This window comes from Lysobacter sp. Root494 (genome assembly GCF_001427225.1).
Classification (GTDB): domain Bacteria; phylum Pseudomonadota; class Gammaproteobacteria; order Xanthomonadales; family Xanthomonadaceae; genus Agrilutibacter.
Map to the genome: position 1 here is coordinate 114724 of NZ_LMFH01000001.1, position 115343 is coordinate 230066.

Sequence of the window (115343 nt, forward strand, 5' to 3'; positions counted from 1 at the left end):
AACATCGTCGAGCTCTACTTCGATTCGCTGAAGGCACTCGGCGTCGATCCGCTGGTGCACGACCTGCGCCTGGTCGAGGACAACTGGGAATCGCCGACGCTCGGCGCCTGGGGCCTGGGCTGGGAAGTGTGGTTGAACGGCATGGAAGTCACCCAGTTCACCTATTTCCAGCAGGCCGGCGGCATCGAGTGCCGGCCGGTGCTCGGCGAGATCACCTACGGCCTCGAGCGCCTGTGCATGTATCTGCAGAATGTCGACAACGTGTACGACCTGATCTGGACGCACGGCCCCGACGGTACGCCGGTCACTTATGGCGACGTGTACCACCAGAACGAAGTCGAGCAGTCGGCGTACAACTTCGAGCACGCGAATGTCGAGGAACTCTTCCATCGCTTCGACGCCTGTGAGGCCGAAGCGCAGAAGCTGATCGAACTCGGCCTGCCGCTGCCCGCCTACGACCAGGTCTGCAAGGCCTCGCACTGCTTCAACCTGCTCGACGCGCGCCGCGCGATCTCGGTGACCGAGCGCCAGCGTTACATCCTGCGCGTGAGAAAGATCGCGCAGGGCGTGGCCGAGGCGTATTACGCGCAGCGGGAGAAGCTCGGATTCCCCGTGCTCAACAAGCAGAAGAACACGCAGGAGGTCGCGTGATGTCCATGCAGCCTCTGCTGATCGAACTCGGCACCGAAGAACTCCCGGTCAAGGCCCTGTCGGGCCTCGCGCAGGCCTTCTTCGACGGCGTGCTCGATGGTTTGCACAAGCGCGGCATCGCCTTCGATCGTGGCGATGCCAGGCCGCTGTACACGCCGCGGCGCCTTGCGGTGCGCCTGCCGGGTGTCGCGACGGAGCAGCCCGAACAGACCTCGGAAGTGCTCGGTCCGTACCTCAACATCGCGCTCGATGCGAACGGCGAACCGACGAAAGCGCTGCAGGGTTTCGCGGCGAAGGCCGGCGTCGAATGGACCCAGCTTGCGAAGACCAGCGACAACAAGGGCGAACGCTTCGTTCATCGTTCGGTGAAGCCGGGCGCGCGCACCGCGGCGCTGCTGCCGGAGATCATCAACGAAGCCATCGCCGCGATGCCGATCCCCAAGCCGATGCGCTGGGGTGACCACGACTACGGCTTCGCGCGGCCCGTGCACTGGCTGGTGCTGTTGCTGGGCAAGGACATCGTCGACGGTGAAGTGCTCGGCGTGCGTGCCGATCGCATGAGCCGCGGCCATCGCTTCATGTTCGACAAGCCGGTGTGGATCAACGACGCGGGCGAATACGTCGAGTCGCTGCGCGGCGCGAAGGTGCTGGTTGATCCCGACGAGCGCCGCGCCCGCATCGTGCACGAGGTTGAAACCGCCGCGCAGGCATCCGGTGGCACCGCGCGCATCGACGCCGGCATCCTCGAGGAAGTGAACGGCCTCACCGAGTGGCCCAGCGCGGTCGCCTGCAGCTTCGATCGCGACTTCCTCGCGGTGCCGCAGGAAGCGCTGATCGCGACGATGGAAGCCAACCAGAAGTTCTTCCCGGTGCTCGATGCCGGCGGCAAGCTGAGCGAACGCTTCATCGGCATCGCCAACATCGAGTCGAAGAACGACGCCGAAGTGCGAAAGGGCTACGAGCGCGTGATCCGCCCGCGCTTCGCCGACGCGCAGTTTTTCTTTACCGAGGACATGAAGCAGGGCCTCGCCTCGATGGCCGAAGGCCTGAAGACGGTGACCTACCAGGCGAAGCTCGGCACCGTCGCCGACAAGGTCGCGCGCGTTGCGGTATTGGCCGAAGCGATCGCGCCGCAGGTCGGCGTCGATCCCGCGCTGGCACGCAAGGCCGCGGAGCTGTCGAAGGCCGACCTGCAGTCACGGCTGGTCAACGAATTCCCCGAGTTGCAGGGCGTCGCCGGGCGCTACTACGCCGCAGTGGAAAACCAACTGCTGGAAGTCGCCAACGCGATCGACGAGGCGTACATGCCGCGCTTCGCCGGTGATGCGATCGCGCCGTCGAAGCTGGGGCAGGTGCTGGCGATTGCGGAGCGGCTGGACACGCTGGCCGGTGGTTTTGCTGCTGGGCTGAAGCCAACCGGCAATAAGGATCCATTTGCGTTGCGCCGAAATGCACTGGGTCTGGCACGCACCATCATGGATGGCGGCGTGGACATTTCGCTCGCTTATTTTCTGTACATGGCTGTCGAACTCGTCGATAACGCAGTAAACAATGTGCGAGATCAAAGGGTCGAGGCCATCGCAGAGCGAGCACGAGCGAACGGACTTTCGGTCCTGATCCCGAGCGAAGCCGAAAGGCTGGAGATTGGTGAAGCTACACGCAAGAACGTGCTTGTTAAGCGGGCCTTTGAGATCTTTTCGTTTATCAGCGATCGGTTGATTTCTTACTACGAGGGCTTGGGTGTTGATCAAAGGCAGCTGTTTGCTGTGTTTGAAGTTGGGCCTCATTCACTGGTAGACGTTACTCAGCGCCTCAAAGCCATCAGTGAGTTCGCCAAACTCCCCGAAGCCGAGGCCCTCGCCGCCGCCAACAAGCGCATCCGCAACATCCTGAAGAAGGTTGAAGGCGAGCTGCCGACCGCCATCGATCCGTCGCGCTACACCGAAGCGGCCGAACGCGACCTCGGCGACGCCGTCGACGCCGCCTGCAACGACACCGACGCATTGCTGCAGAACCGCGACTACGTCGCCGTGCTCGGCCGCCTCGCCCGCCTGCGTCCGCAGGTCGACGCCTTCTTCGACAAGGTGATGGTCAACGTCGACGACATGGCCGTGCGCAACAACCGCCTGGCCCTGCTGAAGCGCCTCAGCGATCGCCTCGGCAGCGTCGCGGCGATCGAGCATCTGTCGATCTGATTGCAGGTTTGTTCGGCTGCGGGCATCGAGTTTTTTCTTGATGCTGCACCAGCTCCGCTCGTCATCTCGGCTTTCGCCGGGATGACGAATTCGTAGCCGATGGATGCGCACAGGCGGCGGATACCACGTGGATGGCAAAATTCTCACGTCCCCCGCGCGCACCAACCTCCCCACATTTCGTTAATCCCCTTTTGACCAACGCCCGGTATCCTCGACCGATGCGCGGCTTCCCCCGACCGATCGCCCTTCGACTGCCCGCCATCGGCCTGCATCTCCTGCTGGCATGCGGTCTTCTCTTCGCCGCAGGCGCACAAGCCGCCACGGTCACCGCCGTCGACGTGCGCGGACTCGACGAAACGATGGCGCTCAACGTGCGCGTTTCGCTGTCGCTGGTGGACGCGATCGGCAAGGACCTCTCGGGCCGCCGCCTCGCCTATCTCCTGCGCGAAGCGGAGAACGAAACCCGCGAGGCGCTCGAGCCCTTCGGTTACTACTCGCCGAAGATCGTCGTCGAGCGCACCCGCGATGGCGTGACCACGGTCGTGGGCGAATCCGCTTCGGGCACGACGCCCGCGCCCACCGCGCCGGCGAATGCCGAAGTGCCGACCGCCAACAGCGAAGCCACGCCGCCCGGCGAACGCCGCGCGAACACCTCGCCGGTCACCGTCACGATCACGGTGGACCTCGGCGAGCCGGTCACCGTGCGGCGTTCCAACCTCGCCATCGAAGGCGAGGGCGGCAACGACAAGTACCTGCGCCAGGACCTCGGCGAATTCGTGCCGCAGACCGGCGACGTTTTCGACCACGCGCTGTACGAAGCGAGCAAGGCGCGTATCACGCGGCGGCTGGCCGAACGTGGCTACTTCGATGCGGATTTCGCCAGCCGCCAGGTCGCGGTGACGCGCGCGGAGCATGCGGCGGACATCGACCTGGTGTGGAACAGCGGCGACCGCTACGACATGGGGCCGATCACGATCACGCAGATGCCCAAGCACATCATCCGCGACAGCCTGATCGAGAAGCTCATCTACTGGGAAGAAGGCAGCTACTACCACCAGGGCAAGCTCGATCGCTTCCGCGAATCGCTGGCCCGGCTGGATTACTTTGCCGGCATCGACATCGAGCCGCGACCGGAAGATGCCGTCGAGGGCGAGGTGCCGGTGACGGTCACGCTGACTCCGGCCAAGCGCAGCATCTACACCGCGGGTCTCAGTTACGGCACCGACAGCGGCGCCGGTGTGCGCCTCGGCCTGGAGCGTCGCTACATCAACGATCGCGGCCACAAGCTGCTGTCGCAGATCGACTGGGCGCAGAAGCGCAAGACCGCGACGGTGCAGTACCGCATCCCCGCGTTCGCGTGGCTCGATGGCTGGTACACGGTGAGCGCGCAGTTCTACGACGAGCAGAGCGATTACCTCGACACACGCAAGATGGAGCTCGTCGGCAGCCGCAGCGGCCAGGTCAACGACCGCCTCAATGCGGTGGCGTCTGTGCATGCCCTGCGCGAACGCTGGATCTTCGCCGATCTCGAGAACGGTGGCGAAGTCACACCGGTCTACAACTACGCCACCTTTTTCTATCCGTCGCTGCGCGGCGAATACATCGATGCCGATAACCGCGTGTTCCCGCGCGATGCGATCGGCATCACCGCCGAATTGCGCGGTGGCGTGGCCGGACTGGGTTCCGACGCGAGCTTCCTGCAGGCGTGGGGCGTGGGCCGCTGGTACCAGGGCATGGGCGAACGCGATCGCCTGATCGTGCGCGGCGAAGCCGGTTACACCTTCACCAACGGCCTCGTCGACATGCCGCCGAGCCTGCGCTTCTACGCGGGCGGCGACCGCAGCATCCGTGGCTACGGCTATCGCGAAGTCGGGCCGCTGCTGGAAACGGAAAGTGGCAAGAAGTACGCGCTCGGCGCGAAGAACGTGCTGACCGGATCGGTCGAGTACGAGCATTACTTCAACGACAGCTGGGGCGCGGCGGCGTTCGTCGATACCGGCGATGCATTCGATGACCGGCCCGACTTCCACACAGGTGTCGGTGTCGGCGTGCGTTGGCGTTCGCCGGTTGGGCCGGTGCGCATCGACATCGCGCATGGACTCAACGATCCCGATTCGCAGTTCGAGATCTACCTCAACATCGGCGCGGACCTGTAGGAGACAGATGGCGAAGTGGCGCACCCCGGCGAAGCAGGCGATGACGCAGGAAGAGCGCGACGCCCACGAAGCGCGCATCGCCGAACTGCGCGCGAAGCGGCGCGCGCGCCTGCGCTGGCTCGCGATCCGCAGCAGCATCGTCGCGGGCGTGGTGACGCTAGGTGTCGCCGCGCTGCTGTACTGGCTGCTCACCACCATCGGCGGCCGCGACGTGCTGCTCGCGCAGATCAGGCAACGCCTGCCCGCCGAAGCGGAGCTCACGTGGGAAAGCGCCGAAGGGCCCGCCTCCGGGCCGCTGGTGCTGCACGGCCTGCGCTTCACCTACGTGTTGGCGGACAAGCACGGCAACCGGGACCCAAAACATCCGCGCCTGCTCGAATTCACCGCGAAGCGCGCGATGCTCGATCCGGCACTGCGTCCGCTGTTCGGCCGCCGCCTGCGCCTGGATACCTTGCAGCTGGAAGGCGCGACGCTGGAGATTCCCGAGAGCGACGAGCCTTTCGAATTGCCACGCTGGCCCGAGTCGCTGCCGGCGATCAACCCGCCGCTTGCCTTGCAGGCCGATGACGTACGCATCGATGGTTTGCGCGTCACCCAGAACCGCGCGCCGATGATCGACGTGCGCCGGCTGCGCGCCGGGCTCGATGCGAGCGCTGGTGAACTGCACGTCGAGAAGCTCGACGCCGACACCGATCGCGGTCACGTCGTCGCGCACGGCGATTACGTGCCGCGCGACGACTACCGCATGGACCTGGTTGCCACCGCGGTACTGCCCGCGCAGGCCGGCACGACGCCGCCCAGGCTCGGCCTCGTCGCGCACGGCGATCTGTCGCGCATGGATGTCGGCATCGGCGGGCGCGCGCCCGCGCCGGTGCGCGCGATGCTGACGCTGCGCGGCAAGGAACAGCCACGCTGGAACCTCCGCGCGCAATCGGACGCGCTGGACATCGCGCTGCTGACACAAGGCACGCCATCGGACGCGCCGTTCGCACTGCGCTTCGATGCCGACGGCGTTGTTGGTGAGATGAACCTGCGCGGCGAATTCGCGCAGCGCGGCGCGACCGAGCCCGGCCTCGCCGTCACCGTATTGCCGTCGAAGCTGCGTGTCGCGGACCAGGTCCTCGAAGCCAAGCCGCTTGCGCTGCGTGTCTTCGATGGCACCGCGACATTGCACGGCCGCGCTGACTTCAACGATCCGGAAAACGCGACGCTGCGCTTCGCCGTCAACGCGCGGGGACTGAAATGGGGTGGCGCGAAGACCACGCCGAAGACGCCCGCGCAGGCCGCCAACGACACGCCCGCGATCGGCGCCGACGCGGACCTCGGCATCGCCGGCACGTTGCAGGACTGGACCGCGATCGGCCGCGCCACGCTCACGCGCGAAGGCGAGCGGGCGCAGCTGCAGTTCGACGGCCGCGGCAATGATTCGCACATGGCATTGAAGACGCTGCACGTCGCGATGCCCGCCGGTGCGCTCGATGCCACCGGCGACGTGGTTTGGAAACCCGCGCTGGGCTGGAAGCTCGATGCCGCGCTCGACGGCTTCGATCCGGGCTACTTCGCGCCGGACTGGAAGGGATCGCTCCGCGGCCGCCTCAGTACGCAGGGCGAAACGCGCACCGACGGCGGGCTCGACATCGCGGTGAATGCGCCACAACTCACTGGTCGTTTGCGCGGCCGTCCGTTGCAGGGCCGCGGCAACTTCGTGATGCGCGGTGCGGCGCCGGCCGGCGGGCAGGATTCGTACGCGGGCGATGTCGCGCTCATGCTCGGCGGCAGCCGCATCGAGGCGAAGGGCGAGGTGACGAACACGCTCGACATCGATGCGAAGTTCGAGCCGCTGCAGTTGAACGATCTGTTGCCGGAGGGCGCGGGCACCGTGCGCGGCACGGTGAAGCTCACCGGCGCACGCACCGCGCCGAACATCGACGCCGATCTCACCGGCAGCGGCGTGAGCTATGCCGGCTACAGCGCGCAGGGTTTCAGCGTGCAGGGGCGCTTGCCGTGGCGCGGCGGCAGCGGCGCGCTCGCGATCCGCGCCAACGGCGTCGACGCCGGCACCGCTATCGAAACGCTCACGCTGGATGCGCGTGGGGCGGTCGAAAACCTGCAGCTGCAGGGTGAAGCGCGCGGCGAAATCGGCACGCTGGCGCTGAGTGGGAATGCCAGCAAGCGCGGCAGCACCTGGCAGGGCGCGCTCGCATCGCTGCAGCTCGCACCGGTGAAGGGCACGCAGTGGCAGCTGCGCCAGCCCGCGCAATTCCGTTGGGATGGACGTAGCGGTGCGCTGTCGAATGCATGCCTCGCCTCCAGCGGCGGTGGTTCGCTGTGCGCGAACGCCGACTGGCCGCGGCGCGGCCTCGACGTGCGCGGTGAAGCCTTGCCGCTCACGCTGCTGCTTCCTTATCTGCCCGAACGCAGCGACCGCCGTCCGTGGATCCTGCGCGGCGACGTCAACATCGACGCGCAGCTGCGTCCGGTCGGCAATGCATGGCGCGGCACTGCGCACCTCACGTCGGCGAGCGGCGGCATGAAGAACAGCCCGCGCTCGCGCACCGAGTTCGTGCGCTACGCCGGCCTCGATCTGCGCGCGACCTTCGATCCGCAGCGCCTCACCGCCGAACTGCACACCACGCTCAATGACGACGGCCGCGTCGATGCGCGCATCGCCACCGGCTGGGATGCGTACGCGCCGCTGGCGGGCGAGATCGGCATCGACACCGACGAACTCACCTGGATGGAGCTGTTCTCGCCGGACATCGTCGAGCCCAAGGGCCGCCTCGAAGGCCGCGTGAGCCTGTCCGGCACGCGCGCGCAGCCGTTGCTCGGCGGCAATGCACATCTCAGCGCGTTCACTACCGAACTGCCTTCGCTCGCGATCCTGCTCCAGGACGGCGACGTGCGCCTCGACGCGCTGCCCGACGGCACCGCGCGCATTGCCGGGCGTGTCCGCTCGGGCGAGGGCACGTTGAACATCGACGGTTCACTTGGCTGGCGCGGCGACGACACACCGCTGGTGTTGAGCCTCAAGGGCGACAACGTGCTGCTGTCGGACACGCGCGACCTCCACGCCGTCGCCAATCCCGACGTGCAGGTGCGCTACGCCGCGAAGCAGCCGCTGCAGGTGACCGGCACCGTAACCGTGCCTTCCGGGCGCATCGATCTGGAACGCCTGGATGAAGGCGTGTCGGCGTCGCCGGATGTCGTCGTGCTCGATCCGGTCAACCCGGAAGAGACCGCCGATTCGCCGCTCGACATGGACCTGACGATCGCACTCGGCGATGACGTGAAACTCACCGGCTTCGGCCTCGATGGCTCGCTCAGCGGGCGGCTGCGCGCGCGCGCGCGGCCCGGACGCGAGATGACCGCGAGCGGCCGCCTCGATGTCGATGGCCGCTACACCGCGTACGGGCAGAAACTGCAGATCACCCGTGGCGAACTGGTGTGGTCGAACAGTCCGATCGCCGACCCCATCCTCAACATCCGCGCCGAGCGCGAAGTCGGCGAAGTCACCGCGGGCATCGACGTCACCGGCCGCGCCGCGTCACCGGAAGCGAAGGTGTGGAGCAATCCCGCCTCGTCGCAATCCGAAGCGCTGTCGTATCTCGCGCTGGGACGCCCGCTGTCGAGTGCGAGCGGCGACGAAAGCAAACAACTCAACGCCGCGAGCGCCGCGCTGTCCGCCGGCGGCAGCCTGCTCGCCTCGCAGCTCGGCGCGGCGATCGGCCTCGACGATGCCGGCGTGATGGAAAGCCGCGCACTCGGCGGCAGCGTGTTCGGCGTCGGCAAGTACCTGTCGCCGCGCCTGTATGTCGGTTACGGCGTGTCTCTGCTCGGCACCGGCCAGGTGCTCACGCTGAAGTACCTGCTGCGCAAGGGCTTCGACGTCGAAATCGAATCGAGCACCATTGAGAACCGTGCTTCGGTGAACTGGCGTAAGGAGAAGTAGCCCCGGTAGCGCGCAATGTGCGCACGTCATTGCTGCGGGGGACCACGTTGTGCACGCAGCCGCGTCAGGGCTGGTCGCTGGGAACCCACCCGCAGTAGGCGCCAAGTTCATCGCGGGAAACCGTCATCGCGCTGTTGCCTGCCGCGGCCAGCGCCTCGACTTCGCTGCGGGCGGGCACGCTGGCCTGTGCGCCCAGTCGCGTGCATGCGAGCGCGGAAGCCGCGCACGCGCGGCGCACGGCTTCTTCCTCTGGCATGCGCGATGCGAGGCCAGCAGCCAGGGTTCCGCAGAACGTATCGCCTGCTCCGGTGGTGTCGATTGCATCCACGACGAAACCGGGTTGCAGCAAGGCATGTCCGCCGATCCGTGCGTAACAGCCGCGGGCCCCGAGTGTCACCACGACGCCGGCCACGCGGAGCCGCGCGACGCGTTCCACGATCGTTCCCGAGCTGCCGGTCATCGCCGCGAGTTCGCCTTCGTTGACGATCAGCAGGTCAACGGCGTCGAGCAAGGCTGGTGGCAGTGGCGCACGCGGTGCGGGTGCCGTGTTGAGCACGACCCTCACGCCCGACGCATGCGCCTGTTTCGCCCAGGCCCCGACGCTGGCGAGCGGACTCTCCAGCTGCAACAGCAGCACGTCCACGCCGGTCAGGTCGGGCAGGTGTTCCGCCCGCAGTTCCGCGTTCGCACCCGGGACGACGGTGATCGCGTTCTCCGCGTCGTCGCCGACGCAGATGAACGCTGTCCCGGTAGGCGCGTGTGTGCGCTGGATATGGAGCTCGACACCCGCATCGCGAAGCGAAGCTTCAAGTGGCAGGGCCTGCGCGTCGTCGCCGAGTGCGAGCAGCATGCGCGTGGCCGCGCCGCCCGCGCGTGCGCATGCGACGGCCTGGTTTGCCCCCTTGCCGCCCGGGAACATGGCGAAGCCGTGGCCCAGTACCGTCTCACCCGGTGCGGGCACGTGAGGCGCGCGCACGACGAAGTCGAGGTTGGCCGAGCCAGCCACGAGTACGCGTCCCTTCGTCATTGCCTGCATTCCCCGTGCGCGGATGGTCGTATCACAAGCATAGCCAGTGACCGGAAGAGCCGTCAGCGCGCGATCGTTGCCGCGACCAGCTTCGGCTTGCCGTCCACGATGTCGGTCCATACGACATGCGCGATGCCGTTGTTCACCGCCAGCTTGGGAAAGCCGGTGCCGCGGCCGCGTCCCTGCAGGCGCGCAACTTCGATGCGCTGCAGTTCGCGCGAGAGGTCAGGTGCGTAGCGGGCGAGCTGCACGGACTGGCCCTGCGCGTCTTCGCGCAGCCACAGCGCCCAGGCGGCGTCCGTGTCGAATGCGACGTCGACACGGCCCTGCACGGCTTCGCCCTGGTCGAGGGTGACCGGCGCGGCGAAGTTGTCACCGGCGTCGTTCGAGCGGGCGAGCTTCAGCGCCTGCGTGTCGTTCGCGGCGGTATACCAGCCGACCAGCACGTCGTTGCCGCGCGCCGATGCCGACGGGCCGTTGACCGGGCAGGCGGGCATCTTCCAGTGGTCGTCGTGGACCGCGTGCGACGCCGTCCACGTGCCGTTCTCCAGGCGCGTGACCGCGATGTCGCGGATCTCCTCCGGCGTGCGGTCGCGATACACGAGCAGCGGCCCGCGCGAAGTCATCGCAACATCGGTCTGGCAGCAGTCGCAGGTCATCGCGTCGAGGCGCGATTCGTCGCGGCGTTGCAGTTGCGGATCGAACATCGCGGTGCGCAGTGTCATTGCCCCCGATGCGTGCGCGTCGTGACCGTGATGCCCGGTGTGTTCCTCACCGGCGGATTCGCGGCCATCCAGCCAGGCGATGCCGAGCGTGTCGCGCGATGCCGGCCATAGCGAGACGAAGCCGTGTTCGGCGGCCTTGCCGTCGTCATTGACGCGAACCGGCTTCGACCAGGTCGCGCCGCCGTCGGCCGAATGCACCAGCACCACGTCGTAGGCGTAGGTCGAAGCCGCGGACTTCTGCAGCCAGTGCGCCCACAACGCACCGTCTTCGGTGACGGCGACATGCGGAATGTCGGCCCAGTTGACGAACCAGTCGTCGCCTTGCGCAATCGTCCGCGGTGCCGACCAACGGCCGTTGCCGAAGATGGCGAACCTCAACGCATGTGCATCGCCCTGCGGTTCGACCCAGGACAGCAGCAAGCTACCATCCGGTGCGGTGATGAGATCGGGTTGCGCGGCGGCTGCATTCGTCGGCAATGACCACGGTTGCATGGTGAACGGTTGCGACTCGTTCGAAGGGATGGCCGCAGCGGTAGGTTGCGTGGGCGTCGCGGTTTCGCGCTGGCATGCAGCCAGCAGCAATGCGGTGGTGAGGGCAATGGCGAGATTCGATTTCATCCGCGCAGCGTAACTCCATGGGAGCGCGACGCGCTTTTTTCTTCTCTCTTCGGCCCCATAGGCATGCAGGAAAAGATGGCCGAAGCGCCGGATGAGGGATGACGAAGCGATGAGCACTCGAGCTCACGCGACTTCCTTCGCGGCGAGCCTTCACCACTCTCACCTGCGCTCACCCCAACTCCTCACAACCCTGCGGGCGCCAGGGCTTTGAAGCTCCTACGCGACTTGGCTGCGCCGCTGCCGCGTAAGGTGCACCAGCAGCAGCGAAATCGCCGCGGGCGTCATCCCGGGAATCCGCTGCGCCTGCCCCACCGTCTGCGGCTGCACGCGCTGCAGCTTCTGCGTGACTTCGGCCGACAATCCGCGCACCGCGACATAGTCGAAGCCGGCGGGAATCGCGGTGCTTTCGTGGCGCTGCTGGCGTTCGATTTCCTCGCGCTGGCGGTCGAGGTAACCCGAGTACTTCACGCCGATCTCGACCTGCTCGGCGACGGCAGGGTCGTCCACGGCGGGGCCGAGCGAGGCGACTTCGACGAGCCTTGCGTAATCGAGTTCCGGACGCTTGAGCAGGTCGCGTGCGCTGGTCTCGCGGGTGATCTCGATGCCGAGCGTCGAATGGATCTCGCGACCGAGCGCGTTGTTCGGTGCGGCCCATACGGCGGCGAGGCGTGCGTTCTCGCGCTCGATCGCTTCGCGCTTGGCATCGAAGACGGTCCAGCGCGCATCATCGACGAGGCCGAGTTCGCGACCGACAGGGGTCAGACGCAGGTCAGCGTTGTCTTCGCGCAGCTGCAGGCGGTACTCGGCGCGCGAGGTGAACATGCGGTACGGCTCGGAGGTGCCGTGCGTGATCAGGTCGTCGACCAGCACGCCGATGTAGGCCTCGTCGCGGCGCGGACTCCAGCCTTCGCGCTGTTGCGTATGGCGCGCGGCGTTGACGCCGGCGAGCAGGCCTTGTGCGGCGGCTTCCTCGTAACCCGTCGTGCCGTTGATCTGGCCGGCGAAGAACAGGCCTCCGATCGCCTTGGTTTCCAGCGTCGACTTCAGGCCGCGCGGATCGAAGAAGTCGTACTCGATCGCGTAGCCGGCGCGGGTGATGTGCGCGTGCTCGAAGCCGCGGATCGAACGCACCAGCTCAAGCTGCACGTCGAACGGCAGCGAAGTGGAAATGCCGTTGGGATAGATCTCGGCGACATCGAGGCCTTCGGGTTCGACGAAGATCTGGTGCGAGGCCTTCTCGGCGAAGCGCACCACCTTGTCCTCGATCGAGGGGCAGTAGCGCGGGCCGATGCCTTCGATCTGACCGGTGTAGAGCGGCGAGCGGTCGAGCGCGCCGCGGATGATCTCGTGGGTGCGCTCGCTGGTGTGGGTGATCCAGCACGAGACCTGGCGCGGGTGGTCGTCGCGCGAGCCGAGGAAGGACATTACCGGGCGCGGGTCGTCGCCGGGTTGTTCCTCCATCACCGAGTAATCGAGGGTGCGGCCGTCGATACGCGGCGGCGTGCCGGTCTTGAGGCGGTCGACCACGAACGGGCCTTCACGCAGCCTCAAAGCGAGCGCGACCGCGGGCGGATCGCCGGCGCGGCCGGCGGCGTACGTGGTCTGGCCGACATGGACCTTGCCGGCGAGGAAGGTGCCGGCGGTAAGCACCACCGCGGGCGCTTCGAAGGCCAGGCCGTTCTGGGTGACCACACCGGTCACTTTTCCGCCTTCGAAGACAATGTCGTCGACGGCGGACTGGAACAGGGTCAGGTTCGGCTGGCTCTCCACCGCGCGACGGATAAAGGCGCGATAGAGCGAGCGGTCGGCCTGGCAGCGCGTGGCGCGCACGGCCGGGCCCTTGCTGGCGTTGAGCCGGCGCCACTGGATGCCGGCCGCATCGGCCGCGCGGGCCATGATCCCGCCGAGCGCGTCGATCTCCTTCACCAGGTGGCCCTTGCCGATGCCGCCGATGGCCGGGTTGCAGCTCATCGCGCCCACGGTCTCCACCGAATGCGTGAGCAGGAGCGTGCGCGCACCCGCCCGCGCCGAAGCCAGGGCGGCCTCGGTGCCGGCGTGGCCGCCGCCGACCACGATCACGTCGTATTGGTAGAAGGAATGGGGCACGTGGGATTCCCGGAAGAGGGTGGAATTTTACGTGAGCGATCAGACGCTTGCCCGTGCGGTTACGGACTTGCGAAAAGTTGGCACGCATCCTGCTTCATATCCCTGCACCTCAGCGGGGCAGGCGCTAGACGCCGGCTGGATTTGGAACAGGGGCTGGCCGAGCGCTCGCGGGGGAAGCACAGGGGTCGAATGTCGGGGGACGTTCGACCCCTTTTTTATGCCCGGACGCCGGCAATGCGACTGCCGTCACGCAACGGTTCGGCCGAGCCGCGAAATCGGGGCTCGGAGACCGGGACGGGGAGGAGGACTTCGGGTGCGCGGCGCGGAGAAGAAAGGGAGCCGGCGTCCAACGAAGGCGGAACAGGGGGGATCCGTGATTCTTCGTAGGACGCCGACATCGGCGCTTGCGACCTTTCAACTGGGCCTGCCGCGTCTAAATGCGACGCAACCGGTCAGTGGTTGCAGCTTGCCGTCACTGGACGGACAGCGCAAGCGCTTTGGCGGGGATGTTCTGTGACGAACTGCCCCGCTGCATCACTTCAGGGTTCCTGCGTGTCGCCCGAGTTGCGGCGGCGGGTTTCCTGCGCGCGCCGGATTACCTGACCCATGCTGGAACCTTCGCCGCGGCTCTCGCGGCGCGGCGCCTGGCGCACCTGCGGTTGCGATGGGACGGCGTCGCGGGCCACTTCGTCACGGCGACGGCGATTGAGGTCGCGCCACGGCGGCGGCCGGTCGTTGTCGCGATCATGGCCGGGCGGAGGATTCGGCTGCGGAGTTCCGGTCACCGGCGGCTTCGGCTTCGGGTGCCGGTAGTAGGGGTTGTAGTAATACGGATGCCGCCCGTAGTACGGGTTGTAATAGGGCGAGCCGTAATAGTTGTAGTAGCGATACCGCTCGCCGTACGGGTAATAGCCATACCCATAAGGGTAGTAGCCCCCGCCGGGGTAGCCGTAGTCGTGGTACCGGTACTCGACGCTGGGCTGTCCGTAGTAATAGCCATCGCGATAACCGTAGCCGGTGACACAGCCACCGAGCAGGCCCACGAGCAAGGCCGGAAGCAGAAGTTTGCGGATCATGGCGGAACCCCCCAGGGTGTGTACGCCAGCTTCGTGCCGACGCTTTGAACTCGCGCTTAATTCCGCCGGACCGCGTTGCTGATACTGACTTGTTCAGGACGGCGTGCACGCTAGCATCTGCCAATGAACACTGCGCCCGACCTGACCCCCGCCGATTCGCTGGCAGCCGCATCCATGCCTTCGGGCCTCCCGGGTTTCGAGGACATTCTCGCGGCCGCTGCACGCATCGCGCCGCACGTGCACCACACCCCGGTGCTGCACTCGCAGTCACTGGATGTGCTGGCCGGCTGCGAACTGCATTTCAAGGCCGAACACCTGCAGCGCATGGGTGCGTTCAAGTTCCGCGGCGCATGCAATGCGGTGTGGTCGTTGCCGGATGCGACGGCCGGGCGTGGCGTGGTCACGCATTCGTCGGGCAATCACGGTGCCGCACTGGCGCTCGCCGCGCGGACGCGCGGAATTCCCTGTCACGTCGTGGTGCCCGAGAACGCCGTGGCCGCGAAGGTTGCGGCAATCCGTGACTTTGGGGCGAGCCTGCACTACTGCGCGCCGACCATCGCCGCACGCGAATCCGCCTGCGCACGACTCCAGCGCGAAACGGGTGCCGAACTCGTGCATCCCTACACCGATCCGCGCGTGATCGCGGGCCAGGGCACGGCGGCGCTTGAGCTGCTGGGCAACGATGGCGGCTTCGATGTGCTGATCACGCCACTGGGCGGGGGCGGACTGCTGGGCGGCACGGCGATCACCGCGGCCGCGGTTTCGCCGAAGACGCGTGTGTTCGGCGCGGAGCCTGCAGGTGCAGCCGATGGTTTCCAGTCACTGCAGCGTGGTGAGCGCGTCAGCGAACTCGTCCCGGACACCATCTGCGATGGCCTGCGCGGACTGCTGGGCGCGCCGAACTTCGCGATCCTGCGCCAGCACAACGTCGAGGTATTGCTCGCGGACGATACGGCGACGCTGCAGGCGATGCGCCTGTTGTGGCAGCGCACGAAGCAACTGGTCGAACCGTCTTCGGCCGTCGCAGTGGCGGTCGTGCTCGCCCATCGCGAGCGGTTCGCGGGGCAGCGAGTCGGCATCGTGCTGTCCGGCGGCAATGTGGATATCGACATGCTTGCGTCGTTGTTCGCCGCAGGCGCCTCCTGACAGGGGAATCCCGGCGGCAGCGAGCAGCAGGGTTGCCGTCGCCGGCAATCTGCGATCAGGGGTCGATTCCGACGGAGAGATGCAGACGCATGACATGGCGATCGATCTCCGTGTCCGCGACCGTCGCGTTCCCGTCGCATGCAACGGCTAGCATTCTTCCACCTCACGTCCCGCCGCCACCGTGACCGCGTACCTGCGTCGCATCCTGCATTCGCCCGGCTTCCGGATCACGGTGCTTGCGCTGGTCCTGGCGCTGGGCTTCCTCGGCACGCGCGGAATCTGGGATCCCGACGAGGGCCGCTACACCAACGTCGCCTTGAACATGCTCGACAGTGGCGACTGGTTGAATCCGCACCGCAGCGACGAAGTCGGCCACTGGACGAAACCGCCACTCACCTACTGGGCGATCGCAGGCAGCGTCGCCATGTTCGGCCAGAACGCCTGGGCGGCGCGGCTTCCTTCCGCGCTGGCGTATCTGCTGTGCGTGTGGCTCGCATGGCGCATTGCTCGACGACTGGTCCCGGGTGGCGAATACAGCGCGGCGGTGGTCTACGCAACGTTGCCATTCACCGTCGGCGCCGCGCAGATGATCACCACCGACTACGTGTTGTCTGCGTGCACCGGCCTGGCGATGTGGGCGTTCGTCGAGGCGCGTTTCGGCGACGGCGTGCATCCGCGCCGCTGGACCGCGCTGATGTGGGCAGCCTTCGCGCTCGCTTTCCTCACCAAGGGGCCGCCTGCACTGATCCACCTGGTCGCGGCGCTCGTCTTCGATCAGCTGATGCCGGCCGGCCGGCGCAACCGCGTGCTGCAGTGGTCGGGAGTGGTGCTGTTCGTCGTGCTTGCATTGCCGTGGTACGTCGCGGTGATCGCCAATCACCCGGGCCTGTTCCAGTACTTCGTCGGCGACGAAGTCGTCAATCGCGTCGCCACCAACGAATTCGGGCGCAACGGCGAGTGGTACGGGTGGCTGCAGGTGTATGCGCCAACCTTACTGCTCGGTACTTTGCCGTGGACGCCGGCGTTGCTGCGCTGGACGCGTGCGTTGCCGGCACAGATGCGGGCCTGGCGCGACCGGTCAATCCGCGAAGAAAACGCGCCGGCGTTGCTGCTCGCGCTCTGGTTCCTGCTGCCGCTGCTGGTGTTCTGCATCGCGCGCTCGCGGCTGCCGCTCTACATCCTGCCCCTGTTCCTCCCGCTCGCCGTGATCATCGCGAAGCAGCGATTGCAGGAAGGGCGCGCACTCAGCACGCGCTGGCTGCTTGCATGGGTTGCCGTGTTGCTCGCGCTGAAATTCGCCGCATCGTTGTGGCCTACCCACAAGGACGCTTCCGAGTGGGCGCAGGCCATCCAGGCGCGCGCGCATGGGCCGGTGCGCGAAGTGCTGTTCGTCGAGGACATGGCGCGCTACGGGCTGCACCTGCATCTCGACGCCAGGATCGAAAAACTGTCGCTGGAACCGCAGGCCCAGTCGCCGTTCAACCCGGTTTACGACGAGACGCTCGCACAGGAGCTCAGCGAGCACGAACCCGAGGCGGTGTGGATCTGCAAGCAGGCCTTGTGGCCACAGCTGCAACGGCGCCTGTCGGCGCAGGGTTATCGCGCGCAGGCGCTCGGCACGCCGTACCAGCGCCGCGTGATCTTCATCGTCACGCCGCCGGGTTCGCCTTAGTCACGCACCGCGATCGCCACGCAGTTCCTGCGTCGCATGGCGATCGCCGGCGGCCGCGCGCGACGCGACGATGCTGAAGGCGACGATGCCTGCGATCACGATCGCCGCGCCCCACAGCGCGCGGCCCTGCGGCCAGGCTTCGCCCAGCCACAGCACGCCGATCAGCGTGGCGAACAGGATCTCTGCGGCCTGCATCGCTTCGGCTGCCGCCAGTGCGGTGGGATCGTTGCGGACCATGCCGGTGGCCTGGAAGAACAGCACCGTGGCGATCACGCCAGCACCGAGCGCGACACCGGCGGCGAGAAGCACCTGGCCAGCGGGCGGCGAGCCCGTGGTGGCGAACGCGACGGCGGCGATCGCCCACCACAACGGCTGGCTCGCGAGCGTCATGCCGAACACGCGCTGCGTGGCATTGAGCTCGACGCCGACGCGTTCCAGGTGCAGCAGCAGCCCCCGGTTGCCGAGCGGATAGGCAAAGGCGCTCACGGCGACCGCGAACAGTGCGATCCACGCGTCACGATCGAGGCGTCCACCGCCGTAACCCACCTGCATCAGCAGCACGCCGCAGATCACCACGATGCCGGCGGCCAGCGCAGGCAACGGAATCCGCGCCCGTGCATCGCGGTACAGGAACGGTGCGCACAACATGCCTGCGATCACGGTGAGCTGGAACGTGCCCGCCACCAGCCACGACGGCCCGCTTGCCGCCGCATAACTGAGCAGCACGTAGAACAGCACGAAGCCGATGCCGCTCCACAAAAGCCACGGGCCAGGATGGGCCCGGATCGCGCGCCACACCGGTTTCATGCCGCCCTGCCATGGCATTACCAGGACCATGATCGGCAACGTGATCAGGTAGCGCAGCGTGGCTGTCCATGCCCAGTGCCCCCCTGCGGTCGCGGCGGCGCGGTTGAGCACGTAGGTGCAGGTGAAGAACAGCGCCGACAACAGCGCGATGGCGACCGCGGACAGGGCGATACGGCGTGCGCTGCCAGGATTCACCCGCGTCTCCGGATCGGAATCTTCGTTACCGGCACCGAGACCTCATCGACCCCACCGACGCGGATGGGCGTGCCCGGCTGCGGACCCCATGCCTGGGCGGTAATCACTTCCCACGTTGCCGGCAGCTTGCCATCGCGACGCAAGGGTTCGTACGCCTGCGCAGCGCGTGCGAAGCGCGCGCGCCCGGTGAGGCTGCGGCGGCGCGTCGCCAATGCGTTCGTCGCGCCGAGCGTGCGCAGTTCGCGCATCAGGTCGCCGAGCGAATCATGTTGCAGGTGGAATTCGTCGCGATCCAGCACCGGATCCTTGAAGCCTGCGGCGATCAGTGCATCGCCGAATTGCGCGATCGACGCGAACGGACTCACGTGCGGCGCGCTGTCGGCGTGACCGAAGGCTTCGCGCAATTCCCACAGGGTGTCCGGGCCGAAGGTCGACAGCACCATCAATCCGTCAGGCTTGAGCACTCGGCGGAAGCCGGCGAATACCGCGGGCAGGTCTTCGACCCATTGCAGGCAGAGGTTGGAAAACAGCACGTCGACGCTGCCGTCGGCAAGCGGCAACGCACGCGCATCCGCGCACAACGGCTGCGGCCGCTGCGGCTTCGCGAACGGCAGCAGCACGCGCGCGGGTAGTAAGCGGCGCGCGTTGTCCTCGGCTTCGCGCGCCATCGGCAACGCCAGATCGAGCGCAATCATCTGCGCCTTCGGCCAGCGCTTCTGCATGGCGACGGCGGCGTGGCCGGGACCACAACCGATGTCGAGCACCACCTGCGGCTGGTTGCCTTGTGCATCGCGCGCAGCACGCTCGTCGAAGTAGTCGAGCGATTCGAGCAGGCGCGACGCGACTTCACGCTGCAGCGCAGCCGCATCGTCGTAGTGGTGCGCGGCGCGCGAGAAGGCGCGGCGGACCTGGCGGTGGTCGAAGAGGTTGGTCATGGAGGGGAAGTCGACTTCAGTAACGAGCTATGCGTTCTCTGGCTCGTCATTCCTGCGAACGCAGGAATCCAGTGCCTCTGCTTTTGCCTGTATCGGCAAGTCGAAGCAAAGTCGCTGGATTCCTGCGTTCGCAGGAATGACGAGCGGATATGCGGATCGAAGCGGCCACATCATCGCAGCCTGTCCATGAAAGCGATGATTTCACTGGCCACTTGATCCCCCGCGCCCAGGAACGGCGCATGCCCCGCATTCGCAATCACGACACTGCGGGCATCCGTCGCCAGCGCCGCCGAAGCCGGCATCGCCCCCGCAGGCACGAGCCGGTCGCGACGGCCCGACAGCCACAGGCTTGGCACCCGCAGCATGGGCAGTTCGTCGCGCACGTCGAGGCGGTCGAGCAACTCGAGCCCCTCAAGCAGCGCGCGCGCTGCCGGTTCGCCGCGCTCGAACGCCTGTGCGCGCAGGCCGCGCAATTCTTCCTGCGCGTGCGCCGAACCCAGCGCTTCCAATGCGAGGAAGCCATCAAGCGTGCCGCGAAAATCCCGCGCCAGCGCCTCGCCGAAATCGCGGAACAACTGCGCGCCAACACCGTACGGCCAATCCTCACCAACGACGAAGCGCGGCGACGACGCGATCATCATCAGGCCGCGCACGTCGTGCGGATGGTCGAGCGCGGCGCGCAGTGCGAACTGTCCGCCCAGCGACCAGCCCAGCCACGCGGCATCGGGCACGCGCGCCACGAGTTCCGCGGCAAGTGTCTCCGGGACCAGTGGCGTCTCGTCTTCTCGCGAAAAACCATGTCCCGGCAGGTCGACGAGATGCAGCGTGTAGCGATCGGCGAGGCGATCGGCCAGCGGCGCGAACAATCCGCCGTGCATCGCCCAGCCGTGAATGAGTGCGAGCGCGGGGCCACGCCCGCGCGTTTCGATGTACATCGTGATCTTCCTTATCCGATCGCCACGCTGCAGGAGCGGCCTCGGCCGCGACCGTTGGCGCGTGGACCCGGTCGCTGCGATGCCGCTTTACGCGGTTTTCAACGCAGCATCTCGGCGACCCGCGCTTCGGCTTCGGCCTTGTCGCGAGCGCGGCCCAAGGCATCCACCAGGCCATCGACATCGCCATGCGTGTGCAGGGCCGACAACGTCACGCGCAGGCGCGCGCGGCCTTCGGGCACGGTTGGCGGGCGAATCGCCGTCACCCAGTAGCCGCGCTGCTCGAGCGTGGCCGACATCGACAGCGCGCGCGTGTCGCTGCCGCACATCACCGGCTGGATCGGCGTCTCCGAGGGCAGCAGCACCAGTCCGGCCTGCGCGGCCTTTTCGCGGAAATGCGCAATCAGGTCGTAGAGCTTGCCGCGGCGCCAGTCTTCGCTGCGCGCCAGCTTCACCGCCGCGAGCGTCGCCGCCGCCTGTGCCGGGGGCAATGCGGTGGTGAAGATATACGGGCGCGCGTTCTGCACAAGGTGTTCGATGAGATCGGCGTCACCGACCACGGCCGCGCCATAGCCACCCAGCGCCTTGCCAAGCGTGACCAGCTGCAGCGGCACCTGCTCGAAGGTGAGTTGCGCTTCGGCGACGCTGCCGCGTCCCTGCGGACCAACCACGCCGACGCCGTGGGCGTCGTCGACATACATCAGCGCCTTCTGCACGCGCGCGGCGAGCGCGAGCTCGCGCAGCGGCGCGACGTCGCCGTCCATGCTGAAGACGCCATCGGTCGCGAGCATCGCCACGCCGTCGATGGATTCGCGCATCAGCCGCAGCGCGCCGGTGGAATCACCGTGCGGGTAGCGGCGCAACTTGCAGCCCGACAGACGCGCGGCATCGATCAGGCTGGCGTGGTTGAGGCGGTCCTGCACGCAGATGTCTTCATCGCCGAGCAGCGACTGCAGCACGGCGAGATTGGCCATGAAGCCGCTGCCGAACAGCAGGGCGCGCGGCGCACCGAGCCAGTCCGCCAGCTCCTTCTCCAGCGCTTCGTGCATCGCGTGGTGGCCGCAGACGAGGTGCGACGCGGTTCCACCCGCGCCTTCGCGCGAGGCGGCGTCCTGCAACGCGCTCACCACCGCGAAATGCTGCGACAGTCCGAGGTAGTCGTTGCTGCAGAAGTTCAGCAGCTTGCGCGGCGTACCCGTCGCATCGAGGACTTCCACGCGTGCGCCATCGCGATGCGTGACCGCGCGCAGCGTGCGCACGCGCGAAACGGTGACGCGTTCGGCCCGCGCCGCCGCAATGCGATCACGCCATGACGCCCGGCCCATCGTCAGAGCCTGCCCCGGACTTGATCCGGGGCCACTGCGCAGGGAATGGTTTTCTCGCGGACAGCGGTGTCCGCGGTTTCAAGAATGTCGGCGTGCACGGTCTCCCCCTGTTCAACGACCGGCATGGGCTTCAGCCCAAGGCGGTTGAACAATGCCACATCGCGCTCGGTGTCGGGGTTGCCGGTCGTCAGCAATTTCTCGCCGTAGAAGATCGAATTCGCGCCCGCGAGGAAGCACAGCGCCTGCAGTTCGTCCGACATCGATTCGCGGCCGGCGGAGAGGCGCACCATCGATTTCGGCATGAGGATGCGCGCAACTGCGATCGTGCGCACAAATTCGAAGGGGTCGAGCTGCGCGGTGCCGGCCAGCGGCGTGCCTTCGACCTGCACGAGCCGGTTGATCGGCACCGAATCGGGGTGCGCCGGCAGGTTGGCGAGCGTCTGCAGCAGGCCCGCGCGCTGTTCACGCTGCTCACCCATGCCGACGATGCCGCCGCAGCAGGTCTTCATGCCGACATCGCGCACGTGCGACAGCGTGTCGAGGCGGTCCTGGTATTCGCGGGTGTGGATGATCTCGCCGTAGAACTCCGGCGCCGTGTCGAGGTTGTGGTTGTAGTAGTCCAGGCCGGCGGCCTTGAGCGCGTGCGCCTGTTCAGACGACAGCATGCCCAGCGTGGCGCAGGTTTCCAGGCCGAGCGCCTTGACCTCCGAAATCATCGCCGCAACCTTGGGGATGTCGCGGTCCTTCGGCGACCGCCACGCCGCGCCCATGCAGAAGCGCGAGGCGCCCGCGGCCTTGGCCTGCTTCGCCTTCTCCAGCACCGCTTCGGTCGACATCAACTTCGTGGCATCGACCCCGGTGTGGTAGCGCGCGGCCTGCGGGCAGTAGCCGCAATCCTCCGGGCAGCCGCCGGTCTTGATCGACAGCAGGGTGCTGACCTGGACCTGGGCCGGATCGAAGTGGGCGCGATGAACGGTGCCGGCGCGGTGCAGCAGTTCCGGGAACGGCAGGTCGAACAGGGCGCGGACTTCCTCGCGGCTCCAGTCGTGGCGGACAGCGGGCGCGACGGGAGAAAGGCTGACAGCAGACATGGGAGTTTTCCGACAGACGTGGGCAAACCGGGCGGGCAGTCTGGAAACCATGACCTTGGCTGTCAACCAAACGCAAGCGCATCCAGTTGACGACGAACCCGTCGCCGCACCGTTCCAGGCTGTGCGTCGGCGGCTCGGCCACTGGCTGCGGGTAGACGCGGCGCGGCTGTTATGGCCCAGCCGCTGTCTCGCCTGCGAGGCGCCGGGGCTCGAAGGCCTCGACCTGTGCGCCGGGTGCGCAGCAGCGCTGCCGTGGAACCGTTGCGCCTGCGCGGTCTGCGCACTGCCATTGCCGCAGCCGGGCACCTGCGGCGACTGCCTGCGTCGCGAGGCAGCACTGGCCCGGCGCAGACGCGTGCCGGCGTTGACGGCGGTACATGCGGTCTTCGTCTATGCCGCGCCCCTCGATCATCTGCTGCCGCGCTTCAAATTCCATCGCGACCTCGCCGCCGGTGCATTGCTGTCGCAGTTGATGGCCGAGGCCGTCGCATCGCTCCCGCGTCCGGACGCCGTGATCCCCGTGCCGCTGCATCGCGCCCGCCTGCGCCGCCGTGGTTACGACCAGGCGCTGGAGCTGGCCCGGCCGCTGGCGCGTTCGCTTGCGTTGCCGCTGCGCGACGACTTGCTGCGGCGCGTTCGCCGCACCGCGCCGCAGTCCGAACTCAGCGCCCTGGCGCGCCGCCGTAACCTGAAGGATGCGTTTGCGGTGAAGCCGGGCATCCGGTTGCCGGCGCATGTCGTACTGGTCGATGACGTGATGACCACCGGCGCCACGCTCCATGCCGCGGCCGAAGCGTTGAAACGCGCCGGCGTCCAACACATCGACGCGTGGGTGTGCGCGCGGGTGCCGTAACGCGCATCGAGATCGCCTGGCTACGCACCTGGCGCTCGCACTGCGCAAACAAATCGACGTAGCGAAGATGGCGCGCCCGGAGGGATTCGAACCCCCGACCAATGGCTTCGGAAGCCACTACTCTATCCGGCTGAGCTACGGGCGCATCTGGAAACCGCGCGATGGCGGGCATCGCGGGACGGGCATTCTAGCAGCGACGGCGTTGCCGCGGTCGCGCCATCGCAACCGGCTTCAACCGGCTTCGCGCAGCGGTCGCCAGGGCGTCGCCTGTGCCAGCCAGCGTTCGAATTCGCCCAGTTCCATCGCCTTCGCGAACAGATAGCCCTGGACGACATCGCAATTGCGCTGGCGCAGGGCCTCGAGCGTTTCCTCATCCTCCACGCCTTCCGCCACCACGTGCAGGCCGAAGCGATGGGCGAGATCGATGATCAGGGAGGTGATGTCGGCGCAGGTGGCATCGATGAGCATTCCGCTGATGAACGACTTGTCGATCTTCAGCTCGTCGGCCGGGATGTCCTTGAAGTAGGCCAGGCACGAATAGCCGGTGCCGAAGTCGTCGATCGAGATCTTCACGCCGAGGTCGCGGATGCGCGAAAGAATCCGGAAGCTGTGGCGCGGATCCATCACCAGCGAACGCTCGGTGATCTCCAGCACCAGTTGCACGTCCGGCGTGCCCCACAGGCTCAATGCGTTCTCGACGAGATCGGGCAGGTCGTCCTGGCCGACGAGCTCGGCGGGGACGTTGACCGCGACGCTGAACCGGCCGTGCGCGTGCTTCCACTCGCCGGCATGCCTTAGCGCGGAGTTCAGCGCCCAGATCGTCATGTTCTTGATCTGTCCGGTCTGTTCGGCGATCGGGATGAACTGGTCGGGCGAGATCAGACCGCGCGTGCGGTGCTGCCACCGCATCAGCGCTTCCGCGCCGATCGGCTGCAGGTCCGGCAGGTGCAGCTTGGGCTGGTAGACGAGGTAGGTTTCGCCGCGCTGCACCGCGCCGTCGAGCTCGATTTCCAGGTCCCAGAATTCGGAGTAGCGGCGGTCCTCCTCGGCTTCCGGCGGAAACAGCCAGCGCTGGCCGGTATTGCGTGCGAGCTCCAGGCTCTTTTCGGCCTGGCGCAGCAGGAATTCGGCCTGGCTCGCATGCATCGGGCTGACTGCGACGCCGACCGTCGCGGTCATGCGGACAGAGGCTTCCTCGCCGCGGAACGGCACTTCGAGCAGGCGGAACAGTTTCTGCACGGCAAGCTCGGCGTGGCCGATGTTCATTACCCCCGGCAGGATCAGCGCGAAGCGGTTGTCGCCGATGCGCGCGGCGTAGTCCTGCGCGCGGATCACCTCGCGCAGCTGGTGCGCGACGTGCCGAAGCGCCTGGTCGCCGAATTCGTAGCCGTGCGCCGCGTTGAGCCGGGCGAAGCCGTCGATGTCGACGACGATCAGCGCGAGGTTCAGGCCGCGCTCGTTGGCGAAGCCGACGTGCCGCCGCAACAGGGTGAGGAAACTGCGGCGGTTGTGCAGGCCCGTCAGTTCGTCGTCGATACCCGACATGCGATGCCCGACCGGCTCGCCGGTCAGTGCAGGAACAGTTCGACCGGATCGATGCCGTAGGCACCGGTCGGCAGACCGTTCTTGACGCTGAGTGGATGCCCGGCATCGTCCTGGTCGACTTCGCCCAGGTCGAGCATGCGGAATTGCTTGAGCGGCGTCTTGTCGGCATCCAGCAGCAGCATCACCCGCGGACGCAGGCGCTTGAGGCTGTGCACGTCGGTGACGACGGCAACCTGGCCGTTCGACAGTTCCACCAGCGAACCCGTGGGATAGATGCCGCAGTTCTGGATGAACTGTTCGACGAGCTCGGCCTGGAACAGCGTGCCGCGCTGCTGGTAGAGCTCGTTCACCGCCTGGTGCGGCGAACGGCTGGGCGCATACGGACGCACGCAGGTCATCGCGTCGTAACTGTCGACGATTCCCATGATGCGGCCGAAGATCGGAATTTCGCTGCCCTGCAACCGCCACGGATATCCGCTGCCGTCGTGGCGCTCGTGATGGGTCGCGACGATTTCGCGGATCTTCGGCGACAGGCCGGGCGTGGAATCGACGATCTCCAGGCCGTGCTGCACGTGCTGGTGGACGAGTTCCACTTCCTCGCGCGTCAGTGGCGTGCGCTTGTTGAGCAGTTCCGTGGACAGGCGCGTCTTGCCGACGTCGCATAGCAGTCCGCCGAGCGCGAGCAGTTGCAATTCGGCGCGCTCCAGGCCGAGATGGCGGCCGAAGGTCGCCGCCCAGATCGCGCAGCCCATCGCATGCTGGTAGGCGTAATTGTCGCGACGCTTCATCTCCTTGAGCCAGACGAAGGCGGTCGGATTGCGCAGGATCGAGTCGATCATCGACTCGACGCCTTCCTTGAGCCGTTCCAGGTCCAGGCGCTTGCCGTTGTGCAGGTCGTTCATCACTTCGTCGATCGAGGCTTCCAGCGACGCGTGCACGGCTTCGGCCTGGCGCAGTTCGTCCTGTACGTCGATCTGGCGCGCCCAGGTGGTCGCGCGCAGCGCGTCGACTTCCGCGGCGGCACGGTTCTGGCGCACGCCGGCGGGTTCGGGGAAGGCGATGAAGCGCGGGTTCGGCGAGGTGCCGAGCACCACGTCCACCCACACGTGGTTGCAGACGCGTTGCAGCATCGCGATCTCGTCCTCGGACGTGATCTTGAGGCCTTGCATCAGGAAAGCGGTTTCCAGCCACGGCCGGTCCAGGCGGCTTACGTACATTCCCAAAGTCAGGCCCTGGACCGTAATCCTGACTTCCCTGGACTGGACATCCATCTCAATCCCCCGGGAGGAGCATCCCCGTCGCTAGCCTAACCTCGCGTGCGCGGCACGCCTAGTGAAATGGACTGGGCAAAGCGGTGATCGGCGACAATGCGAATGCCGGCGCGATGCGACCGGCGTCGATCCGAGGTTGAACGAATGGGTTACGAGCGCGACTACGCTCCGATTCCGCCGTCCGTGCCGAAGTGGCGCGAGCGGCTTGGCCAGTATTGGCGGCTGGTCCGTGGCGATCGCCCGATCGGCTGGCTGCTGCTGCTGTGGCCGACCTGGTGGGGCCTGTGGCTGGCCGCGAAGGGCGTGCCGCCGTGGTGGACACTGGTCGTGTTCACCCTGGGCGTGTGGCTGACGCGCGCCGCCGGTTGCGTGATCAACGATTACGCCGACCGCTGGCTCGATCCGCACGTCGAACGCACGAAGCAGCGTCCGCTTGCCACCGGCGCGGTGAGCGGACGCGAGGCGCTGGCGGTCTTCGCGGTGCTGATGCTGGTCGCGTTCGCGCTCGTGCTGACGATGAACCGCCTGACCGTGACCATGAGCATCGTCGGCGTGTTCCTCGCCGCGAGCTATCCGTACCTCAAGCGCTACACGTACCTCCCGCAGGTGTATCTCGGCATGGCGTTCGGCTGGGGCATCCCGATGGCGTTCGCGGCGATCCGCGGCGAAGTGCCGCCGGAAGCGTGGCTGCTCTACATCGCCAACATCCTGTGGTCGACCGCGTACGACACCTGGTACGCGATGGTCGACCGCGACGACGACCTGCGCATGGGCGCGAAATCGACCGCGATCCTGTTCGGCGACATGGACCTCGTCGCGCAGGGCGTGCTGTACGCGCTGTTCGGGTATGCGCTGTTCCTGGTCGGCCGGCGCGCGGAACTAGGCGTCTGGTTCTGGAGCGCGCTCGCGGTGGCGGCGGTGCTGGTCGCCTGGGAATTCGTCATCGCGCGAAACCGCGATCGCGAAGCCTGCTTCCGCGCCTTCCTGCACAACCATTGGGTGGGATTGACGGTCTTCGCGGGCTTCGCGCTGCATTACGCGCGGCAAGGGTGACTCGGCGCCGCGTCACGCCCATGCGCATTTGCGCACGGTGTCGAGCGTGCGCGTGGTGATGTCGCTTCCGAACGTCCGCTCGATCAGGGTCATGAAGACGGGCGCGTTGGCGCCGGGCACGTAGCAGGTGAATGCTTCGGAGGCGGTCGTCTTCAGGATGCGCGCGTTGTCGCGTTCGATCGGCAGCGCGAGTTCGCGCGCGAACGGCTCGCGGAAGAAGGTCACCACGCGCTTCGCGTTCGAAGGGATCTCGAATCCGGCGAACGGATCGGCTTCGACCAGGTCCTGCAGGTATTGGGCCGGCCGGACGATCGTGGCGAAGCTGCGATCCAGGCCGTCGCGCATCGCCTTCTCGCAGCGCTTGGCCAGTGCAGCGGACGAGGACGCGCGGGTGTCGAAGACCACGTTGCCGCTCGACAACAACGTACGCACGTCGGAGAAGCCGGCCGCCTCAAAGCAGCGCTTCAGTTCCGGCATCCGCGCGTTCATCGGGCTCACTCCGCGCAGGAAAGCGACGTATCTCGGCATGGCCGGCGGTGCTGCGGTCAGCCTGCGGTTTCGCGCTTGGGCGCGAGCCAGCCCGCGGCGAGAATGCCGACTTCGTAGAGGATGATCATCGGGATCGCGAGCATCAGCTGCGATACGACATCGGGCGGCGTGATCACCGCCGCGATGACGAATACGCCGACGATCGCGTAGCCACGCGACTCCCTCAGCTGTTTCGGTGTCACCCAGCCGAGCAGCGCGAGGATGACCAGCGCCACGGGCAGCTCGAAGCTCGCGCCGAACGCAAGGAAGATCACCAGCACGAAGTCCAGATAGGCCTGGATGTCGGTCATCATCGCCACGCCTTCGGGCGTGACGCGGGTGAGGAAGCCGAACACGGTCGGCAGCACCAGGAAATAGGCGAAGGCGCAGCCGGCGTAGAACAGCGTCACCGCCGACACCAGCAGCGGCATCGCCAGTTTCTTCTCGCGCTGGTACAGGCCAGGTGCGACGAAGGCCCACGCCTGGTACAGCAGCCACGGCACTGCGACGAACAGGGCGGCGAAGAACGCCAGCTTCACCGGCGCGAAGAACGGCGAGGCCACGCCGGTGGCGATCAGCTGCCCGCCGGCTGGCAACTTGGCGAGCAACGGCTGCGCCAGCCACGCATAGAGCTTGTTGGCGAACGGCAGGAAGGCGATGAAGACGATCACCAGCCCGAGCACCGCGCGCAGCAAACGCGCGCGCAGTTCGATCAGGTGGTCGATCAGGCGGCTTTCGCCCTGCGCAGTACCGGATTCAGCGTCTTGCATCGGGGTGTCGTGCGTCCTGTCCGGAGTCGTCTGGGTGAACGGCGCTTTCGGACAGTGCTTCGCCGGAGCGGTTGTCGCGGTGCTCATGCTGGATGTCGTCGGCTTCGGCTTCCCGCCTGCGCACCGTGTCGCCAGCTTCCGCATCGTCGTCGTCGGGCAGCAGCTCCGGCTGCTCCCATTCGTCCATCACCGAACTCAGCGGCTGCTCGTGGTCCGACTCGCCGCTGTCGATGCGCGCGTTGTCGCTGCCGGTTTCCGACTCGAACGCTCCGCGCACCTCCGCGCCGGCCTGTTCCACCTGCTGTTTCAGCGCCGCGCCGCTCTGCGCAAGCGAGTCGCGTGCCTCCAGCAGGTCGGCCTGCGTCTGCTTCAGGCTGCGGCGCAGGTCGTCATCGGCCAGTTCGTTCTCGAGTTCGGCCTTCACCGAATACCACTGCGCACGCGCACGCCGCATCCACAGGCCGGCGAAGCGCGCGGCCTTGGGCAGTCGCTCGGGGCCCAGCACGAGCAGGGCCACGATCGCGATCAGGAAAATCTCGCCGAATCCAATGTCGAACATGCGTCAACGCGCCGTTTTCAATCCCGCCTCTAATCCCGCCTCGCGGCGGGTTCCTTGTGGTCAGCGGGGATGACGCTCGTCGTCGCGTTGCGACTCGGTCGTGGTGGTGCTGTCGCGACGGGTCTCGTCGGGAAGCTGTGCGGTCGGCTTCTTGTCCTCGTCCTGGATGCCCTTCTTGAAGCCCTTCACGGCTTCACCCAGGTCCTTGCCGACATTGCCCAGGCGCTTGGTGCCGAACACCAGCACCACGATCACCAGCACGATCAGCCAGTGCCAAATGCTGAAACTACCCATTGGTTATGCCCTGCGGAGTGGGCGGTCAGGATACCGCACGCGCTGTGACAGCCACGGTAACCGCGCCGCGATTGAAGCAGGCGTGCGGCATTGGTGGGGCCGCCGCAGCGGCCGGAGGTGCCGGACGCCCGTCAAAAGGTACTTCGGGAGCGTCAGTCGCGGGACGGTACCGGCGGCAGCGGCTCGCTGCGAACGCTGTCGGCGGGCACGTCCTCGAACGGCGCGGGCTTGGCTTCCTCGCTCGGCGGCGCCAGCGGTTGGGTCTGCGCGCCAGTGGGCATGCTGGTGCTCGTGGTGACCGTCGCGGGTGCCGCGGCCGAATTCGAACGCGTGGCGGTGGTGCCGCGGCGCGCGCGGGCGGTCGCCGTGGCTTCCTCCAGGGCATCGCGGAAGTCAACGATGCGGTCCGCGGGCTGCTGGCGCGTGCGGCCTTCGAAGATCATGCGCGGCGTGGTGCCTTCGCCGTAGACGAGCTGGTTGGCGGCGTCGTCGATCGACAGCACCGCGCCATCGAGCGCGATGCCCGCAAACAGGCCGCGTGCGCGCGACCACGACCAGATCTCCGCCTTCAGCTGGCCATCGGTGGCGGTGGCGGCGTTGCGGCCGACCGGGCCGGCGGCGACGCCGGCATCCGCGCCGAGGGTGACCTTGCCGTTGACGATCGAATCCAGGCCGCGCTCGCCGCGGAACACCAGCACGATGTCGGACGACTGCACGCCCGCCTGGAAACCGATGCTGCCGCCGGTGAGCTTGACGAAGCTCGGATTGGACCAGGTGCCGTTGGGGTTCTTCACCGACACCACGCCGTGGCCGCGACGGCCGCCCAGCACGAGGCCGACCTTCAGCGTGTCGGGCACCACCACTATCGCGCGGGCTTCATCGAACAGCCGGTCGGGAATCGCCGATTCGGGAATGCGCTGCACCTCAGCCAGTACGCGCACCGCGTCGAGGGCGCGCTGGTCTTCCTCGGGACCGGCCACCGCGGTGCCTGCGATGCCCAGCGACACGACGAGGGCGAGCGGGAGAAGAATGCGCTGCAGCACGGCGGGTTTCGGCAAGGCGGTGCGCGACATGGGAGTTCCGGCGGCGGGGATGCGGGCAGCGTAAGCGCGGCGGAATGAACGAGTCGCGAATCGCGCGGCGATAAAAACAGACGCGCACAAAAAATGAGACCGTCGCAACATGGCAGGCGACCGTGCGTCCTGCTGAAGCTTGCTTCGTTATTCCCGCGAAGGCGGGAAGCGCTTCACGGCTTCGTGGAAGTGATGCCCTCGCTCTGGACTGGCAGGGCTTCACGGTGGATCGCAAGCCGATATGAAGCGCGGTCGTTCGTCTCCCAAGCCACTGCGGCGGCCTCATTGGCGCCACGCGCCTGCTTTTATCGAGGCGCACTGTCATCCTATGCACATGACCGCGCCCACCCCAACGGCAGGCGAGCCCGCCATTGCATCCGTCGACCGCACTGCCCTGGTGCTGGTGAACCTAGGCACTCCCGATACGTCCGCACCAGGCGCAATACGCCGTTACCTGCGCGAATTCCTCTCCGACCGCCGCGTCGTCGACCTGCCGCGCTGGCTGTGGTGGCCGGTGCTGAACCTCGCGATCCTGCCGCTGCGTTCGAGGCGCGTCGCGCAGAAGTACGCGAGCGTGTGGCTCCCGGGCGGCTCGCCGCTGGCCGTGTACACGCGGCAGCTGGCCGAAGCCGTGCAGCGCGAATGCCCGCAATGGCACGTCGTGCACGCGATGCGCTACGGCACGCCCGCGTTGGCGCAAACCTTGGGCTCGCTGCGCGCAGACGGCTATCAACGTGCGGTGATCCTGCCGTTGTATCCGCAGTACTCGACCACGACCACCGCATCGGTGCGCGACGTCGTGGAGGCGGCAGGTTTTGCGATCCACGACGTGGGCTTCACCGGAGCCGTCGCGGCACAGCCATCGAAGAGTGCGCCCACCGCGCACTTCATCGCCGACTACCACCTCGACGCGGGCTGGATCCAGGCGATCACCGACTCGATCCGCGCCCATCGCGCGGTGCACGGCAATGCCGCGCACCTGCTGTTCTCGTTCCACGGCCTGCCGCAACGGCTCGCGGACAACGGCGACCCGTATCCGCTGCAGTGCGAAGCCGGCGCACGCGCGATCGCGACGGCACTGGGCCAGCGCGACGAGTCGTGGACACTGACCTACCAGTCGCGTTTCGGTCGCGAGAAATGGCTGGAACCGGCGACCGCCGACACGCTGCAATCCCTGGCCACGCGCGGCATCCGCAGCGTGGATGTGATCGCGCCGGGTTTTGCGGTCGACTGCCTGGAAACGCTGGAAGAAGTCGCGCAGATGCTGAAGGACGACTTCCGGGCGCGCGGCGGCGAACTGCGCTACATCGCCTGCCTCAACGACAGTTCCTCGCATGCGCGCGTACTCGCGGCGATCGCGCGCGACGCGCTGGCCCACTCCTCCGGGCAGACCACGGCATGACTTCGATGCGCCCGTGTGCGCTGGAAACTCCGTTCGGCACCGTCGGTGCCCTGCGCGCGGGCGAAGCGGGCGCGCAGCGGGTGCTTGCCTTGCACGGCTGGCTCGACAATGCGGCGAGCTTCGTGCCTCTGTCGCAGCACCTGCGCGGCATCGATCTGGTCGCGATCGACCTGCCCGGCCACGGGGCGAGCACGCACCTGCCGCTGACGGCGGATTACCTGCTGGTCGCCTTCGCGCGCGCTGCGTTCGCGGCCGCCGATGCGCTGGGCTGGGAGCGGTTCGCGTTGCTGGGCCATTCGCTCGGCGGCGTGGTCGCCAGCGTGATGGCCGCGGCGCAACCGCGGCGGATCGAACGGCTGCTGGCGATCGAAGCGCTGGGCGCGCTCGCGGAGAAGGAAGAACGCACGACGCAGCGCCTGCGTGATGCCTTCGACGCGCACCGCAAGCTGGCGGGCAAGCAGTTGCGCGTGTTTCCGGATGTCGCCACCGCCGCGCGGGCGCGCCTGCAGGCCGGCACCGGCGATCTCGGCGAGGCGGCGGCACGGCTGCTGGTCGAACGCGGACTGCGCGAGGTCGAAGGCGGCTTCGTCTGGCGCAGCGATCCCCGCCTGACCATGCCGACCGCGGTGCGCATGAGCGAGGCGCAGAGCCGTGACATCGTCGCGAACATCGAGTGTCCGGTTCGGGTGATCTATGCCGATCCGTCGCAGAGCTATTTTCCCGATGCGCTGCGTCGTGAGCGTGCCGCGCTGTTGCGCAATGGCGAACTCATCGTGCTGCCCGGCAGCCACCACCTGCACATGGACGATGCAGTGGGTACGGCCGCCGCGATTGGCGACTTCTTCAGCGCCTGACTATTCGAATGCGGGGGCGCCGAGCGCGCGTCAGTCCTTCGCGTTACCGCACAACGCATGCAGCGACGCCTTGATGCGGCGGCCTTCACCACGGAAGTAGTCGCGCTGCTCGCGCCAGAGGGGGAAGCGCGCTTCGACCTCGCGCCAGAAACGGCGCGAATGGTCGGCATGGATGAGATGGCAGAGCTCGTGCACGAGCACGTACTCGAACGCGGCCGGGGCGGCCAGCACCAGCGCGAGATCGAGGCACAACGTCGCGTCGGGCGCGAGCGAGCCCCACTGCGACGACATCATCCGCAGGCGCAGCCGCGATGGCGCGCGCGGCAGGTCCGGCAGATAGCGCGGCAGCCACCGGCCGATATCGGCGCGCGCTTCGGCTTCGTAGAAATCACGCAGCGCACGACGCAACAAAAGGGGGCGCAACTGCGCGGGCACGGTGACGTGCAACGCGTCCTCCGCCATGGCCAGGCGCAGCGCGCGGCCTTCCTTCCACAGCAGCGGAAGCTCGCCACCGCGCAGCGGAATTGAAACGGTGGCATGGGCCTGCAATGCCGGAGTGGAACCGCCGCTGCTGGCCAGTTGCGCCATCAGCCAGTCGCCGTGTTCGAGCACGAAACGCTGGCCGGCGACTTCGCTGACGCGCAATGGCAGGGTGAGGCGCGCGCCGCGTTCGCTGACGCTCAGCTTGATCCGGCGCGCACGCGGATCGCGCACGCGCAGCACGTCGACGGTCTGGCCGTTGTCCAAAGTGAAGCTGAGATTCTCGCGCGCGGTGCCGCGAGTCTGCGCACGCGGCTTGCCTGCCAGCAGGCGAAGTGGATTCATGCGTGCGCGCTCGTCATGTCGAAAGCATATCGCGATGCGGGCGCCGTTCCGGCGCGCATTCATCTACGAAGCGTTGAAAAAAGTGACGCGATGCATCCTGCAGGCCGCGTTGCGATGTTTGTCGTGCTGCGTCGCAGGGCGGCGGCGGAGCAGGTGTGCGTAGGGGGCTCAAGGCCACCGTCGTCATGCATGGATCGCAAGGTGGGCTTGAGCCCACCCCGCGTCCGCCTGTGCGCCTACGCCTCGGCCTTCGACAGCTTCAGCGCCTTCTCGAGCACGATGAACAGACGCTTCACTTCGCCGCTCATCAACGCGAAGCGCGCATCGAGTTCCGCTCGCAGGTCTTCGCGGTCGCTGGATTCGAGCTGGTCCACGGCACCGTCGAGCAGCTTGAACTTGCGCACCACCATGTCCTCGCCGAGCACGAACGACACGTGGTCGTCGAGCATCAGCGCAAGACGCGTGACCTGCTTGCCGGATTCCAGGTGCTTGGTGATCTCGTCGCTCTGCAGCTCCATGCGCTGCACCTTGACGATCGCGCCCTGGTCGATGGGATCGCGCAATTCGCATTCGTCGCCGAGGGAAAGACCTTCCGGCAACGGCTCGCCCGCGATCCAGCCGGTGAGCACGCTGCGCGGCGCGACTTCCGCATTTAGCGGCAATGCCGGGAAGCTGCCGAGCGCTCGCCGGATCTCGCTGACCACGTTCTCGCCGTTCTTGCGGCTGGAAGTGTCCACCACGGCGATGCCGTGCTCGAGGTCGAGCAGCGCGTCGGTGCGGCTGGGCTTCACGAAGGCGCGCGGCAGCAGGTCGGTGATCAACTCGTCCTTGATCCGCTTGCGCGTGCGCCCGCCGGGCTTGCGGCCTTCCTTCTGTTCGATCTCCTCGAGCTTCCTGGCGAGCATGTCGTTGACCACGCTGCCGGGCAGCAGGCGGTCTTCGCCGCCGACGGTCAGCCAGATCGCATCGCGCTGGCGCGCGGCGAGCACGTCGCTGTCGCGCCCGAACGGCGAGATGAAGCCGCGGCTGGACAGTTCGAGCGGTCCGACCGGCTTGAGCCGGCATTCGTCGAGGCCGCTGTCGAGATCGTCGAGTTTGGTGGTGGGAGGAAAGCGGAACAGCGTCAGATTGCGAAAGAACATTCAGTTTCCAGAAGATTTCTTGCTATGCGTGGTTTTATAGCGGGGCCTTGCTGCGCTGCTCTTCTGCTTGGTTGCGCAGAGGCGGAAAACAGGAGCAGGCTCTGCCCGGCAAGGCGATGAGGTCAGGGAACAAGCGGCGTCGCTGCGGCGAAGCGCGCTCCGATGGCTGACCATGGTAAGCGACTAATCGCGATCAGCCCCATCGCCATCCATCGCGTGCCGTTCACCCGCCAGCCACGCATGCGCGTCCGGGAGCGGCGCATCGCCCTGACGCCCCAGTGCGAGGAAATCGAACAGTTTCGGATCGCTCAGTTGCGATGCGCGGACGTTGCCGAGCGCGCGCGCGATGTTCTCGATGCGGCCCGGGCTGTCCTTTTCCCACGCGTCCATCATCTTCTTCACCTGCCTGCGCTGCAGGTTCTCCTGCGAGCCGCACAGGTTGCAGGGAATGATCGGGAACCGCTTCGCCTCGGCGTAGGCGGCGATGTCGTCCTCGCGCACGTAGGCGAGCGGACGGATGATCACGTGCCTGTCATCGTCGCTGAGCAGTTTGGGCGCCATCCCGCCGAGTTTCGCGTGGAAGAACAGGTTGAGGAAGAACGTCGCCACCAGGTCGTCGCGATGGTGGCCTAGCGCGATCTTCGTGAAGCCCTGTTCTTCCGCATGCGCATACAACGCACCGCGGCGCAGGCGCGAACACAGCGAGCACATGGTCTTGCCTTCGGGCACGACGCGTTTCACCACCGAATACGTGTCCTGCTCGATGATCCTGTACGGAACGCCGAGCGACTCGAGATACCCCGGCAGGATGTGCGCGGGGAAATCAGGCTGCTTCTGGTCCAGGTTCACCGCGACCAGCTCGAACTTCACCGGCGCACTGCGCTGCAGCTGCATCAGGATGTCGAGCATCGTGTAGCTGTCCTTCCCCCCGGACAGGCACACCATCACCTTGTCGCCCTCCTCGATCATCCCGAAGTCGGCGATCGCGCGGCCCACCTGGTGGCGCAGGCGCTTGGCGAGCTTGTTGGTCTCATGCGCGCGCTGGTGGGCGCGCGGGAGCGGTTCGGCGAGAGGAAGCGGGATGTTCACGAAACAGGGAAGAGACCGCGGGGCGGTCATTCTACTTCCGCTGCGACGGCAGTCCGTGGCGTCGCGGCAGCCATGACGCCGGCGCGTGGCGGCGTTAAGCTCGGCGCATGATCGAAGCCGACGATCCCGCCGAAATTGCACGCCAGCTGGCCGAGCTGCGAGTCGAGCATCGCGATCTGGATGCCGCGATTGCGCGCCTGGCGGCGGATATCGCTGCGGACGAGCTGGCGATCAAGCGCCTGAAGAAGCGCAAGCTGTGGCTCAAGGACTGCATCTCGCGCCTCGAGAGCGCGCTGATCCCCGACGAGCCGGCATAAACGCGGGCCGCGCGCCGGCAGGCAGTTCGCGGATTCGTGTCAGGGGCAGGCCGGCGTTGGCGAGGCCGTCGTGCCCGCGCACAGCGCCTTGTCGAGCGCTCGGCGCGCATCGACGGTGTAGTGATTGTCCTTGCCGAGTTGCCGTGCATAGGTGGCGTAGGCGTGCTGGAGCAGCGGCACGGCCTGCGCAGGTTGGCCACGCAGCACATGCAGCCTGGCCAGGCCCATCTCGACCTCGAGGGTGTGCGGATTGTCGGCGCCAAGCGAGGCCACCGAGCCGCGATGCGCGGCGTCCAGCGTCCGCGTTGCCTCGTCGTACCGTGCAAGCTCCAGCAGGTTCATGCCATGCAGGTACGAGAAGCGCAGCCGGGTCGGACTGTCGTGGTCGCCGAGGGCGGCGAATTCCTGTTCGATTCTCATGAACTGCTCTTCCGCCTGCGCAAAGCGCCCGGCGCGGCTGTGCAGGACGGCGAGGTTGGCGCGTGCCTTGATCAGCGCATTGCGATCGGCGGGATCGAGGGCCAGCTGCGTTGCGATGACGCCCTCGCAGGCGGGCTGGCCCGCGTCGTACTGCTCGCGCCAGATGTGCCAGTAGCAGCTCGCGCGATGCGAGAGCAGGGTGGTCTCGAGGTCGGTCAGGCCGTGCCTGGCGCGCAGCGCATTGGTCTCGTCGATGAGTTTCTTGGCTTCATCGAAGCGTGAGTTGTCGGTGAGGTCCGTCGCGAGCCGGTAGCGCGCCTGCTGCGTGCGCGGATCGTCGCGGCCCAGGTGCTTCTCGAACAGCGCGACTGCACGGCGTTCCTGCTCGATCGCCTTCGCGATCTGCATCGCTTCGCCGTACACCTGCCCGATGGTCATGCGCACGGTGGCTTCGACGACGGGCTGGTCGCGGAGGCGTTCATCGATGCGCGCGACGGCGTGGTCGATGGCTTCGCGGACGGTCGGTTCGTGGTTGCCGTCCTGCGCATAGGGCGAAGCCGCGCCCAGCACGTCCTGGTTGAAGAACCGGTTGACGGCGTCGGCGGTGGCGGCGTTCTCGTGCGCGCGGCGACTCGCGGTTTCCGTGGCGCGGCGGGCGTTCTGCAAGCGGTACTGCTGCCACAGCGACAGCACCAGAAAGGCCGACAGGACGGCCATGCCGGCAAGCAGCCAGCGACGCCGTTGCTTCAGTGCGGCCAGTTGGCGCCCCTGATGTTCGGCGACTGCGGCATGACGGCGATTGCGTTCGCGCTGTTCGCGCCGGATATCCAGCGTGCGCAGGCGCTGCGCAAGCGAACGTGCATCGATGTCGCGTCGTGCGGGGTTGGACGCTGCTGCGAGCGCGATGTCCTCGCGAAGCAGCTCATCGTCTATGTCCGCTTCCCATCCCGGTGCAAGTGGGCGGCGCAGGTCGCCGACGACAATCTGGTACGCGAGCACGCCCAGGGCGAAGATGTCGCTGCGTTGCGTCGGCATCTCGCCCGCGATCACCTCGGGGGCGAGATAGAGCAGGCTGCCCGCGCGCTGCGACAGCTGATCTGCGGCAACGCTCAGGGTGATGCCGAGTTCAGCCAGTCGCGGCGACTGCATCGCCTCGCCCGCGCCGAGGTCGGCCAGGACCACGTGCCAGCGACCCGCCGTATCGACACAGGGATACAGATTCTCGGGCTTGAGGTCCTTGTGGATCACGCCGATTTCGTGGAGCCCGGCCACCGTTTCGCATAGTTGCGCGCACAGGGTAATGCGCGCGTTCACGGGCAGCGACGACAGGCCATTGGCTGCATGTGCCCAGTCCGCTAGATGGCCCGCGGCAAAATGCGGCAGCTCAAGGAAGAACGGTGGCCGGCTGAGGTTCCACCCGATGACGGAGGCCACGTCCGGCACGTCTGCCTTTACCGCGCGGATGTAGCGGGCGAGCGACACTTCCCGTTTGAGGCTGCGCAGGCCGGCTTCGCTGGTGGCGAACTTGATCGCGCGTTCTTCGCCAGGGTGTTCTTCATCGCCGCCGGAGCGTGCAAGGAAGATCACGCCGCTGCTGCCTTCCCCCAGGCGCCGCACCAGGCGCCAGCCCTGGCGGTGTGGCACCGGATCCCCCTCGTGCAGCCGGGAGGCCTCGTGCGGATGCGCAGGGGCGCGATCATCCGCCACGGGCTGACAACTCACCGCGGCGGCCAGGCGATAGCCGTAGCCATGCACCACGCGGATCAGGTCGCCGTCCTCGCCCAGCGCCTGGCGCAGGCGACTGATTGCCTTTGCGAGGGAATTCTCGGAGACCACCCGGCCGGGCCAGCCGGCCTCAAGCAGTTCGTCCTTGGTCACTACTTCGCCGGCGTGGCGAAGCAGGGCAAGGAGGACGTCATAGCTGCTGCGGTCGAGGTCGACCGGGACATCGCCCACGCGCAGGGCGGCCACCTGCTCGTCGAGCAGGACGGTGCCGAAGCGCCAGAGTCCGGGTTGCAGCGGCACTGGCCCGTTTGCGGAATCGTTGGCCACGGCCCCCTCCGTAGCGGATGCCGACAGCATCGCGTGCGAACCGGCGCAGGACAAGCGATTCAGAACCTTTCAGAACTTTTCCCGGGACGGGAAAGACTGGCCGTGCCGTGCCGCGGTGCACTGGGTTTCGCCTATCCGTGGTTCTACAGGGGGATCCATGCAGGCCATCAACGCTATGCCAGAACCGGCGAACGGAGGGCAGCACGCGCGGCGCTGGCAGGACGTCATTGCGCTCGCGCAGGTGGGCATTGCCGAAACGCTCGCGCGCGCCATCGCCCAGGGAACCCTGACTCGCAACTGCTACCAGGATTGGCTGGCGATGGAATCGGTGGCCTGCCGTATAGGGGCCTTGTCGCTGGACGCCGTGGCCGGCTGGCATGTCAGCCAACCCGCGCTGCGCGCGACCGCGCTGGCATGGGCGCTGGAGTTGCGCGAGCACGCCCAGTTCGCCGCGCGGGACGTACGCGTCATCGATGGCATGGCGGGGGCGCCGCCACCCACGATGGCCCAGTGGCATGCATTTGTCTGCGCGGCCGCGGCCTCGCAACGCGCGGGTGAGGCGCTGGGGTCGGTGCTGCTGCACGGACATCTTTTCGCCGGGCCGATGCGCGCCGTGACCGCAACGATCCTGGAGATGCCTTTCAGTCGCGGCGGCCGGTATCTGGCGGCCAGCCTCCTCCGTGCAGCCCAGCCAGCTACAGCGCGGGAGGAACGGGAGGCTCTCTGCAATGCGTATTCGACCTCGGCGCTGGCCGTCGGGGCGCAGCGTGCCGCGGGCTGGTATCGGGCGGCCCTGTCGGTCGTTACATCCACTCCGGAGACCGCGCCGTGACCGGGCTGAATCCGGGGCGATTCAGGATGATCTTCTGGGGGCTCCTCACCTTGGCGGCCTTCGCGGTGCCGTGGTGGCTTGTGCCCGTCGAGCCGGCAGGCTCGCGAGCGATCGTCTGCAAGCCGGGAATCTCCGAGCCGATGCTCACAGAAACACGTATTTCCGGGGCCAAGACCGTCGGCGGCGCGCCTGCGGCCCTCTTACCACCGCCGCCAGGAAAAGGGGAACCATGAAGAACCTAGTTGCATTGACGTTGCTGGCCGTTTCGGCCCATGCAACCGTTGCATTCGCGCAGTCGGCGGACTGCGTCGAAATCACGGGGCTGCCGATCACCATCTCACAGCCGGGGAAGTACTGCCTGTCCCAGGGATTTACCGTGAACAGCGCCAGCATCAAGGCCATCACCATCGCCGCGAACGACGTGACGCTGGACTGCCATGGCCACACGATCCGCAACACGGCCACTTCCAATGCGGGCTCGTCCGAGGGCGTCTATGCCATGGGGCGTTCGAACGTGACGGTCAGGAATTGCCGTATCCAGGGTGGATTCACGAATGGCATTTCGCTCATCCAGGACAACACCAAGCCCACGTCGTCGTACTACAACACCATCGAGGGGAACTACGTCGCGGGCCCGTATTGGCATGGCATCCGTGCGTATGGCAGTGCCATCGAGGTAAAGGGAAACCGGATCGTGGACGTCGGGGGACAGGCCAACAACTATGCGATCGGAATCCGGTTGGCAGGATCGACCGCGGCCGGCTCCTTCAAGCTTCAGCTTGTCCACGACAATGCGGTGTGGGGAACCAACTCGCCCTACAACAACGCCTACGGCGTCATGAGCGACAGTTCGCTGGCCTCGCTGATCCGGATGAATTCGATTGTGGGAACGACGGCATCGAACCAGGCTTACCGGAGCTACGGCGTAAGAATCGCCTCCGGCACGGTGAACACCATCATCGACAACCACATCGTGGGGTCGCCGTTGGCCAATGACATCGCCATCCATACGCCAACCGGCAACAGCTGCCACGACAACACGTTGCGCTCGCCGACGCCGACCGTCGGTTGCGACGCCAGTCTCGGCAACTACTGACGCCCGGATCCGGGGGACCTGCATCGGGCGCAATGTAGTTACACCCGCTGGCCATGAGCATCAGCCCGAGGTCTCTCCGGAGCCCGGGCTGATTTTTTCGATCGTATGCCGCAGTTCGCGGCCGAGGATCACCTTGGCGTCCTTCGCCCAGGCGGCGAGGCGCTGGTCGAAGGTCAGCTTGCCGTTTTCGTCCGGCCACACCAGCCGGAGTTCGCGCAGTTTCAGGATGAAGCCGCGGAACAGCGACTTGTCGAAGAATTCCGGCGCGGCCGGTGCATACAGCAGCGACAGGCGTTGCGCGGCGAGGTGGCAGAGGCTTTCCAGCTCTCCCGAGCTGAGCGTACCCGGGCCGTTTTTCGCCAGCACCGAGATGGCGATGTAGTAGCGCTCGAACGCCTGCTGCAGCGAATGGCCGATGGCGCGCAGGCGGAAGACTTCGTCGGTCTGTCCCGCGTTGCGCGCGAGGATGCCGCCGTCGTCGTCGCTCACGCGTTCCAGCAGCCCTTCGCGCACGAACAGGTCGATCGTGCGGGCCAGGCGTTCGCCGAATTCGTCCTCGCCCCACGGCAGGAACAGTTCGGCCTGCAGGAACGGATATACGTTGCGGCCCAGCTCCAGCACGCGCGTCAGGCTCATGCGGCGGTTGTGCTGGAAGCAGCACGCGATCCACGCCGCGGCGGTGAACAGGTGCAGCACGTTGTTGCGGAAGTAGCTGAGCAGCACCGCCTTTTCATCATCGACGCCGAGCACGTCGCCGAGCGGATGCTTCGTCCGCTCCAGCACGTTGATCTCTTCGCCGTGGGCGATGATCTGCTCGGGCGTGTGCGGGGTGACGGTGACGCGTTCGGAGTACGGGAGGTCGGCGAGCAGCTTCTGCGACAGCGCGATCTGCGCGCGCAGGTCGGCTTCGCCCATCGCGTGCTTGGGCGTCGACAACAGCGCCAGCGCGAGCAGGTTGATCGGGTTCACGTCCGCGGCGCGGTTGATGTTGACGTTGATCTTCTGCGCGAGCGCATCGACGGTATCGGCGAGCCACTTGGGCTTTTCGTCTTCCGACACCGGCTTGCCGTCCCACTCGGGCGCGTGCTGCGCGAGCACGTCGTTGAGGCGGATGGCTTCGCCGAAGTTCACCACGACCTGGCCGTAGTTGCTGCGCAGCACTTTCGGGATGCCCATCAGCAGCTGCCAGACCGATTCCTTTTCCTTGGGCTTGCCGGTGAGTTCGTCGAGGTAGCTGTTGCCTTCCATCAGCTTCTCGTAGCCGATGTACACCGGCTGGAACAGCACCGGTCGCGTGGGCTGGCGCAGGAAGCCGCGCACGGTCATCGAGATCATGCCGCCCTTGGGCTGCAGCAAACGGCCGGTGCGTGAGCGCCCGCCTTCGGTGAAGTACTCGATCGAGTAGCCGCCCGCGACGAGCTGCGCGACGTATTCGCTCAGCACCGCCGAATACAGCGCGCTGCCGCGGATGCTGCGGCGGATGTAGAACGCGCCGCCCTTGCGCAGGATCGAACCCACGACGGGCAGGTTGAGGTTCACGCCGGCGACGATGTGCGGCGGCACCACGCCCTTGGTGTAGAGGAGGTAGCTCAGCAGCAGGTAATCCATGTGGCTGCGGTGCGAGGGCACGTAGATCACTTCGTTGCCCGGTGCTTCCTGCTTGAGTTTTTCCAGGTGGTGCACGAGCACGCCGCGATAGATGCGGTTCCACACCGTGGTCAGCAGGAAGCTGGCCGAACGCACCACCGGATGCGAGTAGTCGGCGGCGATTTCGTAGGCGAAACCGTGCGCCTTCTTCCACGCTTCGGTGAGCGAGGTCTTGTCGCGCGCGGCCTGGTCGGCGATGGCTTCCTTCACCGATTGCGAGGCGAGCACGCTGTCGACCAGCAGGCGGCGCGTCGACAGGTCGGGGCCGATCACCGCCGTGCGCAGGCGCTGGAAGTGCGTGCGCAACACGCGCGACAGCTTGCGCACGGTGCGCTCGGGCGGGAGGCCTTCGTCGATCGCGGCACGCACGGATACGGGCGGGGCGAACTGCACCAGCGTGTCGCGGCCGTTGAGCGCGATCGCGAGCAGGCGGCGGAAGCGGCCGACCAGCGTCCAGTTTTCCGAGAACAGCACCGAGAACCAGCCGCTGCTCTTGTCGGGCGAGCGGCCGACGAAGATCGACACGGGCACGAGTTGCACGTCGAGTTCGGGCTGCGCCCGGTGCGCTTCGAGCAGGCGCGCGAGCGAACCCGAATGCGTCTTCGCCGGCGGCGGCGAGGCGACCGTCGGCGTGCCGGTGATGGTTTCGGTGATCGTGCCGGTGATGGTGTCGGCGAGCGGTGCCAGCGTGCTGGCATTGCGCCGCGACAGCGCGAGGTAGGCGCGCTTGCGGCCGACCGGATCGCCCGGCAGCGTCTGCAGGGGCGAGGGCAGGCCGGCTTCGCGGCAGGCGCGTTCGAGGATCAGCGCGTTGGAGAGGCCGTAGTCCTCGAGGACATAGCAGACCAGACGCCCGTCGAGCGAGGCGATGTGATCGGCGGGGGATTCGGGTTCGATCTTCAGGTCGACCCAGGGATCGAGCAACCAGCCCATCAGCTTCGCCCACAGCGGACGGCGCGCGGCGGGAAGCGGACGCGGATCGGCGGCGAAGCCGGGCGCCGGGGGGATCGGCAGTTCGGTTTGCGCCGGATCGGGCTCGACCACGTCCGCATGGTGCCCGGAGGCGGCCTCGGGTGCCCCTTCGAACGAGGCGTCGGCCGGGCGTGACGGTTCGGCCGGCACCGCAGGCGCGCCCACGGCTTCACCGCTGGCGGCGGGCGCAGGGCGATCGGAGGACGCTGGCGGCTGCGGGCGAGTCGGTTCGTCGTCCGGGAAAAGGGAGGTCTGGTTCGGCATCGGGGGGATTATGGCCGCCTGCGGCGCATCTGGGCACGTCGGCATGAATGGTGGCGCGGTAGCAGGCAGGCAATGGTCGAAGTAGTGCGGCCGCAAACGCAAAGCCGGCGCGTTCGCCGACGTTGTGGTTTCCAGTGGGCCGCGGGTCGCTACTTGGCAGCAGGTCGGGCCGGTGCCGACGCTTCCGCTTCAGCCCGCCGCAACAGGTCGCTCAGGTACCAACGGCCCGCCCGGCGCTCGACCCGCACGAAGGCATCGATCGGCTGCCCGGCCAGCGTGTACTGCAGCCGCACCCGGGCCTGGTCGCCGGTCTGCTCGGCGAGGGTCACCCGCATGCCTGCGAGCGCCGCATCGAAGTCCAGCCCGTACTGCTGCGCGAGCATCCGTTCCAGACGCACGAAGAACGGCGAAAGCCGCTGCAGGCTGCGCTCCATCCCGGCCCGGCGCAGGCCGTCGGCACCGCCGAGACCGGTCGAGCGCGCGGCGAGGGTCACCTGCGGGATCACCTGGCGCGCGCGCTGCGCATCGCCGAGCGGCGCGCGCTGGCCCCATGCCGCGAGCGCCGCGACGAGCTGGCGGTAGTGGTCGCGTTCGATCTCGCTGTACGCCGCCTCGTTGGCGACGTATTGAGCCGTGAACAGTCCCAGCGTCTTCGCCGCGGTGCGGATTTCCGTATTCGCCCCGGCGAACTGGCGGCGATAGGTCGCCAGCAGCTTCTGTTCCGAGCGCGGCTCGGCGAGTGCGGTGAGGAAGCCCTGGAATTTGTTGTCCAGCGGCAGCTCGGTGAGCGGCCAAAGCGTGGCGCCTTCGCCCCAGGCCGCTTCGAGCCGCGCGTGCAGTTCGGGCGGAACGGCGTGGCGCGCGTAGCCGGCAAGGTCGTCGCGGCGGAGGTCGTCGACAAGTTGTTGCACGGCCTGCGCCGGCAACAGTGGCGTCGCCGGCGTTCGCGTCGGTGGCGCAACACGCTCGCAGCCGCCGGCAAGGACGAACAGGGCGAGCAGGGCGCCGGTGAGGACGCGTCGGATCGAGATGGGCATGGCCGGATGCAGTTTCCCCTGACGCCGGAGTGTCGCGGGCAGAAGCGGCAGGGGCAAGACGAACCGGTCGCGGTTCGCAGCCGTGGTTGGCGGTGGGAGCCGGCGGGAAGTCCGGGCAAAGAAAAGGGAGGCCGATGGGGCCTCCCGCAATCCGGCCGAGGCCGGTGGACTTGGTTGTGGCGTTGTTCCGGCAAGGCCGGACGGGATCAGGCTAACCGCATTCCAAAGTTGATGCAACACATGAATTTATGCCGCATAACACCTTGATTTATCTGGAGCCATCATCCAGCGCCGCTTCCTTGGCGGCGCGGCGTGCGCCGGCGGCCTGCGACCATTCGTTGCCAAACAGCGCGGGTTCCCAGCTGCCGTAGACGGGATTGGGGAGCGGCCACCAGCGGACCCCGATCCAGTCCATGTAGGGCGCGATCGCGGCGCGGCGGCCTTCCGGCGTGTTGGCCAGGATCTGCACGAAGTCGCCCACCTGGTCGCCGAACTGCATCAGCACGCGGTAGTTGCCGGCGACGAGCTGGCGCCGGCAGGTCTTCTCCGAGCCGTTCTGCTCGCAGCCGTCGACCACCGTGCCGAGGCCGAGGAACTGGCTGGCGTCCTTCAGCGGGAAGCCGGCCTCGCGCAGGTTCGCGACCGTGGCATCGGCGAGGCTTGCGTCGCGATTGCTGATGTAGAAGACGGTGACGCCGCGCGCCGCCGCGGCGTTGAGGAACTCGGTCGCGCCCGGCAGCGGCTTCGCCTTGCGCTCGTTCACCCACGCGCCCCAGGCGGCCTCGTCGAAGCCGCGGCGTTCGCGGATCTGCCGCACCTGGCTGGGCGAGTTGTCGAGCACGGTCTCGTCGACGTCGACGATGATCGCTGGCGGCAGCTTCGACACATCGTTGTTGCGCTCGTCCTTCGGCAGTGCGTCCCAGCCCTTGTCTTTCAGTGCGGCGTCGAGGCGCTGGCCGGCGGCGCGATAGATCGCGGTGTAGACGAGGTCGCGCTCGACGGAAGTCTGGAACCACGCGGTGGCGTTGAGGCTGTCGTCGGCGGGCGGGTCCTGCCCGGTTTCCGCGGCAGCAACCGGTGCCGGCGTAGCGTCGGCCGTCGCGGCCTGATGGGTAGCGCAGCCCCCGAGCAGGATGGTGGCGACAAACAGGGCGAGTGCGTGGGAGCGCATGCGAATACCGGATCCGGAAAATCGCGCGAGTGTAGCCGAGCGCGAAGGCATGCCGATGTCCGCGCTCAGGGCGTTGCGATCTGCAACGAGACCTGCTTTGTGCCTTCGGCCACCCACTGCTTACCGACTTCGCGGAAGCCGAAACGTTCATGGAAACGGCTCGAAGCGTGGTTGAAAGGTTCGATGTAGAACTCGCAGGCGATCGCATCGACGCCACGCTCGCGGGCGAAGCCGAACAGATCCTCGTACAGCCGCTGTCCCAGTCCGCGTCCCTGGTGGCTCGCTGCCACCGCGATGCGGTCGACATAAAGAAGCCGCGGCAGGCGTGCGGCGTGCCACAGGTAATTGGGGCTGTCGTAATCCGCGCCCTCCGCGAACACGAGCAGGAACGCCACGACGGCTTCGTTCTCGCACGCCACCCTGTGGTACGCCGCCTGCGCATGCAGGTGCGCGAGCCGTGCGCCGTCGAGCGGACTCAGCAGCGCCTCGGATTCGAGGTTCAGCGCAAGGATCGCCGGGAAATCGGCAGGCGTTGCATCGCGAATCGCGATCGCCATCGGTCAACCCTCGAGCAGCGCCTTGATCGCCGCGAAACCCGCGCTCGCGCGTTCCTGCTTGCGCGCCGCATCCGCCACCGGATCAGCACCATCGCGCTGCAGTTCGGTGGTGGGCAGTTCGTCGAGGAAGCGGCTCGGTTTCAGGCGCATCTTGTCCCCCCAGCGCGAGGCCTCGCGCGAATGCGACAGCCACAGCTGTTCCTTGGCGCGGGTGATGCCGACGTAGAGCAGGCGACGTTCCTCGTCGAGGCTGCCTTCCTCCAGCGCCATGTCATGCGGCAGCGTGCCGTCCTCGCAACCGATGATGAAGACGTAGCGGAACTCCAGTCCCTTCGCGCCGTGCATCGACATCAGCCGCACCTGGTTGCCGGCGTCGCCCTTGTCCGCATGCGAAAGCAATGCAAGCTGCGCCGCAAGTTCACCCGGGCCGGAACCCTTGCCGCCTTCGAACCAGCCGGCGAGTTCCTCGAGGTTTTCCTTGCGTCGCTGGAAGCTGGCTTCGTCCTTGCACTGCAGGCGGATGGCCGCAAGCATTCCCGATTTCTCACCGAGCACGCGCACCAGTTCGGCCGGCGTCAGGCGCGTCGCATCGGAGCGCAGCGAACGTACGATGCCCATGAAGCCGTCGAGCGCATTCGCCGCACGCGGCGCGAGCTGCTTGAGCGCGCCGACCGACTCGGCCGCGCGCGACATCGGCATGTGTTGGCCATGCGCCAGTTCGGCGAGCTTCGACAGCGTGGTCGCGCCGACTTCGCGCTTGGGCGCCTGCACCGCGCGCAGGAACGCGGCGTCGTCGTCGGGGTTGGCGACCAGGCGCAGCCATGCGAGCGTGTCCTTCACTTCCTGGCGTTCGAGAAACGCGGTGCCGCCGCTGAGGTGGTATGGGATGCGTAGCAGCTGCAGCGCCTTTTCCAGCGGACGCGACTGGTGGTTGCCGCGGAACAGGATGCAGAAGTCGCTCCACGGCGCCGCGTTCTTCTGCGCGATGAAATGAATTTCGGATGCGACCTTCTCCGCTTCGTGCGCGGCATCGCGGCATTCCCACACGCGGATGCGTTCGCCGTCGGGCTGGTCGCTCCACAGCGTCTTCGGGTATTCGTGGAAGTTGTGGGCGATCAGCGCATTCGCGGCACGCAGCACGCGGTTGCTGCAGCGGTAGTTCTGCTCGAGCTTGATGATTTCCAGCGCCGGATAATCCTTGCCCAGCTGCAGCAGGTTGTCCGGATTCGCGCCGCGCCAGGCGTAGATCGACTGGTCGTCGTCGCCCACGCAGGTGAACAGGCCCTTCTCGCCCGCGAGCGCTTTCAGCAGGCGGTACTGCGCGTCGTTGGTGTCCTGGCATTCGTCGACGAGCAGGTAGCCGATGCGTTCGCGCCACGCGAGGCGCAGCTCTTCCTCGGCTTCCAGCAGCCGCACCGGCAGGCGGATCAAGTCGTCGAAGTCGACCGCGTTGAAAGTGGTGAGACGCTGCTGGTACTTGCCGTAGAGGATCGCGGCTTCCATCTCGCGCGGACTCTGCGCGGCGGCGAGTGCTTCTTCCGGCGACAGCCCCGCGTTCTTCGCGCGCGAGATCAGGTTGCGCGCGTTGTCGAGCACGTCCGGCTTACTGCCCGGCGGCAGCAGGTCCTTCAATTGCGCGCCGGTGTCGTCGCTGTCGAACACGCTGAAGCCGCGGCGCAGGCCGGCCTTCGCATGTTCGATCTGCAGGAACTTCAGTCCGAGCGCGTGGAAAGTGCAGATCGTCAGCCCTTCGCCCGCATCGCCCCTGATCCGCTTGGCGATGCGCTCCTTCATCTCGCGCGCCGACTTGTTGGTGAAGGTGATCGCCGCGATGCGTTTCGCCGGCATGCGTCCCGATGAAATCAGGTGCGCGATCTTTTCGATGATCACGCGCGTCTTGCCGCTGCCCGCGCCGGCGAGCACGAGGAGTGGGCCATCGGTGTGCAGAACGGCGGCGCGTTGGGGAGGGTTGAGGCCGTGCATGGAGACTTCCGTATAGGTCGTCAGTTTACCTTGGGCTCCCGCGATAACTCGCTAAGCTGTCCGTCAACTTTTGACCAATTGAAGAAAGGGATGTCGATGCAGCGCACCTGTTGGACACTTGCGGTTTCCCTGGCGCTGCTGTTGCCTTCGACCGCGAGCGCGGCGCAGAACAAGGACATTCCGCCCGATCCGGTGAGCGATCCGCTGCTCATCACGGCCGGGTTCCTGAATCACCACCAAGATCTGAAGTACCGCTTGCTAGGCATCGAGGCGTACAACAAGCAGGACTTCGAAAACGCGCTGCGCTTCTTTCGTCGCGCGAGCTACTTTGCGGACAAGCCGTCGCAGGGCATGGTGGCCGAGATGTACTGGAAGGGTGAAGGCACGCCGGTGAATCGTCCGATGGCCTATGCGTGGATGGACCTCGCCGCCGAGCGCAGCTACCGGGGCTTCCTTTTACTGCGGGAACGCTACTGGAATGACCTGACCGGGGCGGAGCGCGAGCGCGCCGTTGCCGAAGGGCAGGTAATCTACGCGCGGTTCGGCGATGCCGCCGCCAAGCCGCGATACGAGGCGGAGCTCCGGCGCGGAAGGAAGAGCATGGTGGGCAGCCGCACGGGGTTCGCCGGCACAGTGCGGATCGAAGTGCCCGGCCCGGCCGGCTCGCAGTCGATCGATGGATCGAAGTTCTACGACGAGCGCTACTGGGATGCGAAGAAGTACTGGGCATGGCAGGACGCGATATGGGCAAGGCCGCGCGTGGGAAAGGTCAGCGTGGGCGAAGTGGAAGCGGTGAAGAACGCCGCGCCCTCGCGAATTCCCGGCACCGCGCCCGACATCGATGCGCCTGTTCCGGAAGTGCCGCAGGAGCCTGCGGTGCCCGCACCGGTGGATACGCCATGACGCCTGCCGATTGAAGACCCTCACCAGCTGCGGCATTGTTCGGGCATCGCCCTGATGCCGCCGCCATGACATACGAAGGTTCGCCAGGCACGCAACGCGCGATGCGCATCGGCCTGGTCGCCAACAGCCTGCACTACACCGCCCCGGACGCCGCGCTGTTCCGCTGGCTGCGCGCGTGCGAGCCAGGCATTCGCGAACTGGACCTCGGCCTGCATGTCGTCGGCCGCACCCACGATGCAATCGTGGCCGAAGGCATGCTGGCGGGCTACGCGGGCTTGCGCCGGTATCCCTACGGTCGTGATGGCGGCCTGATGAAGCTGGTCGCCGAAGTCGTCGGCCTGGACGAGGAACGCACGCTGGATGGCGCGATCTACCTGCTCAATCCAGTCACGCCGTCATCGGTGTTTCCCGAAGCGACGGCGCTCAAGCGCCAGTGCGTGATCCACGGCAAGCCATTCGTCTCGACGCTGGCGGGTGCGCGCGACTGGATCGAGATGGAGCGCATCCACGCGGGCTTCGCCCCCGATCCCGATGCCGACCGTTTCTACGCACTGGAACAGCAGACGCTCGCCCTGATCGCGCACGATGCGATGAAGCCGCAGATGCAGGCCTTCGCCGACGCGCATTTCGACGTGCTGTCGCGCTTCGCCCATCGCGTCGCCACAGGTACCACCGGGCAGATGCTCAACGAACTGGCGTGGAGACGCGGCTGGCCGCAGGACCGACCCTGGGCGGAGCGTTACCGCAGCGGCCCGATGGGCGGCGATGCGCAGATCGCCGACCTCGTCCTCGAGGGACGCTGCCATCGCGCGATCTTCTTCGAGGATCCGCATGTCGCACGCCAGCACGAAGCCGATATCCAGCTGCTCGAGCGCGCGGTGACCACGGTCACCGACAACGCGGTCTGCTTCACCTCGCCGCAGGTGGCGGCGCGATGGGTCGAGGCGGTAAGCAAGCGCGCCGCGTCTCCGTAGCGCCGCGCCTGCGCGATACTCCATCGCGGGAGTGCACCGCGAAGCGCACCCGCACGCGCCGCGCACCGGTCCGGCGCTGCCTTAAACTGCGCACATGGCCAAGCTCTACTTCTACTACTCGGCGATGAATGCCGGGAAGACCACGACCCTGCTGCAGTCCGCACACAATTATCGCGAACGCGGGATGCGCGTGCTGATCCTCACGCCGCGCCTGGATGATCGCGCGGGCAGCGGGACGGTGGCCTCCCGCATCGGCCTGAAGGCCGCGGGACATGCGTTCGGGCGTGGCGACGATCTGGAGCAGTTGATACGCAGCGACATTGCCGCGCACGGCAAGCTGGATTGCGTGCTGGTCGACGAGGCGCAGTTCCTCGGCAAGGCGCAGGTGTGGCAGCTCAGCGAAGTCGTCGATGCTTTGCGCGTGCCGGTGCTCTGTTACGGGCTGCGTACCGACTTCCGCGGCGAGCTGTTCGAAGGGAGCCAGTACCTGCTGGCGTGGGCGGACGAGCTCAACGAGATCAAGACGATCTGCCACAGCGGCAAGAAGGCGACGATGACCGTGCGCGTCGACGACGCGGGTCGCGCGGTGCAGCAGGGCCCGCAGGTGGAGATCGGCGGCAACGAGCGCTATGTGTCGGTGTCGCGCGCCGAGTTCAAGAAGGTGATGCGCGGCGAGAGCGCGGTCGAGGGATTGCCGGAACTGCAGCAGCCTTCGCTGCTGTAGGTCACCGCAGTCATCCGCACGCGGCGCGGATCGCACGCACCTCGCGCAGCACGGAACCGCCTTCGGGCATCGTCGCCTGCATGTCGCGGGCGATCGCATCGAGGTTGGCGCGCGCGCCCGCCGCGTCGTGCGTGCAGCGTGTTTCGGCGAGGTAGGCCTGGGCGAGCCAGCGTGTCTTGTTCAGTTCGGCATTCGCCGCGGACCCGCTACCTATCCCGATCAGGCGCTGCACGGCCTTCGCATCGCCATCGGCCGCAAGCAGGCGCGCCTGCGACAGTTCGGCGCGCAGCGTATGCGTATGCGCGGTGCCATAGCCGGAGCGGGTGATCGCGACCGCCGAGCGGAGCATGGCCCTGGCCTGTTCCGGGCGCCCCAGCGTCGCAGCGACCACGCCCATGAGGCGATCGGTGTCGCCGACGATCCCATGGCTCGCACCGAACTGCTCCACGCGCAGCCGCCGGGATTCTTCGAGCAACGGCCATGCGTCGTCGTCGAAGCCGGCCTCGTGCATCACCATTGCCTGGTTGAACAAGCCGGCCGCGAGCAGGCCCTTGTCGGCTCCCTTCCGCCAGATCGAGACCGCGCGCGCCAGGGCGGGCATTGCGGCATCGAAGTCGCCGCGTTCCCACGCGGTGATGCCCAGGCTGTTGTAGTTGCGCGCGACGTCGGGATGGTCCTCTCCCAGTCGGGACACGAGCCAGGCCTGCGTCTCGGTGAATTCGCGCTGCGCTTCGGCGTAGCGACCCTGGTCGACATGCAGTGCGGCCAGCTGGCGCCTGGCATCGACTCCGGCGCGGCTGTCGCTGCCCTGCAATTGCACCGACAGCATCGCGGCCTGTTCGCAGTCGCGCTCGGCGAACGTTTCGTTGCCTTGCGCGCGATACACGGCGCACCGGCTGCGCAGGATGTTCACGGCGAGGGGATGGCGTGCACTCACGTGTTCGCGCAGGCGGTCCAGCGCTGCGTCGTAGCCGCGCAGCGCCGCTGCGTTATCGCCCGTATCGGCATGCAGGCTGGCCAGGTCGATCAGGTTCTCGACGATGCCCACCTCGTCGGAAGGCGATTCGCGACGCACCGCCAGCGCGCGTTCGTACATCTGCCGCGCGCCCTGCTGTTCGCCCGCGGCGCGGCGGCAGCGGCCCAACTGCGAATAGAACTGGCTGGCCTGCGCAGGCAGCTGCGCTTCCTCGCTGCGCGCGAGGCCGAGCGAAGGCTGCATCAGGTCCAGGCACAACAGCGCCTTGCCCTGCAGGGCGAGCAGCTGTCCGCGCAACGCGAGCGATTCGAGTTGCAGGCTGTCGGGAATGTCGCGCGCGCCATCGACGATCGCGGCCTGGCGCCGCAGCAGCTCCGCGGCTTCGCGGTAGTCGCCCAGGCCCAGGCGCAACCGCGCGAGCAGGCCAAGCAACTCGGCGCGCGTGCGTGGCTGCCGGCTGGGCTCGGCCTGGTCGCGCGCCTCGGCGGCCGCCAGCAGGCTGCGCAGGTCGGTGGCCTTGCCCGGCGCACCGCCAGCCTGTTCGAACAGGCCGACCATGAAGTCCTGCATCGCCTGCGCGCGCGCGGCTTCGGCCAGCGCCTGTCGCGCCTGCCATGCCACCAGCGTGATCGAAAGGCCGAGCACGAGCGTCACCATCACCGCGGTCGCCAGTGCCCAGCGGTGACGCGCGACGTACTTGCGAAATCGGTAGGCGACGCCCTGCGAACGAGCGAGCACCGGCCGGCCATCCTCGTAGCGGCGCAGGTCCAGGGCCAGTGCTTCGGCCGAGGGATAGCGTTGCTCGGACTTCTTCGACAACGTCTTCAACACGATGTTGTCGAGATCGCCACCCAGCACGCGCGCCCGCCGGCGCAACGCCGCCACCTGTCCGGGATCTTCGGACGTATCGCCTTCGATCCGCCGCTGCACGGTCTGCGATGGCCGCAGCGGGTCGGTAAGCAGGATCGCTTCTTCCCACGCCGCATCGCTCTCGCGCTTGAGGCGATACGGCTTGCGATCGGTGAGCAGTTCGTACAGCACGACGCCGAGCGAATACACGTCGGTCATCGTCGTGACCGGCTCGCCGCGGATCTGCTCGGGCGCGGCGTAGTGCAGGGTGAAGGCGCGCACGCCGGTGCGCGTCTGTTCGATGATGGGGGCTTCGCTGTCAAGCAGCTTGGCGATGCCGAAATCCAGCAGCCGCACTTCGCCGGCCGGCGTGACCAGGATGTTCGACGGCTTGAGGTCGCGGTGCACGATCAGGTTGGCGTGCGCGTGGCTTACCGCGTCGCAGACCTGCTGGAACATGTGCAGCCGCTGCGCGACGGGAATGTCGAGTGCGCTGCAATAGTCGGTGATCGGTTCGCCGTCCACGTACTCGAGCGCGAGGTAAGGCACGCCTTCGGTGGTGACGCCGGCATCGAGCAGGCGCGCGATGTGCGGATGCGCGAGGCGCGCGAGGATCTGCCGTTCGCGGGTGAAGCGCAGGCGCAGGTTGGTGTCGGTGAGGCCGGGCCGTAGCAGCTTCAGCGCGACACGGCGCTGGTACAGGCCATCGGCGCGCGACGCCAGCCACACCTGGCCCATGCCGCCTTCACCGAGCAGGCGGTCGAGCCGGTACGGGCCGATGACCGTGCCCGGCTGCGCACCCGGGCGCGGGGGCACCAGCGGTTCGGCGAGGAAGTCGCAACGCTCGTCTTCGAGCGCGATGAGTTCTTCGAGCTCGGCGGTGAGCGCGGGGTCTTCACTGCGCATTTCACGCAGGCGTTCGGCGCGCGCTTCCTGTGGCAGCTCGAACAGCGAGTCGAGCAGCGGGGAGAGGCGGAGCCAGCGCTCGGGATCCATGGTCGTTATTGTTGCCCGTTGCTGCCTTCTCTGGGTGACCGAACGCAGGAGTGGCCCCTGCCGCTCCTGCCGCCGTCAGGAGTCCTTCAAGGACGCCAGCAGGAACATCCGCGCCTTCTGCCAGTCGCGACGGATGCTGCGCTCGGAGCGTTCGAGCAGGGCGGCGATTTCCAGTTCCGAGAGGCCGGCGAAGTAGCGCAGTTCCACCACCTGCGCGAGCTTCTGGTCGACCGCGGCGAGCTTGGTCAGCGCGGTGTCGAGGCCGAGGGTTTCCTCGTCCAGGCGCAGGCCGCCCTCGACATCCTCGGGCAGGTCGGTGACGCGGTGCAGGTCGCCGCCACGCTTCTGCGCCAGGCGCTGGCGGGCGTAGTCGACGACCACGCTGCGCATCGCCGAAGCGGCGTAGGCAAAGAAATGCGCGCGATCGTCGAACTTGGCTTCGCGGCGGCCGATCAGCTTGAGGTAGGCCTCGTGGACCAGCGCGGTGGCGTCGAGCGTCTGGCCATGCTGGCCGGCCAGTTGCCGCCGTGCCATGGAATGCAGCTCGGTGTAGAGGCGTGAGAGCACGTTGTCGAGCGCGCTGCGATCCCCCTCGCGGGCTGCATCCAGCAGCAAAGTGATGTCGGCGCTGTCCGTCATGTGCCACCTTCCCCTAAGTCGGGGCGACTATAAACCCATTCGTCGGAGGGGATCGCCGGCGTGGCCGCCTGCGGGGTTTTCGAGCGTTTATGCCGGCCCGCAGCAAGTACTTCTGATGATGCCCAGCACCGCGAAGCAATCACCTGGCCGCGGAGCGATCCAGCGCGGCTGGCGCGCTTCACCCGTAACGATGTCGAGCCGAGCGATCGCGCGCACGGCGCACGCTACGTGGATGCTTACTTCTGGCAATGCCCGCACCACACCGTCGCCCGCTGCCCGATCGCCGCCTGCTTCAAGGGCCGGCCGCAACGGGGACACGGCTCGCCGCCGCGCCCGTACGCCAACAGCTCCAGTTCGAAGTAGCCGGGCTCGCCATCCGGCTTGATGAAGTCGCGCAGCGTGGTGCCGCCGCGCTCGATCGCATATGCCAGGATCCGCTTCACCGCCGCGGCGAGCAGTGCGTAGCGTTCGCGCGACACCTTCCCCGCCGCGCGCAGGGGTGAGATGCCGGCTTCGAATAGCGCTTCGGCCGCATAGATGTTCCCCACGCCGACCACGACGCGCTGATCCATGAGGAACGTCTTCACCGGCGCCTTTCGGCCGCGGCTGAGCGCGAAGAGATAGTCGCCGTCGAGCGCGTCCGACAGCGGCTCCGGCCCGAGGTCGCGCAGCAGTTCATGCGTTTCCCCTGGCGGCTGCCACAGCAGGCAACCGAAGCGGCGAGGGTCGGTGAAACGCAGCACGCGCTGCGAATTCGAGGCGTTTCCTTGATGCGGTCCGGTGCCGAACACGATGTCGACGTGGTCGTGCGTCTTCACCGCCGTCGTCGCGGGGAGCACCCGCAGGCTGCCCGACATGCCCAGGTGCAGCAGGGCGCTGCCGGCCTGCGTGTCCAGCAGCAGGTACTTGGCCCGGCGCCGGATCGCGTCGATTTTCTGTCCCGGCAGCAGCTCGCGAACCTCGGCGGGGATGGGCCAGCGCAGGTTGGGGCGGCGCAGGGTCACGCCGGTGACGGTGCGGCCTTCGACGTGGGGTGCGAGGCCGCGGCGGGTAGTTTCAACTTCGGGTAATTCGGGCACTCAGGACCTCGCCATGCATTCATCTCGGGCCGCGGCGGCGGCGGCGCGGGGGCACGGCGTTGGCACGTCGTCCGCGGCGCGGCATCGCAACAGCTTAAAGGCCCGATCGGAGGCCACGGCCATTCAGCTTCAAACCTTGCTGAACCCCCGTCCGACCCCCATCACAGTCCCGGTTCCATACAGGGACGAACGTAACGCGGGGGTGGCAGAATTCCGCGCGGGACCGCGTCCTTTCATCCACCCCTTCGCCCGCGAAGGTGGCGCGTCCCGTTCCGGAGTTGTCATGCCCGCATCCCTGCTCGATTTCCTCGCCGGTGGCCTGTTGCAGGCCGGCTGGGTCAGCCTGCTGATCTATTTCCTGGTCGCCACGCAGCTCACCATCTTTTCGGTGACGCTGTACCTGCACCGCTCGCAGGCGCACCGCGCCGTCGACTTCCACCCGGCGCTGGCGCACGTCTTCCGTTTCTGGACGTGGCTGTCGACTTCGATGATCACGAAGGAATGGGCGGCGATCCACCGCAAGCACCACGCCAAGGTCGAGACCGAGGAAGACCCGCACAGCCCGCAGGTCAAGGGCATCAGGACCGTGTTCTGGCGCGGCGTCGAGCTGTACAAGGAAGCCCGCGCCGACCGCGAATCCATCGAGAAGTACGGCAAGGGCTGCCCGGACGACTGGATCGAGCGCCACCTCTACACGCCGCACGCGACGCTCGGCCCGACGCTGTATCTGTTCATCAGCTTTGCGTTGTTTGGTTTCGTGGGCGTCGCGTTGTGGGCGATCCAGATGGCGTGGATTCCGTTCTGGGCGGCGGGCGTCGTCAACGGGCTCGGCCACTGGTGGGGCTACCGCAACTTCGAAAGCGCCGACACCTCGACCAACCTCACCCCGTGGGGCGTGTGGATCGGCGGCGAGGAACTGCACAACAACCACCACGCGTTCCCGTCGTCGGCGAAGTTCGCGCTGCGCAAGTTCGAATTCGACATCGGCTGGGCGGCGATCCGCGTGTTCGAGGCCGTGGGCCTGGCCAAGGTGCTGCGCATCGCGCCATCGCTCGACGTGCGCCCGAACATTGCCATGCCCGACAGCGAAACGATCCGTGCGCTGCTCGCGATCCGCTTCCAGGCGATGACCGACTACTACCGCAGCGTCACCCTGCCCGCACTGCGCGAAGCGAAGGTCAAGCTGCCGCGTCCGCTGCGCCGCGGCCTGGCCGACGGCGGCCGCTGGCTCGACGACGAAAAGCGCGCGCGCCTGCAGGCATGGTTGGCCGAAAGCCCGCGCATGGCGCAACTCGCCGAATTCCGCGCCAAGCTCTCGCAGGTGCTCGATGAGCGCTCGCACGACGCGCAGGCCACGCTCGCCCGCCTGCAGGCGTGGTGCGCCGAAGCCGAGGCGTCGGGCAACGCGGCGCTGCAGGCGTTCTCGATGCGCCTGAAGGGCTACGCGCTGGCACCGGCGCGCATCGGCGCGTAATGCCGCGGTATCACGCAATGCATTCGGAAGGGGCGGCGACGCCCCTTTCGTATTTTTCGGTTCAGCGGAGCTCCGGCACATTCCGCCGCATGTTTTCGCAAATCCACATCGCTGCCTGCGTGGGCCTGCTGTATCCGGCGATCGCGTCGGCGCAGGTCACCGCAACGGGCGAGTATCTCGCCCGCATGGACACCGATGGCGACGGCCGAATCGCGCTGGCCGAATACCAGGCGTGGATGGGTTACGCCTTCGAACACATGGACGCCAATCGCGACGGGCAACTCACCGCCGACGAACTGCCGGGGGGCAAGGGGCGCACGATCAGTCTTGCCGAACATCGCGAGTCACTGGCCGCGATGTTCCGCCGCCAGGACGCGGATGGCGATGGCTTCCTCAGCGCGAAGGAACTTGCTGCGCCACCGCGCTGATCTGCGCCTTGTGGAGCGGAGCTTGCTTCGCTGCTTTTGCGTCCATGGCGCCAGCTGCTCCACTGCTTCTGTATTCAAAACACCCGAGCCGGCCTGATGCACCTCGCCGACGCCGTCCGGACAAGCCCGGATCCATCAGGAGCACAGCAGCCGGGCAAGCACCGATCTGCAAAGCTCCGTGCGGACGAGAAGACGATGTAAAAGGGAACGTCGCCCACGTTCACTACAATGCCCGCATGACCATCCTCGTTACCGGCGCAGCCGGCTTCATCGGCGCCTACGTGTGCCGCGCACTCAAGGACCGCGATGCCGTGGTCGGCATCGACAGCTTCAACGACTATTACGATCCGCAGCTCAAGCGCGATCGCGTCACGGCGTTGTGCGCGGATATCGACATCCGGCAGATCGACCTCACCGATCGCGGCGCGCTGGAAGCATTGTTCGACGAAGTGCAGCCATTGCGCGTCGTACACCTCGGAGCGCAGGCCGGCGTGCGCTATTCGTTGAGCAACCCGCACGCCTACGTCGACAGCAACCTGGTCGGCTTCGTCAACATGCTCGAGCTGTGCCGCCATCGCGGCGTGCAGCACCTGGTGTACGCGAGTTCGTCGTCCGTGTATGGCGATTCGGCGAAGCCGCCGTTCTCCGAGGACCAGCGCGTCGACCAGCCGCGTTCGCTGTACGCGGCGACCAAGGCCGCGAACGAACTGATGGCCCACACCTACGCGCATCTCTATGGCCTGCGCGCGACCGGCCTGCGCTTCTTCACCGTCTACGGCCCCTGGGGCCGCCCCGACATGGCGCCGCTGCTGTTCTCGCGCGCGGTGCTGGCGGGGCGCCCGATCGAGGTGTTCAACCACGGCCGGATGCGCCGGGACTTCACTTTCATCGACGACATCGTCGCGGGCGTGCTGGGCGCGCTGGATCATCCGTCGCAGGAAGATCCACCGCACCGCGTGTTCAACCTCGGCAACCACACGCCGGTGGAACTGGAGCGCTTCATTACGGTGATCGAACAGGCTGCAGGCAAGCCCGCGCAGAAGATCTACCGCGAGATGCAGCCGGGCGACATGATCGAAACCATGGCCGACACCTCGCGCGCGAAGGCGGCGTTCGGCTTCGAACCGGCGACTTCGATCGAGGAAGGACTGCCGCAGGTCGTGGCCTGGTGCCGCGATTACTTCGGCGACCGCGCCTGAGCGTCCCGCCGCTGCGCTGACGCCGTAACCCGCGGGCGGGTACGATGCACGCCCATCCGCCCCGTTCAGCCGCGTCCCGCACGCGACCGCAGTGTCCTGATGCCCGCCTTGCAGCAGCCCCAAATCTCCGTGGTCGTGCCCGTGTTCAACGAGCAGGACAATGTCGCGTCGCTGGTCCACGAAATCGTGGCGGCGCTGCGTGGCGTGGCGTCGTTCGAGATCGTCTACGTCGATGACCACTCGCGCGACAGCACGCTGGCGGTGCTGCGCGAGCTAAAGACGCAGGTGCCAGAACTGCGCGTGCTTCACCACGTTACCCAGAGCGGGCAGAGCACCGCGATCCGGACCGGCGTAAGGGCAGCCCGCGGCGAATGGATCGCCACGCTCGACGGCGATGGCCAGAACGATCCGGCCGACATTCCGAAGCTGATCGCCGAACGCGCGCAGGCGCTGCCCGACGTGAAGCTGTTCGCGGGTTGGCGCGTCAATCGCCAGGACACCGGCAGCAAGCGCTGGGCGTCGAAATGGGCCAACGCGATCCGCGCACGCATGCTGCGCGACGACACCCCCGACACCGGCTGCGGCATCAAGCTGTTCGAACGCGCGGCGTTCCTCGACCTGCCGTACTTCGACCACATGCACCGCTACCTGCCGGCCCTGATGCAGCGCGCCGGATGGAAGACGGTGAGCGTGCCCGTCAATCACCGTCCACGCACCGCGGGCGTGTCCAAGTACAACAATCTCAATCGCGCGCTGGTGGGTATCCGCGACCTGCGCGGCGTGGCGTGGCTGATCACGCGCAGCAGGCGCACGGCCGTCGAGGAGGTCTGAGATGTTGCTGATGGCCCTGTCCGCGACCATTCAAGGCGGCGCGGACTTCATGAACTCGTCGATCGGCTGGCTGGAATGGACCGGCCTGCACATGTCGCCGTGGAAAATCATCGGTCTCACCGGCGCGCTGATGTTCGGCGGGCGCTGGCTGGTGCAGTTCGTTGCCAGCAAGCGCCAGGGCAAGCCCGTGATCCCACGCCTGTTCTGGTACATGAGCATCGTGGGCAGCCTGATGACGCTGGCCTACTTCATCTTCGGCAAGAACGATTCGGTCGGCATCCTGCAGAACCTGTTCCCGGCGTTCACGGCCTGCTACAGCCTGTGGCTGGACATCCGGCACCGGGGTTGGAAGCGGGACAAGGCGACGCACTGACGCCTTTCCCTTCTCCCGGCCTGCGGGGAAAAGGTGCCCGCATCGCCCAGCCCCTCACCCTGCGTTGCTGCGCGACGCTGTCCCTCGCGGGGCGCGGGGCGCGGGGCGCGGGGCGAGGGAAGAGGCGAGACGACCTCCCGCGAAGGCGGTGCCCCTGTGGATAACCCTTGCCCGGCCTTCCCCGCACATGCATAATGCGCGGCTCGCTGCGTCCGGTCGCCTTCAGGCATGACCGGGCGGGACCGGAACCACGATTCCCTCCCGCCGCCGGCAGCGGACCAATCCTGACCCGAATCGTGAGCCGCCACAGACCATCGCGGGCGGAGGGGCCGCCGCCTCCCTGGCCAAGGGAAGCATCAAATACCTTTCGAGGTGCGTATGTCCCGAGTTTGCCAAGTAACCGGCAAGCGTACGACGACCGGCAACAACGTCTCGCACGCAATGAACAAGACCCGCCGCCGTTTCCTCCCGAACCTGCATGAACGCCGGTTCTGGGTTGCCAGCGAAAACCGCTGGGTGAAGCTGCGTCTTTCCACGGCTGCCCTGCGCACCATCGACAAGAACGGCATCGATGCCGTCCTGGCCGACCTGCGCAAGCGCGGCGAGAAGATCTGAAGGAGGATCTGAATCATGGCTTCCAAGCGCGACAAGATCCGCCTGATCTCCTCGGCCAACACCGGCCACTTCTACACCACCGACAAGAACAAGAAGAACACGCCGAACAAGATGGAGGTCAAGAAGTACGACCCCGTCGTTCGCAAGCACGTGATCTACAAGGAAGGCAAGATCAAGTGACGTTTTGGCCCCTTCGCGCTGTGCGCGAAGGGCTTTGCCAAAACGTCATCCCCGCATGCTCCTGGCGGGGATCCAGTGACTTTGCTGTTGATGTCGCTGTTGCCCTTGTTCGAAGAAGCCCGCCGCAAGGCGGGCTTCTGCTTTTCCGGGTGAGATAAAACGAAGAGCAAAGTCACTGGATCCCCGCTTTCGCGGGGATGACGAGCAACAGCACAGCACAGCACAAACAAAAGCCCCGGCCGAAACCGGGGCTTATGCATTCCAGGATGCGTGAAAAAAACACCCTCAACCCATCAGAACGTGACACTCCAGCTATTGATATAGCCCGTGTCCTGCGACGCGTTGTCGTTCACGCGCAACTTCCACGTGCCGTTCAAGGCTTCGGTCGAGAGGTTCAGCGTCACGGTCTTGTTGATGTTGTCGGTGCTCGAACCGGTGTGGTTGTGGATGTTGTACAGCGTGCCGTCCGGCGCGACGAGGTCGACCTTCAGGTCGCCGATGTACGTATGCACGATCGCAACGGTCACCGACGCATTGCTCGGTGCATTGCCGCTGCGGCCCGACACGGTGATCGGCGAATCCACTGTCGCGTTGTCGTTGATCGCGTAGTCGGTCGTGTTGCTGTACGTCTGCGTGCCGCCACCGCCGCCGGTGCTGTAGCTGCCGGTCAGGCTCATGCCCGAGTAGGTGCTGTAGGCGTGGATGGTGACGTAGTACGTGCCGGCTTGCGCCGTGGTGATGTTGCAGGTCTCGGCGGTGGTGCTGCCTTCCGACTTGCAGTCGTACGACGTCGTGGTCGGCTGCGAACCGAACTTCACGTACAGGTCCGCATCGCCCGTGCCGCCGGAGGTGACGAACTTCAGGCCGGTCGCTCCGGCCGGCACGTCCAGCTTGTAGAACTTGTCCGCACCCGTCGACGCGCCGATGCCCGTCACCGCGACGCCATTGCTCAACGCCGTCACGGTACCGCCACCACCACCGCCCGAGCAGCTCACGCCCACGACGTTGAATGCCGCGGTCACGTCCGCCTTGTTCAGGCCCACGTCCTGCGCGGCGGTTTCGACGCCGCACGCGCCCTGGTTGAAGGTGGAGCTCGCGGTCCAGTACAGCGCGTTCGCGCGTGCGAAGACCTTGAACGCCTTCGGCGTGTCCCAGCCCGCGGTCTTGGCCAGCGTGCAGAACGCCTTGTTGTAGACGCCCGAGGAGTAGTGCACGTCGAGGCCGCTGGTGTACTGCGAGGCATGGTCGATCGAGCCGCCGTCCGCGGTCGGATTGCACATGTATCGCAGCGCGCCGCTGGACGATTTGAAGATGTCGCGGCCGACATCGAAGTCGTTCGATCCCTTCCAGTAGAACTCCGTCGCTTCGCCGCCCATGTCGGAGAAGGCTTCGTTCATGCCGCCCGACATGCCCGAGTAGGTCAGGTTCGAATGCTGCTCGGTGAAGCCGTGCGACACCTCGTGGCCGGCCACGTCGACGCTGACCAGCGGATAGAACGTGCTGGCGCCGTCGCCGAAGCTCATGTTCGAGCCGTTCCAGAACGCGTTCTCGTAACTGCTGCCGTAATGCACGCGCATGACCAGCTGGAAGCTGAGCGCGTTGTAGCCGGTGTACGCCGGATACATCTTGGTGATCACGCCGCCGAAGAAGTGCGCATCGTTGATCGGTGCGTATGCGCCGTTGATGGCCTTCGTCGTGTTGCGCGGGCAGGTGTACGCCCATGCTGTCGTGCTGGTGCCGGTGCTGCCGTTGAGGTTCACCGACTTCACGCTGGTGTTGTTCATCGTGCAGGTGGAGCCGCTCTGCGTGACGTCGAGGTAGCCGTAGCGGCCGCCCGAACCCCACTCGTACTGCCCGGTCTTGCTGTTGCCGCCGGGACCGGTACCGATGTCGGCATGCGTCAGGCCCTCCCACTGCTTCAGCACGCGGCCGCTGTTGGCATCGACGATCACGAACGGACGCGTCGGTGCGCCGCCCTGCGAGGAGTCGCCGAAGTAGGACACGACATACACCAGGTGCGCACGGTCGTTGTCGTCGACCCAGATCATCTGTTCCGACTTCTCGTTCTCGGTGCGCATCGAGGTCGCGCGGTTGCCGAGACCGGCCTTCCTGCCGATTGCCAGTGCCTGCGAACGATCGAGCTTCGCCGCCGCCGCGGGCAGTTCGCGTGCAAGACCATCGACGCGGTTGCCGAACAGAGCGCGCACGTTGCCGGTGCGGTCTTCGGCGACGATCACCTGCTCACCGAACACGGGAATGCCGCGGAAGGTCTGCTGGTAGCGGCGCACGGAGCCGTTGCTCGTGTCCGTGTTGAGCAGGGTGAGGTTCGAATCGGCTTCCAGGCCGAGCATCTCGGCGTGGCGGTCCGCGGCGTTGGCGGCGACGCCCGCGCGCGCAGTGGCGGCCTTGTACTGCGATTCCAAACGCTTGGCGTCCTGCTTGTGCAGGTCGACGCGCGAGGCGGCGAGCGCCGGCGTGCAGATCAGCGCGAACGCCAGCGGCGTCAGCGCGAGTAGGTTCAACTTGCGTTCCACAACTCTCTCCTTGGAAACAATGGGAATAGCGAAATCGCCGCCGGCTGCATCCACAGCGCGAACAGGCGATCGGGGGAAACCGGCGAAGTCTGGTTGCCAAGGGCGGAACAGGGCCGCCCGCAAGAAGTGCAGATACAGCAAAGCCGTGAGCGCTTGCCGGCGCGCGTTCGACGGAATTCCGCGCGTGTCAGGCGCGAAGGAAAGACGTCGGAGGCTTACGGCGCGCCGTCGGCGCGAACGCGCATCGCACGGCGTGCTGCACGAATGACGAAGGAAGGCAGGGCGGGCGGGAGACGGACGGGCTGCATGGGTGACTCCGAGTCGGAACGACTGTGTCGTCACCGGCGGTCACACAGGTCATTCCGGAGGTCCGGAGCGCACTTCCCTGTGTCATCGCGTCGCTTCCGGTCGCGCCCGCTGGTGCGGGAAGGCGTGGAAGGTGACGACGAGTGGACGACCGGCCCTGGTCTCCACTCCTGCCGCGGCCCATGCGGCGCGCGCATCCTGCACGTTGCGTTCCTGTGCATGCACGCCGCGTTGCAGCAATGCGGTGGCGTCGGGTGGCTGCAGATCGCCTGCTTTTCACCTCCCCTTTGCGCGCACTGCACGGGGATGCTGGGAGGTGCCTTTTGAGGTTGCCGTTGGTTGTCCTGCCAACCAGCACCGCAACGGCACTCGCGCGTCCGGCGCTCGACCGTGCAACGGAGAGAGCAATCGCGACGCCCGCCAGGAGATGCACCGTCGTGGGGTGCCTGGATTCAGCATCTACGACTTTGGTTGCGCCAACGGCCGCGCCCCATAAACCGCGCCGTACACTCGCTGCATGAAGGCGCGGCGTCGGGCGCCAGCAAAAGGGTGGAGACAGCATGATCCCGGGCTGGATGCTGCTGCTGGTGTCGTTGGGCTATGTCGGCCTGCTGTTCACCGTCGCCTACATCGGCGACCAGCGCGAACCCGGATCGAAGCAGCAGCAGCGCTGGCTGCGCCCGCTGGTGTATTCGCTCGCCCTCGCGGTCTATGCCTCGTCGTGGACGTTCTACGGCGCGGTCGGTACCGCTGCGCGTACCGGGCTCGGCTTCCTGCCGATCTATCTCGGCCCGCTGCTGATGCTGGTGTTCGGCTGGCGCATCCTCGAACGCCTGGTACTGATTTCCGGCGAGCACCGCATCGTCTCGATTGCCGACTTCCTGTCGTCGCGTTATGGCCGCGCGCCGGGTCTCGCAGCACTGGTCGCCGCCGTCGCGCTGATCGCCGCGGTGCCGTACGTCGCGTTGCAGTTCAAGGCCGTCGCGTTGAGCGTGTCGGTGCTCGCGCCGGGCAGCGAGAAGGTGTTGCCCGGCGATCCCGCGCTGTATGTCGCGCTGCTGCTCGCGGTGTTCGCGATCCTGTTCGGTACGCGGCAGATCGACGCGACCGAACACCATCGTGGGATGGTGCTTGCCGTCGCGCTCGAATCGCTGGTGAAGCTGCTCGCCTTCGTCGCGATCGGTGTCTTCGCGATGGCGCACCTGCCTGGTACCGGCAACACGATCGATCGCGTCGTGCAGGCCTCCGACGTCGTCTTCGCGCAGGGCATGCCCGCGGGCTTCGTCGCTCAGACGCTGCTCGCGTTCGCCGCGATCGTGTGCCTGCCGCGGCAGTTCCATGTCGCCGTCGTCGAATGCCAGGACGCGGGCGACCTGCGTCCCGCGCGCTGGTTGTTCGGCGGGTATCTCGTGATCGTCAGCCTGCTGGTGGTGCCGATCACGCTCGCCGGACAATCGCTGCTCGCGGGCACCGGTGCGTCGCCCGACACCTACGTGCTCGCGCTGCCGTTGTCGCTCGACCACAACGCGCTCGCGCTGATGGCTTACGTCGGCGGCTTCTCCGCCGCGACGGGCATGGTGATCGTGGCGAGCGTCGCGCTGGCGACGATGGTGAGCAACGACCTCGTGATGCCGCTGCTGTTGCGAAGCGGCGCCTTGCACGAAGGCGCGAGTATCGATCGCCAGGTGCTCTGGGTGCGCCGCGTGACGATCGTCGCGCTCGCATTGATGGCGTACGCCTACCACCGTGGTTCGGCCGGCGAAACACTGGCGCAGCATGGTCTGCTCGCCTTTGCCGCGGTGGCGCAGTTCGCGCCCGCGCTGATCGGCGGCCTCTACTGGCGCGGCGCGAGCCGCGTCGGCGCGTTCACCGGATTGCTGCTCGGCGCGCTGCTGTGGGCGTACACGCTGATGCTGCCCGCGCTCGCGCGCGCGGGCTGGCTCGATACCGCATGGCTCGTCGATGGTCCGCTCGGCATCGGTTGGCTGCGGCCCGAGCAACTGCTCGGCCTGCGCGGCTGGGATGCGCTCACGCACGGCGTGGTGTGGTCGCTGCTCGCCAACACCGGCGCCTTCGTGTTCGTGTCGGCGTGGAAGCGGCCGCGCCTGCAGGACCAGTTGCTCGCCACCTCGTACCTCGATCCCTACGCGCAGCGTTCAGCGCTCGGTCCCGGCGGCTGGGCCGGCAGCGTGCGCGGCGGCGAACTGCTCGCGCTCGCCGAACGCATCGTCGGCGAGCGCCACGCCCGCCGCGCCTTCGAGGAATACGCACGCGGACGAGGCCGCGTGTGGCATCCCGAACACCCCGCCGACCGCGCGCTCGCGCAGTTCACCGAACGCCTGCTCGCCTCCGCGATCGGCGCCGCCTCTGCGCGACTCACGCTCACCACCGCATTGCGTGGCTCGGGCATGGAACTGGGCGAAGTCGTGTCGCTGCTCGACGAAGCGAGCCAGGAGCTGCGCTTCAACCGCCAGGTACTGTCGACCACGCTGGAAAACATCAGCCAGGGCGTGAGCGTGGTCGACGCCGAAATGCGCCTGGTCGCATGGAACCGCCGCTACCAGGAACTGTTCGGTTATCCCGACGGCATGCTCTACGTCGGCCGTCCGGTGAGCGATCTCATCCGCTGGAACGCGCTACGCGGCGAGATGAGCACCGGACCGTTGTCGCCCGCCGGCGTCGAAGAGCAGGTGCGCCGCCGCCTCGCCCACCTGCGCGCGGGCTCGCCGCACCTGTTTGAACGCGTGCGCGCGAGCGGACAGGTGATCGAGATGCGCGGCCAGCCGCTTCCAGGCGGCGGCTACGTGACCAGCTACAGCGACGTGACCGATTACAAGCGCGCCGAAGCCGCGCTGCGCGAAATCAACGAGACCCTTGAGCAGCGCGTCGAGCTGCGCACCCGTGAAGCCGAAGCCGCGCAGCAATCGAAGACCCGTTTCCTCGCCGCGGTGAGCCACGACGTGCTGCAGCCGCTGAACGCCGCACGCCTGTTCGCGTCCGCACTGCGCGAGAGCGGTGTCAACGGCGAACAGTCGCGTCTCGCCGAACGCGTTGATGCGTCCCTGCGCGCGGCGGAAGAACTGCTCGACGGCCTCCTCGACATCTCGCGCCTGGAAGCCGGCGCGCTGCAGCCCGAACGCACCGACTTCGACGCCGGCGAACTGCTGCGCGAGCTCGCCACGCAGTACACACCCATGGCCGCAGAGCGTGGTCTGCAGTTGCGCGTGCGCCTGCGCGACGAATCGCTGCCCGTGCACACCGATCGCCGCCTGCTGCGCCGCGCGCTGCAGAACTTCCTCGCCAATGCATTGCGTTACACCCGCAACGGCGGCGTGCTGATGACCGCGCGAATTCGCGACGGTGCCGTCGTGCTGCAGGTATGGGACACCGGGCCGGGCATTTCCGAACACCACCTCGACCAGATCTTCGAGGAATTCCGCCGATTCGAAACGCCCGGCAGCAGCGGCGAACGCGGGCTCGGGCTGGGCCTGTCGATCTGCCAGCGCATCGCGCGCACGCTCGAACATCCGCTCGCGGTGCGTTCGCGCGTGGGTCACGGCAGCATGTTCGCGATCACCGTGCCGTTCGGCCGCGCGCAGTTCGCCGCGCCGCAGGACGAAGCACGCAACGAGATGCCGGCGGACTCGCTCGCCGGGCTGCATGTGCTGTGCATCGACAACGACCGCGAGATCCTCGACGGCATGCGTGCGCTGCTCTCGCGCTGGGAAGCGCATGCGCTGGCTGCCGCCGACGTCGATGAAGCACTGGCGCAACTCGACGCGCAGATTCCCGATGTGCTGCTGGTCGATTACCACCTGCACGACCGTCTCGATGGCCTCGGCCTGATCGACCTGCTGCGCGAGCGCATCGGCCGCGACATCCCCGCGGCACTGGTGACCGGCGACGGCAGCGACGCGGTGAAACTCGCCGCGCGCGAACGCGGCTGCGTGGTGTTGACTAAACCGGTCAAGCCGGCTTCGTTGCGGGCTTTGCTGGCGTCGGTAAGGCAGGTGGCAGCGGTGGGGTGACGCGGTTATCCCCCGCCCTGCTTGCGGGGAGAGCCAGCTTCGTTCGACACACCGGCGATTACCCTCGCCCCGCTTGCGGGGAGAGGGACAGCGTTGCGAAGCAACGCAGGGGGGCGTGGCGCAGGTGCTTGAGGCAACAGCAAAAGCAGTCCCCTCATCCGCCTTTCCCCTCAGCGGCTGTCGCCGCTTCGACCTTCTCCCCGCAAGCGGGGAGAAGGGAGATCGAGGTTCGGGCTGTCGCATGCAACTCAGTCCCCCGCGTGCTTCCGGACAAACGCCAGGTACTTGTCCATCCACCCCTGCACGAACTCCCGGCTCGCCTCGCCAACCCCGCCGTCGCCCGCGAAGAATCCTTCCTTCGCCTGCAGGAACGCCTCCGGCTGCCCCAGCACCGCCACGTCCAGATACGCCAGCACATTGCGCAGGTGTTGCTGGGCCAGCGCGGTGCCGATCGTGCCGACGGAAATGCCGATCACCCCAGCCGCCTTGCCGGCAAAAGCGCTCTGGCCGTACGGACGCGAGGCGTGGTCGATCGCGTTCTTCAGCACGCCGGGGATCGAGCGGTTGTATTCGGGCGTGACGAACAGCAGGCCGTCTGCTTCGCGAATCTCGGACTTGAGCCGCAGCACCGGTTCGGCCTGGCGCGCGTCGTCGTCCTGGTTGTAGAGGGGGAGGTCGTCGATGCGCGAGGTGCGGAACTCGAATTCGGGCGGCGCCAGCTTCGCCAGCGCGGCCGCCAGCTGCTTGTTGAAGGAATCCTTGCGCAGGCTGCCGACGAGGACGGCGATGGTGTACTGGCTCATGGGGGCTCCGGTTTGAAGGACGTTGGCAGGGACGTCCATCGTGCCGGGACAGGTGTTAAGCGAAGGCAGCCGCGGGGAGGCCGTAGTCGACGCAGCGGGCTCAAGTCCGAGAGTGCAGGGAGTCGAAGGTTGCTTGAGCCCGCCTACGAAGCACGTGGATCGCCACAAACAACGAAGGCGGGGAAATCCCGCCCTCGTCGTACCTGGTTATGTCGCAACGCGCCTTACGCGGTCACCTGCTGCGTGCGCACCAGCACCGGGCGTTCTTCGTGGCTGCAGACGCGATCGCGGCCTTCGGCCTTGGCGCGGTACATCGCACGATCGGCATGCATGAAAAGATTCTCGAAGTCGTGGCCGCACAGCTTGGTCGTCGCGCAGCCGTAACTGGCGGTGATCACCGGAACTTCGTCGTCGAACTGCGACGTATCGATCGCGGCCAGCTGCCTGCGGCATTCCTGCGCAATGCGCTCGGCCGCGTGCAGGTCGCCGCCGCAGGTGAGGATGGCAAATTCCTCGCCACCCAGCCGGCCGAACAGGTCGCCTTCGCGGCACGAGACCTGGCACGCGGCGGCCACCTGCTTGAGCACCCAGTCGCCGGTGGCGTGGCCGTAGCGGTCGTTGATGCGCTTGAAGTTGTCCAGGTCCAGCAGCACCAGCGCGGCCTCGCGGTTCGCCGTTTCGCAGCGCGCCAGCTGCGCCTCGGCCTGCTCGCGGAAGTGGCGGCGGTTGCTGACGCCGGTGAGGCTGTCCACCTGCGCCTGGCGGCGGAACATCACCTGCACGCGCTTGACCTTGTAGGCCCAGTACGCGCCCACGCCGAGCACCATCAGCAGCATCGCGACGAACAGGCGGTTGTTGATCGCCGACTTCTTCGAGATTTCCTGCTGCAGGCGCAGGACTTCGTTCTGGCGCTGAAGCAGTTCGATCGACTGGTTCTTCTGCTGCAATTCGTTGCGACTGAGTTGAAAGGCGAATTCGCGCGCCTTGACCTCATCTAGTCGCGCCTTGTCGGCTTCCGCGTACTGACGATAGTGGCTAAGAGCTGCCTTCAAATCATTGCGACGCAACGCGACTTCGTAGAGAACCTTATGGGCGGTGACCTGTGGCAACGAATATCCGCCATTTACGCTTCCGGCCAATGCTGCCTGGGCATGTTTTTCCGCCTCGCTCAGGTTCCCCATGGTCAAACGATATTCGGCAATCAACCCATGGATCTCCCCGATAAGGCGCGGATATCCGGTTGCCTCAACCGCAGGCAGATGTGCTTCCAACAGTTCGGCGGCTTGCGCAACCTGCCCTTTTGCCGCCCATCGACGCGCTAAATATCCGCGCAAGGAGTTTGATGGAATGGGTTCTTTCTGCTTTTCGCAGTCGGCAATCGCTTCATTGATCTCACTTTCGCTCAACTCTGAGCCAAGACCATAAAGAGCTTCAAATCGTACTTGCCTAGCGAGGCAGCGGTTTCGGGGAGCTGGATCCTGCGCCAAGAGCTGCTCTGCGTAATTTTGACCTAGAGCGTACTGTCCGTGTTGGTTGTACAGCACGGCAGCAACGCCTAGGCCGGTTTGCCGGAGTTCCGAGTCCTGGACGCGATCTGACAGTTGGAGAGCCGTCTCGAGACTGCGCAGCCCCAGCGAGAAATCTCGGGTTATCGCGGTTGTATTTGCAATCAGCAGATTGGCCCTGAACCTGATTGCTACATCGCTGGCATCGTTGCGTACCTCAATAGCCTGTTGAACCGCGAGGTCGTATCGCCCCTTCATGATCAGTTGATAGGCCTTGAGCAGGCGAAATTGCCACTGTTGTTCCTTGGTCGCGCTCGCATGCTGCTCTTCGATTTGCGCTAACGCAGCGGCAAAAGCCTTTGGGTCGGCGCTACGCGCCGCTTCGGCCTGCTTGAGCAGGCCTTGGATGTCGCCGGCATTCGCCGCCATTGGCAGGAATATCACGAGGCACAGACTTGCCAATGAAATCGTTCTAAGCATCCTGAGCATGATTGCGTTCCTTTGCTAAACGGTCGGGCCCGCGGCCCGACCAGTTGTCTAATAAAGCGGCAACCAAGCCCTATCAAGCAGCTTTGGAGCTTGGCTCCTGTTCGGGAGTGTCGTTGTCATCCTGCTGCTCGTCGCCTTCCTTCGGTTCTTCGTTGTCGGCGGGGAAAACCATGCAACACATTGCACCGCGTGCATCCAGTTCCCGGCAAAGGAGCGCGACATCTCGCTCCAGCAATGCCTTCCGGATTAGTGGGGCGAGATTCGCGCTCGCAATCAACGCGGTGAATTCTTCCGATGACGATGCCTTCGGATTGCGGGCTAAGGCTTCCAGGAACTGCACGACGTTGGACATCTTCGACTCCTACTGCTGATGGGTGAACGGCGAAGTGGGACTGGAGCGGCAACGTGCGTTGCCGCTGGAGTTGCGATTAGTCGGGAACAGTGGCAGCCGCTTTCGCCCCGGCCCGCTCGATCGCCTCGATCCGCGCCAGCATTGCCTCGTCGCGTTGCAGCGGCGCGCTCGGCGGCACCACCAGGGTCGAATGCATGTGCAGCGGCGTGTCGGGCAGCTCGCTCAGCGGCACGGTGTCCATGCGCGGCTGGGTGATCGGCAGGGTGGCGGCTTCGTAGACGGTGACGGGGTGGTCGGGCGGGTAGTCCTCGCGCAGGCGTTCGACCAACAGGCGGCGATATTCCGGTCCGGTGGCAAAGCGGCGGTAGCTGCGGTCGCCGGCGATGCCGACCTGCCACAGGACCAGATAGGCAGAAGGGTCGATGCGGCGGCGGTAGAACATGAACTGGCTGGCTTCGAAGTGCGCGCAGCCGACGCGGCCAGGGTCGACGCCGAGGTCGGCGTACAGGCAGTCCTCGGCGGAGACGCCGGGTTCCATGTGGGCGTGGAAGCCTTCGCGGCGAGCCTGGGCGATGGCGTCGTGCGGGACCTTGGCGAACACGCCGGGGTGGCCGTAGAAGGCGCCGCAGACGGTGCGGCCGGCGCGGACCTCGTCGAGCATGGCTTCGACCATCTCGCGGTAGGTCTGGTGGCGCGGCTTGCCTTCGGCGTAGTGCGGCTGGAGGCTGCGGACGTCGCGGTGCATCTGCTGCAGCCACAGTTCGACCACCGGGTCGGACACGGCGGCGAAGACCACGTCGGCCTGTTCGATATGCGCGCGGGCGCGCGGGCCCAGGTGGGCGCCGAGCATCATCCCCAGTCCGACGCAGGCCAGCTGGCCCGGCTTCGGCGCGTTCTTCTCCCCAGCAGGCGTCTCCACGCGCTGCACTCCCCTGAAGTAACCGGGGGACGATACGCCTGCGGGGAGCGGGTTTGCAAAATCGGTCACATTGGAAGGCGGCCCCTCACCCTGCGTTGCTGCGCAACGCTGTCCCTCTCCCCGCAAGCGGGGCGAGGGATCGCATTTCGATGGCTTGAACGCAGCGAAACCATCGAACCCGATAAGAGCGATGGGTTTCGCTGCGTTCAAGCCATCCTGGGAGGAGCGTGGTTTTGCTGTTGGTGCCACACGGCGCGCGGCAACTCCCAGCGGCACAGGCTCCTGTCGCTCACCTTGTCCGGTGTGCGCACGAAGCCGAATCGATCGAGTAACCGGTCGATAAGGAGTGCATGGTCGTCGTCCGGGCGCTGCGCGTAGATCAACGACAGGTTCATGCCGGTGAAGCCGTGCGCGAGCAGCGGTACGAATGCTTCGCTCGAGATCCCTCGGTTCCACCAGCCGTTGCGCAGCATCACGCCGAGTTCCGCGCTGTCGCCGCTGCGCAGCAGGGCCGCCATGCCGATCGCTGCGGCGCTGCCATCAAGCTTGCCGTCATCAAGCATCCTGCTGTCATCAAGCATGTAGTCGATCGCCCAGAAACGATGCCCCGGCGCTTCCTTCGCATTGTGCTTGCACGCGCGCGCGAAACTCTGCGCGGCGGCTTCCGCTGATAGCGGCGGCAGGATGCGGCGCATCACATCCGGGTCGGTGTAGAGATGGCAGAACATCGCTTCGTCGCGCGCTTCCATCAGCCGCAACCGCAGCCGCGGCGTCTCCAGCACCACCATCTCAGCTCGACCAAGCGGCATCGGCGCCGCGTGCCTTCGCCACGCGGATGCAGCCGGCGGCGCCGGCGCTGCGATCGAACACGCAATAGCGTTCCGACAGGAAGGGCAGGCCGAGGATGGTCTGGTTGGGCCAGTTGGGGAGCTGGTTCATCAGCAGGAACCAGGCCTGTCCCGCGCGCATCGCATTGCGTGGCCAATAGTGCTCGTCGGTGCAGGTGAGCCGGGTTTCGCTGCCGTCCGGCGCCTGCAGGTAGAAGTGGAGCGCGGGCCAGGCGAGCGCGTCGACGTCCGCGTTCGCGATGCCCTGTTGTTGCGCGAACGCCTGCTGGAAGCGTTCGGCCACCGCCGGCAGGCGCGCGTCGTGTTGGGCGAAGGCGGCGATCACGGCAGCGTAGAGCGAGGCTTCGAGGATGACGAAGCTGCAGCCGGTGTCGATGATCGCGTTGCTCGCGGCGCGGTGTTGGAACTTCGGATCGAGCGGCGGCGCGGCGATGCGCGGGCCGTCGCCGACCTGCACCGCGATCAGGTTCGCGTTGTAGTAGACGTCGTCGACGAGTTGGATGGTGCTGAATTCGCCTTCGTGCAGGCGGTAGCCGTGGTCTTCCTCGTGGTGCTCCGAACCGCCAAGCACGAGCACGCCCTGGTTGCGCGGATCGGCGGTGAGCAGCGCGAGGTCGGCGCTGTCGTCTTCGACATGAAGGAGCGGACGGCGCACGAGCAGGGCGAAGCGGTTGTCGATGCGGCCGGTTTCCGCGAGCGCGGTGAATAGCGGGGTGATGGTGACGCGCGGCTGCTGCTTCAGCAGGGTGCCGAAGTCGGCGAGGCTTTCGTCCTCGCGATCGAACGGCCACGGCCAGGTGAGCGGCGGATCGATGCCGCGTTCGTGCAGGTAGTCGCGCACGTCGTGCGCGGTATTGAGGCAGCTGTAGGCGAGACCGAAGAGGCCGTCGGCATCACGCAGGTCCTGCGCCTTGGCTTCGATGCGGGAGAATTGCGCGGCGTCGAGGCGCACGCTGCCGTGCCTGCCGTCGAAATGCACTTCCGCCGAGAGCACCGGCCCGGCCCATGTGCCTACGCCGTAGCGCACCTGCTGCGCGCACGAGGTGGGCTGGTGGCTTTCATCGTGATTCGGATCGTAGACGTGCGGCAGCACGACGAGCGTGCTGCTGCCGGTATCGAGCACGAAGTTGCCCGGGTGCTGGCCGCGGCCGATGCAGAGGCTGACGGTGTAGGCGCCCTTGGCGTAGGCGAGGGTAATGGGGAGGTGGAGGGCGCGGGTCATGCGGGCGCGGTGATGCCGGAATCGCGGGATGTCACTTGCGGCCGGTTTCGGTCATTCGCGCGTTCACGATCGCCGCCCAGCCGCTGCCCTTGAGCTCCTGCGCGAGCCAGTGCAGCAGGCGGCCTTCTTCCTCATACGACGTGATGGGTTCGAACGTGCCCTTGTCGCGGCGGAACAGCCCGCCCTTCGCCAGGACCAGCTTGTAGCTGCCGGCATACGCCGCCCGGCCGGCCTCCACGGTGAACGCCTTGTCGCCCGGCCTGGCATCGAGGGCGAAGAACTTGTTGCCGGAGAAGAAGCCGATAAGGCTGTAGATGCCAGGCGTGAGGTTGGCGGAGTAGAACTCGCCGTGGTTGTAGGTCACCGTCGCCTTCTCGCCGCCGGAGCCCATGTACATCCGCGTGGGCTTGATGCGCATCAGGACCACGTGGGTGACCGCGAGGTCCGAATCGGTGATGTCGAACGAGCCGAACGCGATGCCGGTGCCCGGTTCGACGTGGTCGTTCCCGCCGGCAGCGAAGGCCAGCCCGGTCGCCAATAGCAGGGCCGTCGCCAGCCATGCCTGGAACATGCGTTGCAGTTTCATGGGATCCCCGATGGTGTCGTCATGACGTCGTGCGGCTTCGCCGCGTCGGCCGCGAGAGTACTGCATGGCGGACGCGCAGGCCTGCGCCGCGTTTGCGTTCCGGATGCATTACCCGGCGCGAAGGATGGCGGGCGAATTACTCCAGCTCTTCCGGCGGCGGCACTATCGCGCTGGGGTCCAGTGCGAGGCGGCCGGCGATCAGCACCGCCTGCGTGCGGTTGTTCGCGCCGAGCTTGCGCAGGATCGCGGTGACGTGGGCCTTGATCGTTGCTTCGGAGACGCCGAGGTCGAAGGCGATCTGCTTGTTGAGCAGGCCGCTGCCAAGCATCTGCAGGACGCGGAACTGCTGTGGGGTGAGATCGCGCAGGCGGTGCGCGGCATCGTGTTCGTCGGGCGTGGTCGCCGGGGCGTTGAGCGCGGCGGGCGGGGCCCAGCGGTCGCCTGCGAGCACGATGGAAATCGCTTCGCCGAGCGTCTTCGCATCGGCGGACTTCGGAATGAAGCCGATCGCGCCATGGTCGAGGGCGCGGCGCATCACGGCGGGTTCTTCGCGCGCGGACACGACGACGATGGGCAATTGCGGATGCAACGCGCGCAGGTGCACGAGCGCGGAGAAACCGTGCGCGCCAGGCATGTTGAGGTCGAGCAGGAGCAGGTCGGCGTCGGGTTCGGATTCGACCAGCCGATAGAGCGCGTCGACGTTCTCGGCTTCACGCAGGTGCGCGTCGGGCAGCACGCGCGCGACGGCGCCGCGCAGGGCTTCGCGGAAGAGGGGATGGTCGTCGGCGATCAGTAGCGTGGGCATTGGCTTGCAGCTCCTGCTTGCTCGTCATTCCGCGGGTGGTGCTTGCTCGTCATCCCAGCGAAAGCGGGGATCCATCTTTTTTATGTTGCTCTCGCCCTGCTCGTCATTCCCGCGAAAGCGGGAATCCATCTTGATCTTGCTTTCGCCTTTGCTCGTCATTCCCGCGAAAGCGGGAATCCAGTGACTCTGCTCTTTGCTTCAAGTTCCAACCGCAACAGCCAAGACACTGGATGACCGGACATTCGTCCGTGGAAAAGACGCCTGCTTCGCGGGAATGACGAGCAAAAGCAACGAAGACACAAACGACACGACGACCGTCAAAACAAAGCTGCATCCCGGCATGCGCCGGGATGACGAGCAGGAAACTACGGCACCCGCCGATGCTGCACCAGCGACTCCACCACCGAAGGATCCGCCAGCGTGCTCGTATCCCCCAGCTGGTCCGGCGCGTTCTCCGCGATCTTGCGCAGGATGCGGCGCATGATCTTGCCGCTGCGCGTCTTCGGCAGGCCGGGGGCCCACTGCAGGTGGTCGGGCGCGGCGATCGGGCCGATTTCCTTGCGCACGTGGGCGACGAGCTCCTTGCGCAGCTCTTCGCTGTCCTGCTCGCCGGCGAGCAGGGTGACGTAGGCGTAGATGCCCTGGCCCTTGATGTCGTGCGGGAAACCGACGACCGCGGCTTCGGCGACTTTCGGATGCGACACGAGCGCGCTCTCGACTTCCGCGGTGCCGATGCGATGGCCGCTGACGTTGATGACGTCGTCGACGCGGCCGGTGATCCAGTAGTAGCCGTCGGCGTCGCGGCGGCAGCCGTCGCCGGTGAAGTACATGCCCGGGTACGTCTTGAAGTAGGTGTCGATGAAGCGCTGGTGGTCGCCGTAGACGGTGCGCATCTGGCCGGGCCACGAATCGGTGAGCACCAGGTTGCCCGCTGCTTCGCCCTCGAGGATGGCGCCGTTGGCGTCGACCAGCGCGGGCTGCACGCCGAAGAACGGTTTCGTCGCCGAGCCGGGCTTCGCATCGATCGCGCCCGGCAGCGGCGTGATCAGGATGCCGCCGGTTTCGGTCTGCCACCACGTATCCACCACCGGACAGCGCGAATCGCCGACGGTTTCGTAGTACCAGCGCCACGCTTCGGGGTTGATCGGTTCGCCGACGGTGCCGAGCAGGCGCAGCGATGCGCGCGACGTGCGCTTCACCGGTTCGTCGCCTTCGCGCATCAGCGCGCGGATCGCGGTCGGCGCGGTGTAGAAGATCGTGACCTTGTGCTTGTCGATCACTTCCCAGAAGCGCGACACGGTCGGGTAGTTCGGCACGCCTTCGAACACCAGCGCGGTCGCGCCGTTGGCGAGCGGGCCATAGACGATGTAGCTGTGGCCGGTGACCCAGCCGACGTCGGCGGTGCACCAGTAAATGTCGTCTTCGCGCAGGTCGAAGACGGCTTCGTGCGTATAGCTCACCCACACGAGATAACCGGCGGTGGTGTGCAGCACGCCCTTGGGCTTTCCGGTGGAACCGGAGGTATAGAGGATGAAGAGCGGGTCTTCCGCGTTCATGCGCTCGGGTTCGCACTGGTCGCTCTGGCCTTCGACGACGGCGTCGTACCAGCGGTCGCGCGGCATCTGCATGTCGACGGCGGCGCCGGTGTGGCGCACGACCAGCACGGTTTCGACCGAATTGGTGCCCGGCAGTTTCAGTGCGGCGTCGACGTTCGCCTTAAGTGGCACCTTCTTGCCGCCGCGCAGCCCTTCGTCGGCAGTGATGATCAGCTTCGACTGGCAGTCGTCGACTCGATCGGCGATCGACTGCGGCGCGAAGCCGCCGAACACCACCGAATGCACCGCGCCGATGCGCGCGCACGCGAGCATCGCCACCGCAGCCTCGGGAATCATCGGCAGGTAGATGGTGACGCGGTCGCCCCTCGAAACGCCGAGCGCGCGCAGCGCATTGGCGAGCCGGCACACGCGCGCATGCAGTTCGCGATAGGTGACGTGCTGTGCAGGTTTGGATGGATCGTCCTGTTCGAAGATCAGTGCGGTCTTGTCGCCGCGCGTGGCGAGGTGCCGGTCGAGGCAGCTCACGCTGGCGTTGAGCTCGCCATCGGCGTACCAGCGGATGTGGAAATCCTCGGGCCGGAAGCTCACGTCCTTGATCTGCGTCGGCGCCTTCATCCATTCGATGCGGTGGGCGACGTCGGCCCAGAAGGCGTCGGGCTCGCGCACGGACTGCGCGTAGAGGCGCTCGTAATCGTCGCGCTTGATGCGCGCCCTGGCGGCGAACGCGTCGGGAACGGGATACAGATCAGGCTGCGACATGCGCACGCTCCGCTTGCGGGGGAGGACAAGTGTGCCGCAAGCGGCCGCGCGGTGGGGTCTTAGACCTTCGTCGTAGCGGCTTGCGGACGAGGTACCCGGACCATGGTCGATGCTGCACTGCAGCTTCGACCATTGGGGAATAGGCGGCCGCAAGCGGCTGCGCGCAGTCTGCCGGAGTCGTGCAAATCCGCACGTTGTCCGGGAGGGGACATGTCCACTGGTCTCGCAAGTCGCCACCGTCGGCCCCTCGCGGCTGCGGTGCTGTTCGCATTACTGGCTCCAGGCGTCGCCCTGGCCGAAACCGCCAAAGAGAGAGAACTCGAAGCCCGCGTCGCACAACTCGAAGCGCAGGTACAGGCGCTGCTGAACGCAACGCAGCAACAGCAGACCCAGATCGCCGACACCAGGACGCAACTCGACCAGGTGAAGACGGCGCAGCCCACGGCTTTGCCGCAGGGCAAGCAACCGATCCAGAACACGACAATCCTCCCAGCGGGCAATCCCAACAGCGCGTTCTCGTACGGCGGCTTCATCAAGTTCGACGCGATGGCCACCGACACCAGCGACGGCAAGATCGCCGATGGTTCCTCGGGCCGCCTGTTCTACGTACCGAGCACGATTCCTGTCGTCGCCGACGGTACTGAGCCCGACGTCGATCCGTACACCGACTTCCATGCGCAGTTCTCGCGCTTCTGGCTGAGCGCCGACCACGTGACCGACAACGGCGACAAGCTGAAGGCGTACGTGGAGATGGACTTCTTCGGCGGCGGCAACGCGTTCTTCACCGGCACGGCGGCCAACCCGCTGGTCGGCAACGAGACGTCGACCAATACGTACGCGGTCAGCCTGCGCCAGGCCTACGTGAGCTGGAACAACTGGCTGGCCGGCCAGACCTGGTCGAACTTCCAGGACACCGCGGCGCTGCCCGATGCGGTCGACTTCGTCGGCACCACCGACGGCACGATCTTCGTGCGCCAGGCGCAGGTGCGCTACACCAAGGGTGCGTGGTCGTTCTCCGCGGAAAATCCGCAAACCACGGTGACGCCGTACCAGAGTCTTTCGGGGCGCTTCAATTCGGGCGACAACGTCATGCCCGACCTCACCGCGCGCTGGCTGAAGAAGGGCGACTGGGGCCACTTCACCGTCGCCGGCCTGGTGCGCCAGTTCAAGTACCTCGACGAAACCGCCACCGGTGGGGCCGTCAGCGTGTCGGGCAAGTTCAACTTCGGCAAGAACGACGACCTGCGTTACATGGTCAACGCAGGCAGTGGCATCGGCCGCTACATGGCGTTCGGGCTGGGCAGCGATACGTTCGTCGATGCGAGCGGCGACCTCGAGCCGCTGGACGGCTATGGCGCGTTCGTTTCATGGCGCCATGCGTTCAGCCCGAAGCTGCGCGGCAACCTGATGTACTCGGCTGCGCATTTCGACAACGACACCGGCATCACCGGCTTCGGTGTCACCGAACGCTCGCAGTCGTACCACGCCAACCTCATCTATTCGCCGTTTCCCAAGCTCGACGTGGGCGCGGAACTCAGCTGGGGCCAGCGTTCGCTCGAGGATGACCGCGAAGGCGACTTGACGCGCGTGCATACCTCCGTCAAATACAGCTTCTGACAGCGTATCCAGCATCTAAACCGCCTGCCTTCAACCAGCATGCATAGCTTCTGACCGGAAGGAACTCACCATGTCCACCATTGCAGCCAATGCTCCATCCGGCGCGCTGACCCAGGGCCACAAGAAGGTCATCTTCGCGTCCAGCCTCGGCACCGTGTTCGAGTGGTACGACTTCTACCTCTACGGATCGCTCGCCGCGATCATCGCCAAGCAGTTCTTCTCCGCACTGAATCCGACCAGCGCCTTCATCTTCGCGTTGCTCGCCTTCGCCGCCGGCTTCGCGGTGCGGCCGTTCGGCGCGCTGGTGTTCGGGCGCCTCGGCGACATGATCGGGCGCAAGTACACGTTCCTCGTCACCATCGTGATCATGGGCCTGTCGACGTTCCTGGTCGGCGTGTTGCCCAGCTACGCGAGCATCGGCATCGCCGCGCCCGTCATCCTGATCACGTTGCGACTCGCGCAGGGTCTCGCGCTGGGCGGCGAGTACGGCGGCGCGGCGACCTACGTCGCCGAGCATGCACCGCATGGCAAGCGCGGCCTGTACACCAGCTTCATCCAGACCACCGCGACGCTCGGCCTGTTCCTGTCGCTGCTGGTGATCCTGGGCACGCGCATGTACCTGGGCACCGAAGAGTTCGAAGCCTGGGGCTGGCGCATTCCGTTCCTGCTTTCGTTCGTGCTGCTCGGCATCTCGGTGTGGATCCGCCTGCAGCTGGCCGAGTCGCCGCTGTTCCAGCAGATGAAGGCCGAGGGCAAGGGCTCGAAGGCGCCGATCACCGAGAGCTTCTTCTCCAAGAACGGCAAGATCGCGTTGCTGGCCCTGCTCGGCGCGACAGCCGGCCAGGCCGTGGTCTGGTACGCCGGCCAGTTCTACGCGCTGTTCTTCATGACCCAGACACTGAAGATCGACGCAACCACCGCCAACCTGCTGATCGCCGGCGGGCTCGCGATCGGCACGCCGTTCTTCATCCTGTTCGGCTGGCTCAGCGACAAGATCGGCCGCAAGCCGATCATCATGGCCGGTTGCCTGATCGCGGCGCTGACCTACTTCCCGCTGTTCAAGGCACTGACCCATTACGGCAATCCGGCGCTGGAAGCCGCGAGTGCGACCAGCCCGGTCGTGGTGTCCGCGAATCCCGACACTTGCACCTTCCAGTTCAACCCGGTCGGCACCAGCAAGTTCACCACCTCGTGCGACATCGCCAAGTCGGCTCTGGCCAAGGGCGGCATTCCGTATTCGAACAAGGCCGCGGCGCCGGGGACGGTCGCCACCGTCACCGTGGGTAACACCGCGGTGTCCGCCTTCGAAGGCGCCGGCCAGGAGCCCGATGCGCTCAAGGCGGCGGGCGACAAGTTCAACGGTGACCTCAAGGCGGCGCTGACCACCGCCGGCTATCCGGAGAAGGCCGACCCGGCGCGCATCAACAAGCCGATGATGCTGCTGTTGCTGACCATCCTCGTGATCTACGTGACGATGGTGTACGGCCCGATCGCGGCGTGGCTGGTCGAACTGTTCCCGACGCGCATCCGCTACACCTCGATGTCGCTGCCGTACCACATCGGCAACGGCTGGTTCGGCGGCTTCCTGCCGACAACTGCGTTCGCGATGGTCGCCGCCAGCGGCAACATCTACCAGGGCCTGTGGTACCCGATCATCATCGCGCTGATGACCTTCGTGATCGGCTCGCTGTTCCTGCGCGAGACCAAGGACGTCGACATCACGAAATAAAGATTCCCCCGCGGTCGTGGTGTGTGGAAAGCAACGCCGGCCTTCGGGCCGGCGTTGTGTTTTTGCTCATCATTCCCGCGAAGGTGGGGCGTGGACTTTGCCTCTTCAAGCATTTGACGGATTCGCAAAGGCAAGAACAACGCCCATGGATGAACAGACATTTCGTCCGTGAAAAAGACGCCCGCCTTCGCGGGAATGACGAATGCAGACGCCAGTGCCTGTCCGCAAAGCGTGCCTTCCTGCACATGCAACGACCTGCCTGCGCGGCATGATCACGTCTTCCCTCCGCCACGGCCGACCGCACCCGCATGCATCTCAACCGCAACCTCCTCTTCCTGGCGCTGGCCTGCAGCCTGGCCGCGTGCAAACCCGCCTCCAACGACACCGCCAATGCACCCGCGACGCCCGCCGCCACTGCGCCGGCGACCGTCAGTTCCGGCGTCGACCTGGCCGGCATCGACAAGAGCGTGAAGCCCGGTGACGACTTCGACGCCTACGCGAACGGGTCATGGCGCAAGACCTTCGAGATTCCCGAAGACCGCTCCAACTACGGCGCGTTCACCGTACTGGTGGAGACCGCGGAAAGGCGCAATGCCGAGCTGATCGCGCAACTCGCCGCCAGCAAGCCCGCGCCCGGCACCGACGCGCGCCGCATCGCCGACTTCCACGCCGCCTACATGGACGAAGCCGGCATCGAGCAGCGCGGCCTGGAACCGCTGAAGCCGCAGCTCGACGCAATCGAAGCGATCGCCAGCCGTGCCGACCTCGCGCGCGCGCTCGGCGCGAGCGTGCGCGCCGACACCGATCCGCTCAACGCGACCAACTTCTACACCGACAATCTGTTCGGCGTGTTCGTCGCGCAGGGCTTGCAGGATCCGGAGCACTACGTCGCCTCGCTGATGCAGGGCGGGCTGGGCATGCCCGATCGCGAGTACTACCTCTCGGGCGACAAGGAGATGGTGGAAACGCGCAACGCGTACGAAACCTACGTCGCCGCGATGCTGAAGCAGGCCGGCATCGCCGATGCGGAGAAGAAGGCGAAGTCGATCCTCGCGCTGGAGACGAAGATCGCGAAGGCGCATGCGCCGGTCGTCGATTCGCAGGACGTGCACAAGGCCAATAATCCTTGGGAACAGGCGGCGTTCGCGCGCAAGGCGCCGGGCATGGACTGGACGGCGTTCTTCGCGGCCTCCGGGCTCGCGCCGCAGAAGAGCATCGTCGCGTGGCAGCCGCGCGCGATCACGGGCATCTCGAAGCTTGTCGGCAGCGAACCCCTGCCGGCGTGGCAGGACTACCTGCGCTTCCACGCGCTCGATCACGGTGCCTGGAACGCGGCGACGCGCGGCCCGGGCGAGTTGCCCAAGGCCTACGCCGACCTCGCCTTCGGCTTCCATGGCACCACGCTGTCGGGCACGCCCAAGGCGCGTGAACGCAGCAAGCGCGCGCTGGATGCGACCAGTGCCGCACTTGGCGACGCGGTGGGCAAGCTGTATGCGGAGAAGTACTTCCCGGCTTCGTCGAAGGCGATGGTCGAGGAGATGGTTCGAAACATCCTCGCCGCGTTCGACGAGCGCGTCGATTCGCTCGCATGGATGACGCCGGAGACCAAGGCGAAGGCGCGCGACAAGGCGAAGACGATGCGCGTCGGCGTGGGCTATCCGGATGCGTGGCGCGACTACTCGACGCTGGAAATCCGCCCCGACGATGCGCTCGGCAATCGCCTGCGCGCGGAGCTGTTCGAGTACCAGCACCAGCTCGCCAAGCTCGGCCAGCCGGTGGCGCGTGGCGAGTGGTGGATGACGCCGCAGACGGTCAACGCGGTGCAGCTGCCGCTGCAGAACGCGATGAACTTTCCCGCGGCGATCCTGGAGAAACCGTTCTTCGATCCCAAGGCCGATCCGGCGTCGAACTACGGTTCGATTGGCGCAGTGATCGGGCACGAGATAAGCCATGGCTTCGACGACACCGGCGCGGAGTTCGATGCGCAGGGCCGCCTGTCGAACTGGTGGACACCGGAAGACGCGAGGCATTTCAGGGAAGCGACCAAGAAGCTTGCCGCGCAGTACAGCGCGTACGAGCCGCTGCCCGGCCTGCACGTCAACGGCGAACTCACGTCGGGCGAGAACATCGCCGACGTGTCGGGTCTCACCATTGCGTACATGGCGTACCGCAAGTCGCTGGGTGGCAAGGAAGCGCCGGTGATCGACGGCCTCACCGGTGACCAGCGTTTCTTCCTCGCCTACGGCCAGACCTGGCGCAGCAAGATCCGCGACGCCGCATTGCGCCAGCGCATCCTCACCGACGGGCACGCGCCCGCCGCGCAACGCGCGCAGACGGTGCGCAATGTCGACGCGTGGTACGACGCGTTTGGTGCGAAGCCGGGGGAGAAGCTGTACCTGGCGCCGGCGGATCGGGTGAAGATCTGGTAAGCCGGCTTCGCCGTCGCGCGACAAAAAACGGCCGCATCCGCGGCCGTTTTTCTTTTGTCATTCCCGTGCAGACGGAAATCCATCGACCTTCGCCCTTCATGCCACGGCGAAATCCTTCCTCCAGACAAAACAAGAGCAACGTCCATGGATTCCCGCCTGCGTGGAAATGACGAGCAAAGGCAAAGCTAGGGACGAGATTCCCGCTTTCGCGGGAATGACAGGGGAAAGCGGAGCGTTATGTGTTTGCGAATCCGAGGGCGTTTTGCAGCCCGCACGCCCAATAACCGTCGTTCCCACGAAAGCGGGAATCTCATCTTTTCCGTTTACCTTCAACGGCCGAGAGCGTCGGCAATCACCCCACGAACGCGACCGCCATTGTCATCACCCGCTCGCCAACCGCACCGCCGCAATCTCCCGCCGCGGCGGCGCACCGAACAGACGCCGGTACTCGCGACTGAACTGCGAAGGGCTTTCATAACCAACGCGATGCCCTGCCGCCGCAGCCTCCATTCCATCCACCAGCATCAACCGCCGCGCTTCCTGCAAGCGCAGCTGCTTCTGGAACTGCAGCGGCGACATCGTCGTGACTGTCTTGAAGCGCTGGTGCAAGGCCGACGGGCTCATGTGCGCCGCGGCGGCGAGTTCCTCGATGCGCAACGTCTCGGCATAGCGCTGCTTGAGCAGCTCGATCGCGCGTGCGACGCGTTGCGAGGGGCCGTCGACTTCGCACAGGTGGCGTAGCCGGTCGCCGAGTTCGCCGGTGAGCACGCGGTAATGGATCTCGCGCAGCGCGAGCGGTGCGAGCACCGGCGCTTCGTCGGGCGTGTCGAGCAGGCGCGCCAGGCGCAGCACTGCATCGAGCAGCGGTGCGCTGGTGCGGGCGAGGAAGAGCGGACGCGAAGCCGATTCGTGCGGCGCCGCCACCGGTTCCAGTTGTGCGAGCAGTTCGGTGACCACGCGCGGGTCGATGTCGACGCGCAGGCACAGGTAGGGCTGCGCCGGCGTCGCGTCGATGATCTGGCCGGTGACCGGCAGCGTCATCGAGACGACGAGGTAATGCAGCGGGTCGTAGACGAAGACGTCGTCGCCGAGCAGCGCGCGCTTGCGGCCCTGCACCACCACGCACAGGCTCGGGTGGTAGACCGATGGCAGCGGCTGCGAAGGCGCGGTGGCGCGGATCAGCGCGAGCCCGGGAACGCGCGTGTCGTTGAGGCCATCCGCTGGCGTGTTTCGGGCAACCCGATCGGCCAGTTCCGCCTGCTGCGCGGAGAGGTCGGCGCGCGCCGCGACCACATTGCTGGCTGCGCTGGAAGCCGCGTCATTCATGACAGAAGCCCTGCAAGGTTCACGGCGGCGATTATGCGCGGGCATTGCTTATATCGAAGAGATGAACGCGGCACCGTGGAGGATCAGGCAAGAATCCGCGAGCAATCGGCTAACGGCGTCATGGCCCGGGGGCTAACGTGTTGCAACGTCCTCCCTCCCCCAACATGCATGGAGTTGACCATGAGCAACACCGACTATCCGCGCCGCACCCTCGGTCGCCAGGGCCTCACCGTTTCCGCCATCGGCCTGGGCTGCATGGGCATGTCCGACTTCTACGGCCCGAGCGAGGAAACCACCAACCTCGCCGTGCTCAACCACGCAATCGACATCGGCGTGAACTTCCTCGACACCGCCGACATGTACGGCGTGGGCGAGAACGAACGGCTGCTCGCCAAGGTGCTGAAGGCGCGCCGCGACGAAGTCGTGCTTGCGACCAAGTTCGGCAACGTGCGCGCGCCCAATGGCGACTTCCTCGGCGTGAACGGTTCGCCCGAGTACGTGGCCGCCGCGTGCGACGCGAGCCTGCAGCGGCTCGGCGTCGAGCACATCGACCTGTACTACCAGCACCGCGTCGATCGCAACGTGCCGATCGAGGAAACCATCGGTGCGATGCAGCGCCTGGTCGAAGCCGGCAAGGTGCGTCACCTCGGCATGTCGGAAGCGTCGGCCGAAACGCTGCGCCGCGCCGCCGCCGTGCATCCCATCGCTGCCTTGCAGAGCGAATATTCGCTGTGGACGCGCGATGTCGAAGCCGAAATCCTGCCGGCGTGCCGCGAACTCGGCATCGGCTTCGTGCCATACAGCCCGCTCGGCCGCGGCTTCCTCACCGGTGCGATCCAGAACAGTGGCGAGCTGACCGCGGACGACTGGCGCCGGCAGAACCCCCGTTTCCAGGAAGGCAACGTCGAACAGAATCGTGCGCTGGTCGAAGCCGTCACCGAACTCGCGCAGGCGCGTGGCTGCACGCCCGCGCAACTCGCGCTCGCGTGGCTGCTCGCGCAGGGAACGGACATCGTGCCGATCCCGGGTACCCGCCGCATCACGCGGTTGGATGAAAATGCGGGTGCCGCACTGATCGACCTGGGCGATGCCGAGTTGCAGCGCATCGATGCAGTGCTGGCGACGCATGCAGTCGCGGGTACGCGCTATCCGGCGGCGGGGATGGCATCGGTGAACGTGTAGGCCGCGCGTTAACGGTCCACTCCTGTTCGCAATGTTCTCGTTTGCTCGTCATTCCCGTTTCTTGTAGGGATGACGAGCGATCGCCTCAGCGTCCCTCGGCGTGGCCGGTGAGTCCCGGAGCCCGATTGATGAGGCTGAGGAGGCTTGCCTGTGAGGCAAAAAGCCTCAGCGACCAGGCAAAAAGCTCGTGACCTTGAAGCAAAAAGAGTCAACGAAAGGCAGCCGTACCTCAGGCGAGAGGCAAAAAGCCTGGAACTTGAGGCAGGAGTGCCTCGGCGGTGAAGCAGAAAAACTCAAGGGCGAGGAAAAAAGGGTCGGGAGTTGAAGCTCGGAAGCTCACGCTTGAGTCTCGGACACTCAATGGTCTTTCAAGCCGCCTAGCGGACTGCGATGTTCATTCGACCAGATCCCGCATCGCTATCCCCCGATCGCGACAGAACGTCTGGTATTCGACGAAGCGCGTGGCGGCATTGGCTACGCCGCGCACGTGGCCATCGGGGGCGAGGTCTTCGACTTCGCCCATCACCACGACCAGAGCGATGAGCGGCTCGTCGCCGATCACCTCCCAGCTGTCGACATTGCCCGGCGGTTCGTACACGTAACCGCCGGGACCGATCACTTCGCCGCTGGCGAGGCGGCGCGAGCCGGAGAGATTGAACGCATGCGTTTCCCCGGTGTGCCGGTGCGGCGGCATCGCCACGCCCGGCTCCATCCGCAGCAGTTCGACGAAGCCGCGGTTGCTGCGCAAAAAGCGCAACGGCTTCGACGACTTGCCCGGTACGGGCGACGGGATCCACGGCAACGCTTCGCTGTCCGTGCAGCGCAGCGGCGCCGAAGCGAGCGTGCGCAGGAGTTCGACGTTCATGCCGCCACCGCCTGCAGGTAGCGCGCGAACGAGGCGTCAACCGCCGCTCGCCCACCGCCGATGATGTTGCGGTTCCAGGTGAAGCCGAACACGTCGTCGAAGTCGTAGCCTTCGAGCAGCCGCTGCATGCGTTCCACGTCCGTACGCTTCATCGGCATGTAGTTCGGATAGCTGTACATGAAAGTGACGTGGCGGCGGTCGAGGACGACCTGCAGCGCATCGCCGGGCAGCAGCGTCGCGCCGCGCGGACCCCGCTTCCAGTGCAGTGCGGTGCTGCCGTCGAAGTGGCCGCCGACGCGCAGCAGGGTGACGTCGTGCGAGAGCTTCAGCTCATCGCCGCTCCAGAAGCGGATGTGCTTCGACGGACGCTGCACCCATTCGCGATCGGCTTCGTGCAGCAGGATCGGCACGCCGCCGAGCGCCTCGCTCCACTCCACCATCGAGGTGTAGAAGTGCGGATGCGAGATCGCCATCAGGTCGACGCCGCCACGTGCGCGCAACGCGGCCACGGCCTCGTCGGTGACCAGGCTGACGCACTCCCACAGCACGTTTCCCAGGTCCGCCGGCAACAGCAGTGCGCGCTGCGGGATCGCGAAGTCGGTGGGCAGGCCGATGCCGAGCAGGCCGGCGTCGTCTTCGATGCGCAGGCGGTATCTGGCCGCGAGCACCTCGTGCGTGGTCCAGGCCTGGCCCTGCCAGCCGACGTACTGGCGCTCGTCTTCGCAGACGGCGCAGCGGGCGGGCGGCGCGGGAGAGTCGGCGTACTGCGTGCCGCAGGTTTCGCAGATGAAGCAGGTCATGGCGAGGTCCTCGTAAGCGGCCGGATGGCGGTGGACGTACCGTAGGGCCCGGCTGGATCCGGAATCAGGCCAGTTTCGATCAGCTTGCAGGAACCAGTAGGATGGGTTGAGCGCGGCGATACCCCGCCCTTGCGACAGCACATGGCGGCTCGCCTCCACCTCCACCTACGGTCGCGGAAAAAGACCCCCGATGCCTTCGCAGGAACCAGTCTTCGAATTCCCCATCCACTTCGAGAGCGACGGTGGCGATGGCGGCCGGCACCGGCGCACGCGCCGCCTGCACGAACAACTGCGCGCCGCGATCCTCGACGGACGGCTGGCGGCCGGGTCCACGCTGCCCTCCACGCGCCGGGTTGCGGCGGGGCTGGCGATCGCACGCAACACGGTGATCGCCGCGTACGACCTGCTGGTCGCGGAGGGCTATGTGGTGCCGCGCCCGGGCGCGAAGGCGGTCGTCGCCGATGTCGCCACGCGGCTGCAGGCACGATCGGCGCCATCCGTTCGCGCCACCGGCGATGCGCGGATCAATCCGCGTTGGCGGCAAACGCAAACCTACACGTCTTCATCGCGTGCGCTGCCGCCGCGCAGCTTCCGCCTCGGCGTGCCCGATCACACGCAGTTCCCGCACGCCGTGTGGCGGCGGCTGATGGCGCAGTCGCTGCGTACGTGGTCGAAGACCGCGTTCGGTTATCCGCCGTCGCAGGGCATTCCGGTGTTGCGCGAAGCGATCGCGAAGCATGTCGCATTCGCCCGCGCGGTCGCGTGCGTGGCCGAGGATGTCGTGGTGACGTCCGGCGCGCAGCAGGCGTTCGACCTGCTCGCGCGCCTGCTGGTCACCCCGGGTGAGACCCGGGTCGCGGTGGAAGAACCGGGTTATCCGCCGGTGCGCGCCGCGTTCGCCGCCGCAGGGGCGACGCTGGTGCCGATGCCGGTCGATGACGAGGGCCTGCAGGTCGAAGCGTTGCCGCCGGGCGTACGCGTCATCAGCGTCACGCCTTCGCACCAGTCTCCGACCGGCGCGGCGCTGTCGTTGCGCCGGCGCATGGCGCTGCTCGATTACGCACGCGCGCATGACGCCGTGATCATCGAAGACGACTACGACGGTGAGTTCCGCTACGGTGGGCGTCCGCTCGATGCGTTGCAGACGCTGGATCGCGAGGCGCGCGTGTTCTATGTCGGAACGTTCTCGAAGAGCCTGTTTCCATCGCTGCGCAAAGGCTTCGTCGTCGTGCCCGCATGGGCGCGCGAGAACTTCATCGCGGTGAAGCATGCCGCCGATTCGCATTGCGACACGACCACCCAATCGGTGCTTGCCGCCTTCATCCGCGACGGCCATCTCGCCCGCCACGTGCGGCGCATGCGCGGCGTGTATGCGCAGCGCCGCGAGGCACTGCTGGAAGGCATCGAGCGCGAACTGGACGCGTGGCTGGAGCCGATTCCTTCGGAAGCGGGACTGCATCTGGCGGTGCGCATCCGCGATCCTGCGCAGGCGGAACGCGTGATCGCGAAGGCGCGGCAGCACACGCCGGGCGTGCAGTCGATTGCCGAATACGCGGCGTTGCCGGTGCAGGCGCCGGCGCTGGTGTTCGGTTACGGCGTGATCGATGCGGAGGAAATCGCGCCGGCGTTGCGGCGCTTGCGCAAGGCGCTGGAGAGTTCTGCTTTGTAGAGCGGAGCGTGCTCCGCTGCTTTGTAGCGCTTGGCTCGATTGCACTGCCAAAGCGGTGAATGCCACCCTCGCCCCGCTTGCGGGGTGAAGGCGGGCGCTTGTGCGCCATTGGCGCACGCCCGACTGAACGCCCTTGCGCTATGCGCAAGGGCCGGGAGGCAGAGCGAGGGACAGCGTCGCGAAGCGACGCAGGGTGAGGGAGAGTAGCGAGTGAACTCGGCATTGGCGGCGCCGGTCTCCGCCGGCGCGCCCCCCATCCGCCCGTTGGGCACCTTCTCCCGCTCGCGGGGAGAAGGGGACATCCCGTAACGCCGTTATTCCGCCTTGCTGCGCAACCGCTCCAGCACGCCTTCCAGCGAATCCAGGTCGCTGTAATGGATCACCAGGCGGCCCTTGCCTCCGCGGCCATGCAGCACGTTGACCTGGGTGCTCAGTGATTCGGAGAGCTCGCGTTCGAGCGCGGCGATATCGGCCTGCGGCCTGGCCTTCTGCGGCTTCGTCCTGGTGTTCGCAGTGCCGCCGACCTTGCCGGAGGCCAGCAGCTGCGCGCGGTGTTCGACTTCGCGCACCGACCAGCCGTTCTCGGCGGCCTGGCGCGCGAGTGCGATCGCGGCCTGCGGCGCGAGCGTGAGCAGCGCGCGGGCGTGGCCCATTTCCAGCGACTTGGTATCGAGCAGCACGCGGATTTCCTGCGGCAGCTCAAGCAGGCGCAGCAGGTTGGACACCGCGGCGCGCGAACGGCCGACCGCATCGGCGGCCTGCGCGTGGGTCAGGTCGAATTCGTCGATCAGTCGCTGCAGCGCGACGGCTTCTTCGAGCGGGTTGAGGTCTTCGCGCTGGATGTTCTCGATCAGCGCCATCGCGACCACGGTGCGGTCGTCGACTTCGCGGATCACCACCGGGATCTCGCTCAGCCCGGCGAGCTGCGAGGCGCGCCAGCGGCGTTCGCCGGCGATGATCTCGTAGGCCTTGCCGCCGATCTCTCGCACGACCACCGGCTGGATCACGCCCTGTGCCTTGATCGATTCGGCCAGTTCGGCGAGCTTGCCCTGGTCCATCGTCTTGCGCGGCTGGTACCTGCCCGGCGTGAGGGCGTCGATCGGCAGCGTGCGCAGGGCGTCGCCCGGTTGCGCTTCCACCAGGGCGGGCGCCTCGGCGGCCGCTTTCGGGCCGAGCAGGGCTTCGAGTCCGCGGCCGAGGCCGCGCTTCTTCGGCGTGCTCATGCCACGGTTTCCTTCGGCGCGGTTGCGCTCGCGGTCTTGGCGGCCTGCTCGCGCTCGCGCTGGCGGCGCAGCACTTCGCCGGCCAGGCCCATGTAGGCGATGCCGCCGCGGCTGGCACGGTCGTAGCCGACGATGCTCTGGCCGTGGCTGGGTGCTTCGGCCAGGCGCACGTTGCGCGGCACGATGGTGCGGAACACGCGTTCGCCGAAGTGCTTGGTGAGTTCCGCCGACACCGCGTTGGCGAGGTTGTTGCGGACGTCGAACATGGTGCGCAGCACGCCTTCGATCTCGAGCTGCGGATTGAGGTTGGCCTTGAGCGCGTCGATGGTGTCGAGCAGGGCGCTGATGCCTTCCAGCGCGTAGTACTCGCACTGCATCGGCACGATGATCGAATCGGCGGCGGTCAGCGCGTTGAGGGTGAGCAGCGACAGTGCCGGCGGGCAGTCGATCAGGATGTAGTCGTAGTTCGCGCGCAGCGGGGCGAGTGCGGTCTTGAGGCGTTGCTCGCGGCCGGATTCGCCCATCAGGCTGATTTCCGCGGCGGTCAGTTCGATGTTGGCCGGCAGCAGGTCGAAGTCTTCGGCGGTGCGCTTGAGGATCTGCGCCACGTTCGCCTCGCCCAGCAGCACGTCGCAGATCGTGTCCTCGATCTCGCGCTTGTCGACGCCGCTGCCCATGGTCGCGTTGCCCTGCGGGTCGAGGTCGACCAGCAGCACGCGCTTGGGGGTCTTGGCGAGGGCAGCGGCCAGGTTGACCGCGGTGGTGGTCTTGCCGACCCCACCTTTCTGGTTGGCGACAGCGATGATGCGGGCCATGCGGCTCGTTGCCTCGGTAATGCGTGGTGGACCGGGGACCCCGGCCGGGCTAGGGATTATGCGTTATCGCACGCGCGGGACGCGCCGCGATAACTGTCGCCGCTGGAACCGCCCTGCGGGCGGTACACCGCCGACGGGGCGTCGGGTTTGTGACGCAGGTTGGGCCTGGCGGCCGTTCAGCGGCTGCTGGGTAGTGCCGCGGCTGCTTGCTCCGCGCGGTCATGGCGCTATATGGGCAACGGCGCTAGGACGAGCGGCGGACCTCGATCAGGTGGCGCTCGCCCGCGACCCCCGGCACGCGCAGCGGGTGCGAAGCGGCGGCGATCCAGCCGTCGGGCAGCGCGGCAATCTCGTCGGCCGGGTACACGCCCTTCATCGCCAGCAGGACGCCATCGGGCTTGAGCAGGTGGCCGCCGAGTTCGACGATCAGCGGCAGCGTGGCGAGCGCGCGCGCGGTGATCGCGTCGTAGGCGCCGGGCTCGGCCACGGCTTCGATCCGCGATTCGGCCACGCGCACGTCCTTCATTGCCAGCTGGCGCACGGCTTCGCGCAGGAAACGGGCCTTCTTGCCGTTGCTCTCGACCAGGGTCACGCGCAGGCCGGGTTTGACGATGGCGAGCGGAATGCCGGGCAGGCCGGGACCGGTGCCGAGGTCGGCGAGGTTGCCGCCGCGTTGCGCCAGCGCATCGACGAACGGATGCATCGCCAGCGAATCGAGCAGGTGCCTGCCAACCATTTCCTGCGGATCGCGCACCGCGGTGAGGTTGTAGGTCTGGTTCCAGCGCGCAAGCAGGGCGAGGTAGGCCAGCAGCGGCTCGGCGAAGGCGGGATCGAGGGCGAGCTCGCGGAGGCCGGCTTCGAGCGTGGGGCGCAGGGCGGGGGAAAGCGTCATCGGCAAATTATGACCGGAGCGTCCTGTGACCGGAGCGCCGCCTCAACGCCACGCCAGTGCCGCGACATAGCCGGGTGCGGGCTCGAATTCGTGCAGCGACCAGTCGTTCGCCGCACCCAGCGCCGCATCGCATTCCACCAGTGCCAGCGCCTCTCCGGTTTCGGCAAAGCGCAGTTTCTCGAGCCCGAACGACAGCCCGTGCCCGTGCGCCTTCAGCACTGCTTCCTTCGCGCACCACAGGCGCAGGAAGGCGCGGTCGCGCGTCGTGCCGGGTTCGGTGGCGGCGAGCCAGTCGTGCTCGGGCGGAGTGAAGAAGCGCCACGCCAGTTCCAGCGCGCGCGGCCGCGCATGCACGCGTTCGCAGTCCACGCCCAACTGCACGCCGTGGCCCAGCGCGATCAGCAGGCCGTCGCCGCTGTGGCTCCAGCTGCAGTCGTAATCGGCATGCGGCGGGCCCAGATAGGGGCGGCCGCGCGGCTCGCGGCCCAGATTGAGCATCTCGGGCGCCACGCCCAGTGTCGCGGCCAGCCATTGCTGCGCCACCGGGTCGGTGGGCGTGCCGTGCACGTGCGCGTGCCAGCTCCAGCGCAGCGCGCGGTCGGAATGGGACTCGATGAAGACGGTGGAAACGGGCATCCGGGAGGTCAGGTGCGCGGGCTGGCGCATGGCCGGCGCCGGGGCCGGTAACATAGCGCAGGGGAAAACACCGAGGATGGAGTTCACGCTCCATCACGCCAGCACAGTGCATGTCCGGGGGGACTATGTCGGCCGTCGTGCAATCCATTGCAGGTCAACCGCACGATCGCCGGGTCCGGCTGGTCACGGGTGCGCCTGCGCGCCTGCTCGCTTTCGGTGCCCAGGGCGGGATCGAGCTGGGCCGTTTCATGCGCGAAGTCCGCGCCGTCGCCGGATGCCTTCCCGAGGCCGGCTTCGCGGTGAACCTGTGCGAGGACCGCTACCGCTTCATGGTCGCTCTGTGCGCGGCCGCGCTGCGCGGGCAGACGACGCTGTTGCCGCCGTCGCGCGCGCCCGCGGTGGTCGATGAAGTGCTCGCGCAGCATCGCGACAGCTATGTGCTCGGCGATGTGCTTGCTTGTGACGAAGCCGCGGTATCTGCGCAACACCGGCGCTGGCAACTGCCGGCGGCACTGCCGCAGCAGGACGGCGAGCCGCTGGAAATTCCCGACGACCTGCTGATCGCGATCGGCTACACCTCCGGCAGCACCGGACGGCCCAGGCCGAATCCGAAAACATGGACCTCGTTCCGCGCCAGCACCGCGCAGAACCTCGCCGCGCTCGACGACCTCCTCGATCATTCCGGCACCACGCCGCTGGTGGCGACCGTGCCGCCGCAGCACATGTACGGCATGGAGATGTCGGTGCTGCTGCCGCTGCTGGGACCGGTCGCGGTGCATGGCGCGCGCCCGTTCTTCCCGGCCGACATCGCGCGCGCGCTGCATGACGCACACACGCCGCCGCTGCTCGTCACCACGCCGGTGCACCTGCGCGCGCTGGTCGAATCCGACGCGGTGCTGCCTCCATTGCGCGCGATCGTGTCGGCGACGGCGCCGCTGTCGCGCGAACTTGCTGTCGCCGCCGAGCAACGCTTCGGTTGCGAAGTGCGCGAGGTGTTCGGTTCGACCGAGACCTGCGTGATCGCGCGCCGCCGCACCGCCTGCGAAGAGGCGTGGACACCGTTGCCCGGCGTGCAGCTGGTTTCGCAACCCGACGGCACTGCGGTGCAGGCACGGCACCTCGCCCACCGCGTCGTGCTTGCGGACCTGATGGAAGTGCACGCCGATGGCCGCTTCGAATTGCGCGGCCGCAACGCCGACCTGATCGAGATCGCGGGCAAGCGCGCATCGCTGGGTGATCTCACCCGGCGCCTGCTCGCCGTGCCGGGCGTGCGCGACGGCGTCGTGTTCCAGCTCGACCCGTGCGAGCGCACCGGCGTTGCCCGCATCGCGGCGCTGGCCGTCGCGCCGGGGCAGGACGAACGTTCCCTGATGTCGGCATTGCGCGCGCACGTCGATGCGGTGTTCCTTCCGCGGCCGTTGCGACTGGTGTCCATGTTGCCGCGCAACGAAACCGGAAAACTGCCGCGCGAAGCGCTCGCCGAACTGCTGCGCAACAGCGCCTGATCACGCGCGTTCTACGCGCGTTTCACGGGTTTTTCATTGTTCCGGAACCGCTCCGGAACGCGGCTGAATTCATGGACGCGGCCATCACGCAAGCGCGCACAGACTCCAGCTGCCCCCCTTTGCGGGAGCGGATTCCGAAAGGATGTTCCAAGCGGATATCCGAGTCGGATCCACTGTTTTCCCACTCGCAGCTGGAAGGAGAACGCGCACATGATGGGTTTCATTATTTGGCTGATCGTAGGCGGCATCATCGGCTGGCTGGCGAGCCTGGTCATGAGGACCGACGCCCAGCAAGGCCTCTTCCTCAACATCGTCGTCGGCATCATCGGTGCCTTCCTGGGCGGTTGGATCGGCAGCATGCTCGGCATCGGTGGTGCGGATATCAATGACGGTGCCTTCAACCTGACCAGTCTGCTGCTGTCGCTGGTAGGCGCAGTAGTTCTGCTGGCCATCATCAATCTGTTCCGACGCGGTCGCGTGCGCTGATCGCACGGTCGCGTGGTGTGCAAAGGCCCGGATGTCCGGGCCTTTGTTTTTTGTGCGGAGAAGGTTTCTTGTCGGCTACGGATGAACAGTTGGAATTCTTCTCCCCGCAAGCGGGAGAAGATGCCCGAAGGGCAGACGCCCGAAGGAAGCACCCCTGGGGGACGAGCGAAGCGAGTTGCTTTTTGGGCATTGGAAGACAGCGCAAAGCAAGAGCAGCTCGCACCCGCCCTTCGGGCACGCTGTGTGGGGAGAGGGATCAGCGCGGGCTAGAAGGATCAGGCGTCCGCGATCTCCACCCACACCGGCGTATGGTCGCTCGGCCGTTCGCGAATACGCGGCGCGGTGTCGATGCCGGCGGCGACGCAGCGCGAACGCAACGCTTCGCTCACCAGTACCAGGTCGATGCGCAAGCCCCAGCCCCGCGTGAACGCATTCAGGCGGTAGTCCCACCAGCTGTGGTGCCCGGGTTCGTCGTTGAACAGGCGGAAGCTGTCGTGCAGGCCGAGGTCGAGCAGCCCGCGCAACGCTTCGCGCTCCGGCGTCGAGCACAGGATCTTCTCGCGCCAGCGCTTGGGATCGTGCACGTCGCGGTCGTCGGGCGTGATGTTGAAGTCGCCGAGCACGACCATGTTCGGGAACTGCTTCAGCTCCTCGCGCAGCCATTCGCGCACGGCTTCGAGCCAGCGCAGCTTGTAGGCGAACTTCTCACTGCCGACGGATTCGCCGTTGACGACATACAAATCGACCACCCGGATGTCACCGATCGTCGCGGCGAGCACGCGCTTCTGCGGATCGTCGAAATTCGGGATTGCCATGACGCACTCGGCCGCGAACGGCGTGCGGCTGAGCAGGGCGACGCCGTTGTAGGTCTTCTGCCCGCAGAACACGCTGCGATAGCCGAGTTCGGCCAGTGCGGCATCGGGGAATTTCGGGTCCTCGAGCTTGGTTTCCTGCAGTGCGACCACGTCCGGCTGGAATTCCTGCAGCCACTGCTGCAGGTGCGGCAGGCGGACGTTGAGGGAGTTGACGTTCCAGCTGGCGATTTTCATGGGCGGAGTGTAGCGCGGCTGTTTCCGGCCACGGCGCATGCGCGCCGTACAATCGCGGCATGAACATCCGTCCCTATCTCGACAAGACGCCGCTCCTCGGCGAACGCAGCTACGTCGATCCCGCCGCGAGCGTGATCGGCGACGTGGTCCTCGGCGACGACGTTTCGATCTGGCCCGGCACCGTCGTGCGCGGCGACGTCAACTTCATCCGCGTGGGCGCGCGCACGAACATCCAGGACGGCACCGTCGTCCACGTCAGCCACGACGGGCCGCACGCGAAACTCGGCGGCTTCGCCACGGTAATCGGCGACGACGTGACCATCGGCCACAAGGCGATCATCCACGCCTGCCGCATCGAGGACGCGGTGCTGATCGGCATGGGCGCGATCGTGCTCGACGGCGCGGTGGTGAGGAAGCACGGCTTCGTCGGCGCCGGCGCACTCATTGCGCCCGGGAAAGTCGTGGGCGAAGGCGAGCTGTGGCTCGGCAATCCCGCGAAGAAGGTGCGGATGCTGAGCGATGCCGAGATCGAGGCGCTGTACTACTCGGCGCAGCATTACGTGCGGCTCAAGAACCAGTATCTCGGCCTGGCCACGGTGTAGGCGGCTCACGGATTCCGTGGTTGTCGCTGTCGCTGCGGCGCCTTACAGTCGACCGGGAAGGGGAGCCGGGGAAGCTCGTTCGCATGGAAGAAATGCAGAATCCATATGCCGCGCCGGGCGCGCCGCTTCCGTCTGTTCCACCGCCGCTTCCCGCCACGGGCCAGGCCGACCTGGCTGGCCGGGGAGAACGCCTGCTGGCCAGGATCATCGACCAGCTGTTGTACGCAGCCTGCTTCCTGCCGTTCCTCGCCCTGATCCTGCTGCGAGATGGCTCGCGTCATGGAGGATTCGTGAGCCTGGCGCTGTTGATGGTGCTGGCTGCCTTGCTCGGCCTGTTTGTCTACAACCTGAGCCTGCTGAGCGAAAGCGGCCAGACAGTCGGCAAGCGCTGGCTGGGTATCCGTATCGTCCGCACGGATGGAAGCGATGCCGACCTGGGCCGCGTCTTCGGCCTGCGCATGTGCGTGCCGTGGCTGATCGGTTTTTTTCTTGGCCCGCTCTTCGTATTGCCGGACGTGCTCTTCATTTTCGGCAACGAACGCCGCTGCCTGCACGACATGATGGCCGACACCATCGTGGTCGACGCCTGACCGTGGAGCGCCATTGAGCAGCACGACAGTGAACAACGGCGGCGCCCATAGTTCAACGCGCGCTTCGATGCTCGACACCTACCGCGAAGTGGTCACGCCCGAAGGCGTGGCCCTGCACCTGCCCGCCGCGGGACCGGTGCCGCGCGCGCTGGCGTGGGCAATCGACCTGTCGATCCGCATGGTCGTGCTGATGGTCGCGAGCATGGTGCTGGCAATGCTCGGCACCGCGGGCTTCGGGCCGTACGCGATACTGATGTTCGTGGTGTTCTGGTTCTACCCGGTGCTGTTCGAGGTGCTCGATCACGGCCGCACGCCCGGCAAGCGCGCGCTCGGGCTGCGCGTGATTGCCACCAATGGCGCGCCGGTCGGCTGGCTCGCCGCCTTCACCCGCAATTTGATGCGCACGATCGACATGCTGCCGTTCGGCTATGCCACCGGCCTGCTCGCCAGCCTCGCCGATCCGTGGGGGCGCCGGTTGGGTGACATGGTCGCGGGCACGCTGGTGGTGCACGACGCACGTCCGCACGAGCCGCAGGCCGCGCCGGTGAGCGCCGCGCTCGCGCCCGCCGTGGTTTTGTTGCCGCACGAACAGGCCGCGCTCGTCGCGTTCGGCGAACGTGGCCCGCAGCTCACGCAGGAACGCCAAGCCGAACTCGCGGACCTCGCCGAGCCGCTGGTGCAGGCGCGCGGCTCGCTCGCCGTGGCGCGGCTGTACGGCATCGCCAACTGGCTGCTCGGACGGCGGAGCTGAGATGCGCCAGGAGACCTTCGTCCACCGCCACCAGGCCGAATGGACCGCCTTCGAGCAATGGCTGGATGCGCGTGGCGGCAACGCGCGCAAGGCACGCGCGCAGCGGCGCGATTGGCACGGGCTGCGTGACCACGAGATGCCCGAACGCTACCGCCGTCTGTGCCAGCAGCTCGCACTGGCGCGCCGGCGCGGCTACAGCGCGGTGGTCACCGATCGCCTGCAGCAGCTGATGCAGCGTGGGCATGGCGTGCTGTATCGCACGCCATCGCCGCGCTGGCGGCGCGCGGTGGAATTCCTGCTCGGCGGATTCCCGCGCCTCGTGCGGGAAGAAAAGGGCGTGATGCTCGCGGCCATGGCGCTGTTCGTCGTGCCGCTGGTGGTGATGTACACCGCGATCCAGATCCAGCCCGATCTCTCCAGCGCGCTCTACGACCCGGTGCAGCTCGCGGGTATGGAAGACATGTACGACCCGAACGATCCGCGCCGCGCACTCGGCCGCGATGACGGCACCGACGTCGCCATGTTCGGCTACTACATCTGGAACAACATCAGCATCGGCTTCCGCGTGTTCGCCAGCGGCCTGCTGGTCTGCCTCGGGCCGATCCTGTCGCTGGTCACCGAAGGCGTGCGTGCAGGCGCCATCGCGAGCCATCTGCAGGCGGTCGGGCACGGCGATCCGTTCTGGCGCTTCGTCTGCGGGCACGCTTCCTTCGAACTCACCGCGATAGTGATTGCCGGCGGCGCGGGACTGCGGCTCGGCCTCAACCTGATCGCGCCCGGGCAACGCCGCCGCATCGACGCGCTGGTCGAAGCCGGGCGCCGCGGCGCACTGCTGAGCGTGGGCGTGCTGGTGATGCTGCTGGTCGCGGCGTTCATCGAGGCGTTCTGGTCCTCGATCGGCTGGATGCCGGCATCGGTGAAGTATTCGGTGGCCGCGGTGCTGTGGACGGGCGTGTTCACGTGGCTGCTCGCGGGCGGGCGCAACCGGCTTCACGCCGCGGACGTGGCATGAAGATCGAAGACCTCACCGTCGCCCTGCGTCCGCGCACCGCGTGGGAAGCGGTCGAGCTCGGCACCACGCTCGTGCGGCGCCACGCAGGCGCGGTATGGAAACCGTGGCTGCTGTTGTCGCTGCCTGCGTTCGTGCTGCTGAACGTGCTGTGCAGCCTGATCGGCGAAATCTGGCTGGCCGGCCTGGTGATGTGGTGGCTGAAGCCGGTGTTCGATCGCATTCCGCTGTACGTACTGTCGCGCGCCGTGTTCGGCCACGTGCCATCGACGCGCGAAACCATGCGTGCGCAGCGCGGTTTCGGTACGCGCTGGATGTTCGCGTATCTCATCTGGCGCCGATTGAGTCCGGTGCGATCCCTCTACCTGCCGGTGGATCTGCTGGAGGGCAGCGCGGGGGAGGAAGCGCGTGCACGTCGGCGTGCGCTCGGCTCGCCGGTGTATGGCGTCGGCTCGGTAGTGCTGCTGGTGTTCGCGCACTTCGAGATGGCGCTGGTGCTCGGCGCGATATCCGCGGTGATGCTGTTCGTACCGGCCGATGTGATCCAGGAAACCGCGGCGCGGATGTGGAACGTGTTCGAGTCGCAGCAGCCGTGGGTGCAGGTCGCGACGAACGCGTTGATGTGGATGGCGACGAGCGTGCTGGAACCGTTCTACGTCGGCGCCGGCTTCGGCCTGTACCTCAACCGCCGCACCGAGATCGAAGCCTGGGACATCGAAATGGTGTTGCGCCGCCTGCGCAAGCGCCTTACCCAGGTAAGCGCGCCGCTGGTGCTGCTGTGCGCGCTGTGGTCTGGCGCAATGCACCCCGCCCGCGCGCAGGACGAGCCGTTCGTTCCCGATGCATCCGCGCCTTCCACCGAACAGCCGCGCTTGCAGGACAGGCGCCCGCAGTCGACCTTGCAGGAAGTCTTCGATGAACGCGTCGTCGAGGACGATGGCTGGCAGCAGGCGGTGAAGCGCGCCTACGAAGATCCCACCGTAAGCCCGAAGCGCACGGTGACGCAGTGGGTGCCGAAGGAGCAGAAGCCCGACGAGCCGCCGCGCCCGTTCGAGGGATTCGGAAAACTCGGCCAATGGCTCGCATCTATCGGCGAGTACGGGCTGTGGGTCGTGGCGGGTGCGGTGCTGCTCGCGCTGCTGGTGACCGCGCCGAAGTGGCTGGGCTGGGTCCGCGACATGCCGGGCCGGCGCGAACGCACCAGCGATGAAGTGATTCGCGAAGTGATCGCGGAGGAATCGCCGCTTCCCGACGATGTCCCCGCCACCGCGCGGCGCCTGTGGCAGTCCGGGCGTGGCCGCGATGCGCTGGCGCTGCTCTATCGCGCAAGCGTCGAAGCGATGACGCAGCGCGCGCATGTGGTGCTGGTGCCCGGTGCAACCGAGGCGCATACGCTACGTGCCTCGCGCCAGCTGCCGAACGCGGATGAGCGCGAAGCCTTCGCGCGCATCGTGCGGGTGTGGCAGATCGCCGCGTACGCGCACGGGCTGCCCGACGACGATGAATTCGACGCCTTGCTCACGCAGTTGTCGCAGCGCTTCTTCTGGTCGCGAACCGGGGTGCCGGCATGAGCGCGCAACCGATGCCGCGTCCGCAGGTGCTGCGCACGGTGGTGCTCGTGCTGCTCGGCATCGTCGTGCTTGCCGGGCTCACCGCGTGGTGGCTGCATACGCACGAGCGCGTCGAACGCAGCATTCCGATGCCGCGCACCGGCGAAGCGCGGCGCAATCCGCTGTACGCGCTGCAGGTCGCGCTGCAGAAGGACGGCATCAAGGTGAACTCGCGCCGGCGCCTGCAATTGCTGCCGGAAGGCGGCACGGAAACCACCGTTCCGCTGAAACCGCGCGACACCGTGGTGATCTACAACGATCCGCGCACGCTGAGCCGCGCCGAAATCGACGAGTTGCTGCGCTGGGTCAGCCATGGCGGCCACCTGATCGTGCGCACGCCGCCAATGGGCCTGCTGGCCACCAATTCGCCGGTGCCGTTGTTCGCCGACCTGCAGCTGATGCCGCTGGGGCGCGATGCCAACGAATGCGCGGAAGTGAAGGGCATCCGTGCGCAACCGGCCGATCCGGCCGCGGCGCGGGCGGGGGCGCTCGTTGGCGATGAGGATGCTGGTTCCGCGGGCCATGATTTCCTGTTCTGCGGCGACCGTCGCTTCACCCTGGTCGGCGCCAATCCCGTGCATAGCTGGGGCGATCTGAAGAACGGCTACGTCTTCGCGCGCCTGCTGCGCGGCAGCGGCAGCGTCGACGTGCTCGCCGATCTGGGCTTCCTCGGCAGCGACGGACTCGAGCAGCCGGCCAGTTTCGAGCTCGCCCGCCAGCTGCTGCAGCCGAACTACCGCGAAGGCACCGTGCACCTGGTCTACGCCGCGCAGATGCCGTCGCTATGGGCGACGCTGATCCGGCACAGCTGGATGGCGTGGGGGCCGCTGATGCTCGCACTGGTGTTCTGGCTGTGGCGACGCATGCAGCGCTTCGGCCCGCAGTTCGCCGCGCCGGCGCTCGAGCGGCGATCGCTACTCGAACACATCACCGCCAGCGGCGAACTCGCCTATCGCTACGGCTACGCGCACTTGCTCTATGACGCCGCGCGCAACGCCTTCCTGGCGCGCCTGCGCCGCCGCGACCCGCAGGCCGCCGCATTGCAGGGCGAGCCGCAGCTGATGCTGCTATCGCAACGTTTTCCCGACGTGCCGGCAAGCGAAATCCGCGACGCGCTGCTGCCACCCTTCGCGAACGACCACACCGCCTTCCGCACCCGCATCGCCACGCTGATCCGACTGAGAAACCGACTATGAGCGACACGCTGATTCCTTCCCTGGCTCCGGATCATGTGGCCGCCCCGCGCGCGATCACGCCCATCACCGGCGACGCGCTCGCGCAACGCGCCAGCGCCATCCGCGACGAAGTCGGCAAGGCGTTCATCGGCCAGGCCGAAGCGCTGGACCACGTCATCATCGCGCTGCTCGCCGGCGGCCATGCACTGATCGAAGGCGTGCCTGGCCTGGGCAAGACGCTGCTGGTACGCGCGTTGGCGAAGACGCTCGATTGCGGCTACGCGCGCGTGCAGTTCACGCCCGACCTGATGCCGTCGGACATCAGCGGCCATGCGGTATACGACCCGAAGACGGAAACCTTCAACATCCGTCGCGGCCCAGTGTTCACCAACCTGCTGCTCGCCGACGAAATCAATCGCGCGCCAGCGAAGACGCAGTCCGCATTGCTCGAAGCGATGCAGGAATTGCAGGTGACGATCGAAGGACACAGCTTCGAACTGCCGCCGCCATTCCTGACCCTCGCCACGCAGAACCCGGTGGAGCAGGAAGGTACCTATCCACTTCCCGAGGCGCAGCTCGACCGCTTCCTGCTGAAGGTGCTGATCGGTTATCCCTCGCGCGCGGACGAGAAGAAGATGGTCGCCGCGGTGAGCCAGGGACGCATGGCCTCCGACTTCGATCTCTCGCAGGTGCGTCGCGTCGTGGGTCCGGACGAAATCGTCGCCATGCAGCTCGGCACCGCGCAGGTCACGGTCGACGACGCGGTGATCGATTACGCCGTGCGTATCGCGGCGGCGACGCGCGACTGGGCCGGCATCGCGCTCGGCGCTGGGCCGCGCGGCAGCCTCGCGCTGGTGCGTGCGGCACGTGCGCAGGCGGTGCTCGGCGGCCGCGACTTCGTCACACCCGACGACGTGCGCGAGATCGCCAAGCCGGCCTTGCGCCACCGCGTCGCCCTCGCGCCGGAGCTGCTGATCGAAGGGCAGGAACCCGATGACGTGCTGCATGCGCTCCTTTCGAAGGTGGAAGCGCCGCGGCAATGACTCAGGCGGCGACACCTTCGCGTAGCTGGCCGCGTCCCGCGCCCGCGATGCTGGTGCTGCTCGTGTTGTGGGCTGCGTTCGGCCTCGCCGCGAGCATCGCCTTCGTCGCTGCCTCGGTGTGGCAGGCAGCAGGCATTGCGCTGTTGTTGCTCGCTGCCTTCGATGCGCGTCGGGTGATGCAGCGCGCGACGCCCGACGTGCAGCGCCGCGTGCCCGACACGTGGCCGATCGGCGTCGAGCGTCCGGTGACGCTGAAGCTGGTCGCGTCCAATGCGCAACGGGTCGACATCTTCGACCTGCATCCCGGCAGCTGGGCGATGCAGGGCTTGCCGCGACGCCTGCAACTGCAGCGTGGCGAGGCCACGACTCTCGACTATTCGCTGCGCGCGAATGCGCGGGGCGACTTCACGTTCGACGGCGTGCAGTTGCGGCTGTATTCACCGTGGCGCCTGTGGTGGCAATCGCGCGTGGCCGGCGATGCGCAGCGCGTGCGCGTGTTCCCCAACTTCGCCCCACTCGCGCGCTTCGCGATGTTCAGCGCGGAACAGGCCTCGCGCCTGGTCGGCGCGCACGTGAAGCGCCGCCGCGGCGAAGGTACCGACTTCCACCAGATGCGCGAATACCGCGTCGGCGACAGCCTGCGCCAGGTCGACTGGAAGGCGACGGCGCGTGCGCGCCGGCTGATTTCGCGCGAATACCAGGACGAAAAGAACCAGCAGCTGGTGCTGCTGCTCGACACCGGCCGGCGCCTGCTGGCGCGTGATGGCGAGCTGGCGCACTTCGACCACGTGCTCGATGCGGCGCTGGTGGTGTCCTATCTCGCATTGCGGCAGGGCGATGGCGTCGGCCTGCTCGCCAGCGGCGGCGATACCGCATGGGTGCCGCCTCAACGCGGCGTCGGTGCGATCGACAACCTGTTGCGCGCGACCTATGCGTTGCAGCCCAAGCCGGTAGCCACCGACTTCCTGCAAGCGGCGACGGAACTCTCGTTGCGCCAACGCCGCCGCGCGCTGGTAATGCTGGTCACCAACCTGCGCGATGAAGACATGGACGATCTGCTCGCCGCCGTGCAGATGCTGCGCAAGCGTCATCTCGTCTGCGTCGCGAGCCTGCGCGAAGAAGCGCTCGATGCGACGCTGGCGCAGGATGTCCACGACCTGCCCACCGCGATCCGCGCCGGCGCCACCGCGGAATACCTCGCCAAGCGCAATGCCGCGCACGATGCGCTGCGCAGCCACGGCGTGATGGTGCTGGACGTCGCCTGCGCGCAGCTGGCGGCGTCGCTGGTGGAAAAATACCTCGCGATCAAGCGCGACGGACTGCTGTAGCGATCGCTGCGTTGACAGCGATCGCGCGGAATTCAAACCGCGGTCGCCCGCCGGAAGATCGCACGCGTCGATGAATGATCGATCGGCACCGAAGAGTGCTCATGCGAGATCGACCATGACGCGTCCGTCTTGCGCAGTACCTGCGTGAGCCGGTTGCCGACCGAACGCAATTCCCTGCCATCGGGCGAGATCGCGGCATAACGGATGAAGGCGTGGCCGACCACCAGGTCCGTGCTCGACGTCGACCGCGCTTCGTCAATGGTCACTACGAGCTTCTCCGGCGAGGAAAACCAGTCGGACACGACATCGCGCCACGCCGCCTTGCCCTGCAACGACCACGTATCCCACACGTCGAAGATGTGCACGTCCTCGCCGTAGATGGACAGGAAGCCCTCGACATCCTTGTCGCCCACGGCCGCCGCGTAACGGTCCAGCACCTGCAGGAACGGGTCGTTCTGTTCGCTCATGACATCACTCCTCGTACCGCGGTTGGTTAGGGACGGGTAGCCAGTTCCAGTTGGGTGAGCACGGCTAGCGCCTCGGTTCGCGCTGACCCGCACATCGACAGCAATGGCTTCAGCGATGCACAGAACGCGGGACGCTCCGGCTTTCCGAACAGCCGGCAACGGAAATCGTCGTCCAGTTGCACGCACGGAATGCCGGCGGGCTTGCCATGCGGCATGCCGGGAATGGGCGACGTAATCGAAGGCGCGATGCAACACGCGCCGCAGTGGTTCCGGCAGTCCATAGGAGCGTCAGTCGGCGGTGACGAGGATCGCGTCGCGATTGCGCAGCATCTCGTACACCGCGTCGGTTTCCGGGCGCACCTTGTGCCAGCGCTGGAAACTCTCGGCGGCCTGTTCCACCAGCATGCCGAGCCCGTCGATGCAGTCGTGCGCGCGCGCCGATCGCGCCCAGGCGAGGAAGGGCACCGCGGCTTCGCCGTAGCTCAGGTCGACCGCCGCTCCGCGCGGCGCGACGAGGTTGATCGGCAAGGACGGCAACGCATCGCCACCGCGTGCGGCGGACGTCGCATTGATGACCAGGTCGAAGTTGCCGAGATTGCCGATGTCGTTCAGGTAACGCGGATGCACGCGGCCCGGTTGCGCGAGCACGTCGGCGAGCGCGTCGGCGCGTTCGGCCGTGCGATTCACGATGTAGAGGTCGCCGATGCCGGCATCGAGCAACGCCGGTGCGACACCGCGCGCCGCGCCGCCCGCGCCGATCAGCAATGTGCGCCGCGAGCGCAGGTCCAGGCTGTGGCGGTCGGTGAGATCGCGCACCAGGCCCATACCGTCGGTGTTGTCGCCCTGCCAGCCGGTGGCGGTGCGGATCAGCGTATTCACGGCTCCCGCACGCTGCGCGGCTTCGCTCAGGTAATTGCAGATCTGGGCTGCGCGCGTCTTGTGCGGCAGGGTGATGTTGGCGCCAATGCCGCCTTCGGCCGCGAATTCGGCGAGCACGGCGTCGAAGTCCTCTGGCGCGGCATCGATCGCGGAGTATTCCAGCGCGATGCCGGCCTGCCGTGCGAACGCCGCGTGGATGCGCGGCGACAGGGAATGGGAAACGGGATGGCCGATGACGGCATAGCGCTGGACGGACATGGATTCCTCGCGCGAAAACATGACGGAGTAGTGAAAGGAACGCGAAGCACGCCGGCCGGCGGCCGCGTTCGTTTCGAGTCTACGCCCGCTGTCGCGAACTGTGCGCCGACGCCGGCTTTTGCGATGGCGGCGAGTCAGCAACTGCGGCACATTTGCACGCTTCGTTAACGCAGGAGCCGTGCATGTCCCGCCGTCATGTCATTTCAAACGGAACCATCGCGGTGTTGGGCCTCGCGCTGGTGTCCGGGCTCGCCCACGCGTATCTAGCCGAATTCGGCATTGAAGGCATGGGCGTGGTGTCGACGCCGGCTTCGGAAGTGCGCGCCACGATCAGCCCCGACGGCAAGCGCATCGTCTGGGGCAGCACCGATCGCGCCGGCGGTACGGGCGGCTGGGACTTGTGGCAGGCCACGTTGAAACAGGGTCGCTGGCAGGACGCGCAGCCGTTGCCAATCAACTCGAAGGTGAACGATTTCGATCCGGCGTTCAGCGCGAACGGGCGCTGGCTGTATTTCTTCTCCAATCGCGAAGGCGGCCTGGGTGGCGACGATCTCTATCGCGTCGCCGTGCACGCGGACGGCGGCTTCGGCGGGGTGGAAAATCTCGGCCCCGGCGTGAACAGCAAGGGCGACGAGTGGGCGCCGGCGCCGAGCCTCGACGGCAAGTCGCTGCTGTTCGCCAGCGATGGCTTCGGCGGCGCGGGACGGCACGATCTGTTCGTCGCGCGTTGGGATGGCAGTGCGTTCGTCGATCGCAAACCGTTGCCGGGCGTGAACACGCGCGGTGACGAATTCGATGCGGCATGGCTCGATGGCGGCAAGGCGATCGTGTTCACGCGCTCGGCGAATGCGGAGGACAAGCCGATGCAGTTGTTTGTCGCGCAATGCGATGGCAAGCGTTACGGCGACGCATCGCCGGTGGTGTTGTCGTTCAACACGAACGACGGCTGGACGCTGGGTCCCTCGATCGACTGGAACAAGCCGGGCGAGTTGCTGGTCACCGGCACGGCGAAGGCGCCGCGCGCGGGGAAGCTGGATATCTATCGAATGAAGGCGCCGGCTGCGACGGGAAAGCCCGGTTGCGTCCAGTTGTAGTTGTAGTTGAAGCCGGCGCGCCCGTCACTGCTGCTTAACGATGCCGGAGGACCATCGCATCGAGGCCTGACGCGAGCTATCGCCGCGCACAGCAATCACCGACGGCCGAGCCCGGCAGCCGTCCCTTTCGGAGAACGGCCATGAACACGAAACCCACCGTGGTGCTGGTGCATGGGTTCTGGGGTGGCGCCGCGCATTGGGCCAAGGTCATCATCGAGCTGAAACGGATGGGATACGAAAACCTCCATGCCGTGGAAAACCCACTGACCTCGCTGCCCGACGATGCCGAACGCACGCGCAAGATGGTGGCGCAGGTGCCCGGACCGGTCGTCCTGGTCGGCCACTCCTACGGCGGCGCGGTCATCAGCGAAGCCGGCAACCAGCCCAACGTGGCGGCACTGGTTTACATCGCCGCCTTCGCGCCCGATGCCGGTGAAAGTCCGGGCGGCATTACCCAGGAACATCTGCCCGTCGCAGCGCCCAACCTCGCGCCGGACAGCGACGGCTACCTCTGGCTCAAACCCGACAAGTTCCATGAGAGCTTCTGCCAGGACCTGACGTCCGAAGAGGGCCTGGTCATGGCGGTGACCCAGAAGGCGCCGCTGGCGTCCACGTTCGGCAACCCGGTGACCGATCCGGCCTGGAAGCACAAGCCATGCTGGTACCAGATATCGAGCCAGGACCGGATGATCGCGCCGGAAAACCAGAAGCGCATGTCGGATCGCATGCAGCCGCGCAAGGTCGTCGTCCTCGATGCAAGCCACGCGTCGCTGGCATCGCGCCCGGCGGAGGTGGCGGCCCTGATCGACGAAGCCGCGGCCGCGGTAGCTTCGTAAGCCTGGTCGTGCCGGACGGCGCGTCTGCGTCATCCGGCTCGGATCATCGACGCATCGCATCGATGTTCACGTAGCGGCGAGCCGCTACGTGAAGCGCGCTCAGCCTTCGCGCAACCAGCGCGCCGCATCCAGTGCGAAATACGTAAGCACGCCATCGGCACCCGCGCGCTTGATCGAGGTCAGCGCTTCCAGCGCACACGCGCGCTCATCCAGCCAGCCATTGAGCGCGGCGGCCTTGAGCATCGCGTACTCGCCGCTCACCTGGTAGACGAAGGTCGGCACGCCAAATTCGTCCTTCACCCGGCGCACGATGTCGAGGTAGGGCAGGCCCGGCTTCACCATCACCATGTCGGCGCCTTCCTGCAGGTCCTGCGCGACTTCCTGCAGCGCTTCGTCGCTGTTGGCCGGGTCCATCTGGTAGGTGTACTTGTTGCCCTTGCCGAGCGCGGCGGCGGAACCGACGGCATCACGGAAAGGTCCGTAGAACGCACTCGCGTACTTCGCGCTGTAGGCGAGGATGCGGGTGTGGATGTGGCCTTCGCTTTCGAGCTCGCCGCGGATGGCGCCGATGCGGCCGTCCATCATGTCGCTGGGGGCGACGATGTCGGCGCCGGCGCGCGCATGCGACAGCGTCTGTTGCACCAGTGCCTCGACGGTTTCGTCGTTGAGGACGTAACCGCTCTCATCGATCAGGCCATCCTGTCCGTGCGTGGTGTACGGATCCAGCGCGACGTCGGTGATCACGCCGAGGTCAGGGAATCGCTGCTTGAGCGCGCGCACCGCGCGCTGCACCAGGCCGTCGTCGGCCCAGGCGGCTTCGGCGGTGAGCGATTTTGCTTCCGGTGCGGTGACCGGAAACAGTGCGAGCGCCGGCACGCGCAGTTCGTGGGCCTGCTCGGCGACCTTGAGCAGTTCTTCGATCGAGACGCGCTCGACACCGGGCATCGAAGCGATGGCTTCGCGGCCGTTGGGTTCATGCACGAACACCGGATAGATCAGGTCGTTCGCGGTCAGCACGGTCTCGCGCATCAGCCGGCGCGAGAAGTCGTCGCGGCGCATGCGGCGCGGGCGGGTGTAGGGATAGCTCATGGGGCGGCATTCTACTCCCGTGACAAAGGCCGCTTCTCAAGCTTGGCTTTTGCTCGTCATTCCCGCGAAGGCGGGAATCCATGGACTTTGCTGTGCTCCACGCGTGGCGCCCAAGCAAAAACAACGTTCATGGATGAACGGACACGTGTCCGTAGGAAAGACGTCCGCCTTCGCGGGAGCGGCGAATCAGGTCTGCCGCGAATACACCTGATATCGCAAAGGCTTCACCGCGACCACGCTGCCCACGGCCGGCGTTTCCACATCCGGTGTCGCGGCGAAATCCAATTCCAGCGGCCGCGATTGCCCCTCGACTTCAAGCTCGAGCGTGATCCGGTCCGCGAGCCGATGCGCCGCGACCACCCGAGCGCTCCAGCCCCCGTTTGGTCCAGCAAGCGCGAGATCGTGCGGGCGTACGTACAGGCGCGCGTTGCCGGCCCGCGCGTCCGTCGCGAAGCCAGGCGGTTGCGCATTCGCGAGGAAGTGGCCGGATTCCACGCGGCCATCGAGCGCATTCGCGCGGCCGATGAAGTCGAACACGTATTCCGAAGCCGGCGCGCTGTAGATCTCGTCCGGCGTGCCGACCTGCTCGATGCGGCCTTCACGCAGCACCACGACGCGATCGGCAAGTTCCAGTGCTTCTTCCTGGTCGTGGGTAACGAATAGCGTGGTCTGGCCGGTCTGCTCGTGCAGGCGGCGCAGCCAGCGGCGCAGTTCAATGCGCACTTTCGCGTCGAGCGCACCGAAGGGTTCGTCGAGCAGCAGCACGGTCGGATCGATCGCGAGCGCGCGCGCCAGTGCGACGCGCTGGCGCTGCCCGCCGGAAAGCTGCTCCGGATAACGCGCGCCGTGCTCGGCGAGCTGGATCAGCGAGAGCAACTCGTCGACGCGACGCGTGATCGTCGCCTTGTCGGGCCGCTTGGAGCGCGGACGGCTGCGCAGGCCGAAGGCGATGTTCTCCGCGACGGTCATGTGCTTGAACAGCGCGTAATGCTGGAACACGAAACCCACGTTGCGCTCGCGCAGGCTCAGCCGCGTTGCATCCTTGTCGCCGAACAGCACCTGTCCGCTGTCGGCGTGCAGCAATCCGGCGATGACGCGCAGCAGCGTCGTCTTGCCCGAACCCGAGGGCCCTAGCAACGCCACGAGTTCGCCGGAGGCGATGTCGAGGTCGACCGCATCCAGCGCCGCGACGTCGCTGTAGTGCTTGCTGAGTTGACGGATGTGCAGGTCCATTCCGCGTACGGCCGCTGGGGGGCTCGGTTCCTGTTGTACCAGCACCCGTGCCGCGGGGCGATCACCCGTGCCTCGCAGGGTCTTTTCGAAGTCGATTCTTACGACGTTCACTCAATGTCTCCGCGCCGCACAGAAATGAGGCTATGGGGATGGATTTCCGGCGCACCGGGCACGGATCCTTTCGTCGCGGTGGTCATCTCAATGCCTCCGGTGTGTCTTCGCGAGCGCATCGCCATGGCGCGCCTCCAGCCGCGYCGCGGCCATGATGGAACTACGAAGGTCTGTCACCGGCGCACCGGGCATTAAACTTTCGGTCGCAGTGGTCATCTCAATGCCGCCGGTGTGTCTTCGCGAGCGCATCGCCATGGCGCGCTTCCAGCCAGAACTTGATGATCAAAGTGATCAACGCCAATCCGCTCAACAGCGACGCCGCCGCGAACGCCGCCGTGCTGTCGAATTCGTTGTAGAGGATCTCGATGTGCAGCGGCAGCGTGTTGGTGAGACCGCGGATGTGGCCCGAGACCACCGACACCGCGCCGAACTCACCCATCGCGCGCGCGCCGCACAGCAGTACGCCGTACAACAGGCCCCACTTGATGTTCGGCAAGGTGACGCGGCGGAACATCGTCCATGCGCCGGCGCCGAGCGAACGTGCAGCGAGCTCCTCGTCGGAACCCTGCTGCTGCATCAGCGGGATCAGTTCGCGCACGACAAACGGGAAGGTGATGAACAGCGTCGCCAGCACGATGCCAGGCCGCGCAAAAAGGATCTTCACGTCCCAGGCTTCGAGCAGGTCCGCGAACCAGCCGTGCGTGGTGCTGAACAGCAGTACGAGGCACAGGCCGGCCACGACCGGCGACACCGCGAACGGCAGGTCGATCAGTGCCAGCAGTCCGCGCTTGCCGGGGAAGTCGAAGCGCGTCACCGCCCACGCCATCATCGTGCCGAACACCGCGTTGACCGGAATCACTATGGCCGCGGTGAACAGCGTGAGCCTGAGCGCGGACAACGCATCGGGCTCGCGCAACGCCGTCCACCACGCCCTGAAGCCGTCGCCGAACGCAGCGCCGAGCACCATCAGCAGCGGCAGCACGACCAGGCCGAGCATGATCAGCACGGCCAGGGCGATCAGCGCGGTGCGCAGCCACAGCGGCTCGCGCAGGACGCTTTGCGCATTGTTTTCAGCCACGGCGGTTCTCCTGGCGCTCGTGCGCGAACAGCGACGGAATCGCGTTGATCGCGAGCAGGCACACGAACGACGCAGCCAGCAGCAGCGCGGCGATGGCGATCGCGCCGTTGTAGTCGTATTCCTCCAGGCGGATGGTGATCAGCAGCGGCGCAATTTCGGTGGCGAAGGGTTTGTTGCCGGCGATGAAGATCACCGAGCCGTATTCGCCCAGCGCGCGCGCGAAGGAGAGCGAGAAGCCGGTGAGCAGCGCCGGTAGCAGTTCCGGCAGGATCACGCGGCGCAAGGTGGTGAAGCGCGAAGCGCCGAGCGATGCCGCGGCTTCCTCCTGTTCGTGGCCGAGAGCTTCCAGCACCGGTTGCACCGTGCGCACGGCGAACGGCAGGCCGATGAACACCAGTGCGATGACGATGCCGACCGGTGTGTAGGCGACCTTGAAGCCCGCCGCTTCGGCGAAACGTCCGACCCAGCCGTTGCTCGAATAGATCGCGGTGAGCGCGATGCCCGCAACGGCGGTCGGCAACGCGAAGGGCAGGTCGACCAGCGCATCGAGGATACGCCGGCCGGGAAAGCGATAGCGCACCAGCACCCAGGCGACGATGCCGCCCGCGACGAGCGCCACGAGCGCCGCGATGAGCGAAGCGCTGAAGCTGAGCTTGAGCGCGGCCTGCACGCGCGGGTCGTGGATCGCGCGCAGCCAGCCTTCGCTACCGAGTCCGGCGGCGCGTACCGCGAGCGCAAGCAAGGGCAGCAGCACGACGACGCCGAGCCACGCCATGCCCAAGCCAAGGCTAAGCCCGAAGCCGGGCAGCGGACGGCGGCTGCGGAAGGGAATCAGCGATGGGAGGACGGCGGTGGTCATTCGTTCTTCGTTTCTTCTCCCTTTCGCGTAGCAAAGGAAGGGTTGGGGTCGGGAACTTTTCGTCGGGCCTGCTTCGTGCTTGCTGCTTTCGTCGTTACTGGCGTTGCGTCTGTTGCGCCTTCAGCTCTTGTTTCGCCCTTGCGCTTTTGCTCGTCATTCCCGCGAAGACGGGAATCAGTGGCTTTGCTCTTTCCCTTCCTAAATCCATGCGAAGAGCCAAGTCACTGGATTCCTGCTTGAACAGCCTGCGGCTGTGGTGAAGCGCTTCGCAGGAATGACGAGCCAAAAATGCGTCTCGCGGCGCCCAAATCCTCCCCGGCGAGCGCGCCACGGAAAGGACGCATCACTTCGGCTGATAAATCCGGTCAAAGAACCCGCCATCCGCGAAATGCTCCGCCTGCGCCTTCTTCCAGCCGCCGAACGCCTGGTCGATCGTCACCTGAGTCACCTTCGGAAACTGCGCCAGTTCCGCCGTAGGCACCTTGTCCGGTTCGGCGGGTCGATAGAAATGCTTCGCGGCGAGGCGCTGGCCTTCGGGCGAATACAGGAAGCGCAGGTACGCTTCGGCCTGCTTGCGCGTGCCGTGTTTCGCCACGTTCTTGTCGACCCATGCCACCGGCGGTTCGGCGCGGATGCTCACCGACGGCACCACGATCTCGAACTGGTTGCGCGTGCCGGCAGCGTTCAAGGTCAGCAGCGCTTCGTTCTCCCACGCGATCAGCACGTCGCCGATGCGGCGCTCGACGAAGGTGGTGGTCGCGCCGCGTGCGCCGGTGTCGAGCACGGGCACGTTCTTGAACAGGCGCGTGAGGTAATCGACAACCTTGTCGCCGTCGCGATACTCCTTCGAAGCCCACGCCCATGCCGCAAGATAGTTCCAGCGCGCGCCGCCCGACGTCTTCGGGTTCGGCGTGATCACCGCCACGCCGGGGCGCGTGAGGTCGCCCCAGTCCTTGATGCCTTTCGGATTTCCCTTGCGCACGAGGAAAACAATCGTCGACGTGTACGGCGCGCTGTTGTGCGGCAGGCGCGATTGCCAGTTGGCCGGCAGCAGCTTGCCATTGCTGGCGATCGCATCGATGTCGGCGGCGAGCGCGAGCGTGACGACATCGGCTTCGAGCCCGTCGATCACCGCCCGCGCCTGCTTGCCGGAACCGCCGTGCGAGGCGCGCACCTGGATCGTTTCACCCGTCTGCTTCTTCCACTGTTGCGCGAAGGCGCGATCGACGTCGGAATAGAACTCGCGGGTCGGGTCGTAGGAGACGTTGAGCAGCTCGACGCCCTTCGCGTGCGCGGCGCCGCCCAGCAGCGCCATTGCGAGAAGCGCCGTGCGGAACGTGTTGCGGATGCGGATCGAAGTCATGGGGGATGGTCTCGGTTAGAACGAAATCTGCGCGCGGGTGAAGAGGGTCTTCTCGTCTTCGCGATCGCCGGTCGCCGTGCCGCCATCGAAGGCGGCCTGCGTGTAATTGGCAACCAGCTTCAGGTTCTGGGTGAGATACCAGTTCAGGCCGATGCTCCATGCGTCGACACGACTGGCGGACGCGGTGGGATTGGCGAACAGCGGGAAGGCGTCGTCGTCGATATCCAGCTCGCCGTAGCGCGCGACCAGTTCAAGTGCGCCCCAGCCTGCCGCACCGGCGGTAAAGGGATGGTTAGGCCGGGTTACGCCGCGGTATGACGCGTCTTCGCCGGTGAGGACCCAACTGCCGACGATCTGCCACGACTCGTTTTCCAGGTGCTCCACTCGGCCGGCGTTGGCGCCGCTGACCAAGCGCACTTCCTGTTCGGAGGTGACGTATTCGCCGAGCAGGCCGAGCGGGCCGCTGTAGTAGTACGCCTGCGGCGACCAGCGGCGATGCAGGCCATCGGCCGCGGCTTCGTTGCGGTAACTGAAGAACGTCGACTGCCCGGGCGTGCGATAGCGCGGCAGGAAGTTGTTGCCTTGGCCGAAGTTGTCGCCGACGCTCGTCGCGATGCCGACGCCGAGGCCCGACCACGCATTCGCGTCGTTCTTGAACGGCTCCCAGAACACGCGCGCGGTGGCTTCGAATTCGTTGTCGGGATTCGACGTCGCCGAGTCGCGGCCATCGACCGTGCCGTTGAACACGCCGACGGCGTAGTTCAGCGTGCTGCCGGCGAATTCGCCCTGCAGCTGCACGCCGTAGTCGCGCGCCGGGGTGAGTTCGGTCGGCAGGCCGCGTTCGATCGCAGCGATACCGCTGCTCGACTGCAGTTGCTCGAGGCCGAAGGGTTGCTTGAACTTGCCAACGCGCAGCGTCGCGCGCGGATCGAACCTGAGATCGAGGTAGGCGTCGTTGAGCGTCGCGCTGTCGCCGGCGAGCTGCGCCTGCAGGCGGAAGCCAACCAGTTGCCCCCACGTGCCTTCGAGCGTGGGTTCGACCCGGCGCAGCAGGAAGGTGTCGTTCTGCGGTTGTGCGTCATCGCCGAAGAAGAAGCGGCCATCGCCCTGCACCAGCGCCTTGAACTTCACCTCGATGCCGTCGCTGGCCGGCGACTTGATCGACAGGCCCTTGGGACTGAGGCTCACAACGGGATCCTTCACCGCCTTGGCCGCGGACTCCTCGGCCTGCAGTTCGAGCCGCCGCTCGATCACGCGCAGGCGCTGGTCGAGGTCGGCGAGGCTGTTGCTGTCGGTGGTCGCTTCGGCCGTCGCATCGTTGGTGCCGAGGCGTTGTTCCAGGGCCTGCAGACGGCGCGCGAGTTCTTCGACGGTGACCTCGGCGGCTTGGGCATGAATCGGCAGCAGGGCGAGGGAGATCGCCGCCAGCAGCGAGGGGCGGCGCAGGAGGGCAGGACTGCGCGCAGGGGAGGGAAGGTTCATGGGGATACCTGTCGTTGGGAAGCCACAGTGGCGGGCGCCGCGGTGGCAGGGAAACGGTCATGCTTTATCTGCATATGCCGGCAGCGCATCTGTTTTGAGCCTCGGACGGGATAGCTGAACAGGGCTGCCGTGCGGGCACGGTCGAGGACCGCGCCTTGTCCGCGTGTGAAGGTGCGCGGGCCGTGGCCGTGGCCGTGCAAGGTCAGGACAGCGGCGCGGGCGCGCGGCCGTCGGCTTCAGGGAGGTCTGGCTACAGGGGAGCCGGGTGGATCAGAGCAGCCCGCCGCCCATGCTCAGGCGGATCGCGGCGACCACGATCACGATGCCGTTGAGGATCAGGCCGGCCTTGGCGCGGCCTCGATTCTCGCTGCGGGTAAACATGATCCCGATGGCGGCGATCAGCGCGCCCACCGCGGCGAAGGGAATCAGCAGCCAGTTGGTGATGCCGATGACCGGAATCAGCGCGAGCACCATCCAGAACAGGGCAACGATGCCCCACAGCAGACTGATCAGACCCATCGATGCGACTCCGGTGCAGGCCGCGGTGCGGCCGATGCGGACAAGATGACGGCGGGGCGCACCGGCTTCAAGTGAGCCGATGGCCTACGCGAACCGTGATTACGCCGGCACGCCGTGCGTCCCGTCGATCTCCACCCGCAGTTCGCGCCGGCAGATCGCCGCATGCAGCACGGTGAAGCGCACACCCGGATCGAGCCGCTCGCGCAAACCAGCCGCGACGACGTCGAGTTCATCGCGGTCGCGCACGTAAGCCTTCAGCCGCGTGCCCGCACCTATCTGCGGTGGCAGGTCCGGACGGCGTGCATGTGCGGCGGCGATGAGACTTTCGAGGTTGGCGATGGTTTCGTCGAGCTGCGCGGCGACGTCGCCGGCGTGGCGCGACTCGTGGCCGACGATCGCCGCGGTGCCGGAAATCAGCAGCGGCATCGCCGTGCCCGGAGGCAGCATCGCGCGGGCGAAGCTCGGCGGCTGCGGACCGTACTGGCGCGGGTAGCGATACGCGCTGATCTGGCGCGGATTTTCCAGCGGCGTGCCCGGCGTGCGCGCGGCGAGCCAGTACACCTGCAGGCGTTGCGCGCCG

The 115343-nt window shown here is 66.8% G+C and carries 98 protein-coding genes and 1 tRNA gene (2 of these 99 only partly in view); 41 read left to right on the forward strand and 58 right to left on the reverse strand.

The genetic code is table 11. The features are described 5' to 3' along the window. The 4 genes from glyQ to ASD14_RS00465 form a co-directional block, all read left to right on the forward strand. Nucleotides 1-651 carry the 3' portion of a glycine--tRNA ligase subunit alpha gene (glyQ, locus tag ASD14_RS00450; RefSeq protein WP_056127377.1) on the forward strand. 288 nt of this gene lie to the left of the window's left edge, so the window shows 651 of its 939 coding nt (coding positions 289-939); the start codon falls outside the window, past its left edge; its stop codon occupies nt 649-651. Next, nucleotides 651-2846: a glycine--tRNA ligase subunit beta gene (gene glyS, locus ASD14_RS00455; protein ID WP_056127380.1), complete on the forward strand. Its 2196-nt coding sequence runs from the start codon at nt 651-653 to the stop codon at nt 2844-2846. The genes glyQ and glyS overlap by 1 nt, the downstream gene beginning before the upstream one ends. Nucleotides 2847-3064: 218 nt before the next feature. Beyond that, nucleotides 3065-5002, forward strand: coding sequence for an autotransporter assembly complex family protein (locus ASD14_RS00460; RefSeq protein ID WP_235565266.1), 1938 nt, complete (start codon nt 3065-3067; stop codon nt 5000-5002). A 7-nt stretch (nt 5003-5009) separates the two neighbouring features. Beyond that, complete coding sequence (locus ASD14_RS00465; protein WP_235565267.1) at nt 5010-8951, forward strand: translocation/assembly module TamB domain-containing protein; 3942 nt, start codon at nt 5010-5012, stop codon at nt 8949-8951. A gap of 64 nt (nt 8952-9015) precedes the next feature. On the opposite strand, the gene ASD14_RS00470 is transcribed toward ASD14_RS00465, so the two are convergent. From ASD14_RS00470 to ASD14_RS00485, 4 genes are all read right to left on the reverse strand, one after another. Further along, complete coding sequence (locus tag ASD14_RS00470) at nt 9016-9978, reverse strand: ribokinase (RefSeq protein ID WP_056128728.1); 963 nt, start codon at nt 9976-9978, stop codon at nt 9016-9018. 62 nt (nt 9979-10040) lie between these two features. Continuing rightward, nucleotides 10041-11321, reverse strand: coding sequence for a sialidase family protein (locus tag ASD14_RS00475; RefSeq protein ID WP_056127381.1), 1281 nt, complete (start codon nt 11319-11321; stop codon nt 10041-10043). A gap of 216 nt (nt 11322-11537) precedes the next feature. Further along, entirely contained in the window at nt 11538-13427 is a 1890-nt protein-coding gene (gene mnmG / locus ASD14_RS00480; protein ID WP_056127384.1) for a tRNA uridine-5-carboxymethylaminomethyl(34) synthesis enzyme MnmG, read from the reverse strand. A gap of 539 nt (nt 13428-13966) precedes the next feature. Continuing rightward, nucleotides 13967-14503: a hypothetical protein gene (locus ASD14_RS00485; RefSeq protein WP_056127386.1), complete on the reverse strand. Its 537-nt coding sequence runs from the start codon at nt 14501-14503 to the stop codon at nt 13967-13969. Nucleotides 14504-14677: 174 nt separating this feature from the next. Here ASD14_RS00485 and ASD14_RS00490 point away from each other — a divergent pair, with 174 nt between their 5' ends. Further along, nucleotides 14678-15649 (forward strand): pyridoxal-phosphate dependent enzyme, encoded by a 972-nt coding sequence (locus ASD14_RS00490; RefSeq protein ID WP_056128729.1) that lies wholly within the window; start codon nt 14678-14680, stop codon nt 15647-15649. Nucleotides 15650-15830: 181 nt separating this feature from the next. Further along, nucleotides 15831-17321 carry a glycosyltransferase family 39 protein gene (locus ASD14_RS00495; RefSeq protein WP_235565268.1) on the forward strand — a complete coding sequence of 497 codons (1491 nt, stop codon included), beginning with the start codon at nt 15831-15833 and terminating at the stop codon, nt 17319-17321. On the opposite strand, the gene ASD14_RS00500 is transcribed toward ASD14_RS00495, so the two are convergent. The 5 genes from ASD14_RS00500 to bioB form a co-directional block, all read right to left on the reverse strand. Next, nucleotides 17322-18323: a multidrug resistance efflux transporter family protein gene (locus ASD14_RS00500; protein WP_235565269.1), complete on the reverse strand. Its 1002-nt coding sequence runs from the start codon at nt 18321-18323 to the stop codon at nt 17322-17324. It abuts the gene before it with no gap. Then, nucleotides 18320-19258, reverse strand: coding sequence for a malonyl-ACP O-methyltransferase BioC (gene bioC, locus ASD14_RS00505; protein WP_056127387.1), 939 nt, complete (start codon nt 19256-19258; stop codon nt 18320-18322). The genes ASD14_RS00500 and bioC overlap by 4 nt, the downstream gene beginning before the upstream one ends. Nucleotides 19259-19428: 170 nt before the next feature. Further along, a complete protein-coding gene (bioH, locus tag ASD14_RS00510; protein WP_056127390.1) occupies nt 19429-20193 on the reverse strand; it encodes a pimeloyl-ACP methyl ester esterase BioH in 765 nt (254 codons plus the stop codon). A gap of 98 nt (nt 20194-20291) precedes the next feature. Then, on the reverse strand, nt 20292-21515 hold the full coding sequence (gene bioF / locus ASD14_RS00515; RefSeq protein WP_056127392.1) for an 8-amino-7-oxononanoate synthase: 1224 nt from the start codon (nt 21513-21515) through the stop codon (nt 20292-20294). A 2-nt stretch (nt 21516-21517) separates the two neighbouring features. Further along, complete coding sequence (gene bioB / locus ASD14_RS00520; protein ID WP_056127395.1) at nt 21518-22606, reverse strand: biotin synthase BioB; 1089 nt, start codon at nt 22604-22606, stop codon at nt 21518-21520. Between the two features lie 166 nt (nt 22607-22772). On the opposite strand from bioB, the gene ASD14_RS00525 reads away from it, so the two are divergent. Beyond that, complete coding sequence (locus ASD14_RS00525) at nt 22773-23459, forward strand: ComF family protein (RefSeq protein WP_235565289.1); 687 nt, start codon at nt 22773-22775, stop codon at nt 23457-23459. 68 nt (nt 23460-23527) lie between these two features. Here ASD14_RS00525 and ASD14_RS00530 read toward each other — a convergent pair. The 3 genes from ASD14_RS00530 to ASD14_RS00540 form a co-directional block, all read right to left on the reverse strand. Further along, nucleotides 23528-23604 (reverse strand) — tRNA-Arg (locus ASD14_RS00530). Between the two features lie 86 nt (nt 23605-23690). After that, on the reverse strand, nt 23691-25004 hold the full coding sequence (locus tag ASD14_RS00535; RefSeq protein WP_056127398.1) for a bifunctional diguanylate cyclase/phosphodiesterase: 1314 nt from the start codon (nt 25002-25004) through the stop codon (nt 23691-23693). A gap of 23 nt (nt 25005-25027) precedes the next feature. After that, complete coding sequence (locus ASD14_RS00540; protein ID WP_082538636.1) at nt 25028-26275, reverse strand: HD-GYP domain-containing protein; 1248 nt, start codon at nt 26273-26275, stop codon at nt 25028-25030. 144 nt (nt 26276-26419) lie between these two features. Between ASD14_RS00540 and ubiA the strand changes: the two genes are divergently transcribed. Then, the gene (ubiA, locus tag ASD14_RS00545) at nt 26420-27328 is read left to right on the forward strand and encodes a 4-hydroxybenzoate octaprenyltransferase (protein ID WP_056127404.1); all 909 of its coding nucleotides are present in this window, start codon (nt 26420-26422) and stop codon (nt 27326-27328) included. Between the two features lie 12 nt (nt 27329-27340). Here ubiA and ASD14_RS00550 read toward each other — a convergent pair whose 3' ends face one another. The 5 genes from ASD14_RS00550 to ASD14_RS00570 form a co-directional block, all read right to left on the reverse strand. Further along, complete coding sequence (locus ASD14_RS00550) at nt 27341-27856, reverse strand: DUF1697 domain-containing protein (protein ID WP_056127407.1); 516 nt, start codon at nt 27854-27856, stop codon at nt 27341-27343. A gap of 17 nt (nt 27857-27873) precedes the next feature. Then, nucleotides 27874-28626, reverse strand: a complete 753-nt coding sequence (gene tatC / locus ASD14_RS00555) for a twin-arginine translocase subunit TatC (protein ID WP_056127409.1) — start codon at nt 28624-28626, stop codon at nt 27874-27876. Next, nucleotides 28613-29185, reverse strand: coding sequence for a Sec-independent protein translocase protein TatB (tatB, locus tag ASD14_RS16625; RefSeq protein WP_082538637.1), 573 nt, complete (start codon nt 29183-29185; stop codon nt 28613-28615). Before tatB ends, tatC begins: the two co-directional genes overlap by 14 nt. 60 nt (nt 29186-29245) lie before the next feature. Further along, nucleotides 29246-29479 carry a Sec-independent protein translocase subunit TatA gene (gene tatA, locus ASD14_RS00565; protein ID WP_056127413.1) on the reverse strand — a complete coding sequence of 78 codons (234 nt, stop codon included), beginning with the start codon at nt 29477-29479 and terminating at the stop codon, nt 29246-29248. A gap of 152 nt (nt 29480-29631) precedes the next feature. Beyond that, nucleotides 29632-30537, reverse strand: a complete 906-nt coding sequence (locus ASD14_RS00570) for a lipid-binding SYLF domain-containing protein (RefSeq protein ID WP_082538699.1) — start codon at nt 30535-30537, stop codon at nt 29632-29634. 349 nt (nt 30538-30886) lie between these two features. Here ASD14_RS00570 and hemH point away from each other — a divergent pair, with 349 nt between their 5' ends. Together hemH and ASD14_RS00580 are read left to right on the forward strand one after the other, a co-directional pair. Next, nucleotides 30887-31954, forward strand: a complete 1068-nt coding sequence (hemH, locus tag ASD14_RS00575) for a ferrochelatase (RefSeq protein WP_056128741.1) — start codon at nt 30887-30889, stop codon at nt 31952-31954. A gap of 5 nt (nt 31955-31959) precedes the next feature. Further along, nucleotides 31960-32808, forward strand: a complete 849-nt coding sequence (locus tag ASD14_RS00580) for an alpha/beta hydrolase (protein WP_056127415.1) — start codon at nt 31960-31962, stop codon at nt 32806-32808. 30 nt (nt 32809-32838) lie between these two features. Here the strand turns inward: ASD14_RS00580 and ASD14_RS00585 are convergent, their stop codons facing one another. From ASD14_RS00585 to ttcA, 3 genes are all read right to left on the reverse strand, one after another. After that, nucleotides 32839-33633, reverse strand: coding sequence for a SprT family zinc-dependent metalloprotease (locus ASD14_RS00585; protein ID WP_056128745.1), 795 nt, complete (start codon nt 33631-33633; stop codon nt 32839-32841). 236 nt (nt 33634-33869) lie between these two features. Further along, nucleotides 33870-34775 (reverse strand): recombination-associated protein RdgC, encoded by a 906-nt coding sequence (locus ASD14_RS00590; protein WP_056127418.1) that lies wholly within the window; start codon nt 34773-34775, stop codon nt 33870-33872. Nucleotides 34776-34958: 183 nt separating this feature from the next. Next, a complete protein-coding gene (ttcA, locus tag ASD14_RS00595; protein ID WP_056127420.1) occupies nt 34959-35894 on the reverse strand; it encodes a tRNA 2-thiocytidine(32) synthetase TtcA in 936 nt (311 codons plus the stop codon). An 80-nt stretch (nt 35895-35974) separates the two neighbouring features. Between ttcA and ASD14_RS00600 the strand changes: the two genes are divergently transcribed. Beyond that, a complete protein-coding gene (locus ASD14_RS00600; protein ID WP_056128746.1) occupies nt 35975-36181 on the forward strand; it encodes a YdcH family protein in 207 nt (68 codons plus the stop codon). 39 nt (nt 36182-36220) lie between these two features. On the opposite strand, the gene ASD14_RS00605 is transcribed toward ASD14_RS00600, so the two are convergent. Continuing rightward, nucleotides 36221-38653, reverse strand: a complete 2433-nt coding sequence (locus tag ASD14_RS00605; protein ID WP_162247654.1) for a winged helix-turn-helix domain-containing protein — start codon at nt 38651-38653, stop codon at nt 36221-36223. 157 nt (nt 38654-38810) lie between these two features. Here ASD14_RS00605 and ASD14_RS00610 point away from each other — a divergent pair, with 157 nt between their 5' ends. Beyond that, complete coding sequence (locus ASD14_RS00610; protein ID WP_056127427.1) at nt 38811-39485, forward strand: hypothetical protein; 675 nt, start codon at nt 38811-38813, stop codon at nt 39483-39485. Nucleotides 39486-39714: 229 nt separating this feature from the next. Further along, the gene (locus tag ASD14_RS00615) at nt 39715-40581 is read left to right on the forward strand and encodes a right-handed parallel beta-helix repeat-containing protein (RefSeq protein WP_162247655.1); all 867 of its coding nucleotides are present in this window, start codon (nt 39715-39717) and stop codon (nt 40579-40581) included. A 60-nt stretch (nt 40582-40641) separates the two neighbouring features. On the opposite strand, the gene plsB is transcribed toward ASD14_RS00615, so the two are convergent. From plsB to ASD14_RS00640, 5 genes are all read right to left on the reverse strand, one after another. After that, entirely contained in the window at nt 40642-43464 is a 2823-nt protein-coding gene (gene plsB, locus ASD14_RS00620; RefSeq protein WP_082538639.1) for a glycerol-3-phosphate 1-O-acyltransferase PlsB, read from the reverse strand. 149 nt (nt 43465-43613) lie between these two features. Then, entirely contained in the window at nt 43614-44501 is an 888-nt protein-coding gene (locus ASD14_RS00625; RefSeq protein WP_056127433.1) for a hypothetical protein, read from the reverse strand. A gap of 268 nt (nt 44502-44769) precedes the next feature. Continuing rightward, nucleotides 44770-45672 (reverse strand): HAD family acid phosphatase, encoded by a 903-nt coding sequence (locus ASD14_RS00630; RefSeq protein WP_056127436.1) that lies wholly within the window; start codon nt 45670-45672, stop codon nt 44770-44772. A gap of 65 nt (nt 45673-45737) precedes the next feature. Continuing rightward, the gene (locus tag ASD14_RS00635) at nt 45738-46229 is read right to left on the reverse strand and encodes a GNAT family N-acetyltransferase (RefSeq protein ID WP_056127439.1); all 492 of its coding nucleotides are present in this window, start codon (nt 46227-46229) and stop codon (nt 45738-45740) included. A 3-nt stretch (nt 46230-46232) separates the two neighbouring features. Then, nucleotides 46233-48212: a UvrD-helicase domain-containing protein gene (locus ASD14_RS00640; protein ID WP_056127441.1), complete on the reverse strand. Its 1980-nt coding sequence runs from the start codon at nt 48210-48212 to the stop codon at nt 46233-46235. On the opposite strand from ASD14_RS00640, the gene ASD14_RS00645 reads away from it, so the two are divergent. The 3 genes from ASD14_RS00645 to ASD14_RS00655 all read left to right on the forward strand — a co-directional run bounded on the left by ASD14_RS00645 (nt 48096) and on the right by ASD14_RS00655 (nt 50813). Next, nucleotides 48096-49115, forward strand: coding sequence for a sel1 repeat family protein (locus tag ASD14_RS00645; RefSeq protein ID WP_162247652.1), 1020 nt, complete (start codon nt 48096-48098; stop codon nt 49113-49115). The two genes, ASD14_RS00640 and ASD14_RS00645, sit on opposite strands and share 117 nt — an antisense overlap. A gap of 101 nt (nt 49116-49216) precedes the next feature. Then, a complete protein-coding gene (locus ASD14_RS00650; protein WP_056128749.1) occupies nt 49217-50089 on the forward strand; it encodes a hypothetical protein in 873 nt (290 codons plus the stop codon). A gap of 94 nt (nt 50090-50183) precedes the next feature. Further along, nucleotides 50184-50813 (forward strand): thymidine kinase, encoded by a 630-nt coding sequence (locus ASD14_RS00655; protein WP_056127447.1) that lies wholly within the window; start codon nt 50184-50186, stop codon nt 50811-50813. A 10-nt stretch (nt 50814-50823) separates the two neighbouring features. Here the strand turns inward: ASD14_RS00655 and ASD14_RS00660 are convergent, their stop codons facing one another. The 3 genes from ASD14_RS00660 to mutM form a co-directional block, all read right to left on the reverse strand. After that, a complete protein-coding gene (locus ASD14_RS00660; protein WP_056127449.1) occupies nt 50824-53634 on the reverse strand; it encodes a serine/threonine-protein kinase in 2811 nt (936 codons plus the stop codon). A gap of 75 nt (nt 53635-53709) precedes the next feature. Further along, nucleotides 53710-54273, reverse strand: coding sequence for an ECF-type sigma factor (locus ASD14_RS00665; RefSeq protein ID WP_056127452.1), 564 nt, complete (start codon nt 54271-54273; stop codon nt 53710-53712). Between the two features lie 236 nt (nt 54274-54509). Continuing rightward, entirely contained in the window at nt 54510-55352 is an 843-nt protein-coding gene (gene mutM / locus ASD14_RS00670) for a bifunctional DNA-formamidopyrimidine glycosylase/DNA-(apurinic or apyrimidinic site) lyase (protein ID WP_056127456.1), read from the reverse strand. Between the two features lie 283 nt (nt 55353-55635). Here mutM and ASD14_RS00675 point away from each other — a divergent pair, with 283 nt between their 5' ends. The 7 genes from ASD14_RS00675 (at nt 55636) to rpmG (ending at nt 60452) form a co-directional block, all read left to right on the forward strand. After that, nucleotides 55636-56826, forward strand: a complete 1191-nt coding sequence (locus ASD14_RS00675) for a fatty acid desaturase (RefSeq protein ID WP_056127458.1) — start codon at nt 55636-55638, stop codon at nt 56824-56826. Between the two features lie 89 nt (nt 56827-56915). After that, nucleotides 56916-57254 (forward strand): EF-hand domain-containing protein, encoded by a 339-nt coding sequence (locus ASD14_RS00680; RefSeq protein WP_056127460.1) that lies wholly within the window; start codon nt 56916-56918, stop codon nt 57252-57254. A 236-nt stretch (nt 57255-57490) separates the two neighbouring features. Next, nucleotides 57491-58453 carry an NAD-dependent epimerase/dehydratase family protein gene (locus tag ASD14_RS00685; RefSeq protein WP_056127463.1) on the forward strand — a complete coding sequence of 321 codons (963 nt, stop codon included), beginning with the start codon at nt 57491-57493 and terminating at the stop codon, nt 58451-58453. A 108-nt stretch (nt 58454-58561) separates the two neighbouring features. Next, nucleotides 58562-59284, forward strand: a complete 723-nt coding sequence (locus ASD14_RS00690) for a glycosyltransferase family 2 protein (RefSeq protein ID WP_056128751.1) — start codon at nt 58562-58564, stop codon at nt 59282-59284. 49 nt (nt 59285-59333) lie between these two features. Next, nucleotides 59334-59657: a lipid-A-disaccharide synthase N-terminal domain-containing protein gene (locus ASD14_RS00695; protein ID WP_200947006.1), complete on the forward strand. Its 324-nt coding sequence runs from the start codon at nt 59334-59336 to the stop codon at nt 59655-59657. A 378-nt stretch (nt 59658-60035) separates the two neighbouring features. After that, nucleotides 60036-60272 carry a 50S ribosomal protein L28 gene (rpmB, locus tag ASD14_RS00700; protein WP_056127466.1) on the forward strand — a complete coding sequence of 79 codons (237 nt, stop codon included), beginning with the start codon at nt 60036-60038 and terminating at the stop codon, nt 60270-60272. 15 nt (nt 60273-60287) lie between these two features. Further along, a complete protein-coding gene (rpmG, locus tag ASD14_RS00705) occupies nt 60288-60452 on the forward strand; it encodes a 50S ribosomal protein L33 (RefSeq protein WP_036168663.1) in 165 nt (54 codons plus the stop codon). A 293-nt stretch (nt 60453-60745) separates the two neighbouring features. Here the strand turns inward: rpmG and ASD14_RS00710 are convergent, their stop codons facing one another. Continuing rightward, a complete protein-coding gene (locus tag ASD14_RS00710) occupies nt 60746-62986 on the reverse strand; it encodes a M4 family metallopeptidase (protein ID WP_157474933.1) in 2241 nt (746 codons plus the stop codon). A gap of 866 nt (nt 62987-63852) precedes the next feature. Here ASD14_RS00710 and ASD14_RS00715 point away from each other — a divergent pair. Beyond that, complete coding sequence (locus ASD14_RS00715; RefSeq protein ID WP_056127469.1) at nt 63853-67320, forward strand: PAS domain-containing hybrid sensor histidine kinase/response regulator; 3468 nt, start codon at nt 63853-63855, stop codon at nt 67318-67320. Nucleotides 67321-67568: 248 nt separating this feature from the next. Here ASD14_RS00715 and ASD14_RS00720 read toward each other — a convergent pair whose 3' ends face one another. The 9 genes from ASD14_RS00720 to acs form a co-directional block, all read right to left on the reverse strand. Continuing rightward, complete coding sequence (locus tag ASD14_RS00720) at nt 67569-68123, reverse strand: NADPH-dependent FMN reductase (RefSeq protein ID WP_056127471.1); 555 nt, start codon at nt 68121-68123, stop codon at nt 67569-67571. Between the two features lie 224 nt (nt 68124-68347). Beyond that, complete coding sequence (locus ASD14_RS15615) at nt 68348-70117, reverse strand: GGDEF domain-containing protein (protein ID WP_082538640.1); 1770 nt, start codon at nt 70115-70117, stop codon at nt 68348-68350. 73 nt (nt 70118-70190) lie between these two features. Next, nucleotides 70191-70469, reverse strand: coding sequence for a hypothetical protein (locus ASD14_RS00735; RefSeq protein ID WP_056127480.1), 279 nt, complete (start codon nt 70467-70469; stop codon nt 70191-70193). Between the two features lie 76 nt (nt 70470-70545). Continuing rightward, nucleotides 70546-71388, reverse strand: a complete 843-nt coding sequence (locus ASD14_RS00740; protein ID WP_255355002.1) for an SAM-dependent methyltransferase — start codon at nt 71386-71388, stop codon at nt 70546-70548. A 206-nt stretch (nt 71389-71594) separates the two neighbouring features. After that, nucleotides 71595-72197 carry a GNAT family N-acetyltransferase gene (locus tag ASD14_RS00745; RefSeq protein ID WP_082538641.1) on the reverse strand — a complete coding sequence of 201 codons (603 nt, stop codon included), beginning with the start codon at nt 72195-72197 and terminating at the stop codon, nt 71595-71597. Further along, entirely contained in the window at nt 72178-73458 is a 1281-nt protein-coding gene (locus tag ASD14_RS00750) for a pepsin-like aspartic protease (protein WP_056127485.1), read from the reverse strand. Before ASD14_RS00750 ends, ASD14_RS00745 begins: the two co-directional genes overlap by 20 nt. Nucleotides 73459-73489: 31 nt before the next feature. Further along, the gene (locus ASD14_RS00755; RefSeq protein ID WP_056127488.1) at nt 73490-74044 is read right to left on the reverse strand and encodes a hypothetical protein; all 555 of its coding nucleotides are present in this window, start codon (nt 74042-74044) and stop codon (nt 73490-73492) included. A gap of 136 nt (nt 74045-74180) precedes the next feature. Beyond that, complete coding sequence (locus tag ASD14_RS00760) at nt 74181-74849, reverse strand: response regulator transcription factor (protein WP_056127491.1); 669 nt, start codon at nt 74847-74849, stop codon at nt 74181-74183. Nucleotides 74850-75214: 365 nt separating this feature from the next. After that, on the reverse strand, nt 75215-77164 hold the full coding sequence (gene acs / locus ASD14_RS00765) for an acetate--CoA ligase (protein WP_056128759.1): 1950 nt from the start codon (nt 77162-77164) through the stop codon (nt 75215-75217). Nucleotides 77165-77374: 210 nt separating this feature from the next. Between acs and ASD14_RS00770 the strand changes: the two genes are divergently transcribed. The 3 genes from ASD14_RS00770 to ASD14_RS00780 all read left to right on the forward strand — a co-directional run bounded on the left by ASD14_RS00770 (nt 77375) and on the right by ASD14_RS00780 (nt 82939). Next, a complete protein-coding gene (locus ASD14_RS00770) occupies nt 77375-78781 on the forward strand; it encodes a DcaP family trimeric outer membrane transporter (RefSeq protein ID WP_056127493.1) in 1407 nt (468 codons plus the stop codon). Between the two features lie 70 nt (nt 78782-78851). Next, complete coding sequence (locus tag ASD14_RS00775) at nt 78852-80510, forward strand: MFS transporter (protein WP_056127497.1); 1659 nt, start codon at nt 78852-78854, stop codon at nt 80508-80510. A gap of 308 nt (nt 80511-80818) precedes the next feature. Beyond that, on the forward strand, nt 80819-82939 hold the full coding sequence (locus tag ASD14_RS00780) for a M13 family metallopeptidase (RefSeq protein ID WP_082538642.1): 2121 nt from the start codon (nt 80819-80821) through the stop codon (nt 82937-82939). Between the two features lie 381 nt (nt 82940-83320). Here ASD14_RS00780 and ASD14_RS00785 read toward each other — a convergent pair whose 3' ends face one another. Next, entirely contained in the window at nt 83321-84265 is a 945-nt protein-coding gene (locus ASD14_RS00785) for an AraC family transcriptional regulator (protein ID WP_056127500.1), read from the reverse strand. A gap of 180 nt (nt 84266-84445) precedes the next feature. Here ASD14_RS00785 and ASD14_RS00790 point away from each other — a divergent pair, with 180 nt between their 5' ends. After that, entirely contained in the window at nt 84446-85447 is a 1002-nt protein-coding gene (locus tag ASD14_RS00790; RefSeq protein WP_056128765.1) for an aldo/keto reductase, read from the forward strand. Between the two features lie 394 nt (nt 85448-85841). Here the strand turns inward: ASD14_RS00790 and ASD14_RS00795 are convergent, their stop codons facing one another. Further along, nucleotides 85842-86312 (reverse strand): cupin domain-containing protein, encoded by a 471-nt coding sequence (locus tag ASD14_RS00795; protein ID WP_056127503.1) that lies wholly within the window; start codon nt 86310-86312, stop codon nt 85842-85844. Then, nucleotides 86309-87112 carry a hypothetical protein gene (locus ASD14_RS00800; protein WP_056127506.1) on the reverse strand — a complete coding sequence of 268 codons (804 nt, stop codon included), beginning with the start codon at nt 87110-87112 and terminating at the stop codon, nt 86309-86311. Before ASD14_RS00800 ends, ASD14_RS00795 begins: the two co-directional genes overlap by 4 nt. 190 nt (nt 87113-87302) lie before the next feature. Between ASD14_RS00800 and ASD14_RS00805 the strand changes: the two genes are divergently transcribed. Beyond that, the gene (locus tag ASD14_RS00805; RefSeq protein ID WP_082538643.1) at nt 87303-88781 is read left to right on the forward strand and encodes a PLP-dependent aminotransferase family protein; all 1479 of its coding nucleotides are present in this window, start codon (nt 87303-87305) and stop codon (nt 88779-88781) included. Between the two features lie 314 nt (nt 88782-89095). On the opposite strand, the gene ASD14_RS00810 is transcribed toward ASD14_RS00805, so the two are convergent. The 4 genes from ASD14_RS00810 to ASD14_RS00825 form a co-directional block, all read right to left on the reverse strand. Continuing rightward, nucleotides 89096-90004, reverse strand: coding sequence for a ParB/RepB/Spo0J family partition protein (locus ASD14_RS00810; protein ID WP_056127509.1), 909 nt, complete (start codon nt 90002-90004; stop codon nt 89096-89098). Next, nucleotides 90001-90819, reverse strand: coding sequence for an AAA family ATPase (locus ASD14_RS00815; RefSeq protein WP_056127512.1), 819 nt, complete (start codon nt 90817-90819; stop codon nt 90001-90003). Before ASD14_RS00815 ends, ASD14_RS00810 begins: the two co-directional genes overlap by 4 nt. Before the next feature lie 244 nt (nt 90820-91063). Beyond that, a complete protein-coding gene (rsmG, locus tag ASD14_RS00820) occupies nt 91064-91711 on the reverse strand; it encodes a 16S rRNA (guanine(527)-N(7))-methyltransferase RsmG (protein WP_056127515.1) in 648 nt (215 codons plus the stop codon). Between the two features lie 42 nt (nt 91712-91753). Continuing rightward, entirely contained in the window at nt 91754-92377 is a 624-nt protein-coding gene (locus ASD14_RS00825) for a 4'-phosphopantetheinyl transferase superfamily protein (RefSeq protein WP_235565271.1), read from the reverse strand. Between the two features lie 95 nt (nt 92378-92472). Between ASD14_RS00825 and ASD14_RS00830 the strand changes: the two genes are divergently transcribed. Both ASD14_RS00830 and ASD14_RS00835 read left to right on the forward strand, forming a co-directional pair. Further along, on the forward strand, nt 92473-93852 hold the full coding sequence (locus ASD14_RS00830) for an AMP-binding protein (protein WP_082538644.1): 1380 nt from the start codon (nt 92473-92475) through the stop codon (nt 93850-93852). 213 nt (nt 93853-94065) lie between these two features. Beyond that, entirely contained in the window at nt 94066-94338 is a 273-nt protein-coding gene (locus ASD14_RS00835; protein WP_056128776.1) for a GlsB/YeaQ/YmgE family stress response membrane protein, read from the forward strand. Between the two features lie 275 nt (nt 94339-94613). Here ASD14_RS00835 and xth read toward each other — a convergent pair whose 3' ends face one another. Next, nucleotides 94614-95387: an exodeoxyribonuclease III gene (gene xth, locus ASD14_RS00840; RefSeq protein ID WP_056127518.1), complete on the reverse strand. Its 774-nt coding sequence runs from the start codon at nt 95385-95387 to the stop codon at nt 94614-94616. Nucleotides 95388-95446: 59 nt separating this feature from the next. Here xth and ASD14_RS00845 point away from each other — a divergent pair, with 59 nt between their 5' ends. From ASD14_RS00845 to ASD14_RS00880, 8 genes are all read left to right on the forward strand, one after another. Then, complete coding sequence (locus ASD14_RS00845; protein ID WP_056127521.1) at nt 95447-95989, forward strand: gamma carbonic anhydrase family protein; 543 nt, start codon at nt 95447-95449, stop codon at nt 95987-95989. A gap of 83 nt (nt 95990-96072) precedes the next feature. Next, nucleotides 96073-96579 carry an RDD family protein gene (locus ASD14_RS00850; protein ID WP_056127525.1) on the forward strand — a complete coding sequence of 169 codons (507 nt, stop codon included), beginning with the start codon at nt 96073-96075 and terminating at the stop codon, nt 96577-96579. 67 nt (nt 96580-96646) lie between these two features. After that, nucleotides 96647-97330 (forward strand): RDD family protein, encoded by a 684-nt coding sequence (locus ASD14_RS00855; protein ID WP_056127528.1) that lies wholly within the window; start codon nt 96647-96649, stop codon nt 97328-97330. A gap of 1 nt (nt 97331) precedes the next feature. Continuing rightward, nucleotides 97332-98342 carry a stage II sporulation protein M gene (locus ASD14_RS00860; protein ID WP_056127532.1) on the forward strand — a complete coding sequence of 337 codons (1011 nt, stop codon included), beginning with the start codon at nt 97332-97334 and terminating at the stop codon, nt 98340-98342. Then, entirely contained in the window at nt 98339-99910 is a 1572-nt protein-coding gene (locus tag ASD14_RS00865) for a DUF4129 domain-containing protein (RefSeq protein WP_056127535.1), read from the forward strand. The genes ASD14_RS00860 and ASD14_RS00865 overlap by 4 nt, the downstream gene beginning before the upstream one ends. Continuing rightward, on the forward strand, nt 99907-101145 hold the full coding sequence (locus ASD14_RS00870) for a DUF4350 domain-containing protein (RefSeq protein WP_056127538.1): 1239 nt from the start codon (nt 99907-99909) through the stop codon (nt 101143-101145). The genes ASD14_RS00865 and ASD14_RS00870 overlap by 4 nt, the downstream gene beginning before the upstream one ends. Further along, complete coding sequence (locus tag ASD14_RS00875; protein ID WP_082538645.1) at nt 101142-102167, forward strand: MoxR family ATPase; 1026 nt, start codon at nt 101142-101144, stop codon at nt 102165-102167. Before ASD14_RS00870 ends, ASD14_RS00875 begins: the two co-directional genes overlap by 4 nt. After that, entirely contained in the window at nt 102164-103495 is a 1332-nt protein-coding gene (locus tag ASD14_RS00880) for a DUF58 domain-containing protein (protein ID WP_056127542.1), read from the forward strand. The genes ASD14_RS00875 and ASD14_RS00880 overlap by 4 nt, the downstream gene beginning before the upstream one ends. A gap of 32 nt (nt 103496-103527) precedes the next feature. Here the strand turns inward: ASD14_RS00880 and ASD14_RS00885 are convergent, their stop codons facing one another. Genes ASD14_RS00885 through aroE form a run of 3 tightly spaced genes read right to left on the reverse strand, consistent with a single transcriptional unit; the run spans nt 103528 to nt 105099 of the window. Then, a complete protein-coding gene (locus ASD14_RS00885) occupies nt 103528-103962 on the reverse strand; it encodes an SgcJ/EcaC family oxidoreductase (RefSeq protein ID WP_056127545.1) in 435 nt (144 codons plus the stop codon). A 26-nt stretch (nt 103963-103988) separates the two neighbouring features. Beyond that, a complete protein-coding gene (locus ASD14_RS16370; protein WP_056127548.1) occupies nt 103989-104243 on the reverse strand; it encodes a YkgJ family cysteine cluster protein in 255 nt (84 codons plus the stop codon). A 7-nt stretch (nt 104244-104250) separates the two neighbouring features. Beyond that, on the reverse strand, nt 104251-105099 hold the full coding sequence (aroE, locus tag ASD14_RS00895) for a shikimate dehydrogenase (RefSeq protein ID WP_056128783.1): 849 nt from the start codon (nt 105097-105099) through the stop codon (nt 104251-104253). A 182-nt stretch (nt 105100-105281) separates the two neighbouring features. On the opposite strand from aroE, the gene ASD14_RS00900 reads away from it, so the two are divergent. After that, nucleotides 105282-106193 (forward strand): PD40 domain-containing protein, encoded by a 912-nt coding sequence (locus tag ASD14_RS00900; protein ID WP_056127551.1) that lies wholly within the window; start codon nt 105282-105284, stop codon nt 106191-106193. A gap of 140 nt (nt 106194-106333) precedes the next feature. Then, nucleotides 106334-107029, forward strand: coding sequence for an alpha/beta hydrolase (locus ASD14_RS00905; RefSeq protein ID WP_056127554.1), 696 nt, complete (start codon nt 106334-106336; stop codon nt 107027-107029). Between the two features lie 99 nt (nt 107030-107128). Here ASD14_RS00905 and hemB read toward each other — a convergent pair whose 3' ends face one another. The 8 genes from hemB to ASD14_RS00945 all read right to left on the reverse strand — a co-directional run. Then, nucleotides 107129-108118, reverse strand: a complete 990-nt coding sequence (gene hemB, locus ASD14_RS00910; RefSeq protein WP_056127558.1) for a porphobilinogen synthase — start codon at nt 108116-108118, stop codon at nt 107129-107131. A gap of 186 nt (nt 108119-108304) precedes the next feature. After that, the gene (locus tag ASD14_RS00915; RefSeq protein ID WP_056127561.1) at nt 108305-109351 is read right to left on the reverse strand and encodes a sulfate/molybdate ABC transporter ATP-binding protein; all 1047 of its coding nucleotides are present in this window, start codon (nt 109349-109351) and stop codon (nt 108305-108307) included. A gap of 328 nt (nt 109352-109679) precedes the next feature. Further along, the gene (gene cysW / locus ASD14_RS00920) at nt 109680-110540 is read right to left on the reverse strand and encodes a sulfate ABC transporter permease subunit CysW (RefSeq protein WP_056127564.1); all 861 of its coding nucleotides are present in this window, start codon (nt 110538-110540) and stop codon (nt 109680-109682) included. Next, a complete protein-coding gene (gene cysT, locus ASD14_RS00925) occupies nt 110533-111399 on the reverse strand; it encodes a sulfate ABC transporter permease subunit CysT (RefSeq protein ID WP_056127568.1) in 867 nt (288 codons plus the stop codon). Before cysT ends, cysW begins: the two co-directional genes overlap by 8 nt. Nucleotides 111400-111742: 343 nt before the next feature. Continuing rightward, nucleotides 111743-112762, reverse strand: coding sequence for a sulfate ABC transporter substrate-binding protein (locus ASD14_RS00930; RefSeq protein ID WP_056127571.1), 1020 nt, complete (start codon nt 112760-112762; stop codon nt 111743-111745). 15 nt (nt 112763-112777) lie between these two features. Beyond that, nucleotides 112778-114244: a porin gene (locus ASD14_RS00935; protein ID WP_157474936.1), complete on the reverse strand. Its 1467-nt coding sequence runs from the start codon at nt 114242-114244 to the stop codon at nt 112778-112780. 270 nt (nt 114245-114514) lie between these two features. Further along, nucleotides 114515-114763, reverse strand: a complete 249-nt coding sequence (locus ASD14_RS00940; RefSeq protein WP_056127577.1) for a hypothetical protein — start codon at nt 114761-114763, stop codon at nt 114515-114517. Nucleotides 114764-114862: 99 nt separating this feature from the next. Continuing rightward, nucleotides 114863-115343: the final stretch of a hypothetical protein gene (locus tag ASD14_RS00945; protein ID WP_056127581.1), read on the reverse strand. 518 nt of this gene lie beyond the right edge of the window; 481 of the gene's 999 nt are visible here — the last part of the coding sequence; the start codon falls outside the window, past its right edge; the stop codon is at nt 114863-114865.

Bases quoted from the DNA above. Each gene is read 5' to 3' on its own strand.
- ASD14_RS00590 (WP_056127418.1), bottom strand. From the start codon at position 34,775: ATGTTCTTTCGCAATCTGACGCTGTTCCGCTTTCCTCCCACCACCAAA.
- ASD14_RS00905 (WP_056127554.1), top strand. From the start codon at position 106,334: ATGAACACGAAACCCACCGTGGTGCTGGTGCATGGGTTCTGGGGTGGC.
- ASD14_RS00795 (WP_056127503.1), bottom strand. From the start codon at position 86,312: ATGAACGTCGAACTCCTGCGCACGCTCGCTTCGGCGCCGCTGCGCTGC.
- ASD14_RS00720 (WP_056127471.1), bottom strand. From the start codon at position 68,123: ATGAGCCAGTACACCATCGCCGTCCTCGTCGGCAGCCTGCGCAAGGAT.
- ASD14_RS00685 (WP_056127463.1), top strand. From the start codon at position 57,491: ATGACCATCCTCGTTACCGGCGCAGCCGGCTTCATCGGCGCCTACGTG.
- bioH (WP_056127390.1), bottom strand. From the start codon at position 20,193: ATGTACATCGAAACGCGCGGGCGTGGCCCCGCGCTCGCACTCATTCAC.
- ASD14_RS00885 (WP_056127545.1), bottom strand. From the start codon at position 103,962: ATGAGCGAACAGAACGACCCGTTCCTGCAGGTGCTGGACCGTTACGCG.
- bioC (WP_056127387.1), bottom strand. From the start codon at position 19,258: ATGACCAACCTCTTCGACCACCGCCAGGTCCGCCGCGCCTTCTCGCGC.
- ASD14_RS00630 (WP_056127436.1), bottom strand. From the start codon at position 45,672: ATGCGCTCCCACGCACTCGCCCTGTTTGTCGCCACCATCCTGCTCGGG.
- rsmG (WP_056127515.1), bottom strand. From the start codon at position 91,711: ATGACGCTTTCCCCCGCCCTGCGCCCCACGCTCGAAGCCGGCCTCCGC.
- ASD14_RS00785 (WP_056127500.1), bottom strand. From the start codon at position 84,265: ATGAATGACGCGGCTTCCAGCGCAGCCAGCAATGTGGTCGCGGCGCGC.
- ASD14_RS00550 (WP_056127407.1), bottom strand. From the start codon at position 27,856: ATGCCGAGATACGTCGCTTTCCTGCGCGGAGTGAGCCCGATGAACGCG.
- ASD14_RS00660 (WP_056127449.1), bottom strand. From the start codon at position 53,634: ATGGATCCCGAGCGCTGGCTCCGCCTCTCCCCGCTGCTCGACTCGCTG.
- ubiA (WP_056127404.1), top strand. From the start codon at position 26,420: ATGGGTTACGAGCGCGACTACGCTCCGATTCCGCCGTCCGTGCCGAAG.
- ASD14_RS00585 (WP_056128745.1), bottom strand. From the start codon at position 33,633: ATGAATCCACTTCGCCTGCTGGCAGGCAAGCCGCGTGCGCAGACTCGC.
- ASD14_RS00715 (WP_056127469.1), top strand. From the start codon at position 63,853: ATGATCCCGGGCTGGATGCTGCTGCTGGTGTCGTTGGGCTATGTCGGC.
- ASD14_RS00845 (WP_056127521.1), top strand. From the start codon at position 95,447: ATGAACATCCGTCCCTATCTCGACAAGACGCCGCTCCTCGGCGAACGC.
- ASD14_RS00915 (WP_056127561.1), bottom strand. From the start codon at position 109,351: ATGGACCTGCACATCCGTCAACTCAGCAAGCACTACAGCGACGTCGCG.
- ASD14_RS00870 (WP_056127538.1), top strand. From the start codon at position 99,907: ATGAGCGCGCAACCGATGCCGCGTCCGCAGGTGCTGCGCACGGTGGTG.
- ASD14_RS00735 (WP_056127480.1), bottom strand. From the start codon at position 70,469: ATGTCCAACGTCGTGCAGTTCCTGGAAGCCTTAGCCCGCAATCCGAAG.
- rpmB (WP_056127466.1), top strand. From the start codon at position 60,036: ATGTCCCGAGTTTGCCAAGTAACCGGCAAGCGTACGACGACCGGCAAC.
- ASD14_RS00815 (WP_056127512.1), bottom strand. From the start codon at position 90,819: ATGGCCCGCATCATCGCTGTCGCCAACCAGAAAGGTGGGGTCGGCAAG.
- ASD14_RS00770 (WP_056127493.1), top strand. From the start codon at position 77,375: ATGTCCACTGGTCTCGCAAGTCGCCACCGTCGGCCCCTCGCGGCTGCG.
- ASD14_RS00745 (WP_082538641.1), bottom strand. From the start codon at position 72,197: ATGCCGCTTGGTCGAGCTGAGATGGTGGTGCTGGAGACGCCGCGGCTG.
- ASD14_RS00675 (WP_056127458.1), top strand. From the start codon at position 55,636: ATGCCCGCATCCCTGCTCGATTTCCTCGCCGGTGGCCTGTTGCAGGCC.
- ASD14_RS00465 (WP_235565267.1), top strand. From the start codon at position 5,010: ATGGCGAAGTGGCGCACCCCGGCGAAGCAGGCGATGACGCAGGAAGAG.
- ASD14_RS00775 (WP_056127497.1), top strand. From the start codon at position 78,852: ATGTCCACCATTGCAGCCAATGCTCCATCCGGCGCGCTGACCCAGGGC.
- ASD14_RS00535 (WP_056127398.1), bottom strand. From the start codon at position 25,004: ATGTCGGGTATCGACGACGAACTGACGGGCCTGCACAACCGCCGCAGT.
- aroE (WP_056128783.1), bottom strand. From the start codon at position 105,099: ATGTCCGTCCAGCGCTATGCCGTCATCGGCCATCCCGTTTCCCATTCC.
- ASD14_RS00610 (WP_056127427.1), top strand. From the start codon at position 38,811: ATGCAGGCCATCAACGCTATGCCAGAACCGGCGAACGGAGGGCAGCAC.
- ASD14_RS00650 (WP_056128749.1), top strand. From the start codon at position 49,217: ATGCGCATCGGCCTGGTCGCCAACAGCCTGCACTACACCGCCCCGGAC.
- ASD14_RS00780 (WP_082538642.1), top strand. From the start codon at position 80,819: ATGCATCTCAACCGCAACCTCCTCTTCCTGGCGCTGGCCTGCAGCCTG.
- tatB (WP_082538637.1), bottom strand. From the start codon at position 29,185: ATGTTCGACATTGGATTCGGCGAGATTTTCCTGATCGCGATCGTGGCC.
- ASD14_RS00665 (WP_056127452.1), bottom strand. From the start codon at position 54,273: ATGACGGACAGCGCCGACATCACTTTGCTGCTGGATGCAGCCCGCGAG.
- xth (WP_056127518.1), bottom strand. From the start codon at position 95,387: ATGAAAATCGCCAGCTGGAACGTCAACTCCCTCAACGTCCGCCTGCCG.
- ASD14_RS00935 (WP_157474936.1), bottom strand. From the start codon at position 114,244: ATGAACCTTCCCTCCCCTGCGCGCAGTCCTGCCCTCCTGCGCCGCCCC.
- hemH (WP_056128741.1), top strand. From the start codon at position 30,887: ATGACCGCGCCCACCCCAACGGCAGGCGAGCCCGCCATTGCATCCGTC.
- ASD14_RS00680 (WP_056127460.1), top strand. From the start codon at position 56,916: ATGTTTTCGCAAATCCACATCGCTGCCTGCGTGGGCCTGCTGTATCCG.
- ASD14_RS00635 (WP_056127439.1), bottom strand. From the start codon at position 46,229: ATGGCGATCGCGATTCGCGATGCAACGCCTGCCGATTTCCCGGCGATC.
- ASD14_RS16370 (WP_056127548.1), bottom strand. From the start codon at position 104,243: ATGGACTGCCGGAACCACTGCGGCGCGTGTTGCATCGCGCCTTCGATT.
- ASD14_RS00790 (WP_056128765.1), top strand. From the start codon at position 84,446: ATGAGCAACACCGACTATCCGCGCCGCACCCTCGGTCGCCAGGGCCTC.
- ASD14_RS00865 (WP_056127535.1), top strand. From the start codon at position 98,339: ATGAAGATCGAAGACCTCACCGTCGCCCTGCGTCCGCGCACCGCGTGG.
- ASD14_RS00615 (WP_162247655.1), top strand. From the start codon at position 39,715: ATGAAGAACCTAGTTGCATTGACGTTGCTGGCCGTTTCGGCCCATGCA.
- bioF (WP_056127392.1), bottom strand. From the start codon at position 21,515: ATGGGCCGGGCGTCATGGCGTGATCGCATTGCGGCGGCGCGGGCCGAA.
- ASD14_RS00470 (WP_056128728.1), bottom strand. From the start codon at position 9,978: ATGACGAAGGGACGCGTACTCGTGGCTGGCTCGGCCAACCTCGACTTC.
- ASD14_RS00475 (WP_056127381.1), bottom strand. From the start codon at position 11,321: ATGAAATCGAATCTCGCCATTGCCCTCACCACCGCATTGCTGCTGGCT.
- plsB (WP_082538639.1), bottom strand. From the start codon at position 43,464: ATGCCGAACCAGACCTCCCTTTTCCCGGACGACGAACCGACTCGCCCG.
- rpmG (WP_036168663.1), top strand. From the start codon at position 60,288: ATGGCTTCCAAGCGCGACAAGATCCGCCTGATCTCCTCGGCCAACACC.
- ASD14_RS00540 (WP_082538636.1), bottom strand. From the start codon at position 26,275: ATGGATGTCCAGTCCAGGGAAGTCAGGATTACGGTCCAGGGCCTGACT.
- ASD14_RS00900 (WP_056127551.1), top strand. From the start codon at position 105,282: ATGTCCCGCCGTCATGTCATTTCAAACGGAACCATCGCGGTGTTGGGC.
- ASD14_RS00875 (WP_082538645.1), top strand. From the start codon at position 101,142: ATGAGCGACACGCTGATTCCTTCCCTGGCTCCGGATCATGTGGCCGCC.
- ASD14_RS00940 (WP_056127577.1), bottom strand. From the start codon at position 114,763: ATGGGTCTGATCAGTCTGCTGTGGGGCATCGTTGCCCTGTTCTGGATG.
- ASD14_RS00625 (WP_056127433.1), bottom strand. From the start codon at position 44,501: ATGCCCATCTCGATCCGACGCGTCCTCACCGGCGCCCTGCTCGCCCTG.
- ASD14_RS00760 (WP_056127491.1), bottom strand. From the start codon at position 74,849: ATGCCCACGCTACTGATCGCCGACGACCATCCCCTCTTCCGCGAAGCC.
- ASD14_RS00855 (WP_056127528.1), top strand. From the start codon at position 96,647: ATGCTCGACACCTACCGCGAAGTGGTCACGCCCGAAGGCGTGGCCCTG.
- ttcA (WP_056127420.1), bottom strand. From the start codon at position 35,894: ATGACCGCCCCGCGGTCTCTTCCCTGTTTCGTGAACATCCCGCTTCCT.
- acs (WP_056128759.1), bottom strand. From the start codon at position 77,164: ATGTCGCAGCCTGATCTGTATCCCGTTCCCGACGCGTTCGCCGCCAGG.
- tatA (WP_056127413.1), bottom strand. From the start codon at position 29,479: ATGGGTAGTTTCAGCATTTGGCACTGGCTGATCGTGCTGGTGATCGTG.
- ASD14_RS00490 (WP_056128729.1), top strand. From the start codon at position 14,678: ATGCCTTCGGGCCTCCCGGGTTTCGAGGACATTCTCGCGGCCGCTGCA.
- cysT (WP_056127568.1), bottom strand. From the start codon at position 111,399: ATGACCACCGCCGTCCTCCCATCGCTGATTCCCTTCCGCAGCCGCCGT.
- ASD14_RS00460 (WP_235565266.1), top strand. From the start codon at position 3,065: ATGCGCGGCTTCCCCCGACCGATCGCCCTTCGACTGCCCGCCATCGGC.
- ASD14_RS00930 (WP_056127571.1), bottom strand. From the start codon at position 112,762: ATGACTTCGATCCGCATCCGCAACACGTTCCGCACGGCGCTTCTCGCA.
- ASD14_RS00640 (WP_056127441.1), bottom strand. From the start codon at position 48,212: ATGCACGGCCTCAACCCTCCCCAACGCGCCGCCGTTCTGCACACCGAT.
- glyS (WP_056127380.1), top strand. From the start codon at position 651: ATGTCCATGCAGCCTCTGCTGATCGAACTCGGCACCGAAGAACTCCCG.
- bioB (WP_056127395.1), bottom strand. From the start codon at position 22,606: ATGTCTGCTGTCAGCCTTTCTCCCGTCGCGCCCGCTGTCCGCCACGAC.
- ASD14_RS00485 (WP_056127386.1), bottom strand. From the start codon at position 14,503: ATGATCCGCAAACTTCTGCTTCCGGCCTTGCTCGTGGGCCTGCTCGGT.
- ASD14_RS00695 (WP_200947006.1), top strand. From the start codon at position 59,334: ATGAACTCGTCGATCGGCTGGCTGGAATGGACCGGCCTGCACATGTCG.
- ASD14_RS15615 (WP_082538640.1), bottom strand. From the start codon at position 70,117: ATGCTCAGGATGCTTAGAACGATTTCATTGGCAAGTCTGTGCCTCGTG.
- hemB (WP_056127558.1), bottom strand. From the start codon at position 108,118: ATGAGCTATCCCTACACCCGCCCGCGCCGCATGCGCCGCGACGACTTC.
- tatC (WP_056127409.1), bottom strand. From the start codon at position 28,626: ATGCAAGACGCTGAATCCGGTACTGCGCAGGGCGAAAGCCGCCTGATC.
- ASD14_RS00655 (WP_056127447.1), top strand. From the start codon at position 50,184: ATGGCCAAGCTCTACTTCTACTACTCGGCGATGAATGCCGGGAAGACC.
- ASD14_RS00850 (WP_056127525.1), top strand. From the start codon at position 96,073: ATGGAAGAAATGCAGAATCCATATGCCGCGCCGGGCGCGCCGCTTCCG.
- ASD14_RS00755 (WP_056127488.1), bottom strand. From the start codon at position 74,044: ATGAAACTGCAACGCATGTTCCAGGCATGGCTGGCGACGGCCCTGCTA.
- ASD14_RS00805 (WP_082538643.1), top strand. From the start codon at position 87,303: ATGCCTTCGCAGGAACCAGTCTTCGAATTCCCCATCCACTTCGAGAGC.
- ASD14_RS00810 (WP_056127509.1), bottom strand. From the start codon at position 90,004: ATGAGCACGCCGAAGAAGCGCGGCCTCGGCCGCGGACTCGAAGCCCTG.
- ASD14_RS00825 (WP_235565271.1), bottom strand. From the start codon at position 92,377: ATGCGCCAGCCCGCGCACCTGACCTCCCGGATGCCCGTTTCCACCGTC.
- ASD14_RS00880 (WP_056127542.1), top strand. From the start codon at position 102,164: ATGACTCAGGCGGCGACACCTTCGCGTAGCTGGCCGCGTCCCGCGCCC.
- ASD14_RS00800 (WP_056127506.1), bottom strand. From the start codon at position 87,112: ATGACCTGCTTCATCTGCGAAACCTGCGGCACGCAGTACGCCGACTCT.
- ASD14_RS00750 (WP_056127485.1), bottom strand. From the start codon at position 73,458: ATGACCCGCGCCCTCCACCTCCCCATTACCCTCGCCTACGCCAAGGGC.
- ASD14_RS00830 (WP_082538644.1), top strand. From the start codon at position 92,473: ATGTCGGCCGTCGTGCAATCCATTGCAGGTCAACCGCACGATCGCCGG.
- ASD14_RS00580 (WP_056127415.1), top strand. From the start codon at position 31,960: ATGCGCCCGTGTGCGCTGGAAACTCCGTTCGGCACCGTCGGTGCCCTG.
- ASD14_RS00835 (WP_056128776.1), top strand. From the start codon at position 94,066: ATGGGTTTCATTATTTGGCTGATCGTAGGCGGCATCATCGGCTGGCTG.
- ASD14_RS00860 (WP_056127532.1), top strand. From the start codon at position 97,332: ATGCGCCAGGAGACCTTCGTCCACCGCCACCAGGCCGAATGGACCGCC.